Source organism: Afipia sp. GW823-FHT06G09, assembly GCF_058794875.1.
Map to the genome: position 1 here is coordinate 1 of NZ_JBXAHF010000003.1, position 115,343 is coordinate 115,343.

106 protein-coding genes, 9 pseudogenes and 1 riboswitch (1 of these 116 running past the window's edge) are annotated in these 115,343 nt (G+C 56.4%); of the genes and pseudogenes, 42 read left to right on the plus strand and 73 right to left on the minus strand.

The features are described from left to right. Positions 1-722: alanine racemase (locus tag AC1Q67_RS12405; protein ID WP_492235727.1), on the minus strand; the 722-nt coding region annotated here is incomplete at its 3' end. Between the two features lie 160 nt (positions 723-882). Between AC1Q67_RS12405 and AC1Q67_RS12410 the strand changes: the two genes are divergently transcribed. Continuing rightward, positions 883-1,359: an Lrp/AsnC family transcriptional regulator gene (locus AC1Q67_RS12410; protein ID WP_492235728.1), complete on the plus strand. Its 477-nt coding sequence runs from the start codon at positions 883-885 to the stop codon at positions 1,357-1,359. A 63-nt stretch (positions 1,360-1,422) separates the two neighbouring features. On the opposite strand, the gene AC1Q67_RS12415 is transcribed toward AC1Q67_RS12410, so the two are convergent. The 9 genes and pseudogenes from AC1Q67_RS12415 to AC1Q67_RS12455 all read right to left on the minus strand — a co-directional run bounded on the left by AC1Q67_RS12415 (position 1,423) and on the right by AC1Q67_RS12455 (position 12,785). Further along, positions 1,423-2,202, minus strand: a complete 780-nt coding sequence (locus AC1Q67_RS12415; RefSeq protein ID WP_492235729.1) for a sulfite exporter TauE/SafE family protein — start codon at positions 2,200-2,202, stop codon at positions 1,423-1,425. Between the two features lie 108 nt (positions 2,203-2,310). Next, positions 2,311-3,183 (minus strand): annotated as a pseudogene (locus AC1Q67_RS12420) (MBL fold metallo-hydrolase); the annotation flags it as partial. 77 nt (positions 3,184-3,260) lie between these two features. Continuing rightward, positions 3,261-4,766: an aminotransferase class V-fold PLP-dependent enzyme gene (locus tag AC1Q67_RS12425; protein ID WP_492235730.1), complete on the minus strand. Its 1,506-nt coding sequence runs from the start codon at positions 4,764-4,766 to the stop codon at positions 3,261-3,263. A 451-nt stretch (positions 4,767-5,217) separates the two neighbouring features. Next, positions 5,218-6,639: a sodium:solute symporter family protein gene (locus AC1Q67_RS12430; RefSeq protein WP_492235731.1), complete on the minus strand. Its 1,422-nt coding sequence runs from the start codon at positions 6,637-6,639 to the stop codon at positions 5,218-5,220. A gap of 389 nt (positions 6,640-7,028) precedes the next feature. Continuing rightward, entirely contained in the window at positions 7,029-8,828 is a 1,800-nt protein-coding gene (locus AC1Q67_RS12435) for a gamma-glutamyltransferase family protein (protein WP_492235732.1), read from the minus strand. A 75-nt stretch (positions 8,829-8,903) separates the two neighbouring features. Next, a complete protein-coding gene (locus AC1Q67_RS12440; protein WP_492235733.1) occupies positions 8,904-10,418 on the minus strand; it encodes a class I adenylate-forming enzyme family protein in 1,515 nt (504 codons plus the stop codon). Then, a complete protein-coding gene (locus AC1Q67_RS12445) occupies positions 10,415-11,308 on the minus strand; it encodes a VOC family protein (RefSeq protein WP_492235734.1) in 894 nt (297 codons plus the stop codon). The genes AC1Q67_RS12440 and AC1Q67_RS12445 overlap by 4 nt, the downstream gene beginning before the upstream one ends. A 14-nt stretch (positions 11,309-11,322) precedes the next feature. Continuing rightward, the gene (locus tag AC1Q67_RS12450; protein WP_492235735.1) at positions 11,323-11,742 is read right to left on the minus strand and encodes a PaaI family thioesterase; all 420 of its coding nucleotides are present in this window, start codon (positions 11,740-11,742) and stop codon (positions 11,323-11,325) included. Positions 11,743-11,780: 38 nt separating this feature from the next. Next, positions 11,781-12,785: a zinc-binding dehydrogenase gene (locus tag AC1Q67_RS12455; protein WP_492236446.1), complete on the minus strand. Its 1,005-nt coding sequence runs from the start codon at positions 12,783-12,785 to the stop codon at positions 11,781-11,783. 242 nt (positions 12,786-13,027) lie between these two features. On the opposite strand from AC1Q67_RS12455, the gene AC1Q67_RS12460 reads away from it, so the two are divergent. Together AC1Q67_RS12460 and AC1Q67_RS12465 are read left to right on the plus strand one after the other, a co-directional pair. Continuing rightward, the gene (locus tag AC1Q67_RS12460; RefSeq protein WP_492235736.1) at positions 13,028-13,765 is read left to right on the plus strand and encodes a GntR family transcriptional regulator; all 738 of its coding nucleotides are present in this window, start codon (positions 13,028-13,030) and stop codon (positions 13,763-13,765) included. A gap of 118 nt (positions 13,766-13,883) precedes the next feature. Further along, entirely contained in the window at positions 13,884-14,216 is a 333-nt protein-coding gene (locus AC1Q67_RS12465) for a cytochrome b (RefSeq protein ID WP_492236447.1), read from the plus strand. A 444-nt stretch (positions 14,217-14,660) separates the two neighbouring features. On the opposite strand, the gene AC1Q67_RS12470 is transcribed toward AC1Q67_RS12465, so the two are convergent. The 15 genes from AC1Q67_RS12470 to AC1Q67_RS12540 all read right to left on the minus strand — a co-directional run bounded on the left by AC1Q67_RS12470 (position 14,661) and on the right by AC1Q67_RS12540 (position 29,365). Next, the gene (locus AC1Q67_RS12470) at positions 14,661-15,452 is read right to left on the minus strand and encodes an enoyl-CoA hydratase/isomerase family protein (RefSeq protein ID WP_492235737.1); all 792 of its coding nucleotides are present in this window, start codon (positions 15,450-15,452) and stop codon (positions 14,661-14,663) included. Next, complete coding sequence (locus tag AC1Q67_RS12475; protein ID WP_492235738.1) at positions 15,452-16,186, minus strand: GntR family transcriptional regulator; 735 nt, start codon at positions 16,184-16,186, stop codon at positions 15,452-15,454. Before AC1Q67_RS12475 ends, AC1Q67_RS12470 begins: the two co-directional genes overlap by 1 nt. A 58-nt stretch (positions 16,187-16,244) precedes the next feature. Further along, entirely contained in the window at positions 16,245-17,045 is an 801-nt protein-coding gene (locus tag AC1Q67_RS12480; protein WP_492235739.1) for an alpha/beta fold hydrolase, read from the minus strand. A gap of 1 nt (position 17,046) precedes the next feature. After that, positions 17,047-17,430 carry a hypothetical protein gene (locus AC1Q67_RS12485; protein ID WP_492235740.1) on the minus strand — a complete coding sequence of 128 codons (384 nt, stop codon included), beginning with the start codon at positions 17,428-17,430 and terminating at the stop codon, positions 17,047-17,049. After that, positions 17,427-18,947 (minus strand): class I adenylate-forming enzyme family protein, encoded by a 1,521-nt coding sequence (locus AC1Q67_RS12490; protein ID WP_492235741.1) that lies wholly within the window; start codon positions 18,945-18,947, stop codon positions 17,427-17,429. The genes AC1Q67_RS12485 and AC1Q67_RS12490 overlap by 4 nt, the downstream gene beginning before the upstream one ends. A gap of 6 nt (positions 18,948-18,953) precedes the next feature. Beyond that, positions 18,954-19,670, minus strand: coding sequence for an ABC transporter ATP-binding protein (locus tag AC1Q67_RS12495; RefSeq protein WP_492235742.1), 717 nt, complete (start codon positions 19,668-19,670; stop codon positions 18,954-18,956). Further along, positions 19,663-20,433 (minus strand): ABC transporter ATP-binding protein, encoded by a 771-nt coding sequence (locus AC1Q67_RS12500; protein ID WP_492235743.1) that lies wholly within the window; start codon positions 20,431-20,433, stop codon positions 19,663-19,665. The genes AC1Q67_RS12495 and AC1Q67_RS12500 overlap by 8 nt, the downstream gene beginning before the upstream one ends. Continuing rightward, positions 20,433-21,416 (minus strand): branched-chain amino acid ABC transporter permease, encoded by a 984-nt coding sequence (locus tag AC1Q67_RS12505; protein ID WP_492235744.1) that lies wholly within the window; start codon positions 21,414-21,416, stop codon positions 20,433-20,435. The genes AC1Q67_RS12500 and AC1Q67_RS12505 overlap by 1 nt, the downstream gene beginning before the upstream one ends. Beyond that, positions 21,413-22,270, minus strand: a complete 858-nt coding sequence (locus AC1Q67_RS12510; protein ID WP_492235745.1) for a branched-chain amino acid ABC transporter permease — start codon at positions 22,268-22,270, stop codon at positions 21,413-21,415. The genes AC1Q67_RS12505 and AC1Q67_RS12510 overlap by 4 nt, the downstream gene beginning before the upstream one ends. A gap of 79 nt (positions 22,271-22,349) precedes the next feature. Next, the gene (locus AC1Q67_RS12515) at positions 22,350-23,513 is read right to left on the minus strand and encodes an ABC transporter substrate-binding protein (RefSeq protein WP_492235746.1); all 1,164 of its coding nucleotides are present in this window, start codon (positions 23,511-23,513) and stop codon (positions 22,350-22,352) included. An 870-nt stretch (positions 23,514-24,383) separates the two neighbouring features. After that, entirely contained in the window at positions 24,384-24,707 is a 324-nt protein-coding gene (locus AC1Q67_RS12520; RefSeq protein WP_492235747.1) for a hypothetical protein, read from the minus strand. Then, the gene (locus AC1Q67_RS12525) at positions 24,704-25,525 is read right to left on the minus strand and encodes a DUF2092 domain-containing protein (RefSeq protein ID WP_492235748.1); all 822 of its coding nucleotides are present in this window, start codon (positions 25,523-25,525) and stop codon (positions 24,704-24,706) included. Before AC1Q67_RS12525 ends, AC1Q67_RS12520 begins: the two co-directional genes overlap by 4 nt. A 65-nt stretch (positions 25,526-25,590) precedes the next feature. Further along, on the minus strand, positions 25,591-25,938 hold the full coding sequence (locus tag AC1Q67_RS12530) for an HdeA/HdeB family chaperone (protein ID WP_492235749.1): 348 nt from the start codon (positions 25,936-25,938) through the stop codon (positions 25,591-25,593). Positions 25,939-26,061: 123 nt separating this feature from the next. Then, positions 26,062-28,446: an arylsulfatase gene (locus AC1Q67_RS12535; protein ID WP_492235750.1), complete on the minus strand. Its 2,385-nt coding sequence runs from the start codon at positions 28,444-28,446 to the stop codon at positions 26,062-26,064. Beyond that, a complete protein-coding gene (locus AC1Q67_RS12540) occupies positions 28,430-29,365 on the minus strand; it encodes a formylglycine-generating enzyme family protein (protein ID WP_492236448.1) in 936 nt (311 codons plus the stop codon). Before AC1Q67_RS12540 ends, AC1Q67_RS12535 begins: the two co-directional genes overlap by 17 nt. 238 nt (positions 29,366-29,603) lie before the next feature. On the opposite strand from AC1Q67_RS12540, the gene AC1Q67_RS12545 reads away from it, so the two are divergent. After that, entirely contained in the window at positions 29,604-30,635 is a 1,032-nt protein-coding gene (locus AC1Q67_RS12545; protein WP_492235751.1) for a DUF1254 domain-containing protein, read from the plus strand. 378 nt (positions 30,636-31,013) lie between these two features. Continuing rightward, a complete protein-coding gene (locus AC1Q67_RS12550) occupies positions 31,014-32,258 on the plus strand; it encodes an MFS transporter (protein ID WP_492235752.1) in 1,245 nt (414 codons plus the stop codon). A 204-nt stretch (positions 32,259-32,462) separates the two neighbouring features. Here AC1Q67_RS12550 and AC1Q67_RS12555 read toward each other — a convergent pair. The 3 genes and pseudogenes from AC1Q67_RS12555 to AC1Q67_RS12565 all read right to left on the minus strand — a co-directional run. Continuing rightward, positions 32,463-33,086 (minus strand): annotated as a pseudogene (locus AC1Q67_RS12555) (HlyD family secretion protein); the annotation flags it as partial. Positions 33,087-33,125: 39 nt separating this feature from the next. Then, positions 33,126-33,386: a DUF3302 domain-containing protein gene (locus AC1Q67_RS12560; protein WP_492235753.1), complete on the minus strand. Its 261-nt coding sequence runs from the start codon at positions 33,384-33,386 to the stop codon at positions 33,126-33,128. 160 nt (positions 33,387-33,546) lie between these two features. Continuing rightward, positions 33,547-34,347, minus strand: coding sequence for a hypothetical protein (locus tag AC1Q67_RS12565; protein WP_492238155.1), 801 nt, complete (start codon positions 34,345-34,347; stop codon positions 33,547-33,549). Positions 34,348-34,696: 349 nt separating this feature from the next. Between AC1Q67_RS12565 and AC1Q67_RS12570 the strand changes: the two genes are divergently transcribed. From AC1Q67_RS12570 to AC1Q67_RS12580, 3 genes and pseudogenes are all read left to right on the plus strand, one after another. Beyond that, positions 34,697-35,389 carry a Crp/Fnr family transcriptional regulator gene (locus AC1Q67_RS12570; protein ID WP_492235755.1) on the plus strand — a complete coding sequence of 231 codons (693 nt, stop codon included), beginning with the start codon at positions 34,697-34,699 and terminating at the stop codon, positions 35,387-35,389. 121 nt (positions 35,390-35,510) lie between these two features. Continuing rightward, a complete protein-coding gene (locus AC1Q67_RS12575) occupies positions 35,511-36,185 on the plus strand; it encodes a Crp/Fnr family transcriptional regulator (protein ID WP_492235756.1) in 675 nt (224 codons plus the stop codon). 341 nt (positions 36,186-36,526) lie between these two features. After that, positions 36,527-36,652, plus strand: a pseudogene (locus tag AC1Q67_RS12580) (nuclear transport factor 2 family protein); the annotation flags it as partial. Between the two features lie 150 nt (positions 36,653-36,802). Here AC1Q67_RS12580 and AC1Q67_RS12585 read toward each other — a convergent pair. Together AC1Q67_RS12585 and AC1Q67_RS12590 are read right to left on the minus strand one after the other, a co-directional pair. Beyond that, a pseudogene (locus AC1Q67_RS12585) lies at positions 36,803-37,315 on the minus strand (cytochrome P450); the annotation flags it as partial. Next, positions 37,275-37,934, minus strand: coding sequence for an acyl-homoserine-lactone synthase (locus AC1Q67_RS12590; protein WP_492235757.1), 660 nt, complete (start codon positions 37,932-37,934; stop codon positions 37,275-37,277). The pseudogene AC1Q67_RS12585 and the gene AC1Q67_RS12590, both read right to left, overlap by 41 nt. Before the next feature lie 121 nt (positions 37,935-38,055). On the opposite strand from AC1Q67_RS12590, the gene AC1Q67_RS12595 reads away from it, so the two are divergent. Further along, positions 38,056-38,784, plus strand: a complete 729-nt coding sequence (locus AC1Q67_RS12595) for a helix-turn-helix transcriptional regulator (protein WP_492235758.1) — start codon at positions 38,056-38,058, stop codon at positions 38,782-38,784. A 1,000-nt stretch (positions 38,785-39,784) separates the two neighbouring features. Here the strand turns inward: AC1Q67_RS12595 and AC1Q67_RS12600 are convergent. Together AC1Q67_RS12600 and AC1Q67_RS12605 are read right to left on the minus strand one after the other, a co-directional pair. Beyond that, a complete protein-coding gene (locus tag AC1Q67_RS12600; protein WP_492235759.1) occupies positions 39,785-40,135 on the minus strand; it encodes a helix-turn-helix domain-containing protein in 351 nt (116 codons plus the stop codon). Then, entirely contained in the window at positions 40,074-40,244 is a 171-nt protein-coding gene (locus AC1Q67_RS12605; protein WP_492238156.1) for a type II toxin-antitoxin system RelE/ParE family toxin, read from the minus strand. The genes AC1Q67_RS12600 and AC1Q67_RS12605 overlap by 62 nt, the downstream gene beginning before the upstream one ends. 509 nt (positions 40,245-40,753) lie before the next feature. Between AC1Q67_RS12605 and AC1Q67_RS12610 the strand changes: the two genes are divergently transcribed. The 4 genes and pseudogenes from AC1Q67_RS12610 to AC1Q67_RS12625 all read left to right on the plus strand — a co-directional run bounded on the left by AC1Q67_RS12610 (position 40,754) and on the right by AC1Q67_RS12625 (position 43,503). Continuing rightward, a complete protein-coding gene (locus AC1Q67_RS12610; protein WP_492235761.1) occupies positions 40,754-40,921 on the plus strand; it encodes a hypothetical protein in 168 nt (55 codons plus the stop codon). Positions 40,922-41,018: 97 nt separating this feature from the next. Then, complete coding sequence (locus AC1Q67_RS12615) at positions 41,019-41,459, plus strand: DUF3489 domain-containing protein (protein WP_492235762.1); 441 nt, start codon at positions 41,019-41,021, stop codon at positions 41,457-41,459. Further along, positions 41,459-41,983, plus strand: a complete 525-nt coding sequence (locus AC1Q67_RS12620) for a DUF2924 domain-containing protein (protein WP_492235763.1) — start codon at positions 41,459-41,461, stop codon at positions 41,981-41,983. The genes AC1Q67_RS12615 and AC1Q67_RS12620 overlap by 1 nt, the downstream gene beginning before the upstream one ends. After that, positions 41,970-43,503, plus strand: a pseudogene (locus AC1Q67_RS12625) (recombinase family protein). Before AC1Q67_RS12620 ends, AC1Q67_RS12625 begins: the two are co-directional and overlap by 14 nt. A 452-nt stretch (positions 43,504-43,955) precedes the next feature. On the opposite strand, the gene AC1Q67_RS12630 reads toward AC1Q67_RS12625, so the two are convergent. From AC1Q67_RS12630 to AC1Q67_RS12675, 10 genes and pseudogenes are all read right to left on the minus strand, one after another. Then, positions 43,956-47,510, minus strand: coding sequence for a 5-oxoprolinase/urea amidolyase family protein (locus AC1Q67_RS12630; protein ID WP_492235764.1), 3,555 nt, complete (start codon positions 47,508-47,510; stop codon positions 43,956-43,958). A 4-nt stretch (positions 47,511-47,514) separates the two neighbouring features. Next, positions 47,515-48,156, minus strand: a complete 642-nt coding sequence (locus AC1Q67_RS12635; RefSeq protein WP_006019358.1) for an urea amidolyase associated protein UAAP2 — start codon at positions 48,154-48,156, stop codon at positions 47,515-47,517. Between the two features lie 3 nt (positions 48,157-48,159). After that, positions 48,160-48,999, minus strand: coding sequence for an urea amidolyase associated protein UAAP1 (locus AC1Q67_RS12640; RefSeq protein ID WP_492235765.1), 840 nt, complete (start codon positions 48,997-48,999; stop codon positions 48,160-48,162). Between the two features lie 41 nt (positions 49,000-49,040). After that, the gene (locus AC1Q67_RS12645; protein WP_492235766.1) at positions 49,041-49,832 is read right to left on the minus strand and encodes an ABC transporter ATP-binding protein; all 792 of its coding nucleotides are present in this window, start codon (positions 49,830-49,832) and stop codon (positions 49,041-49,043) included. Next, a complete protein-coding gene (locus AC1Q67_RS12650) occupies positions 49,829-50,647 on the minus strand; it encodes an ABC transporter permease (protein WP_492235767.1) in 819 nt (272 codons plus the stop codon). Before AC1Q67_RS12650 ends, AC1Q67_RS12645 begins: the two co-directional genes overlap by 4 nt. A gap of 36 nt (positions 50,648-50,683) precedes the next feature. After that, a complete protein-coding gene (locus AC1Q67_RS12655) occupies positions 50,684-51,757 on the minus strand; it encodes a putative urea ABC transporter substrate-binding protein (protein ID WP_492235768.1) in 1,074 nt (357 codons plus the stop codon). Positions 51,758-51,834: 77 nt separating this feature from the next. Beyond that, a riboswitch (guanidine-I (ykkC/yxkD leader) is annotated at positions 51,835-51,947 on the minus strand. 301 nt (positions 51,948-52,248) lie between these two features. Continuing rightward, a pseudogene (locus tag AC1Q67_RS12660) lies at positions 52,249-52,326 on the minus strand (DUF3309 family protein); the annotation flags it as partial. Positions 52,327-52,939: 613 nt separating this feature from the next. Beyond that, a complete protein-coding gene (locus AC1Q67_RS12665) occupies positions 52,940-53,659 on the minus strand; it encodes a hypothetical protein (protein ID WP_492235769.1) in 720 nt (239 codons plus the stop codon). Between the two features lie 11 nt (positions 53,660-53,670). After that, positions 53,671-54,465: an SDR family NAD(P)-dependent oxidoreductase gene (locus tag AC1Q67_RS12670; RefSeq protein ID WP_492235770.1), complete on the minus strand. Its 795-nt coding sequence runs from the start codon at positions 54,463-54,465 to the stop codon at positions 53,671-53,673. Positions 54,466-54,553: 88 nt separating this feature from the next. Beyond that, positions 54,554-54,988, minus strand: a complete 435-nt coding sequence (locus tag AC1Q67_RS12675) for a tautomerase family protein (RefSeq protein ID WP_492235771.1) — start codon at positions 54,986-54,988, stop codon at positions 54,554-54,556. Between the two features lie 139 nt (positions 54,989-55,127). Between AC1Q67_RS12675 and AC1Q67_RS12680 the strand changes: the two genes are divergently transcribed. Beyond that, the gene (locus AC1Q67_RS12680; RefSeq protein ID WP_492235772.1) at positions 55,128-55,718 is read left to right on the plus strand and encodes a TetR/AcrR family transcriptional regulator; all 591 of its coding nucleotides are present in this window, start codon (positions 55,128-55,130) and stop codon (positions 55,716-55,718) included. 42 nt (positions 55,719-55,760) lie between these two features. Here the strand turns inward: AC1Q67_RS12680 and AC1Q67_RS12685 are convergent, their stop codons facing one another. Both AC1Q67_RS12685 and AC1Q67_RS12690 read right to left on the minus strand, forming a co-directional pair. Next, entirely contained in the window at positions 55,761-57,587 is a 1,827-nt protein-coding gene (locus AC1Q67_RS12685) for an AMP-binding protein (protein WP_492235773.1), read from the minus strand. 106 nt (positions 57,588-57,693) lie between these two features. Beyond that, positions 57,694-58,899, minus strand: coding sequence for an ABC transporter substrate-binding protein (locus AC1Q67_RS12690; protein ID WP_492235774.1), 1,206 nt, complete (start codon positions 58,897-58,899; stop codon positions 57,694-57,696). A 604-nt stretch (positions 58,900-59,503) separates the two neighbouring features. Between AC1Q67_RS12690 and AC1Q67_RS12695 the strand changes: the two genes are divergently transcribed. The 7 genes from AC1Q67_RS12695 to AC1Q67_RS12725 all read left to right on the plus strand — a co-directional run bounded on the left by AC1Q67_RS12695 (position 59,504) and on the right by AC1Q67_RS12725 (position 65,863). Beyond that, positions 59,504-60,328 (plus strand): class II aldolase/adducin family protein, encoded by an 825-nt coding sequence (locus AC1Q67_RS12695; RefSeq protein WP_492235775.1) that lies wholly within the window; start codon positions 59,504-59,506, stop codon positions 60,326-60,328. A 40-nt stretch (positions 60,329-60,368) separates the two neighbouring features. Continuing rightward, the gene (locus tag AC1Q67_RS12700) at positions 60,369-61,160 is read left to right on the plus strand and encodes a class II aldolase/adducin family protein (protein WP_492235776.1); all 792 of its coding nucleotides are present in this window, start codon (positions 60,369-60,371) and stop codon (positions 61,158-61,160) included. A gap of 243 nt (positions 61,161-61,403) precedes the next feature. After that, the gene (locus AC1Q67_RS12705) at positions 61,404-62,615 is read left to right on the plus strand and encodes an ABC transporter substrate-binding protein (protein WP_492235777.1); all 1,212 of its coding nucleotides are present in this window, start codon (positions 61,404-61,406) and stop codon (positions 62,613-62,615) included. 115 nt (positions 62,616-62,730) lie between these two features. After that, a complete protein-coding gene (locus tag AC1Q67_RS12710) occupies positions 62,731-63,663 on the plus strand; it encodes a ketopantoate reductase family protein (RefSeq protein WP_492235778.1) in 933 nt (310 codons plus the stop codon). 87 nt (positions 63,664-63,750) lie between these two features. After that, positions 63,751-64,914: a lactate 2-monooxygenase gene (locus tag AC1Q67_RS12715; protein WP_492235779.1), complete on the plus strand. Its 1,164-nt coding sequence runs from the start codon at positions 63,751-63,753 to the stop codon at positions 64,912-64,914. 245 nt (positions 64,915-65,159) lie between these two features. Beyond that, a complete protein-coding gene (locus tag AC1Q67_RS12720; protein ID WP_492235780.1) occupies positions 65,160-65,291 on the plus strand; it encodes a hypothetical protein in 132 nt (43 codons plus the stop codon). A 293-nt stretch (positions 65,292-65,584) separates the two neighbouring features. Then, entirely contained in the window at positions 65,585-65,863 is a 279-nt protein-coding gene (locus AC1Q67_RS12725) for a hypothetical protein (protein WP_492235781.1), read from the plus strand. Between the two features lie 118 nt (positions 65,864-65,981). On the opposite strand, the gene AC1Q67_RS12730 is transcribed toward AC1Q67_RS12725, so the two are convergent. Together AC1Q67_RS12730 and AC1Q67_RS12735 are read right to left on the minus strand one after the other, a co-directional pair. Then, complete coding sequence (locus tag AC1Q67_RS12730) at positions 65,982-67,025, minus strand: alpha/beta fold hydrolase (protein WP_492235782.1); 1,044 nt, start codon at positions 67,023-67,025, stop codon at positions 65,982-65,984. Between the two features lie 93 nt (positions 67,026-67,118). Further along, positions 67,119-68,057 (minus strand): LysR substrate-binding domain-containing protein, encoded by a 939-nt coding sequence (locus AC1Q67_RS12735; RefSeq protein ID WP_492235783.1) that lies wholly within the window; start codon positions 68,055-68,057, stop codon positions 67,119-67,121. Positions 68,058-68,564: 507 nt separating this feature from the next. Here AC1Q67_RS12735 and AC1Q67_RS12740 point away from each other — a divergent pair. Both AC1Q67_RS12740 and AC1Q67_RS12745 read left to right on the plus strand, forming a co-directional pair. Next, complete coding sequence (locus AC1Q67_RS12740) at positions 68,565-69,014, plus strand: winged helix-turn-helix transcriptional regulator (RefSeq protein ID WP_492235784.1); 450 nt, start codon at positions 68,565-68,567, stop codon at positions 69,012-69,014. 179 nt (positions 69,015-69,193) lie between these two features. Next, positions 69,194-70,114, plus strand: coding sequence for an NmrA family NAD(P)-binding protein (locus AC1Q67_RS12745; RefSeq protein ID WP_492235785.1), 921 nt, complete (start codon positions 69,194-69,196; stop codon positions 70,112-70,114). Positions 70,115-70,322: 208 nt separating this feature from the next. On the opposite strand, the gene AC1Q67_RS12750 is transcribed toward AC1Q67_RS12745, so the two are convergent. From AC1Q67_RS12750 to AC1Q67_RS12760, 3 genes are all read right to left on the minus strand, one after another. After that, the gene (locus AC1Q67_RS12750; RefSeq protein WP_492235786.1) at positions 70,323-72,014 is read right to left on the minus strand and encodes a long-chain-fatty-acid--CoA ligase; all 1,692 of its coding nucleotides are present in this window, start codon (positions 72,012-72,014) and stop codon (positions 70,323-70,325) included. A gap of 199 nt (positions 72,015-72,213) precedes the next feature. Then, entirely contained in the window at positions 72,214-75,390 is a 3,177-nt protein-coding gene (locus AC1Q67_RS12755) for an efflux RND transporter permease subunit (protein WP_492235787.1), read from the minus strand. Then, positions 75,387-76,511 carry an efflux RND transporter periplasmic adaptor subunit gene (locus tag AC1Q67_RS12760; protein WP_492235788.1) on the minus strand — a complete coding sequence of 375 codons (1,125 nt, stop codon included), beginning with the start codon at positions 76,509-76,511 and terminating at the stop codon, positions 75,387-75,389. Before AC1Q67_RS12760 ends, AC1Q67_RS12755 begins: the two co-directional genes overlap by 4 nt. A gap of 98 nt (positions 76,512-76,609) precedes the next feature. On the opposite strand from AC1Q67_RS12760, the gene AC1Q67_RS12765 reads away from it, so the two are divergent. From AC1Q67_RS12765 to fabB, 4 genes are all read left to right on the plus strand, one after another. Then, a complete protein-coding gene (locus AC1Q67_RS12765; protein ID WP_492236449.1) occupies positions 76,610-77,191 on the plus strand; it encodes a TetR/AcrR family transcriptional regulator in 582 nt (193 codons plus the stop codon). Between the two features lie 65 nt (positions 77,192-77,256). Beyond that, complete coding sequence (locus AC1Q67_RS12770) at positions 77,257-78,042, plus strand: SDR family NAD(P)-dependent oxidoreductase (RefSeq protein WP_492235789.1); 786 nt, start codon at positions 77,257-77,259, stop codon at positions 78,040-78,042. A gap of 111 nt (positions 78,043-78,153) precedes the next feature. Beyond that, the gene (locus AC1Q67_RS12775) at positions 78,154-79,314 is read left to right on the plus strand and encodes an iron-containing alcohol dehydrogenase (protein WP_492235790.1); all 1,161 of its coding nucleotides are present in this window, start codon (positions 78,154-78,156) and stop codon (positions 79,312-79,314) included. Between the two features lie 192 nt (positions 79,315-79,506). Then, a complete protein-coding gene (gene fabB, locus AC1Q67_RS12780; RefSeq protein ID WP_492235791.1) occupies positions 79,507-80,730 on the plus strand; it encodes a beta-ketoacyl-ACP synthase I in 1,224 nt (407 codons plus the stop codon). A 237-nt stretch (positions 80,731-80,967) separates the two neighbouring features. On the opposite strand, the gene AC1Q67_RS12785 is transcribed toward fabB, so the two are convergent. Then, entirely contained in the window at positions 80,968-81,603 is a 636-nt protein-coding gene (locus AC1Q67_RS12785; RefSeq protein WP_492235792.1) for a TetR/AcrR family transcriptional regulator, read from the minus strand. Between the two features lie 17 nt (positions 81,604-81,620). Next, positions 81,621-81,848 (minus strand): annotated as a pseudogene (locus tag AC1Q67_RS12790) (SDR family NAD(P)-dependent oxidoreductase); the annotation flags it as partial. A gap of 170 nt (positions 81,849-82,018) precedes the next feature. Between AC1Q67_RS12790 and AC1Q67_RS12795 the strand changes: the two are divergent. Continuing rightward, complete coding sequence (locus AC1Q67_RS12795) at positions 82,019-83,347, plus strand: SCP2 sterol-binding domain-containing protein (protein WP_492235793.1); 1,329 nt, start codon at positions 82,019-82,021, stop codon at positions 83,345-83,347. A gap of 250 nt (positions 83,348-83,597) precedes the next feature. Here AC1Q67_RS12795 and AC1Q67_RS12800 read toward each other — a convergent pair whose 3' ends face one another. The 5 genes from AC1Q67_RS12800 to AC1Q67_RS12820 form a co-directional block, all read right to left on the minus strand. Further along, entirely contained in the window at positions 83,598-84,671 is a 1,074-nt protein-coding gene (locus AC1Q67_RS12800) for a YeiH family protein (protein ID WP_492235794.1), read from the minus strand. A gap of 75 nt (positions 84,672-84,746) precedes the next feature. After that, on the minus strand, positions 84,747-85,223 hold the full coding sequence (locus AC1Q67_RS12805) for a MaoC family dehydratase (RefSeq protein ID WP_492235795.1): 477 nt from the start codon (positions 85,221-85,223) through the stop codon (positions 84,747-84,749). Between the two features lie 57 nt (positions 85,224-85,280). Further along, entirely contained in the window at positions 85,281-86,168 is an 888-nt protein-coding gene (locus tag AC1Q67_RS12810) for a LysR substrate-binding domain-containing protein (RefSeq protein ID WP_492235796.1), read from the minus strand. A 23-nt stretch (positions 86,169-86,191) separates the two neighbouring features. Continuing rightward, complete coding sequence (locus AC1Q67_RS12815) at positions 86,192-86,983, minus strand: SDR family oxidoreductase (protein WP_492235797.1); 792 nt, start codon at positions 86,981-86,983, stop codon at positions 86,192-86,194. Between the two features lie 186 nt (positions 86,984-87,169). After that, on the minus strand, positions 87,170-88,012 hold the full coding sequence (locus tag AC1Q67_RS12820) for an enoyl-CoA hydratase (protein WP_492235798.1): 843 nt from the start codon (positions 88,010-88,012) through the stop codon (positions 87,170-87,172). A 284-nt stretch (positions 88,013-88,296) separates the two neighbouring features. Between AC1Q67_RS12820 and AC1Q67_RS12825 the strand changes: the two genes are divergently transcribed. After that, on the plus strand, positions 88,297-89,433 hold the full coding sequence (locus AC1Q67_RS12825) for a zinc-binding dehydrogenase (RefSeq protein WP_492235799.1): 1,137 nt from the start codon (positions 88,297-88,299) through the stop codon (positions 89,431-89,433). Positions 89,434-90,269: 836 nt separating this feature from the next. Here the strand turns inward: AC1Q67_RS12825 and AC1Q67_RS12830 are convergent. From AC1Q67_RS12830 to AC1Q67_RS12865, 8 genes are all read right to left on the minus strand, one after another. After that, the gene (locus AC1Q67_RS12830; RefSeq protein ID WP_492235800.1) at positions 90,270-91,496 is read right to left on the minus strand and encodes an ABC transporter substrate-binding protein; all 1,227 of its coding nucleotides are present in this window, start codon (positions 91,494-91,496) and stop codon (positions 90,270-90,272) included. An 89-nt stretch (positions 91,497-91,585) separates the two neighbouring features. Beyond that, positions 91,586-93,295, minus strand: coding sequence for a class I adenylate-forming enzyme family protein (locus AC1Q67_RS12835; RefSeq protein ID WP_492235801.1), 1,710 nt, complete (start codon positions 93,293-93,295; stop codon positions 91,586-91,588). Then, positions 93,232-93,516 (minus strand): PaaD-like zinc ribbon domain-containing protein, encoded by a 285-nt coding sequence (locus AC1Q67_RS12840; RefSeq protein WP_492235802.1) that lies wholly within the window; start codon positions 93,514-93,516, stop codon positions 93,232-93,234. The genes AC1Q67_RS12835 and AC1Q67_RS12840 overlap by 64 nt, the downstream gene beginning before the upstream one ends. Continuing rightward, positions 93,420-94,205: a Phenylacetic acid catabolic protein gene (locus AC1Q67_RS12845; protein WP_492235803.1), complete on the minus strand. Its 786-nt coding sequence runs from the start codon at positions 94,203-94,205 to the stop codon at positions 93,420-93,422. The genes AC1Q67_RS12840 and AC1Q67_RS12845 overlap by 97 nt, the downstream gene beginning before the upstream one ends. Next, a complete protein-coding gene (locus AC1Q67_RS12850; RefSeq protein ID WP_492235804.1) occupies positions 94,202-94,456 on the minus strand; it encodes a phenylacetic acid degradation b in 255 nt (84 codons plus the stop codon). The genes AC1Q67_RS12845 and AC1Q67_RS12850 overlap by 4 nt, the downstream gene beginning before the upstream one ends. 12 nt (positions 94,457-94,468) lie before the next feature. Continuing rightward, positions 94,469-94,783, minus strand: a complete 315-nt coding sequence (locus AC1Q67_RS12855; protein ID WP_492235805.1) for a metal-sulfur cluster assembly factor — start codon at positions 94,781-94,783, stop codon at positions 94,469-94,471. Next, entirely contained in the window at positions 94,777-95,733 is a 957-nt protein-coding gene (locus tag AC1Q67_RS12860; protein WP_492235806.1) for a 1,2-phenylacetyl-CoA epoxidase subunit PaaC, read from the minus strand. The genes AC1Q67_RS12855 and AC1Q67_RS12860 overlap by 7 nt, the downstream gene beginning before the upstream one ends. A gap of 34 nt (positions 95,734-95,767) precedes the next feature. Continuing rightward, positions 95,768-96,541 (minus strand): TetR/AcrR family transcriptional regulator, encoded by a 774-nt coding sequence (locus AC1Q67_RS12865; protein ID WP_492235807.1) that lies wholly within the window; start codon positions 96,539-96,541, stop codon positions 95,768-95,770. Positions 96,542-96,820: 279 nt separating this feature from the next. On the opposite strand from AC1Q67_RS12865, the gene AC1Q67_RS12870 reads away from it, so the two are divergent. The 4 genes from AC1Q67_RS12870 (at position 96,821) to AC1Q67_RS12885 (ending at position 100,513) form a co-directional block, all read left to right on the plus strand. Beyond that, positions 96,821-97,102 (plus strand): hypothetical protein, encoded by a 282-nt coding sequence (locus AC1Q67_RS12870; RefSeq protein WP_492235808.1) that lies wholly within the window; start codon positions 96,821-96,823, stop codon positions 97,100-97,102. 2 nt (positions 97,103-97,104) lie between these two features. Beyond that, positions 97,105-97,803 carry an SDR family NAD(P)-dependent oxidoreductase gene (locus AC1Q67_RS12875; protein WP_492235809.1) on the plus strand — a complete coding sequence of 233 codons (699 nt, stop codon included), beginning with the start codon at positions 97,105-97,107 and terminating at the stop codon, positions 97,801-97,803. A 947-nt stretch (positions 97,804-98,750) separates the two neighbouring features. Then, positions 98,751-100,124: a site-specific DNA-methyltransferase gene (locus tag AC1Q67_RS12880; RefSeq protein ID WP_492235810.1), complete on the plus strand. Its 1,374-nt coding sequence runs from the start codon at positions 98,751-98,753 to the stop codon at positions 100,122-100,124. After that, the gene (locus AC1Q67_RS12885) at positions 100,121-100,513 is read left to right on the plus strand and encodes a DUF5681 domain-containing protein (protein WP_492235811.1); all 393 of its coding nucleotides are present in this window, start codon (positions 100,121-100,123) and stop codon (positions 100,511-100,513) included. Before AC1Q67_RS12880 ends, AC1Q67_RS12885 begins: the two co-directional genes overlap by 4 nt. A 45-nt stretch (positions 100,514-100,558) precedes the next feature. On the opposite strand, the gene AC1Q67_RS12890 is transcribed toward AC1Q67_RS12885, so the two are convergent. Next, complete coding sequence (locus tag AC1Q67_RS12890; RefSeq protein ID WP_492235812.1) at positions 100,559-100,723, minus strand: hypothetical protein; 165 nt, start codon at positions 100,721-100,723, stop codon at positions 100,559-100,561. 88 nt (positions 100,724-100,811) lie between these two features. Between AC1Q67_RS12890 and AC1Q67_RS12895 the strand changes: the two genes are divergently transcribed. The 6 genes from AC1Q67_RS12895 to AC1Q67_RS12920 all read left to right on the plus strand — a co-directional run bounded on the left by AC1Q67_RS12895 (position 100,812) and on the right by AC1Q67_RS12920 (position 104,511). Next, positions 100,812-101,096, plus strand: coding sequence for a helix-turn-helix transcriptional regulator (locus tag AC1Q67_RS12895; protein WP_492235813.1), 285 nt, complete (start codon positions 100,812-100,814; stop codon positions 101,094-101,096). A 70-nt stretch (positions 101,097-101,166) separates the two neighbouring features. Continuing rightward, entirely contained in the window at positions 101,167-101,415 is a 249-nt protein-coding gene (locus tag AC1Q67_RS12900; RefSeq protein ID WP_492235814.1) for a hypothetical protein, read from the plus strand. Between the two features lie 101 nt (positions 101,416-101,516). Next, a complete protein-coding gene (locus AC1Q67_RS12905) occupies positions 101,517-101,984 on the plus strand; it encodes a DUF3489 domain-containing protein (RefSeq protein WP_492235815.1) in 468 nt (155 codons plus the stop codon). After that, positions 101,981-102,511 carry a DUF2924 domain-containing protein gene (locus tag AC1Q67_RS12910; RefSeq protein WP_492235816.1) on the plus strand — a complete coding sequence of 177 codons (531 nt, stop codon included), beginning with the start codon at positions 101,981-101,983 and terminating at the stop codon, positions 102,509-102,511. The genes AC1Q67_RS12905 and AC1Q67_RS12910 overlap by 4 nt, the downstream gene beginning before the upstream one ends. Beyond that, entirely contained in the window at positions 102,498-104,036 is a 1,539-nt protein-coding gene (locus AC1Q67_RS12915) for a recombinase family protein (RefSeq protein WP_492235817.1), read from the plus strand. Before AC1Q67_RS12910 ends, AC1Q67_RS12915 begins: the two co-directional genes overlap by 14 nt. Before the next feature lie 106 nt (positions 104,037-104,142). After that, positions 104,143-104,511, plus strand: coding sequence for a helix-turn-helix domain-containing protein (locus AC1Q67_RS12920; protein ID WP_492235818.1), 369 nt, complete (start codon positions 104,143-104,145; stop codon positions 104,509-104,511). Here the strand turns inward: AC1Q67_RS12920 and istB are convergent. Both istB and istA read right to left on the minus strand, forming a co-directional pair. Next, the gene (gene istB / locus AC1Q67_RS12925) at positions 104,491-105,354 is read right to left on the minus strand and encodes an IS21-like element helper ATPase IstB (RefSeq protein ID WP_492235819.1); all 864 of its coding nucleotides are present in this window, start codon (positions 105,352-105,354) and stop codon (positions 104,491-104,493) included. The genes AC1Q67_RS12920 and istB overlap by 21 nt on opposite strands. An 8-nt stretch (positions 105,355-105,362) precedes the next feature. Beyond that, a pseudogene (gene istA, locus AC1Q67_RS12930) lies at positions 105,363-106,853 on the minus strand (IS21 family transposase); the annotation flags it as partial. A gap of 144 nt (positions 106,854-106,997) precedes the next feature. Between istA and AC1Q67_RS12935 the strand changes: the two are divergent. Beyond that, positions 106,998-108,011, plus strand: a pseudogene (locus AC1Q67_RS12935) (ISNCY family transposase); the annotation flags it as partial. A 187-nt stretch (positions 108,012-108,198) separates the two neighbouring features. On the opposite strand, the gene AC1Q67_RS12940 reads toward AC1Q67_RS12935, so the two are convergent. The 6 genes from AC1Q67_RS12940 to AC1Q67_RS12965 form a co-directional block, all read right to left on the minus strand. Then, positions 108,199-108,711, minus strand: a complete 513-nt coding sequence (locus AC1Q67_RS12940; RefSeq protein ID WP_492235820.1) for a hypothetical protein — start codon at positions 108,709-108,711, stop codon at positions 108,199-108,201. 20 nt (positions 108,712-108,731) lie between these two features. Further along, positions 108,732-109,949 (minus strand): hypothetical protein, encoded by a 1,218-nt coding sequence (locus AC1Q67_RS12945; protein ID WP_492235821.1) that lies wholly within the window; start codon positions 109,947-109,949, stop codon positions 108,732-108,734. A gap of 93 nt (positions 109,950-110,042) precedes the next feature. Continuing rightward, positions 110,043-110,426 carry a ubiquitination-like system serine protease family protein gene (locus tag AC1Q67_RS12950; protein WP_492235822.1) on the minus strand — a complete coding sequence of 128 codons (384 nt, stop codon included), beginning with the start codon at positions 110,424-110,426 and terminating at the stop codon, positions 110,043-110,045. Beyond that, positions 110,423-111,835 (minus strand): ThiF family adenylyltransferase, encoded by a 1,413-nt coding sequence (locus tag AC1Q67_RS12955; RefSeq protein ID WP_492235823.1) that lies wholly within the window; start codon positions 111,833-111,835, stop codon positions 110,423-110,425. Before AC1Q67_RS12955 ends, AC1Q67_RS12950 begins: the two co-directional genes overlap by 4 nt. Continuing rightward, the gene (locus AC1Q67_RS12960) at positions 111,832-112,209 is read right to left on the minus strand and encodes an E2/UBC family protein (RefSeq protein ID WP_492235824.1); all 378 of its coding nucleotides are present in this window, start codon (positions 112,207-112,209) and stop codon (positions 111,832-111,834) included. Before AC1Q67_RS12960 ends, AC1Q67_RS12955 begins: the two co-directional genes overlap by 4 nt. Beyond that, positions 112,187-112,711 (minus strand): multiubiquitin domain-containing protein, encoded by a 525-nt coding sequence (locus tag AC1Q67_RS12965; RefSeq protein WP_492235825.1) that lies wholly within the window; start codon positions 112,709-112,711, stop codon positions 112,187-112,189. The genes AC1Q67_RS12960 and AC1Q67_RS12965 overlap by 23 nt, the downstream gene beginning before the upstream one ends. Before the next feature lie 109 nt (positions 112,712-112,820). Between AC1Q67_RS12965 and AC1Q67_RS12970 the strand changes: the two genes are divergently transcribed. Both AC1Q67_RS12970 and AC1Q67_RS12975 read left to right on the plus strand, forming a co-directional pair. Then, positions 112,821-113,927 carry an AAA family ATPase gene (locus AC1Q67_RS12970; protein ID WP_492235826.1) on the plus strand — a complete coding sequence of 369 codons (1,107 nt, stop codon included), beginning with the start codon at positions 112,821-112,823 and terminating at the stop codon, positions 113,925-113,927. A gap of 11 nt (positions 113,928-113,938) precedes the next feature. Then, positions 113,939-115,343, plus strand: the 5' portion of a protein-coding gene (locus AC1Q67_RS12975; RefSeq protein WP_492235827.1) for a S8 family peptidase. 839 nt of this gene lie beyond the right edge of the window; the window shows 1,405 of its 2,244 coding nt (coding positions 1-1,405); the start codon lies at positions 113,939-113,941; its stop codon lies beyond the right edge, outside the window.

Sequence of the window (115,343 nt, forward strand, 5' to 3'; positions counted from 1 at the left end):
GGATTGTTACGTGCAGGAACCGGGTTGACCCCATAAAGCGCGGCTCCGGGCCGCACAACGTCATAATGAAAATCCTTGCCGAGGAAGACTCCCGACGAATTCGCCAGGGATCGTGGCAAGCCCGGAAAATGCTCTATGAGCCGCCGGAATTTTGCGAGTTGCATTCCATTGGCGGCGTGGGACGGAACATCCCCGCATGCGAGGTGGCTCATGACAAATCGAATATCGACACCCGCGAGTTGCGAGCCGCCCTTGACCCAGCCAGCGATCTCCCGCTGCGACAAGCCAAGCCGATTCATCCCGCTGTCTAACTGGATGGCGGCGGGAAGCATCTTGCCGAGATTACGGGCACGCATCGACCACGCGTGGCATTGGTCGAGAGAGTTAAGAACCGGGACGAGCCCTGCTTCTGCACAATCGGCTTCGCTACCGCTCGGCAGGCCGTTCAGAATGTAGATCGAGGCCCCGGACAAATGCGGCGAAAGCCGAAGCCCTTCATCGAGATGCGCCACGAAAAAGTCTCGGCAGCCCTCGGCATGCAATACCGGGCCGATGTGTTGCGCACCCAACCCATAGGCATCGGCCTTGACCACCGCCCCGCAACGTACGCGTGCGCTGAGCTTGCCCCTGAGAAACCGGTAGTTCCAGCGCACCGCGTTAAGATCAATCGTCAGCACTGCGCCCGCATGCAGACCGCCGCTTTTTGTCACCGAACCAGCCACCCCGAATCCACCCCGCTTAAGGCACCGCTGGGCGCAGAATGCCAGCAACTTCGGAGAGATTTCCGGCTAAATACCGCTTCATATCGAACCATAACGCCAGAAAATAGCAGATCTTCATGATTTTTTGGCGTATTCCTGCGTAGGCAACAGGGACCTTCCCATGACGACAGATACCGACTCCATCGACCGAAAAATCATGCGCGAACTCGTGCCGGATGCACGGATCAGCCAGGTGATCCTCTCCGAACGAGTCGGACTCTCGCCGACCGCCTTTGCAAGACGCCTTCAGCAACTGGAGAAGGCCGGCGTCATCCGTGGCTATTCAGCAGACATCGATGCGACGGGCCTCGGTTTCCTGATGACCGTACTGGTGCATACCACCCTGGATCGCCAAAACGAGGATGCTCTCGCCGCATTCGAAAAGGAAATCAAGAAATGCCCCGATGTGGTCTCCTGTTATCTGATGTCCGGAAATGATGACTACCTCGTGCAAGTTCAGGCACGTGACATGGAAGATTACGAACGCATCCACAAGCAGCACCTATCGCGAATGCCTGGCGTCGCTCGGCTGCATTCCAGTTTCGCGATGCGCAGTGTGGTCAAGCGCAGCATTTCACCGGCAGCACTCAGCGGCTGATTCTCGTGGGCCTCCGCTCTAGGCGGCTGCACGAAAATGCGATGGCACCTGTGCTCGCTCCTTCTAGCCGAGCATGGCTTGGCCGCTGCGGTAGAGGACATAAGCCGCAACCGCAAAGATCACACCGGCAAAGATGCGCTTGAGAGTGTCTTTGCCGCGCGATAAGCGGTTCGCGAGCGCCATACCGAGAAGCCCCCCGGCGAGCCCGCCGGCAATAAACTGGCCGGCCACGAGCCAGTCGACCAGGCCTGAGAACGCATAGTTGATTGCAGTTGCAAGGCCGAAGCATCCAACCGCCAGAAGCGAAGAGCCAACCGCGTTGATCATCGGCATCCGGGTCGCCAGCAATAGGCCGGGCACGATCAGGAAACCGCCACCGATACCGAAGAACCCCGAAGCCGTCCCGGTGAGACAGGCGACGGCGGCAGTCAGCAAACATGTTCCGAGATTGACATCTCGCTCTGGAGCCGAAGTCTCGCTGCGCGGTCGCAGCATCATGGCGCCGACGGCAAGCATCACCAACCCAAATAGAAACAGAAGCTTGTTGCCGTCGACCAATTTGCCGATGCTAGATCCCACGAGCGCACCGAAGGTGCCAACCGCGGCGAATACGATGGCGCAGCGCCAGCGTACATTTCCGGTACACGCATGACCGGCAAGATTGATGAAAGCCGTGGCCGAAACAGCTAATGCGCCGGTACCTATCGCGATGTGCGGCTGTGCGACACCGACGACATAAAGCAGAAGCGGGGTTGCTAGGATGGAGCCTCCCCCGCCAATCAAGCCGAGCGAAAAACCGACCAAGGCTCCTGAACCCAGTGCCGGGTTAAGGATCGCGCTCACGATCGCGCCTTGGCGCACTTAAGTCGAATGCAATCCCCCCGCATGCAGTTCATGGCAAAGCTGCCTCAGCGGTCATCCGGTCACGCATGTTGGTGCTGAAAAGCAAGTTCAGCCCCATACCGCAGCCCCGAACGCGTCGAGCGGAAATTTCAGATAACGCCGGCCGTTATTTTCCGGCGCAGGAAGCTGGCCGCCATTCACGTTGACCTGCAATGCATGCAGAATCAGCTTCGGCATGGGCAATGTTTCGTCTCGCGCTTCCCGCAAAGCGACAAAGTCCGCTTCAGTTTTCCCGGCGACATGCGGATTCCGCACCTTCTGCTCGCCGACGGTGCTTTCCCAAAGCGGCTTCCGTCCGTCCGGTTGGTAGTCGTGCCCTGTAAAAACGCGCGTCGTGTCCGGCAGCGCAAGAATGTCCTGGATCGACGCCCACAGCATCTTCGCACTGCCCCCCGGAAAGTCCGCGCGTGCAGTACCGCTGTCCGGCATGAACAGCGTGTCATGCACGAATGCCGCATCACCGATCACATAGGTAACGGAGGCGAGCGTATGTCCCGGCGAGAACAGCACGTGGGCATCCATCGATCCTACCTTGAAGCGATCATTGTGAGCGAACAAACGGTCCCACTGCGACCCATCGGTCACCTGCGCCGGAGAATTGTAGATCTCCCTCCAAAGCCGCTGCACATCGACGATATGTTCGCCGATCGCCGTAAGCGCTCCGGTCTTTTTTTTCAGATATTGAGCTGCGGAGAAATGATCGGCGTGAGGATGCGTGTCCAGGATGTACTCTATCTTCAGATCATTCTCGGCTACGTAAGCCAGAATTCCATCGGCATTCGCAGTTCCGGTCGATCCGGATTTCTCATCGAAATCCAGCACCGGATCAATGATCACACAGTTCCGGCTCTCCGGATCTGAGACGACATACTGGATGCTCCATGTACGCGAATCGAAGAAACCCTTGACCTCGGGCCTTTTTTGTTTGGAGACGACCATGGCGAACCTTCGAATTTTCCCAAGATAGCAGCCAGCGCGCAAAGCGGCGGAACAGCGTGTTACACCGCCTTGGACAGCATGCGACCCTGGGGATCGAGAGCCGCGCGCGGGTAAAAGATCGCCCGACTTACATCGACGGTGTAACGATCCGCATAAGCGGCCGCGTCCTGTGCAAGCTGAGCAACGGAGTCCAGGATGTACTGCACCTTGTCGTCAGACAGCAGGACGCTGAAGTTCAGGCGCGTAAACCCGGGCTTGCGAATTTCGTCCCCGTCGGCAATCGCAAGCCGCAACGCGTCTGATTGTGCATCGTCGATCTCCAGCAGGCGGTGAACGTATGGCCCGGCGCACGCGCATCCACCACGCGCCTGGATACCAAACCGGTCGCTGAGCATGCGGGTGATGAGTTGCTGATGAATGTAACCGCCCTTCCCGTCCCTGATCCGGAACGAGAAAATAGGCAGGCTCTGGGCCTGCAAATTTCCAAGAAGTTCGATTCGCTCGACCTTGCTCCACGAGGACAGCGCACGCGCGCGCAATGCCGCGTTGCGCATGGACATCGTATCCTGGCCGATTGCCTCTTTCACAAGAAAGGCGAGAGCGGCTCGTATATCTCCCACGACATTAGGCGTTCCGCTTTCCTCGCGGACCTCGAGACTATCGCTATAATCGTGCGTCGTCGGCGTCACAAACTTCACGGTGCCCCCTCCTGGCCACGTTGGCGTCGTCGTGACCACTGAATCTTGACGAACAATCAAGACGCCCGACGCGGCCGGGCCACCGATAAACTTGTGCGGAGAGACGACCACCGCATCGATCTGAACGCCCTTGGCAGGCTCCATCGCAATCGGCAAGTAAGGTCCTGCGCCAGCGTAGTCCCAGATGATTTTCGCGCCCGCAGCTTTTGCCCTTTCGGTAACTTCAACCACATTCGAAACAATTCCGGTGACGTTGGACGCTGCAGAGAACGCGCATATCACGGGACGTCCGGCAGCGCCTGCAAGGGCGGCATCGAGTTGCGCCAGATCAGGACCGCCTGTTGCGAGCTCTTCGATTTCAATGATCTCAGCGCCGCTTTCCCGCCATGGCAAAATGTTGGAATGGTGCTCGTAAGGGCCGATAATGACGCGCGGAACGACGCCGGCGAGCATGTTCGCCTTCACACCAAACAGATTCACGAGACGGTTCAGGCCCGCGGTTGCGCCCGAGCCCGTGAAAATCACAGCGTAACGTTCATCCGCTCCACAACACTTGGCGATCACCTCACGAGCCGCGCGCCGGAATGCCGTCATCGCGCCACCGCAGTATGAAGCCTCGGTATGACTGTTCGCGTAGTAAGGCAGTATTTTCTCGAGAATGAAGCGCTCGACCACCGACAACGCGCGGCCGGATGCAACGTAGTCCGCGTAAATCAACGTCTTGGGTCCGAACGGACCAATGACTTCGGCGTCATTTCCGATCAAGTCCGCAGCGAGACGCTCGAGGCGATCACCGCTGACGAGATCATCCTTGAAGTTCGCTAACAAGTCGCCGGCTCGCAGAGAGTGCTGGCTCACGATGTTCATATCAGTTTATCTCCGCAGAGTTTCGCGTGTTGTAGGTAGAAAGATAGGAATTCGATTTCCTATCGAGAAGCGCTGGGGCCACCGCAAGATGACGTCACGCTTCATTGGTCTGACGGCACTTCCAGCGACCGCTACGCGGAGCTGCTCGTTCCGGTTCGAAAGCATCCGTCCGATCTGACCGGACGGCGATGTATCGCTGGCACCCTCGTCACGACCTCGATTAGTCGGAAAGTGCCGACATCCGCGTACCGCTGGGCAAGCGACAGCCCGCAGTTTCAGAATGGTGAGCCGATCAAACGTCCATAATGGTGGCCATCGGCGAGGCATCGGGCCGAACAGCCCGACGCCTCACCAATCATCTATGTCTTCGCAGTCGTCATTGATTGCTCCATGTCAGCCGCTGGCCGGGATCTATCTGCGTTGATGTGTTCCCATCGCGTTTCATGACGTCCTAGTCCAGCGCCCGAGAGGGTGCGGCAGACACAACGACGCTGTCTTTCCGCGATCGCTTGAAGATCTCGCTGAAACCCATGACGATCAGCGGGACGAGCAGCGCCACATAGGCGTTATCGATGCCGTATGGATTGCCCATCATGAACCAAACGATCGTGGCGACGAGAGATGCCAGGATGCTCAGGAACGCTCCGCCCTTGGTGCCGAACCAGGGTGCGAAGAAGACGAACAGAACCAGGATCGACAGCGAGGCGCGGAGCGCCTTGCCCAAGAAGGTCATCGATAGGATGTTCGGAGTGTAGATCGCCAGAACGATCGGCAGCAGCCCCATCGCGACGGTCGCAACGCGAATGAAAATCAACGAGCCCTTTTCGGTGCGAACCTTGCCCCCTAAGCCGACATAGAAGTCCTTGTAGAGCAGCGTCGCGGTAGCAACCGCGAACGCGGCGATCGAACCAAAAAGCGAAGCGGCAAGGCCTGCGCAGACGATGCCCGCCATCACCCCATCCATCTGCCCGATCAACGCGGCGAAGGCGTTGATCGATTTGATGTTGGGAAACAAAGCAAGCGAGCACATGCCGACAAGGGCCGTGATGATGCCGAACGGAACCAGAAAAAGCGCCGTGGAAAAGCTTGCGATCTTTGCGCTCTTCGCATCATCCACCGTGTTGATGGCCTGAATCACATACTGCGTGGAGAACGTCGCCCCCATGCCGGCGATAAACCAGGCGAAGATCTGCCCCCAGCCCACGTGGGTCCACGAGAACATTTCCGCAGGAATGCGCGCCTGCAACTCATGGAATCCTCCGAGCTTGTTGATGCCGAAGTACAGAGCGGTCAGGATGCCGAGGTATTTGATGATCGAGTGAACGACGTTGGTGTAAACCACCGACTTCATGCCACCCATGAACACATAGAGCACGGACACCACACCGCAGACCACAATCGCGGAGGTGCGATCAACGCCAAGCAGAATGCTCAGGATCGTGCCGCCGCCGGCGTAGATCGCGACAGCGACGATCTCCAACGCGAAGATCATCACCAGCGATGTGGCAAGCCTCGTCTTGCGGCCATAAACATCGTTGAGAATCGCGGAGATCGTGTTGTGACCGGACTCCTTGTACTTCCCGGCGAGAAAGAGGCCGTAGAAGATAAAGCCCGCCGCCAGCGCCAGAATATTCCAGGAAGCGGAAATGCCGACCTTGTATGCCTCCTGCGCGGTGCCGACGCTCGCGGACGTCCCGATGAATTCGGACATCAGCATCATGCCGACCAGAATCGCCGGCACACCGGTACGACCGGTCGTTCCCGACGTGAAGGTGTTCGCCGACTTGACCGACCGTTGAAGGACACCTGTCACAACCGCCAGACCGATGATGTAGACCGCAACAATTGCTATTGCGACGTAATTAGCGTGCATTTTCGTGCCCCTCCCAAAAGTGGCTGCGCATCCCCGTACATTGCAGAGATATCTTAGACATGTTCATTATCGTCATTTTTGACTCTTATTAACCGAGAGTCAACATGTTTAAGATGACGATTAGGGAGAAGAACGGCGCAAACTTGGAAGGGTTCGTGCCGCAAAAGACAAAACACCGATGAAAAGAGCGACTTCGAACGGCTTTCACCAGCCCGATGAGGCGTTCAAGGGAGCATATGTGCGTCCAACGCCTTGGTTCGTCGTAACTCTATAATGCCTCTAGAACATATCACGGTGGCCTTGAGCACCTCGCGCTGCGACCCCGGGCATCCTCACCACACGCGTTCAGGAGTTCGACCTCGGCCAAGCGGCCATTTTGCCAGGGCGGACTAGCGCCCTGCGGCATAGGCTTGCATTCCTCTTGGGTTCGCTGCGGCCCGGAGCCAGCCGTTCGAACGGGATGCCGCGGTCAATCTGCCTTCCGACCAGTCCTCGCCGACCTCGACGATATGACCCCGTGCGCGCAGATCCTTGATCGCATCGTCGGAAACACGCCCTTCAAGCACAAGCACGCCGGGGCGCGCGAGGCGCGGCCAGAAAGAAGCCGGGAAATGTTCAGTGTGCCAGGCGGGAGCGTCGATCGCCTGCTGCAGATTATGCCCGGCATGAATATGGCGAAGCAGGAATTGCGTCGCCCACTGATCTTGCTGATCGCCACCCGGCGTTCCCCAGGCGACGTACGGTTCACCGCCGCGCAGGGCCAGTGTCGGCGACAAGGTCGAGCGTGGCCGCTTGCCGGGCTGCAGCGAAGCCGGATGCTCTTCGTCCAGCCAGAACATTTGCGCGCGCGTTCCGAGGCAAAAGCCGAGACTTGGAATGATCGGCGACGATTGCAGCCATCCACCCGAAGGCGTCATGGAAATCATGTTGCCTTGCTTGTCGATGATATCGAGATGCACGGTGTCGCCGCGCTCCGCGCGAAGCCGCCCGACCGTCGGCTCGCCCGTTCCGATGGCCGATACCGATTCGCGCAAACCACCCTCGCGCATCCCGACCGCTTTGCCGTATCCGGGAAGCGAGCCGGGCAGCAACTCCATCGATGCCCGCTCGGTGATGAGCTTTCGGCGCTCCGCGTTGTAAGCCTCGGACAGCAGTTGCTCGACCGGCACGTCGCTAAAGTTCGGATCGCCGTAAAAGACGTCGCGATCTGCGAAGGCCAGCTTGGCGCACTCCACCTGCAGATGGATGAATTCCGGGCCGCACGGATCTAACTTATCCAGATCGAAGCCTTTCAGCAGCGCCAATTGCTGGAGCAGGACCAATCCCTGCGTCCAGGGGCCAGGCTTGTACACGGTGTAGTTGCCATAATTGTAGCTAATTGGCGCTTCGACTGTCGCCCGCCAGTTCGCCATGTCGTTGCCGGTGAGCAGGCCGTGGCGTGCGACGCCGGTCGCATCCATGACAGCGTTGTTCTTGCAGAAGTCATCAATCGCTTCGGCAATGAAACCTTGCGACCACACCTGGCGGGCGCGTTCGATCTGGGCTTCCCTATCGCTGCCAACAGCCTTCGCCTCAGCAAGGATGCGCGAATAGGTATCCGCCAACTTTTCATTGCGGAAGATCGTTCCTGCCTTGGGAACAGTGTCATGTGGCAAATAGATCGCGGCGGAGGAGCGCCAATGCTCGCGAAACAGTTTCTCGACGGTCGAAATCGTGTCGCAGATACGCTGGACCAGAGGATAGCCGTTGCGGGCATATCCGATCGCTGGCGCGAGAACATCTTCAACCGACATGGTGCCGTAGTCTCGGAGCAGCAGCATGTAAGCGTCAAAGGCGCCGGGCACGCAGGCCGCAAGCAACCCGGAACCCGGCACAAGGTCGAGTCCCATTTCGCGAAAACGCGCGATGGTCGCGGCACCGGGAGCTGGTCCCTGCCCGCAGATTACCTCCGGCTTTCCACGCCGCACATCGTAGACCATGATCGGAACATCGCCGCCCGGGCCGTTGAGATGCGGCTCAACGACCTGAAGAGCAAAGGCTGTTGCCACGCCCGCGTCGAAGGCGTTGCCTCCGCGCTCGAGAATACCCATGCCGACAGCTGTCGCGATCCAGTGTGTCGCCGCCACCACGCCAAACGAACCGGTGATTTCCGGTCGCGTCGTGAAGATCTCGTCCTGATCGTTCGCCATAGCTCTTGTATTCCTTACCTTACTCATTCAACGGCAAGTCTTGCATGGGGCGGAGACCGCAGCATGCACCGAAAGTCACTTTGCGTCGGCTGGCGGTGCCAGCGACAGATCGCGTGCGCGCTGCGCAAGAGCGGCGCGATCGACCTTATTGGTCGATGCAAGCGGGAACTCATCGAGAAACCAGATCGAACGCGGATGCTGATAAGCCGCCCCGTGCTCCAGTGCGAATGCTTTCAATCCGCTCGCATCGATGGTCGCGCTGGGAGCGAGCCGAACGAACGCGACCGGCTTTTGCCCTTTGATCGGATCGTCGATCGGAACAACGCAGGTCTGGATAACATCCGGATGGGTCTCCAGCATGCGCTCGACCTCACCTGGAAAGATGTTCTCGCCGCCGCTCACGAACATATCGTCCGCTCGGCCAACGAAATAATAGAAGCCGTCGGCGTCGCGGCTGAAAACATCTCCCGTGACGTAGTAGCCGTCGGCGGTGAACGGCGGCGGCAGATCAGGGCGGTTATGGTATCCGCTCATCATCGCTGGCGACCGGAGCTGCAGCACGCCCTCGTTTGTCTCGGCACCGGTGTCGTCAACAAGCCGCAGATCGACCTGCGGGTGCTTATAACCGAGAGACAGGTTTGGCGTCGGCTTGCCTTCGGGATGGGGCGCGAAGACAATCGGGCTTCCCTCCGTCGTTCCATACGCATTCAAAATTTTGGCTTTCGGAAAAGTTCGTTTGATTTCGTCGAGCAGAGTGGCACTTGCCGGCGCTGAACCCATTCTCAAGTTCTGCACCGACGAAAGGTCGGCGCTCGCCATCGCCTCCTTGTCCTCGAGCATCATGGCAATCATTGGCGGTACCGAGGTCAGCCAGGTGCAACGGAAACGGCCGATTGCCTCGATATACGGCTTCACCTTGAACTGCGGCATGAGGACCATGCTCGCATGTCCCGCGAGCACCAGATGCGACAACGCAAGCGCGTTCATGTGGTAAAGCGGTGCTGCGATCAGCATATGCTGGTTTTCGATGCCCTGCGGGCCAAGCCGCATCTCGATCACCCACCGTTGGGCGTCATGCGAGAGCACGACACCTTTCGGCCTGCCGGTCGATCCGGACGTATAGAGGAACGTCGCCGCTTCGCCCTTTTGCGGCTCAACCGCTTCAAAGGCTCCGGGTTCAACGAATAAGCCGAACTCCTTCGCGTCGTCGAGCCTTATCGCGTCCACATCATCGGAAATGACAGAACGGCGCTCCGCATCGCAGAACACCAGACGCGTCCCGCAATCCTTGATGATGTATTCAACGAGGTGGCGGGGCAGCCGGAAGTTGATCGGGACGGACACGAGGCCGGCACGCATGATGCCAAGATGAACCGCTAGATAGTCGGAGTTATTCGCGGAAAGAATGGCAACGCGATCGCCTCGCACGAAGCCACGATTGACCAGAGCTCGCGCCACGCCATTGGCAAGCGCATCGAGCGCACCATATGTCACTTCCCGGCTGCGCTCGCCATCGAAGTCTATCGCTGCGACCTTATCCTGCGGACGCGCGGGATCGATCAAAGCTCCCAGGTTACGTGATGAGATCATGCCAGACTCACATTGGGTTCGAGAAACTCAAGCATCACGCCGAAACATTCAGCCGCGGGGACGATCAGGCGATGACGATCCGGTTCGACCAGCTTTCCGACCCACCGCGAATCCAGACTCGCCTTGAGCGAAACCCGCGAGCGGACGCCGATGCTCATTCCCACAACACGCGGAAGCGATCCTTCCAGGCGAACGCTATCACCATAGAGAGACACGAGCTGCTGCTTTGAGCTGAAATTAATTCGGGTTCCGCCGATGTCGATGCAGTTATCCGCGCCGGGCTTTGCTCCGACAGCCCGGGCGAGATGGTCAGACTGCACATTCGGATCGGTGGCGGCGATCATCAACCGTTTCAAGGAAATCGCCGTGTTCGGATGCCGCATGAATGCATCATGCCAAACCAGATCCGGTGTTAGATGCTCGCAGAAATAGAGACGGGACGCCGGAAAAAATCCGGGATCCATATGGACTGTGCGAAACCGCGCCTCGGTTTCGACGCCGTCGACCGTGACGGGCCTGCTAAAGGCTTTCGGCTCCAGCACGGGCAACTGCTGCGATCGCAGCCGCGCCTGCGTGACGTCGACATCGTCGCTACCATATACTAGGCCATTCAGCCCGACAGGCCAGTCGAGGAGTTCCTTGCGAGGATTTGGATTCGACGGATCCAGCCCGATCAACTCGAGATAATTCGTATCGAACACGATCAGGTGGTTCATCGAACCAAGAGTGTGATAACCGCGCGGCGCAATCTGGAAACCGAGCGAATTGAACAACTCTTCGCCGGCATTGAGATCGTAATGAAGATTAAGAACCGCGTGATCGAACATTCCCTCGCGTTTCAGGACGGCGGAATCCACCGTCCCGAAACCATTGGCGCCTGCGGGGGCCACCGGGGTTATCCCGCTCAGGCCTTGGGAGGAGCGGTGAGATAAACTCCCCGACCGCTGGCGAGAAGAGCACCGTCCTTGTCGTAGACGCTGGCTTCCGAGACCGAAAACTGGCTGCCCAATTTCACGATACGCCCCTTCGCCGTGAGGTCGCCGGGCATCGCGGCACGGTGGTAATCGACCCGCATGTCGATAGTAGGAACACCGCGGCCGGTGTGTGCCACCAATGCCCAATCAGCAGTGAGATCGATGATGGCCGCCAAGATGCCGCCGTGAGTATAGCGGCGCTGCGGATTGACCACCCACTCTTCACGCCAGGTGGCGGTCAACTCAATGCCCTCTTCGTCCACCTTCTGAATGCGCAGGCCAAGCCATTTATTGAAAGGTCCGCGCGTGATCATCTCTTCGACGGCGGCAGGAGTAAGTTTCTCGGTCATTATCGGTTCTCGCTTTGTTGTTTGACGGAATGTCAGGATCAGGGCGTAACCACGACCTTGCCCAGGACTTCCCGGTTCTCAATCAGCCGCAGGCCATCAATAGCCTGATCAAGCGGGAGAACCTTGTCGACAACCGGCTTGAGCTTCTTTTCCGCAATCAGCCGCATCAGATCGGCAAGATTGTCGTCATAGAAGCTGTTCGAACCGATGACCTGCAATTCGAAGCTCCAGATATAACGCAGATCTTCTTTAGGATCGTGCCCTGCGGTCGCTCCACAAACGAGCAGCTTGCCGCCACGCTTCAGACAACGCAACGAAGGAACCCAGGTGTCGCCGCCGGTGAAGTTAATCACGACATCGACGCCACCTTCATATGTGCGGCGCTGCGGCTTTCCGTATTTTTCGATCGCCCACTTCGAGAAGTCGACATCCTTGTAATTGATGACATGATCGGCGCCGAGATCGCGCAGACGCTGCATCTTGTCTTCGCCACCGGCGCACGCGATGACTTCAGCTCCCGCGAGCTTCGCAAGCAGCACGCACCCCGTGCCCACGCCGCCCGAAGCACCGAGCACCAGGACGCGGTCGCCCTTCTTGATCGTGTTGTGAGTCACCAGCATGCGATGCGCGGTTCCGTAGGCTACCGGCAGCGAGGCCGCGTCCTCGTAGGAGACATCGTCCGGCATACGGATCAGCTGTTCGGCGTCGACAAGGCAATATTGCGCCATGCCGCCGTCCATCATTTCGCCCAACAGCCCTTTTTTCTTATTCAGCGGGTTGACCAGAACGCGGTCACCCTTGCTCCACCCCTTGACGCCGGGACCGACCTCGGAAATCTCGCCGGCCATATCCAGACCGATGACCACAGGAAGCGGCACCTTGATGCCAGGCATGCCGCGCACCGTGAACACGTCATGGTAGTTGAAGGAGGAAGCTCCGACGCGGATGACCACATGGCCTTCGACCACTGCCGGAATCGGCCGGTCGTTCACGACTTTCAGATTTTCCAGACCGCCGTGGCTTTCCAAAACCAGCGCCCGCATCGTTCCCTTCGACATCTCATTATCTCCCTGTGACATGTTCTAAATGTATTCCATAGATGTCCTATAAATGCCAGACTATGCCTTGTCCAGTATACCCGCCCATATTTTGCACAAGACAACCCAAACCTAGCCCACAAAGGTTCTGTCAACGCCGCGCCTGCCAAGCAGGCACACCGCATTCAAATCGAGCCCACGTCTTTAGCAGGCTTGCAAATCCGCCTCTAATATGTTCAGATCACGGTATGGGACATGTTGTATCGATGGGACCGCTGCCTAAGGAAACAAAGGGCGGCTTGCGGCAAAGTGACATCGCTTTTCATGCCATTCACAAAGCCATCGTGCGTTGTGAAATCATGCCTGGCTCAATTGTAACCGAGGTGGATCTTGCCGCGCAGTTTGGCGTGGGCAGAGCTGCAGCACGCGCTGCCGTCGATCGCCTGTCGCTCATCGGTTTGCTCCAGCCCGTCCGCCGCCAAGGCTACAGGGTCAAGCCCATTACGTTGCGTGACCTGAACGATCTTTTCCAGCTCCGCGAGATTATCGAAGTGGCATGCGTGAGGCTCGCCGCCGGCAGGGTGGATTCCGCAGACCTTCATCGTCTGGACCGGCTGTGCCGCACCGACTACCAGCCCGGTGACAAGGAGAGCGAAGCTGTTTTCCTTCAGCGTAACAGTGATTTCCATCTCTCTATAGCAGCAGCGAGCGGCAATGATCGATTGATCGCGGTGCTGAACCAAACGCTTGTCGAGTTGGAGCGGATGTTTCATTTCGGTCTTTCGCTCCGAGATCGGGGCAGCGAAATGCATTCGGAGCATCAATCGCTCATCGACGCCCTCGCAGAAGGCGATGCCGCCACCGCTGAGCGCGTAACCATCGACCAAGTGCGCTCCTCGCGCGCGATGGTTCTGGACGCCCTGCTTTCGAGTGCGTCGCTTCTCGATGTGAAGATCGGTGTCGCTGAAAAAGAACGTTTCTTGTAAGCTGATCAATACTCAAACCACGGCCTGTTGTTGATTACGCGAGAGCGTGCGTCACGGCCGGACTTAGCCCCAGCTTTCGACCGATGTCCTGCAAGCGACGTTGGCATCCTCTGTTCCATTGATCGTCTGTGCCGTATACGCGACAGATTCTTGCAACGGAGGACACCTGCTCCTATATATCCTGATGATCGTAATCCCTGTCTCTGGTTATCTATTTTCCGGAGCTGGCGGCTACTCACTACCCTTCTTCGGTCTATTTTCCTGGACGCGTATAGTCCCCCGAGACGACATTCTTTCAAAACTTGGACAGACTGTTCACGATTGGGGAGCGTGGGCTGTGTACGCCATGCTCCTGATCCACGTTGCAGCGGTCGCAGTGCATGAGGTTTTTACGCCTCATAGCGCACTTGCTCGAATGCTCCCGGGCTGGAAGCGTCGGAGCACTCCATGACATTGGGAAGTTGTTGATGTCAGCACCAGGTCAAATGATTCGGACAAGAGTTAGGTGCGCAAGCGGCGCTCAGCGCTCAGCACCGATGGTTGAGCGTCCATGGGGAATACCAACTTCATGAGGATCACGCATACCTGTGCCGGTGGTAAATCAAGTGGGAGCGGCTGGCTTTCTCGGCGTGTTAGTTGCGATGCTGGAGCGCGTATATGATCACCAGCATCGCACAGCTATAGAGATCATCTGGTAGTCGCTTGGCATCGAACAATGCGCGGCCGATGACTGAAATGCATCCGCTCGAGAATAGACGCCGAATACCCGTCCATGCCGATACGCGTCCTGAGTGACTTCCGTTCCTTACGATATCCAGGACTCATTTCGAGTTCGGACGAGTCGGCCGGTGATAGATGCGATCCTTTCAAACGCTCGAGGCTTGTTTGAACTCATCTAGTTCCTCAAAGCCCGCTTGACAAAACCTTGGCGTGCGCGGCGACCTTCATCGCTATCGCGGCAAACCAGAGCTTGATCGGCATCCATATAGATTCCTAGCCTGTGCAGCGCCGTATGACACGCATTGACTGCTTCCTTGGTCATGCGCAGCAATGCACCTGGGCACTCTTCTGCCCGACGCGCAAGACTTTGCGCCACCTCGACCGCATGGCCATTCTCGGCGATCTCGTCGATCATACCCCACTCATTCGCCACTTCGGTCGTCAGTTTTTCCGCCAGAAGGATGGCGCGCTTTGTCCGCGCCGGACCGATCAGCGATGTCAGCCGCGGAATCGCACCCCACCCCATGTTAAGTCCGACCTTGGCTTCCGGAAGATAAAATGCCGCATTCTTCGCAGCAACACGCCAGTCACAGGCAAGCGCCAGCGCGGCGGATGCGCCAACGGCCGTGCCTTCGATCGCCGCTATCGTGATCTGAGGCAAATCTTCCCACAGACGGCAGAGGCGCGCACCGCGCTGCGCAATGCTCCTGCGCTCCACAAGCCCCGCCTCTTCATCCTTCCACTTCGCCGGATCCTTCAGGTCAATGCCGGCAGAAAAAATGTCACGCCCACCCGCGAGCACGACCGTATGAATCTCCAGATCCTCGGCAAGATCGTGCGCCACTGCCGTCAATGCCAGCAGTGTGTCCTGATCGATCGCATTGCGATTGACGCCTCGGTCGAAACGCACGAGCGCTTGCGAACCGTTGACTTTAACCGTTACGCTCTTACCGTACTTTTCTTTCATCAACGCGATCCTTTGGTCTTGGGCTGTGCCTGGTGTCTTCCTTGCGCGCGGGTCAGGCGCGCGAGATAGCGAAATTCGTATGGTGGATAGTAACTGACGGCGACTTCCAGCAGTTTGCCCGCACTGTTGCGAAACCGGCGGATCATCAACAGCGCAGGGTCGGCCTTGCCGTACCCGAGCAGTTTGGCGACGCGAGGCGGGAAGGTCGCCGCCGAAATTTCCACTTCGATTGTCTCGACAATTTCGCCGCAGAATTCCTCGAACAGCGGATAGACACCCCCGGGACGCGTCGCGATCTGTTTTACGATCGCGCGATACTCCTTGCGGAGATAAATATCCGTCCACGAAATTGCGCGCCGGCTGCCGGGTACGTTTCTGTGGGTTTCCACCTTGAGCCAGTCAGCGGGATCGCCTTCCAGTTTTGCCTCGGTCGGCTGGCGCGTCAGTCCATCAACGACGCGCACCACATGAAGGTCCGTCGTCTCAAGGTAATGCTTGAGCTGGTCGGTCGTATCCAGCGCCACGCCGAACTGCGGTTCGGGATGCTGGCGTATAATCGTCGTGCCCGCGCGTGGCCGGCGCTCCACCAGACCCAACTCCTGAAGCCGCCGGATAGCTTCGCGCACAGTGTGGCGGCTAACCGCATAGGCAGCGCTCAGTTCTATCTCCGTCGGCAGATTGCTGCCAACGGGATAGCGTCCGCTCTTGATCATGCTGAGCAAACGATCCCCCATATTCTGATAGAGGGTCGGCTTGCGTGCAGGAGGCGCTGGCTTTCGAATTGTCTGCCCCCTATAGCGACAAGGACTTCATGGCTGCGAGCGTGTCCCGATTGAATATGTCAGGAGACTCGCTTTGCGGGAAGTGTCCCACGTCCGGCCATTCCAAATATGCCACGGGTATATTTCGCGCCCGAAGAATATCCTCGACCCGCCGGGCCGATTCCGGGGGCACGGACCAGTCTTCTGCACCTTCCACGATCACTACCGGGCAATCGACGGCATCCAGAATCTGCTCCATGCGGAAACCGCCAAACGCCGAAATATCGGCAAAAGCGACATCCGGGATGCAGCGGCGTGCATCCATCACGATTTCTTCCGCACGCTCAATTTTGGTTTGGCTCCCCATCAGCGTGCGGAAAGTTACCTCAAACCAGTCACCCGGATTCACACGCGCCATATCCAGAATCTTCGGATTGTATCCGGAGGACTTCACCACGTTGACCGACGCCCCATCAACCAGAACCAGTCCGCGAATGCGTCCCGGCGCCTGGACGGCTGCCGATGTCACGATTCCTCCGCCCATCGAATGCCCCATGAGAATCGGTGCATCGAGGCCCAGCGCATCGATGAATTGATTCACATAGCGCGCATTGTCTTCAGTGGCCCGGTTAGGTCCGTTCGCAGGCAAGGCGCTTTTCCCGTGCCCCGGGAGGTCGAGTGCGTGGACCGAGTAATGCTCTGAAAAGAAGTCGATATTGTATTGCCAGGACAACGTGTCCTGGCTGGCGCCGTGCACCATGACAAGAGGCGTGCCGGATCCGGCTTGTTCGTAATAGGCGCGAATGCCGCTCGCGGTAGTGACATAAGGCATCTCAGCGCTCCAGTTCGCCGCAAAGACGGGTAACGGCGTAGATCAACAACCATTCGTTCACGCACGCGCGCAAGTCTCCCTCAACGCTCAACCGATGCTGACGCACCAGCCGATTGAAGGGAAAGCCACTCGCGAGTGTCCGGAAAGCGCCCGCATCGCCGACGAAAGTAAATTCGGCAGCCCCGGCACCCGACCCGGAGGTTACTTTACCTTCATCCACTAAAAGCCATGCCTTGCGTCCGGTCTCGCTTTCCTGAAATCCGATGCGGACATGCGCCAGCGTGCTGTGGCGAGCGACGAATGAATCTCCGCTCGCAGCGCTCGCCAAACGGGCAAGAAAATCCGGGGCAAAGAAGTCAGGTCCCGCAGTCGATGGCTCGGTCACGACAAATACCTCTGCTTCAAGACAAACTTCTGCACTTTCCCCGATGAAGACTGGGGAAGCGAGTCTACGACAAAGATTCGTTTGGGAACTTTAAACCCGGACAGCGCCGCCCGGCAGCGCTCGCGTAACTGTTCAATGTCCGGCTCGCGGCCTGCGACCGGCACAACCGCGGCAACAAGCTCCTCGCCCCAATATTCGTGGGGAAGTCCGAATACGGCAGCCTCGCGGATGTCGGGATGACCGGCGAGACAGTTCTCCACCTCGATGGCAGCGACGTTCTCGCCGCCCGTCTTGATCATATCCTTGCTGCGCCCCATGAAGTAGGCAAAGCCGTCGTCATCCAGCCGGATAATATCGCCGGTGTGCAGCCAGCCGTCCTTGTCCAGAACTTGTGCGGTGAGCTCCGGCTGATTCCAGTATCCCTTGAAAATGGTCGGCCCTTTGACCTGCAGTTCGCCGGGACCGCGCTGATCCGCGAGGACCGCGCCGCTCTCATCCACGAGGCGGTAGCTGACGTGCCGCCACAGATAGCCGATCGATCCAGGATGCTTGAGAATCTCGTCGGTATAGCGGTTCTTGATGGTGGTGACGCAGCTCTCCGTCATGCCGAACCCCCAACCGAACTCGGCGCGAGGAAATACCTTGCGGATCAGTTCCTGACGCCATTCGCCGAGCGGCGCGGCTGCCGTCTGTACATAGGAAACGAACTGCATGTTCTGCTCGGAAAATACCGGATGATCCGTGAGGCTGACCCACATGGCGGAGAGCAGGAACAGATGTGTCGGCTTTGACGTCTGAAGCGCGTTGAGAACGGCCTCGGCATCGAAGCGTGGCAGGATATGAAGGCTGCCGCCGGCATACAGGATCGGGCCATTGATTACGCCGAAGCCGCCGATATGGAACAGCGGCGTTGCCAGCAACGACCGCGAATTTGAATCAATCCCTAGTTCAAGAATATAGTTGATCGCATTCCATGCAAGATTGCCATGCGTCAGCATTGCCCCCTTCGGCGTCGACGTGGTTCCCGACGTATACATAATGATCGCGACCTCATCATCCTCGACACCGCCGTGCCGGCGCACGACAGGCCCGAGAGATGTATCGTCGGGCGCGTCCGCGGGAAGTTCGGCTAGCCAGTGCGCGGGCTTGTCTCCCTGGAGAGTCTCACGCGCTTCCTCCACCAACTTGGCGAAGGCCGGTTCGTACAGCACGACGCGGGGGGTGCAATCGGAAAGCAGAAACTTGAGCTCGCCCACGCCGTAGCGCGTATTGATCGGAACAAGGCTGAATCCGCCGATCGCACTCGCATGCAGAAGCGCAAGGTATTCGATCGAGTTGTTCAGCATCAGCGCGACACGGTCGCCCCGCGAAACACCCAGGCTGCGCAGGTACGCCGCCTGCGCGCGCGCTCGCTGGCAGAGGTCGGCGAAAGTCAGCGACTGCTCTCCGTCCGATACGGCGATTTTCTCCGGAAAACGCTCCGCGTGAAACATCGCGGTCTGATAGAAATTCGGCATAGTCACTCACTTCGGCGCACCGCGGCCAAGATAGGCTGCGGCGATGTGGGGATTATTCTGGATATCCGCGCTTGGACCGGACAATGTCAGGCGGCCCGTCTCCAACACGACAGCGGACGATGATAATTTGAGCGCGAGCCGCGCATTCTGCTCCACCAGCACGATCGTCGTGCCGGTGCTGCTGATCAGGCGAACGGCCTTCGCGACTTCGAGCGTGACCGCAGGTGCAAGCCCGAGCGAAGGCTCGTCGAGCAGAAGCAGACGCGGACGCGACATCAGCGCCCGACCGATGGCGCACATCTGCTGCTCGCCGCCGGAGAGATGCCGTCCCTGACTGGATGCACGTTCGCGCAGCCGCGGAAAATATCCGTAGACACGCTCGATGTCTTCGCGGATCTGCGGCATATCTTTCCGCAGATAAGCGCCCATGAGCAGATTCTCCCGGACCGTCAGTTCCGGAAACAGCCGGCGGCCTTCGGGTGACAGGGCGATCCCGAGCGCAACGCGCCGCTCGGCCGGAAAGCCGGTGATACTCTCGCCATCGAAGAACAGATCGCCGGCCTGCACGGGCACCAGCCCGCAGATCGCTTTCATCAGCGTCGATTTGCCTGCACCATTCGCGCCTACCACGGCGCAGACCGTACCCGCCTCAACCGAGAACGAGACGTCGCGCAACGCGGCGACAGGCCCATAACTCACCGAAACATTCGACAACTTAAGCATTCTCGAGATCCGCTCCGAGGTAGGCCTCGACAACCCGCGGATCTTCCCGCACCTCGTCAGCCGCGCCGTCCGCCAGCAGCCTGCCATTCACCAGAACCACAATCCGCTCGCACAGGCGCATCACAAGCTGCATATCGTGCTCCACCAGCACGATATTGATTCCCGTAGCGTGAACGCGTGCGATCAGATCGCCGAGAGCGATGGTTTCAACAGGATTGAGCCCGGCGGCGGGTTCATCCATCAACAACATGCGCGGCTGCGCCGCCAGCGCCATGCCGACGCCGAGAACCTTCTGCTGTCCATAAGCCAGCGCCCCGGCATCCGAATGCGCAAGCGCAGTCATATCGACGAGAGCCAACGCGGCCCGGGCCGCCTCTTCCGCCCTGCGCCTGCCGGCGATGACCGCCGCCGGATTCATCAGGGCGAGCGGGGTCGGAAGCTGCCGGAACAATGCCGCGCGATAGAGATTCTGCAATACGCTGCAATCAGGAAATACGGTCGTCATCTGGAACGTGCGAACGAGCCCCCGCCGCGCGACAGCTCCGGCTGAAAGACCTGTGATGTTTTCTCCGTCGAGCACCACCCTTCCCGCGGTTGGCGTCACCGTGCCGGAGATCAGATTGAACAACGTCGTCTTTCCAGCGCCGTTCGGTCCGATCACGCCCGTAATCGCACCCGGCCTGGTGCTGAACGAGACATCTTCCACAGCACGGATGCCGCCATAGGAGCGTGAAAGTCCCTCGACCTTTAAGGCTACAGACATCATCTGTCTCCTTCGCGCCAATGCGCCGCAATCCGCTGCGCAAGGCCGGACAGGCCGTGAGGCATAAACAGCAACAGCGCCATCAGGGTCACGCCGTAGATCAAACGCTGATACTGCTGAAGATCGCGCAACAGTTCGGGCAATGGAATGAGAATCAAAGCGCCGATCACAGCACCGATCAGCACGCCCGCCCCTCCGAGCACGTTCATGATGATCGCGTTCACCGCCGTCCAGAATCCGAAGGAATCCGGCGAAATATAACCTTGATAATGCGCGTAGAGACTTCCGGTCCAGCCGGCGATGCAGGCGCTAAGCGCGAACACAGCTACACGAAAGCGTAATGCCTCAAGACCACAAGCGGTCACCAGGGCTTCGTTCAGATGCAGCGACGATGCGACGACACCGAGCTCGCTCCGATAAAGCACCCTCAACCCAAGATAAACCAGAACGCCGAAACCCAAGGCCAGCAGATAGGTGCCATAGCGCGTCGCAGGCAGCAGTCCCCCGAGCGTAGCCGCCGGGATCTGACCGAAGCCGCTGTTACCGCCAAAGACCGTGTTGAACTCCACAAAGCAAAGCACCACGACTTCGCCAAGAGCAAACGTCAGAAGTGCGAAGTGCACGCCCTTGATCCGCATGAAGACCGGTCCGGTGATGAATGCCACCAGTGCAGGAACAAGGCCCGCGGCAAGAAAAGCCAACGGCATCGGCCAGCCATAATCCCTTGTCAGGATCGCTGACGTGTAGGCGCCGAGGCCGAACAGCGCACCATGCGCGAGCGACAATTGTCCCATGCGCAACATGAGATTCATGCTCATCGCTAGCGACGCGTAGAGCACGACCATGACGGCGACGTGCAATGTGAATTTCGGCTGCCCCACAGCAAGCGGCCACAGCGCAAGCGCTGCCACCGCCGCGACAATCGCGAAGGCCGTCCAAAGCCGCCGGGGCGATGCGGGCGAGATCGCCAGTTCCGCGCTCATGTCGAACGTCCCATCAGGCCGGCGGGCCGTATCAACAGAACGGCGATCACAATGGCGAAGGACACCATTGTGGCCACTGTCGAATTGTAGAATGTCGACGCGAGCGCCTCGGTGAAGCTCAGAATGAGCGCCGCGACAACGGCTCCCGGCAAGCTGCCAAGTCCGCCAAGCACGACGATGATGAAAGCCTTCACCACGACGAGTTCGCCCATATGAGGGCTGATCGTATAGACCGGCGCCATCAGCGCGCCTGCCAACCCAGCCAGCAGGCAACTCAGGCCAAAGGTCAGCGCCATGATGCGCCAGGAGCGGACGCCTTGCAGGCGCGCCGCTTCCCGGTCCTGCGCCACGGCGCGGATGGTCACGCCGAGACGGGTCTTTTCAATCAACGCATAGAAGGCAGAAAGCGCGAGAAGCGTGATGCCGACGACCAGTAGCTGATCCTTTGCGAGGAAAATGTTTCCGAGCTGCAGTGCGCCCTCGACCGGCCGCGGCACCGAAAGTTCGTCGACGGAGAACAGGATGGTAATTGCGGCCTGCAGAGAAATCGCCAATGCAAGCGACATGATCATGCCGCCCATCTCGTCTCCCGCAAAGCGGCGAAACAGCGTGCGCTCGACCACCAGCCCGATCACGCCGACAATCGCCGCCGATGCGACAATCGCGGGGAGATAGGGCCAGCCGAGCTGTCCATAGAAAACGTACACGGCATAGGCTCCGAGCATGTAAAATTCGCCGTGCGCGAAATTGACGACGCGGAGAATGCCGAAAACGAGCGTGAATCCGAGAGCCACGAGCGCGTAAACGAACGCGGACATCAGCGCGATGGTCGTGATCTGGAGAGCGAGTTGCATGATGGATTGAGCCGCGGCCAACTAACGGCCAATGAATGATGAAGGCCGCGATCGGTAAGCAACGATCGCGGCCCCGCGCTTAGCGTGCGTCGAACTTGGTGATGACCTTGCCCTTGCCGCCTTCAATGACGCCAAGATAGGCTGGCGTGGCGATCTGATGATCTACCCCATACGCCGCCTTGCCACCCCAGACGATCTTGCCCTGAATGCCGTCATACGACTTTTCCGCTTCGATCTTCGCGAGCACCGCATCGGTATCCGTCACCGAGCCAGCCTTCGAAATTGCCTGGAACAGAAGATTCGTCGCGTCGTAGAAGAACAGCGTGAAGTCATCCATGCTGTTGTTGTGGATCGCCGCATAGGACTTAGCGAGCTTGGTATAGGCCTCGCTGGTGGGATCAGCTGCGAAATAAACCAGCGTGCCTTCCGCATTCTCGGCACCAGCCGACTTCACGGTCTCAGCCACGTTGTTGCCGCCGAATTTGGTGAACTGGCCCTTGAAACCCATTTCGCGCGCCTGCCGGATGACAAGACCCGCGGTCGCGGGCGGTACTGTATCGAGCTCGATCATGTCGACGTTCTTGGCAAGGATGCCGGTCAGGATGGTGCGGAAATCGTTCTGCGAACGCTCGAAGAACTTGGCTTCCGCCACGTCGTAGCCTTCTGCCTCATAGACCGCCTTCTGTGATTTCTGCGTGCTCCAGCCCGTGGCATCGTTCGGCGAAAGGATCGCGATGCGCTTCAGCTCCGGACGATTTTTCTTGAGCCAGCCGATCATTTGCGCGTTGTACTCGGCCGTAGTTGGCAGAACGCGGAACATGTAGCGAGTCTTTGCGTCCAGCACTTCAGTCGAATAGCTGTTCGACAGCAGAATAACCTTGTTCTTCTCCGTGATCGGCTTCATCCCGAGTACCGACGCCGATCCGATGGGACCGAGGATGAACTTGACGTCGTCCTGGTCGATCAGGCGATTGGTAGCGGTAACCGCGTCCGCAGCCTTGTAGTGATCATCATAGGAAATCACGTCGACGTTGTAGGTTTTACCGCCCACCTTGAGACCGCCAGCCTTGTTGATCTGATCCGCGGCAATGCGGGCACCGCCGTCCACAGCAAGACCCCACGGTGCGCCGGGGCCGGTCAATCCGGCAACGACGCCAATTTTCAGGGTTTCGGCCTGCGCACCGAATACCGCCAGCACGGACAAACCAACTCCCGCCACTAGTCCGCTTAAATTCATTCTCATTCACTCCTCCAGGGATATTGGTAATTGACCGGACAATTAATTAATTAGTCCGGACATATTGAATGGCCGCATTGATGTCAAGCGGCGGGCACAACCGTGCTTCCGTCCAGTTTGATGATTGGCAGCCCTTCTCAACCGCATCCATTCGAACCAACGCCGATGCGGTTCGCCAAGCGGCTATGGCCGCTCAACAGCGAAGCGCGGGAATCCCGCCGGAAAACATAATGCGAAATCATTTGCCCGCATGATGTTGCGCGCTTGCTATGTTGCGCGTGAGCGCGTCAGTTGCAATTTCAGATATTATCGTCGTTCTGGATGAAGTTTTTTCGCAGGAGAGCGCGGAGAGAATATTCGTGCAGCCAAGACCTTAGGTATCGCAACCACTGGGCCGTGCCATTCCGTGACCATCACATCTCATTTTGGTTCGTGACCATTACGGTATGCGGCAAGCATTTAAGTGCATCTATTGCGGCTACGAAGGCGAAGCGCAAAAGTTCGACATCGGGCGCACACGCATGCCGTCGGCGAATAACCACGAGAGCCGCGGCTAGCGTCGCAACCTCGCTCTCACGGATCTCGATCCCTTAAATCCACACTTACGGACCTACGGCCTCTGCGCTTCGGCGTCGTCCAAGCGGGCAACCTCAGCCGGCAACTGCTAGGCGCCGAGCCGCTGTGGTTTCGTCAGGTGCCGGAAGCTGCTCCCCGTGTCATGCACAGAGCGTGGAGAATACGCGTCAAAAGAGCTGGAGCGCGTTCCGATGGGAACGCGCTCTAACATTATCGGTGACGTTGAGGACACCGCAGCAGTCACTGTTCGACATGGCTCGACACTACGACCTGCTGAAACGGGTCTCGGTCAGAGTGCGATCAGTAACACCGGGTATAAATTCGGCCGTAGACGTCGACCGCCTGAACGCAAGTGGGTGGCACGGCTACGACTGCCGCACCCGCGGCTGCTCCGCCCACGATGGCTCCGCCAACGACGGCTCCACCCACGATGGCTCGGCGCGTCGTTCGCCGTGCGACGCCGGCGTAACTCAAGGGTGTGAGTGGTGCGCCGATAAGTGCCTCAGCCGAGGTCATGAAGGTACCGTCGCGCGTGAACGACGCCTGTTCGCTGACCGACAGACACAGGATGGCCACGCTCGTCCCGACGGCGATTTTCAGCAGCTTGCTTTTCAAGCCAATCATTTTTTCTCTCCGTTGGGGCTGGTTCCCGGGGGAATCTCGTCGATATGACCGAGGTCCTGAAGCTCGCGCTTCTTCATGTCTGAGCTCGGCTTGAAAGCGAATGCATCGGCACTGGTGTCGGGGTTCGTTTTCCAGCTACTAATTCGGAGCGTGTACTGCGGCGCGCCTGTCACCGTTTTGGTGGTGATGATGTATTTGCGGGGTATCGGAGTCGCGCCGGGTTCTATCCAGATCTGCCAGTCGGCATCTCGCGTACGGAACGCCAAGTGTTCACACTCATGGCCATCGACGACACCCCTGCCGATATGCTTGGCCTCATAGACACCATCCATCAAGGCTGCATAGGAATTGGCGAGAAGAAGATCGGCACCCGGTGCCTCAATGCCGGACTTGTCACGAATACGGTCGACGAGTTGGTCAATCGTACCGGCGGCTGGCATCTGCCCGTAAACTTTGTGGGCACGATCGGAAACGGTGAAATTGGTGCCATCGTACACGAGCTCAACGTCGGCATAGCCGCCGGTCCGCGTCACGCGGAGCTTGTCCGGCCTCTGGAGGACGAGTTGCCCGGAACTGGCAAACTGAATCTTCTGCATGTCCGGGGTCACGATCTCGATATCGGAGTCATACGATATCGAAACATTCTTTTGGCTTGCGATGTAGTCCGACATTGCGCGCAGAATGGATGCAGCATCATCTGCGTGGGCGGCACCGGCTCCGATGCATGTCGTAGATAAGCCCGACGCAATCAGGAGTGCGGCAGCAAAGCGGACCGAACGGCACGGCGCATTCAAGGGCGTTCTGGATTGGCTTTTCAAGAGATGATTCCTGTTACTTGTTAGTTAGCTAGGCCGGTAAGTCAGAATGATGGGGCAACCAACATTCATTTAGCAGTGCGGACCTTTTCAGCCTTCAAGAGAGCATCGATGGCCTTGATGATCGTCGTGCCTTGATTGGCCTTGCAGTAGACGATCAACTCGTGAATGCCTTCTCGAACTCTAGGCAAGTTGATGGAAGACTTCTTTCCGAGGCCATTGTACCAACCGCTGTACCAAACGCCGAGAAAGTTCGCGTCTTCCTGATACGTTCCGGCAAGTTGCGCGCAAGTCAGCTTCTGCACGTTGATGTAACCATCCGCGTCAGCATAGGCCTTCAATTCGGTTTGGGCTTGAGCCGAGCCCAGTGGGGCTGCGCACGCAACAGCAAGAACAAAAGCAAGTTGCTTCATCATTGAACGTTCCTTTCGAGATTCAGCAGGCGTTATCTGCAGGGGTAGTGAAGTTCGTTCGGAAGCGGCGAACACTTTCGATCTCCGCTTCCAACCGACGAGCACTCGACGTGGTCAAACGACTACTTAATTCAAATACTCGACCTTTAGACGATTGATCTTTCCATTGAACGCAAATGGCTTGCGGTCGAAATACGCAAGCGAGACGGGGGAATAGCTGTCCCGGCCGACGTCGAAGGCATCATTGGCGGTAAAGCTACCCGATGCCGAGCGTGGGACATGGCCCTTGCTGACTTCTTTGTCGTTAACGCGGATGACGATGTCGAGAGACGCGGGGCCGGCGCCGCTGGCCTTGCGCGTTGTTTCGACCTCGATCTTGACCTTCCCGGTTGGGAGTGGGGCGGACGTTTTCAACTGCGTCCGTTCGATTTCGAACAGATTATACTCGTAGTGGAGCTTCCCATTCTCGACCCACAGGGCGATACCGCCCGAGACGGCGCCAAGCGCGTAGAGCACGCCCTTCGAGTCGGGCTGCAGATCCGCATCGACGGTGACGAGGTTGCTACGCGATCCGAGCTTCGGCCCGGTGAACTCGGGAACGCCGACGACCTCCTGCGTGTAGTTGAACGTCTTGGCGGGATTGGATGGCTGGTCTTCCGGGTGAAAGATCGCGGACCATAGCGCGCCGCCCACCGGATAGACCTTGTTGTCTTTCGCGCTTACCTCGAAAGCCTTCTTCAGATCGTCCAGCTTGCCGGGATTGGCCGCAGCGACGTCCTTCGCCTGCGAGAAATCCTTCTTGAGATCATGGAGCTCCCAGACATCGTTCTTCGGCGACCATGTCATGATCGAGGGATCGACACCCGCTTGCCAAGGCACTCTCGGCCCGAATGTCGACGCGATCCATCCGTCCTTGTAGTAGGCGCGACTCCCCATGACCTCGAAATACTGCTCCTTCTTGCGGTCCGGCTCTGTCGGGGACGCGAAGGAATAGGTCATGCTGGTGCCGTCGAGCGGATCCTGGCTGACGGCGTCGACGAGCTTCGGCGGTGTGATGTGCAGGATGTCGTAGATCGTCGGCACGATATCGTTGACGTGATGGAATTGCGGACGCGGCGTCTTGTCCGGCTTGATCCTACTTGGCCATGACACCGCGAGCGGCGTGCGGGTCCCGCCGAAATGCGCGGCAATCAGCTTCGTCGACCGGTGCGGCGTGGAGCCGGCCCAGGCCCAGCCGGCATGGTACATGTTGTCCACCTTGGGCGACCCGAGCACGTCCAGCCCGCCGAGCTCGTTCATGGTGCGGATATGGTCCTTGATCTCGGACGAAATCCCGTTCTGCGCCAGGAACTCGCTGATGGTACCGTTCTGGCCCTCGGCGCTGGAGCCGTTGTCGCCCCAGATGTAGAAGATGAGGGTGTTGTCGCGGATGCCAAGCTCCTCCAGAGTATCGATCAATCGACCGGCCTGCGCATCCGCATGTTCGGTGTATCCGGCAAACACTTCCATGAGCCGACGCTGGAATGGCTTTTCGTCCTCGGGAATATCGGCCCAAGCAGCAAGCGTCTTCGGCCGCGGCGTCAGCTCGGTGTCTTGCGGGATCCAGCCGAGTTCTTTCTGGCGGGCGAAGACGCGCTCGCGCATGACGTCCCAACCGTCGTCGAACTCGCCCTTATATTTGTCAGCCCATTCCTTGAAGATGTGGTGCGGACCATGAGAGGCACCGGGAGCCCAATACATGAAGAAGGGCCGATCCGGCGTCAGCGCGTGAACCTGCTTCATCCATGTGACGGCCTTGTCGGTCATGTCTTCGGTGAAATGATATTCCGTCTTGTCTTCAGACGGATTCACCCGAACCGTGTTCTCGACGACCGCAGGTTCCCATTGCGAGGATTCTCCGGCAAGAAAGCCGTAGAAGCACTCGAAGCCGATCCCCTGACCCGCCGGCCAGTTCGTATAGGGACCGACGGCCGTGGTCTCGTTGGCTGGCGTGTTGTGCCATTTTCCGAAGGCGCTGGTTGCGTAGCCATAATAGCCGAGGACCTTTGCTGCGGTCGCGGATGTCCGCGGGATCTGGCCGGAATAGCCGTCCCAGTCGTTCGCCAGTTCAGTGATCTGGCCGGAGCCGACGCGATGGTGATTGCGCCCGGTCAGCAAGGCCGCGCGGGTGGGTGAGCACATGGCGGCATTGTGGAAGCGGTTATAGGTGATCCCGTCTCCGGCAACGCGGCTCAACGTGCGTGTCTTGATTACGCCGCCGAAGGTGCTCGGAAGCGCCGGACCAACGTCGTCGAGCATGATCACGACGATGTTCGGCGCGTTGGCCGGGAGATGCGACTGCGCCGGCAGGGGGCTGTAAGTCGACTCCGCGATCGTCGGTCCGGCCTTGCTCCCCGAGGGTTTTGGCGGAAACGGCAGCGCTTCCTGCGCTACTACCGGAGATAACATCAGGAGCGTCGTGCTTAGGCCCAACCAGCGAGCTCTGAACAGGTGATTAGGAAGCCGTTTCATTCGATTCTCCGTTTCGAACAACACATCTGAACCCGACATGGCTGGTCGACGTATCGATCGCCTCGGCATGTCGCGCTGCAGGTCGGTAGCGGCGGCAGTAGTTCGGAGCGCAGAGATGCGATCCGCCCTTCAGGACCTTCCGCGGGATCTTTATGTCGGGGAGACAGGGGTCGTAGCTGGCGGACTCAAGCCCCCCGCGAGGATTTCTGGGTACACAGCAGGCTTTCGTCGTATCTGCGTCGTGCTGCGAGGAGAACCAATCGGATGTCCATTCCCAGACATTTCCGATCATGTCGTAGAGACCGTATCCGTTCGGCGGAAAGGCCTTCACAGGTGAAGTGCGGGCGTATCCGTCTTGGTTATGATTCACCGTCGGAAACGATCCTTGCCAGGTATTGGCCATATGTCGGCCAGCAGGGGTTAATTCCGATCCCCAAGCGAATTCGGCCTGTTCGAGGCCTCCTCTGGCGGCGAACTCCCACTCTGCTTCCGTCGGAAGGTCCTTGCCTTTCCATCGTGCATACGCCAACGCATCGTGGTGGGTGACGTGGACGACGGGATGATCATCTCGTCCTTCGATGCTGCTAACTGGACCATAGGGATGACGCCAGTTGGCACCCTGGAGAAACGACCACCATTGTGACCAGTCATGAAGATCGACACGCACAGTCGGTTCTCGAAAAGCCAGCGACCCCGCATACAACATCTCCGGCAGTATGCCGGGATAGTCTCGTGGGTCGGGCGCGGATTCGGCAAACGTGCGATATCCCGTTGCGGCCACGAACACGGCAAACTGAGTATTGGTGACGGGAGTTTCGTCAATGAAGAACCCATCGACGCTGACGCGGTGAGCCGGTCTCTCTTCGGGGTAGTGCCGATCCGAACCCATCCAGAACGTTCCGGCACTCACGAAGATCATGCCGTCTCGCACACGCTCCGATCGCAAATCCGTCTGAGCCGTTTCGGCGTGCATAGCCGACCTTCTCCTCAACCAGTCACGACCGCGAGCGTGCTCACGATCAGCGCGACGGGAATACACGACGCGCAGAACGAGATTGTCCCGCCGGAACAATCTGCAAAATAATTTGTGCTACTTGAGCAATCCGCGACGGAAAGCCCTGTCCTTGCCGCCGCAGAGTTAACGGAGTGATAAGACCATGAATACAAAGTCATCGATCTACGTTGTTGCCGCTACCTTTGCGACGCTCGGCAGCGCAAGCGCACAGACTCCCTCCAGCGCAACGATTCCAGTCGGCGTCTTGAATTTCGTCCGCGCCGAATCCGATTTCTATATGGGGAAGATGGTGAAGGATGGCAGCCTCGGCCGGTTCGTCCATAGCCGCGAACCCGCTTCGATCGACAAGCAAAACGTCATTCGCATGAATCGTGACACGCTCTATTCGGAGGCGGTGTTCGATCTCGACGCTGGCCCGGTCACGACCACACTCCCCGATGCGGGCAAGCGCTTCATGTCGATGCAGGTGGTCGACGAGGACCACTATGTGCCATGGGTCTTTTACGGTGCCGGCACTCATGTCCTGACGAAAGAGAATGTCGGCACGCGCTACGTGTTTATCGCCGTGCGCACGCTGGTTGACCCTGCCGATCCTAAGGACATAGAACGGGTCCATTCACTTCAGGACGCGATCAAAGTCAGCCAGAAGAGCGCCGGAAAATTCGAGGTGCCGAACTGGGATCAGGCGAGCCAGAAGAAGGTGCGTGATGCCCTGCTCGTACTCGGCGCGACGATCCCCGATTACAACAAGGCCTTCGGCTCGAAGGACGACGTCGATCCGATCCAGCACCTGATCGGGACCGCGACCGGTTGGGGCGGCAATCCCGCCAAGGATGCGACCTACCTCAGCGGCACGGTGCCTAAGAACGACGGAGCAACAGTGTACAAGCTCAATGTCGGAGACGTTCCGGTCGATAGCTTCTGGTCGGTCAGCGTGTACAACGCGCAAGGCTACTTCGAGAAAAATCCTTACAACGCCTATTCGCTGAATAATCTGACCGCAAAGAAAGGCGCTGACGGCACCATCGCCATCCAATTCGGCGGCTGCGATGGCAAGATCGCCAATTGCCTGCCGACCACGCCCGGTTGGAACTATACCGTGAGACTCTATCAACCACGCGCCGAGATCCTCAACGGCAAGTGGAGTTTCCCGAAGCCACAGCCCTTGCCATAAGACAGGCGCAAAATGCACGGGCGGGTCAGATTTCGTCCCGCCCGAGCAGCGCATCGCTACCATTCGACAATGGCGGCACACGCAGCCGAGCAGCGCTGCCATCAAAGATTGACCCTATTGGTAGCGATTTTCGGCCTAAGCGTAGGGCGCGAGCCTGCCGTCAGAGCTGGGAGCAGAAAGAGCCTTAGCCGCGTCGCCTGATGCGCACTTCCAAATTCTGTATCGGCGGCGATTCAGAGATCAGCAGTCGGAAAACTGCGGGCCTGCCATGTTCGGATGATCGACGACAAAGCTACGAGAAGCTGGAGCTCGCCATAGTACTAGTTCCGGAAGCCGATTCGGACTAAACACCTGCGAGGTTCAGTTCAGACACGGATGATGATCCACGGCACGGGGAATATGGAAGTTCGATCACGCACGACGAAAGCACAGTTCGCCCTGTTTCTGAGCCTGACGATCAACATTACCGGACAATCATTCCTTCTCGTCGTGCTGCCTCCGCTGGGCCGCCGTCTCGGCTTTTCGGATATCCAGACCGGCGCAATCCTCAGCATCTCCGCGCTGCTGCTCATGGCGTCAGCGCCGCTTTGGGGGTATCTCAGCGAACGAATAGGACGCAGACCAATCCTGCTGACGGCGGTGGCTGGATCCGCCATTGCGGCTGCCGCGTTCGGCACGATTGTACATCTTCGTTTGGCCGGCACCTTGAGCGCTGTCTTGACGCTGGGTCTCTTCATCTCCGTCAGGGCTGCGCAATCGCTTGCCTCCAGCGGCATGTTGCCTGCGGCGCAGGCTTATATGGCTGACATCACCACGCCTGCACAGCGGGCCGGCGGAATGGGCAATCTTGGGGCGGCTATTGGCTTAGGCGCCATCCTTGGCGCAGCGCTCGCATGGCAGATCGCCGCTACCGATCCTGCGTGGGCTTTCGCCATCGTGGCTGCGCTCGCCATCGTCGCCTTAGCGAGCGTTCTCTTATTTGCCAAGGAGCCCGTCCGTGAAATACGCAACACGTCAGTCGATGCTCGCCTGTCGTTTGCGAGGATATGGCCGTTTCTCATGATCACTGTCGTGTCGATCTCCGCCTATAGCATCCTGCAGCAGGTGACGGCGCTACGTCTGCAAGATGCACTGGGATTCACAGTGGAGGAATCGATCTCGCGTGGAGGAGCAGCGCTCATGGCGACCGCAATCGCGATGATTGCCGTCCAGATATGCGCGGTTCACCTCCTTCGATGGCAACCAGCTAGGTTGTTGGGTGTGGGCGCCCTGCTCGCCGTAGTGTCAATGCTGATTTGCAGCATGGTGAACAGCTATGTCGAGATTTTCGGCGCGCTCGTCCTGCTCGGCATCGGTCTCGGCCTTATGCTTCCCGGCAATCTCGCTTCGCTGAGTTTGCGGACAGGAGCTGGCGCTCAGGGCAAGGCGGCCGGCATCAACGTCGTCGCACAGGGGTTGGGCCAAACGATCGGCCCCCTCGCCGGAGCCACTCTTCACCGCATCTCGCCACAAGTTCCCTTCGTAGCGGCGACGATCCTACTCACGATCGCCTGCGCGGTTGCTATCTACACCTGGAGATCGACCAAGCAGATGAAAGGGCTCCTTGAGCCGCGGGGCATTTAAAAACCTATCGAATGCCTCGCGCGTTCTGACTCCGGCATGTAGATTCTTGCCGTGCGACGCGATTAGCCGGCAGAAATCGTTTCATCTGGCACGGGCGCGAGAACAGTGGTGATAAAGTGCCTCGTGACGAACAACATTATCAATCTTTCCCTAGGATTGCGGCGGCGGCGATGACGGAGCAGGCCGCGTCGGCACCGCGTTTCATCAAAACGGGTTTACATAGTTGGTGATTGCGATCTGGCGCAGTATCACCTTGCGGATCAGGTGCGCGGGTTTGACGTGATCGGTGAAGATCGCCGCGTCACCGGTACTGCCGGCCGGTAGTGATCTGGCAAAGGCGTCGTCGTAGAGCCGTACGCGCACGACGAAGGGCGCCGATGTGACTGCTTTGGGCGCGACCGCAAGTCCGGAGGCCTGGACCTGGCCTGTCGCGATCGCCTGCAGAATGCTCTCGACCTTGCCAGTTTGCACCATGCCTGGCCTCATCTTGAAGGTGAGTTCAACGTCCTGGCCTGGCGCGAGATAGCGCGCGCTGATCTGGTCGATCTCCACGCCGATGATCGTCTCCGATGTGTCGATAAAGGCCATCACCGGGGTCAGCGGCAGATTGGCAACGCGGGCCCCTTTGCGCAGCGCGACATTGGTGACGTAGCCGTCGGCTGGCGCGCGAACCACGGTCTTGTCCAGATTCCACCGGGCGCCGTCGAGTTGGGCTTTCAGTTGCTCGACCTCGGCCCGGTGTTGCTCGACATCGAAACTGCGGCCGGCTCCACTGCTCTGGAGCTGCATTGTCTGATCGAAGCGCAATTGCTGAAACTTGAGCTGTGCCAAAGAGCAGAGCGAGATACACATTGAGGAGAACCATGATCATGGCGCGGCAGCCCCCTTGCCCGGAGCCGAGTGCGGATTCGCCGGCCAATCCACATACGCCCAGACCAGAACGACCGGCCAAAGCACGAAGCCGAGAAACAGCGTCACCCAACCACCCACGGTGATAGCATCGACCCAAGGATGGCTGCGCTTGCGGGCAATCATGCCCGGTAGCATAGCGAGGAAGATCACAACCGCGAGCGTGCTCGCGACCAGCACGACGAGTACGATCCAGGCGAAAATATCGAGAACGGACATCGCTGATCTCACCTCACCCGGCATCGCTCGGGAAACGATTGGTTACCGCTCCGATTGCGGAGATGATCGTCTTCGCTGCGAGGAATGGTCTTTCATGGTGACTCCCTTGGTCCTTGCTATAGGCTGAGCGGAGCCTGACGCCGCTCAACGCAAGAACCGTTCAGAACCGATAGGTTGCGGCGATGATCGGGCCGTGCATCGTGGTGTCGTAGAAGAAGTCGCCCTTGCGATAATCGACATAGAGCGCGCGGTAACCGGCTTGGAACCGCCAGTTGTCGTTCCACTGGTAGTTGACCGTGCCTAACGCCTGCCAAGTCAGCCTGGCGCCGGCATCAAAGCCGCCAATGTCTCCAGCAAGTGTGACGCTCCAAGGACCGCCAAGCCGGGTAATCATGCGGGCACTGATGACCGGATCAAACCAGTTCTCAGACTCGCTGTGATTGATTTGGAGGTTGAGGGAGCCTGGCTGGATCGTCAGTCGGTTGTCGAGATTCCAGAAACGAAAGCCGGCGCCGACATCAAGATCGAATCTCTCATCGGCGTAGAGCCGATAGAGCACCGACGCCTGCAGCGTGAGCGTTTGCGAGCGGACCTTTGCCGAAGAAAAATAAGGCCCCGGCAATGCACCACCAGCCGTGACCTGCGAGAACATCGCATCCGTCACGAATCCCCAGCGCCCGAGCCGCATTTCGGCAGCTCCCATCATGGCGCCGTTCATATTCTTGAGGATGTCGCCAAAGCTGAGGTCGATATCGGTCGCGGGCAGAGGCGGCAACGTGGAGCTTCGCCCGTTAAGCGCGGAAGCCCATAAATAGCCGGTGACGGCGAAGCTCGGGCCGCTCGACTCAATTGTGGGCTTGGGCTTGGGCTTGGGCGAAGGCACAGGCACAGGCACAAGATCGGCGGCTAAGAGCGGAACGGAAGTCAGCAGGATTGCTGCGGCGGCGATGACGAATCTCAAAGGACAAACTCCGACAATGTGGCGCGCCGTGGATTTGGCGTTGGGTAGCAACAGCGATTTTTCTGCTGTCACACAGGCGCGGGTAGCAGCCTGAATAGCTCAAGGGTGAGTGCGTTCGGTTTGTTGCTGATAATCCGTCGAAGCCGCAGCCTTGAGACGGCCTCGTTCCAAACGTCAGGACGACGATCCGGCGATCGACGGATTTGGCTCTTCTTTATGTAGATTTGTCGAGCCATGGCCGCTCCTTCTCTGAAATACGTTTGTTTTGACAGCAGAGAATACAGGCCGTGCAGAACGCTATTGTCCCGCTGGAACAATCTGTAAGATAATTTGTGCTACGTGTTCTTTCATGAGTACGACATTGATCAAGAGAGACACGGCGGAGTCCATCCTGCGGCAGAACGGATGGCTGTCATATCAACCAGAGGCCTTCCGGAGCGAGGTCCTGCGGCGCTCCGTCCTGCTGCATTTCTCGCCCGGAGAGGTAATTTATCACCTCGGCGACGACTTGGGGGGCATCTATGGTCTCGTAAGCGGCGTGGTGACGGTGAACACCGCTCCGCAGGACGAGGCTCCTCGGTTGATCCATATGGGCGTGCCGGGCGCCTGGACCGGAGAAGATAGCTATCTGATCCGCCAACCGCGGCGGCTCGAACTGCGCGCGATGGTGGAGACCTGGTCGATGCATCTGCCTCTGGACCAGATGGACCAGATGGCCAGTGCCGATCCGATGGTCGCTCACAACTTCGGGCAGATCATCATGAGCAGTGTCGACGCCCTCATCAGGGTTATCCATGATCTGCAGAAGGTCGATCCCGATCGCAGGATCGCCTCTGTCCTGCAGCGCTCAGCGTCGATCGGAAAGCATCCCCTCCCGCTGACCCAGACCGAAATCGGCGCCATGGCCCGCGCTTCACGCAGGCAGGTCAATGCTGCATTGAAGCGATTTGCGGAGAATAGATGGCTGGAAACCAGCTATCGGTCGATCACGATCCTGAATGCTGAAGAGCTGCGGCTCTTCGCAGCGGAAGACGACAATTAAGCTAAACATGGAGAGGACGATCGTTTCCATGTAAGCGAAGAATGCAGCACACGCAGAGTGAGATTGTCCCGTTGGTACATTCTTCAAAATTATGTGCTACGCGCTCCACATGAGTGCGAAATTGATCAAGAGAGATGTGGCTGAGTCCATCCTGCGGCAGAACGGATGGCTGTCATATCAACCAGAGGCCTTCCGGAGCGAGGTCCTGCGGCGTTCCGTCCTGCTGCATTTCTCGCCCGGAGAGGTAATCTATCACTTCGGCGACGACTTGGGGGGCATCTATGGTCTCGTAAGCGGCGTGGTGACGGTGAACACCGCTCCGCAGGACGAGGCTCCTCGGTTGATCCATATGGGTGTGCCTGGCGCCTGGACCGGAGAAGATAGCTATCTGATCCGCCAACCGCGGCGGCTCGAACTGCGCGCGCTGGTGGAGACCTGGTCGATGCATCTGCCCCTCGCGCAGATGGACCAGATGACCAGCGCCGATCCATCGGTCATTCGCAATTTCTGCCAGAATCTGATGCACGGTGTCGATGTCCTCATCAGAGTAATCCACGATCTGCGGGAGCCCGATCCCGATCGCAGGATAGCCTCTGTCCTGCAACGCATGACATGGAGTAGCGAACAGGTCCTGTTGACGCAGACTGAGGTCGGCACGATGGCCAGCGTTTCACGCAGACAAGTCAATGCCGCATTGAAGCGATTTGCGGAGAACGGATGGGTGAATACAAGCTATGGGTCGATCACAGTTCTGAATGCCGAAAAGCTGCAACGCTTCGCAGCGGAAGACCATTGAGCAGAAACTCCAAAGAATCCCGTTTTCCGAATTTGACAATTTGGGACAGTCGGTGCGGGAGCGGCCGATAGAGACGAGCCCGCTCTCCCGATCCGGGCGGCGATCACACTTCGATCTGGGAAGCGCTGTGGACGGGACGTAAGGAGCCTGTCTGGCAGTCTTCGAGCGGCCCTCGAACGAGGTCCCCGCCCATAAAGAGCACACAGCACAAATTATCTTGCAGATTGTTCAAAAGGCACAATCTCGTCCAGCGAGCCTCCTATTCTTCGTTGTCACCGTCCTCGTTGCGCTGGTCGTGAGCACGTCTTTGCCGGTAGCTAAAGACAATTCGGGGTCAATAAATGACAGAGCATAGCCTCTGGCGTTTCGCGCGCGAATTTCATCGCGCGCTCAGCGAACGCCGAACCGATCAGCTTGGAGCGGTCCTGGACAAGAATGTCGATTGGGCCATCTACGGACCGATCAATGCCGAGGTCTTCCATGTCTTTGAGGGCGCTTGTCTTGCCCGCGCCACTGCGAAGCCGTTCTACAACGGTTGACATGGCCAGCTTTGCAAAAGCCCTGCGGCGCCTTCGTCGTAGCCAGCCTACGGGTCCAATCGGCGCCACCCGAAACATGTCGTCGGCGAGATCATCCTCAATCATTCCGACGGCTTGAACCAACGCCTCTTCGTCACCGTGAGAAATGACTTGGCTTCCAAAGACAGCAATGCAGATCGTTCGCAAAGCTAGAGCAGCGGTGAATTCGTGCGGATCAAAAGTGCCCGACTTCGCCAACTTTGCGCCAACCGCGCGGATCTCGGCACACATCTGCGGCAAATAGCGTTCAACGTTTCCCTTTGCCATGTGCTTGTGCAATACCGCGCGGCGGCGTTTGTGCTCATCGCCAGGCAGCATAAGCGAGCTACGGCCAAACACCGGCGTGAGCTTTTTAATCAACCGCCCCTTTCCAATCTCGGTTTCGGGAGCCCTTAAAATGGGTCTGATAAGGTCGGGGTCGGTAACAAGCAGCACAGGACTCGGTCCGAGGTATAGCCGCTCCAACCCCATCGGCGCCGAATTGCCCCGCGCCAAGAGAAAGTTGAGCGGATCACGCCGAAACGAGCGAACGTCCGAAAACATGTGCGGCATCGTCGATCTCCAGATTGTTTGAGATTTCGGCAAAGTACGCGATCCGCAGAGCTTCTTGGGCAAGCAGCGGAATCTCGCCTGCAACGGTGATCAGCGGTTCGCCGAACGCACGGCGGCCTATTTCTTGCGGCGGGCCATATCGGCGGGTTTTGATACCGAGCAACGAGAGGAAGCGCTCATAGGTCAAATCGGCTATCGCGACCAACGAGGACGCCTGCCTGATCTCGGCAAACCTGAACATAAGGGCGTAATTGATCCGGGCGACGGCACGCTCGTTGTGCAATGCCATGACGCCGAAACGGCTGATCTCCCATGCATCCACTGAGCGCGGAAACGGCCGGAATGTTGCGAGCTGGGGAAATGCTGTCTGAGCGAGGTATGGTCGGTCCGTGCGTATTGCCCGGAAGCCCGCGATGAGGGAGTCTTCGCTGTACAAGAGGCCGTATTCGGTATCCGGCCTATCGAACTGGTCCCGTTCTCCATCTTTGTCGAACGGCAACGCCCAGCCGCATTTGTCAACGAATAGCCCTTTGCGAAACAGGTAAAACCCCGCAACCTCTTTGGGACTGTCTGCTTCTGTGGTTATGATCGCTCGATACTGGCGTAGGGGGATGCTCATTTTAAGTCCCTCAGCTTTTTCTTGATGAGGGACCAAATTCGGCTTGTGGGCACCCCCGGTAAATGGGGGTTTCAGTATGCCTTTAGAAGATTCAATAGGAGCGATTGAGGCGTGCCGCTCAATGGATGACCTTCGAACCACCCTAAATCGGATTATCCAAAACTACGGTTTCTCGTCTTTCACGTTCATTGATGCAGGTCAGCCTAACCTCGACGTTCCGTACTACACAGGGACCCACCGACCCGCGTGGGAGCGCACCTATCTTCAAAATGATTTTGTTCACATCGACCCCGCACTCGCGCGTGTGCGAAGGAGCAATACTCCATTCCGTTGGAGCGAATTGAAGCTTCCCAAGGCTGTAACGCGGAAGCGGCCGCCCGAAGTGAAGATGATGGATGCCGCCAGAGAGTTTGGCTTCACAGAGGGATTTGTCGTCCCGTTTCACTATCGAGACAGACTTGGCGCCATCCACACCAGTTCGACTGTGTTCTTCTGGGAGGACGAGCCGAAATGGTTCAATAGCTTATTTACCCGACACAGCCACGAACTTCATCTCATTATGATCTATTGGGTACAGCGCGCCATCGACGTGGCCCGCACAACCGAACGTGGCTCAAAATCGATATTCAAACAGGACGACGCGTTTAGCATTGTTCGTCTGACACAGCGCGAACGAGAAGCGATGAGCTGGGCTGCGCAAGGTAAGACTGTCCAAGACACTGCTGAGATTCTACATCTTTCGTCAGAGACGGTCGAAACCTACATCAAGCAGGCCTTGGGAAAACTGGGCGCGTTGAACAAAACGCACGGAGTCGCCAAATGTATTTCATTGGGTATTATCGATATTTGAGATATCCAGTGCCGTAGAATGGACTTCCACCGATCTTAGCTACAACTGAAATGCCCGGACGATGTTCCGCGTTGGCCGGGAACAAATCAAGGTTCGGCTACGTTCAAAGCTTATGAACTCAAGGCCCAGAATTACGACATGCCTTTGCTTGTGGTTGGTTGGCCTGTCCGTTGCTGGGGCATTAATCTGACTGCGCCAAAGACCGCGTCGGCCAATGCTCCGAGATGAGTCTGGGAGGAAAAGTGGAGCTTAGCTATGCTTCCAAAGGGCTGGCCTGGCGGCTTACTTGCGCCGCGGACAATATTCTTGAGCCAACGTGACTGGCCCGATCGATCCTCGCTTCGGAATATCAGCTCCCCACGAACAAGAAGACCGTCTTTCCATTCCGAGCTTGGATCGGGTTCGCATCTCCTGGCGATGAACAACGTTCCATAACGCATCATTACGCGAATCTCATCTTCGCTTGGGATTGAACGCTTAGTTGCAGTGCTCAGCCCAAATGATCCTCGATTACTAAGTAGGCACGCTGAGCCTTATCGATGCCGCGATGGTTCTTTTCATACCATTGGATTGAGGCCTCAGCGCGCGCCTGCATCCGAGGTGACCAAAACAACGCGTTCCGCTTTGCCCACTTCCAGGCAGCTGTCTCGCGGACCAATACGCGACGAATGCGTCTCCATGACGTCCGTAACAGGTACGGCCATGGCCCCGAGCGTTTGCTAAGTCGGGTACAGCGGAACAGGATTGGTTGTTGGGGAGCAGAACCGGCGACTTGAAGGCCTGGTTCAGAACTTTGGCTAATATAGCTCGTCCAGACCTAGGGTCCCGTCAGTCAGATCCAGAGTCCAGTAAGACAGAGGCCGTTTGGGCCGCTTATGCAGGTTCCATATAATACATGACGATGAGGAGCGTTCCCTCAACTAGTATTATTATACCTAGTATTTTTTATTTAGGTTGTGGGTTCAGATTTCCAGTCATCCACAGGTGCAACCAAAAACCTTCAGGCAAGCTCCAGCTCTAGGCGCGCCTCTTTTTTGTTTTTGGCTTCCGACACCTCGATGCGCACTTTCTCACCCAAAGCGTTCAAATAAGAAAACAGCCGGTCATAGGTGTATCCGCTAAACTGCCCTCTCAGGAGCTTTGAGACATCAGGCTGAGCCAGACCAAGACGAGCGGCCGCCTGGGCCTGGGTCAGGCCCTTGGCTCGAATAATATCACCGATAGCGATCACAAGATCGGCCTTGACCGAATGAGCTTCAGCGTTCGACAACCCAATATCAGCAAATACGTTACCGCTGCTTTTTACGACCTTTGCCTTGCTTTTCGCCGTCTTCTTTTTTTCTGCTTGCATAAGCCTTCTCCGCCATTTTTAGACGCTGCTGAATTTTCTTGATCTCGAATTCCGGCGTCTTGATGCCGCTTTTCGATTTCTTCTGAAACGCGTGCAGAACATAGATCACGCCTTTCATCTTAACGGCATAGACGCCTCGATAGGTGTTGCCATCGAAGTCTTCAATGATTTTCGAGGATACTTGCTCCGCCGAACCCCTTCAGCGGCTTTGCATCGATATGCTTGCCGCCCTTCTGGGCAGTGCGCAACGCAAAGCCCATAGTCTCCTTCACCTTCCTTGGAAAGGCAGACAGGTCATCCCTAGAGGATCCGACCCATTCGATCGGAGTATCGCTATCACTCATTTCGAATATAGTAATTATACTATAGTTGGTCGGAAGTCAATCAAACACGACAGATATGCGCACTTGCTGGTCGCAATATCATCGAAACCGTTAAATAGGAAGCGTGTAGTAGCACTCCATCGGCCCGGCGGGGATAACAGTGCCATTCAGTGCCATTCAGCATGGCCCCTTACTGTCATTGGATGCTGCTCAGTATCACAAAATGCTCCGTGTCCGCCCAACAACGCCATAAGATTGCTCACAATCTGCTCGACTTCAGCAGCACAGGAAGCATGTGTGGTGGTACAGCATCGCGCGAGCTGCCGAAATCTGCGCCCGTGCCGGCAATGTAAGCCGCTCAGTTCAGATCCTGATGGACTTCGAGGGTCCGGCGCACAAGGCGCAGGACCTGTTCAAGGCGGCTCTTGCGATCAAACGCAGCCTGCATTCCGAAACCACTTAATTCTGATCTACCTGATCAGCTCCTGCCCGCCCCGCGTTGCGATCGGCGGGTCGGGTCAGTGCAACGCTGATGTTGCGCGCATCCCGAAGAAGCCCCCATGAGCATCCAGAAACTCAAGAAGACCAAAGCCGGTGCAAAACGCAAACCGATCGTAGCAGCACGTCGACCATCGAAGGTTGCAAAAGACGCTCGCTCGCCGAAGGCAAAGCGCTCACGAGCGCAAAATGCCGTTAAGCCATTAACAACGCGCACCCGCGAAGCTATTGCCCAGTCGCCCCCCGCGAAAGGTCACTCCTCCCAAACCTCGATCCCGCAACCCGTCCGAAACTCGTCGAAACTGACCACGGTGCTCGCGATGCTTCGATCGCCTGGTGGCACAACCATCGCCGCTATCATGAAAGCGACCGGCTGGCAGCAGCATTCGGTGCGAGGTTTCTTTGCCGAAGTCGTCCGCAAGAAGCTGAAGCTCAACCTGACCTCCGACAAGGTTGCTGGTGAGCGTCGTTACCGGATCGGTGAGCCTTCGGGGTCTAAGTGATGGACGCCCGCCCGACAGTGAACGGGCGGTCGGTTGATCCTGATGTGGAGGCCGAGCTTGGCCAGCTCGGCTCTATGCCGATTGCCGCGTTGCGGGCTCGATACCGCCAGCTGTTTCGGTCCGATCCGCCTCCGGCGTTCGGACCGGACCTGCTGCGGCGGAGTATTGCCCAGCAGATTCAAGAGAAAGCCTATGGCGGTCTTTCCCGAGAGGCAAAGAAGCTACTCGGGCACCTCCGATCGATGGCTTCCGGAAAGACGGGTCGTCCTGAAGTGCCACAGCGGATCAAAGCCGGCTCCGAGCTGGTGCGGGTCTGGAACGACCAGACTCACAAGGTCACGGTGTTAGCCAAGGGCTTCGGCTACCATGGCGAGGTCTTCACCAGCCTCTCGGAGATCGCCAACAGGATTACGGGTACGCGATGGAACGGTCCGAAGTTCTTTGGGCTGCGGACGAAGAAGAATGAGATCGGCAAGACGGCCCCGGTATCCGTCTCTAAGCGAGGGCGACATGGCCGCAAATAATATCAAACCAGTTCGCTGTGCTATCTAAACGCGGAAATCCACCGAGCATGGACTTGAACTTGAGTTCAATTCTCTCGATGCCCAGCACGAGGCCTGTGAAGCCTATATCAAAAGCCAGGCCTCACACGGCTGGCGTATCCTCCCCCAACAATATGATGATCCAGCTTACTCGGGCGGCAACCTCGACCGCCCTGCCCTAAAGCAACTTCTCGCAGACATTGAATCCGGGCTGATTGATGTGATCGTGGTCTACAAGATCGACCGGTTGACGCGCTCGCTCGCCGACTTCGCCAAGCTGGTCGAGACCTTCGACCGGAGATCCATATCGTTCGTCGCTGTAACCCAGCAATTCAACACCACCTCCTCCATGGGGCGGTTGACACTGAACGTGCTGCTGTCATTCGCCCAGTTCGAGCGAGAGAGCTAGCGTCCGAGCGCGTGCGGGACAAGGTCGCCGCCTCCCGCCGCAAAGGCAAATGGACCGGCAGCACCGTTCCACTCGGCTATGAGGCCAAGAACAAGAAACTCGTGATCAACCCGAAAGAAGCCGAAACCGTCCGCGTCATCTTCAAACAGTATCTGGCGCTCAAATCCTTTAGCCTGCTGGTGCAGGATCTCGATCGCCGCGGCATCATCACCAAACGACGCGACACCAAAGTGCCCAAATATCGCGGCGGCATCCCCTTCACTTATGGTCCCCTCGCCCATGTCCTGAAGAATCGCGTGTATCTCGGCGAGGTGCATCATGGCGGCAAGTGGTATCCCGCCGAGCATAAGCCAATTCTCGATCAGAAAGTCTTTGATCAGGTGCAGACCCTGCTCGCCGCAAACCGCGTGACCACCCGAACCCGGCAATCAGCCAGCGGAGCCCTTCTCGCCGGCAAACTTCGCGATGATCGCGGCAATTACATGAGCCCGAGTTTTACGGTGAAGAACGGCATCCGTTACCGGTTCTATATTTCACGGGCGCTTATGCGCGGCAGAAAGGCTCAAGCTGGCTCGATCGCTCGCATTCCGGCGCAACTTATCGAAAGCCTCGTCATCAACGCCGGGATCACTTCACACTTGACGCGCAGATTCCCGACGATCAGCTCCGACGCCATGTCGTGGATTCCGTTGCTGACGTCGCCGTTCACCCGAAGAACATCAAGATCCGCCTACAGCCAGACAACGCAGACGCGCTCAATATCCCGTGGAAAGCGCCGCTAAAGAACGCTCCCGCGCTTGCGCCATCCCCAACAGATACCGATCAGCCGGATCCAAAGTTGTTGCAGGCGATCGTCCGGGCGCATGCTTGGTTGCGTGATCTACAGTTGGGCAAGTTCGACAGCGTCGAGTCGCTGGCAGAATCGGTCAAACTCCATCCGAAAGTCGTCCGGCAGGAGCTGCGCTATGCGTTTCTGGCGCCGGCCATCACCGAAGCGATCTTAACAGGCGAACAACCACCGACACTTCTCGCGCGGATTCCAAAGACCCTACCCCTAACCTGGTCTGGGCAAAGCCGCGCCTCGGGATTCTGATCGGAGTCGCACATCCGATGTTATGGAATATCGAGAACAAGTGATGATAACGCTCCTCACCAAATCTTATCAGTCAACCGACGGTTTCATAAGCATTAAGCTGCTTAGGGGGCTGACTACGTTAGATCGTACCCGCCAGCACGACCGCTGTTCGACCGCAGCCGGCTCATCCGCGAAAGCAGAAACAGCATCGCTGCCCATTACCACTGAACGGGCAAGCGGCAAGCGCCTATGGCACCGCGCGGACGCCAATGCCAACACCGCCGCCAAGGCAACGCGAATAAGGTTTTCGGTACACACAGCCAGCCTGCACGAAATTAGGTATCTTACCTTCTCAAAGCGACCGCGCTCTGACTGTCCTCAAAAGCGACAACGGGATGCGCCAGCAATGGCGCATCCCGTTGTCTTTTCACAGCCCAAACGATCTCTCACCTCGCCAAGCATTATCGCTCTCAACCTAGGGGGTTGATCACTGCAACAATATCGCCCGCGCGTAACGTCTGCCCAGGCCTGATGCGGACAGACGATATCCGACCGGCGACAGGTGCCTGTACGCTGATTTCCATTTTCATCGACTCGATGATCGCAAGCGCATCACCAGCGGCGACATCTGCGCCTTCCTTCACCAGAATTTTCCAGACATTGCCTGGAACCTCCGAAAACGCGCCAGTATCGCCGTCCGGAATATCCTCGGCATTAGCACCCGCGCTGACTCCAGCGTCGTCAGGCACCTCATCGATGCGCAGATCCTTCCACCGCTGACGTTCGCCCTCGAAGGCTGCCTGTTGCCGCAGCTTGAACGCCGCAATGCTGTCGCGGTCATGGACCAGAGCCTTGGCATAATCAGCATAGGAAAATTCGCTCTCCTCGATCTTTAGCGGATAGGCGCCGTGCGGGAACGCCGCGCGGGCCTCCAGCAATTCCTCCGCACTAACGGGAAAAAAGCGAATCTCGTCGAAGAACCGCAGCAGCCATGGATGCCCCGGCTTGAAGACAGGTGTGGTTAGCCATGTATTCCACATTTGAATTGTGCGGCCGAACAATTGATAGCCGCCAGGCCCTTCCATGCCATAGATGCACATATAGGCGCCGCCGATGCCGACGGCATTCTCCGGTGTCCAGGTTCGCGCTGGGTTGTATTTCGTCGTGACAAGCCGGTGACGCGGATCGACCGGCGTTGCCACCGGCGCGCCGAGGTAGACATCGCCAAGGCCGAGCACGAGATAGCTCGCATCGAAGACAATCCGCTTAACGTCGTCTTCGCTGTCCAGACCGTTGATGCGCCGGATGAACTCGATATTCGACGGACACCACGGCGCATCGGCACGCACCAGTTCCTGGTACTTCTGCATCGCCAGAACAGCCTGCGGATCGTTCCAAGACAATGGCAGATGCACGATGCGACTCGGGACTTTCATGGCATCAACGGGAGGCAGTCCTCCTTCAAGACTTTGAAGAACATCTAGCAACCGGCGGCGTGAAAGAACCGCGCTGTCATAGTGGATTTGCAGCGAACGAATGCCGGGGGTGAGATCGATGATGCCCGGCAGCTTCACCCGGGCGACAGCCTCCGCAAGAAGGTGAACGCGAAGCCGTAGCGCGATGTCGAGTTCCATCGAACCATATTCGACCAGCAGGTTGTCGTCTCCTGCACGCCGATAGACCACCGGGAGCGGCCCGTCGTCGCTCCGTCCAACGATAGCAGACCCGAGAGTTGAATTTCCATTCAATGGCAGCGGTCCGGCGACCGGATCGCCGTTCCGGGATGCGGGGACGAAACGAACGGTGTCACCGGGCCGGAGCTGGCCGGTTTTCCAGAGTTCGTCTCGCGCCACCACGGCAGGACAAACAAAACCGCCGAGGCTCGGCCCGTCCGGCCCGAGGATGATCGGCATGTCGCCGGTGAAATCGATTGATCCGACCGCATAGGCATTATCGTGAATGTTGGAAGGATGCAGCCCCGCCTCGCCGCCATCCGCTCGCGCCCACGCCGGCTTGGGCCCCGTCAACCGCACGCCAGTACGCGCGCTGTTGAAATGCACTTCGTACTGCGCGGAAAACAATGTCGCGATGTCATCGTAACGAAAGAAATCAGGCGCTCCATGCGGGCCGTAAATTACCCCGATCTCCCAGTCACGGGTCAGTACAGGGCGCTCTTCGGTCGTCAAACCACGCGGAGTCTTCAAACCGCCGGTCTCTTCAGCAATATGCAGCACGTCTCCCGTCTTTAACGCGCCGGTAGCGTGGCCGCCGAACATCCCAAGCGTGAACACCGCGCGCGATCCGAAAATCTCCGGCGCGTCGAATCCACCGCGCACGGCGAGATAGCAGCGCTGACCCGCACCCTCGATCTTGCCGATCGCAAGCGTCTGACCCGCCCGTATCACCACGGGCGAACCATGCTCGACCGCAACACCATCGAGTTTTGCCGACATTTGTGCACCGGCAAGACCGATGGTGGCTCCCGCGTTGAAGCGCAACGTTGGTCCATTGACGGTTAATTCCAGTGCGGCCGTCGTCTCGGGATTCCCGACAATGGTATTGGCCAAGCGAAACGACCGCTCGTCCATCGGGCCACTCGGTGGAACGCCGACATGCCAGAGATGCAGTCGGCCTGGCAATTCCTGCACGCCGGATTGCGCGCCGGGAGCAAGCACATCGATGGTACGCGGGGTATATACGAAGTCGTTCAAGATATTTGTGGCGACGCGGCCGCTGCGGAAAACCTCCGAGTTGGCAATCGCACGCAGATAGCCAAGGTTGGTTTCGATCCCAGCAACAGTTGAACTGTTCAGAACTCTGTCGAGTTTTTCAATCGCATCCTTACGCGTGTCCGCCGAGACAATCACCTTCGCCAGCATGGGGTCATAAAACGGTGTGACCTCGACGCCGGTTTCGATCCATCCGTCGACACGCGCATCATCCGGGAAACAAACACAAGTGAGGCGTCCGGCGCTGGGACGAAACCCGGCATTGGGATTCTCGGCGTAAACCCGCACCTCTATGGCCGCGCCCTTCGGCACCAGCGGACCCAATCCCGCCAATACGTCTTCACCGGCAGCCTGCCGCACCATCCACTCAACCAGATCGATGCCGAACACAGCCTCGGTCACCGGATGCTCGACTTGAAGCCGGGTGTTGACCTCAAGAAAGTAGAAATCCTCGCGCTCGACGTCGTAAATGAATTCCACCGTGCCGGCGGACTCGTAGGCCACGCTCCTGCCCAGCGCAACCGCAGCCTCATGAAGTCGCGCCCGCATCTCTTCGCTCAGACCCGGAGCCGGTGTTTCTTCGATGACTTTCTGGTTCCGTCGCTGCAGCGAGCAGTCGCGCTCGCCGAGCGCCACCACGTTGCCCTTGCCGTTGCCAAATATCTGCACCTCGATGTGCCGCGCCTCCGCGACAAACCGCTCGAGATAAACCCGCGCGTCGCCAAAGCTCGCCCGCGCCGTGCGCTGCACGGTGGCAAAGCGTTCACGAAGCGCGTCGGCATCGTAACAGAGCTGCATGCCAATGCCGCCGCCACCCGCGGTGCTTTTCAGCATCAACGGGTAACCGACATTTTCGGCTTCAGCCAACGCTTCGTCGACGGTCTCGAGCAGCCCGGACCCTGGCAGCAGCGGAACGCGGCTTAACCGTGCGATCTCGCGGGCCTTGTGCTTCAACCCGAACGCATCGAGATGCTCGGGACGCGGCCCAATGAAAGCAATGCCTCGCTCTGCCAGCTTCTCAGCAAAGCCGCGATTCTCGGAGAGAAATCCGTAACCCGGATGAACCGCCTGCGCACCGCTATGCAGGCATGCAGCAATGATCGCATCGACGTTGAGATAGCTCTCCGCAGCCGGCGCCGGACCGACACGGATCGCTTCATCCGCATCAAGAACCGGCCGCGTGAACCGATCGGCATCGGAATAGACGGCAACCGACGCAATGCCCATACGGCGCAATGTTTTTCCGATCCGCCCAGCGATTTCGCCGCGGTTGGCAATGAGGACCTTGCTGAACATTCGATCAGTCCTCTTGCGCTTCGAAAATCATCACCTGGATCGGCGTCGGAAAGAAACCGTTACAGGGATTATTGATTTGCGGGCAATTGGAGATCAGACACAGCACATCCATCTCCGCGACCATTTCGACATAGTCACCGGGCTTTGAGACGCCGTCGACCACGGTAAAATTTCCGGAGGGATCGATTGGCACGTTCATGAAAAAATTCAGATTTGGCACGATGTCGCGCTTCGACATGCCGTGTTTCGCTGCCTCGATCAGGAAGTTCTCGCGGCAGGCATGGAGATATTTGGTGCCATGACCGAAACGAACGGTGTTGCTTTCGCACGAGCAGGCGCCCGCAGACGTATCATGCAAGCCGCAGGTGTCCGCTGTGACGCGCAGCATGACACGCCCCTCGTTGGACATGATGCGGGTCCCCGTGCTGACATAGGCGGAACCTTGCGCGCGCAAAGTGTCCTGACCGCTGTAGCGCTCCTGATAGTCATCGGCGCGATAGAACAGCGTGTCGACCGCCTGCTGACCATGGCTGTCGATGATGCGCAACGTCTGCCCTTTGCGGACAATGACGGACCACGGAGCATTGGCCGGAATTTCGGTGTCGAGAACGATGCGGCCCTGAACCGGAACGGTGTGAATCGTCATCGCTCACGCCTCCGAGCTGGAGTTAAGGAAGAAGGCGTTGTTCTCAAAGGCGCGCGCGGCTTCCGCGCTCGCCGTGCGGCAAAGGTCATTATCTCCCACGCGTCCCGCGCGATAACGTACGATTTCGGCATCGCCCGTCGCATAGGTCAGCGACGGGTCCAACGGATGCGGACAATTAGACAATGCCACCAGCACATCCATCTCGGCGCGCAGGTCGATAAAGTCCCCTGCCTGGCGGCGGCTTGCATCCCACTGAAAGCGCCCTTCGGCGTCGACATTCACCGGTGCAAAGAAGCTGATGCACGGATGGACATCGCGGCGGTCGAGCCCTAACTTTCCGGCCGCGAGTATGAAGTTGTCGCGCGTGTTGCGAAGGGTCGTCGTGTGATAGCGGGCTTCGTTTGTTGCCACCGTGGAAGCGCCCGCGAGCGCATCATGTGCACCGCCGGTGGTCTCTTCCACGATACTGAACAGCACACGGCCCATATCGGACAGAATCACGCGGCCCTTGCGCAGGCTGGCAGCCCATTGAACTTTGATGGTGTCCGCGTGATTCAACCGTTCGCTTGTATCGGCCGCACTCCACGCCAGCAGACTAATGCAGGACCTGCCTCCAGTGTTTACAAGCCGCAGCGCCTCGCCGCGGTTAAGCCGCGTGGTCCAGTACCAGCCGCCGGGCACGATCTCCCGATGAATGATTCCCGAAGCAGCGATAGCAGCACCATCGCGCGGGGTCGGAGGCGGCAGCGCGCGCGGCGCGTGCCCCTGTCCTGCCGCCTTCAATTCCTCGTAGCGCTTTCTGTTGGCCGCAACTTCGGCCTGCTGCTCCTTGGTCAGGATCATGGTTTGCCCTTTCTCAGACAGACACGCCGGGCCGTCCCGGCTCATGCTCCCTGTTTGGCCGGGTCGTCCCGGCCAGAGCGGTTTGTTGCAAGCCGCCGGACCTCGGCGGTTCTGCGCGGGTAGATTTCGAGATCGCGTGAAATGGTGGCCCCGTAGCGCTCGCGCTCCTCGGGCCGGTTACGGTTACGTTCAAATGCGATCACACGTGTCGCCAGCCGGAACGCCTCGCTCAAGTCATGCGTGACCATGACGACGGTGAGTTCGGTCTCGTTCCAGAGCCGCTTCATCAACACATGAATGTCTGCGCGAATACCGGGATCGAGCGCGCCGAACGGCTCATCGAGCAGAAGAATCCGGGGACCGCGCATGATCGCCTGGGCTAGCGCCAGCCGCTGTTGCATGCCGCCGGATAGCGCCGCCGGATACTTCTTTTCCTGCCCGGCCAGTCCAACTTCCGCCAACAGCACCATCGCTTCGTCGATTGCGGTACGCTTTGCTGTTCCAAACAAACGGCCGGTGATCTTCGCATGCTGAAGCTCTCGCCCAAGCAGAACGTTTTGCAGCACCGTCAGATGCGGAAAAACGGAATAGCGCTGGAATACAACGCCGCGATCGGCATCCGGCTCCGGAGACAGCGGCACGCCGTTAACCAGAATCTGTCCGCGCGTCGGGCTCTCCTCGCCGAGCAGCATGCGCAGAAATGTGGTCTTGCCGCATCCCGATGGGCCGACAAGCGCGAGAAATGCGCGTGGCTCAACGTCGAGCGTGATCTGCTCGAGCACGATGTGATCGCCGTACTCCTTCCAAACGTTATCAAAGCGGATCGCGTTCATTCCGCCCTCACCGACGCAAACCACGGAAACGCCTTGCGCTGGAGCAGGCGCAGTCCAGCATCCATCAGGAAGGCAAGGAGCGTGATCCAGATCACGTAAGGAATGATGATGTCCATGGCGAGATATCGGCGGACCAGAAAGATGCGATAGCCCAGTCCGGAATCCGAGGCGATGGCTTCGGCGGCGATCAAAAACAGCCACGCGGGCCCAAGCTGAAGCCGTAGAGAGTCGATCAGGCGCGGCAGGATTTGCGGCATCACCACGCGCAGCGCGATCTGCCACGTCGAGGCGCCGAGCGTTTGTGCCTTGATCAATTGCTCGCGAGGCAGCTCCTGCACCTTCATCGCGAGGTCACGAATGATACAGGGCAGTGTCCCGATCACAATCAGGGCGATCTTGGAGTTCTCGCCGAGCCCCATCACGATGAACAAAATCGGAAGCAGCGCCAAAGGCGGAACCATCGATGCGACCGAAACAAATGGACCCAGCAACGCATTCGCGCCCGGCAGCAATCCGATGACAATTCCCAGAACAAGCGCGGCAACGGTCGAAATTGACAGCGCAGAGGCCAGCCGGCCAAGACTCGCGAGCGTATCAGAGAGCATGAGATATGCGCCGGTGCGCGTATCGGCCTGAAATGCCATCTGCTTCACAGCCTGCACCATACTCGATAGCGCAGGCAACAGCTTGTCATTCGGATTTTCAGCAAGCCTCGCATTCGAACCAAGGAAGTACGCGACTGCCAGCAATACGAACGGCAGCGCGGCGAGATAGAACCGCATCTGCCGGCCGGGCCGGATGTTGACGAGTCGCATGACCGGACTCCTATCGACGCTGCATCAACGTTCCGCTCAGAGCTTGCCCTTGGCTGCCGCGTCCATGTAGGTGGCATCGAAGCGCAGCTTCACATTGGCCTTGTCGCCAAGCACCGATTTGTCGCCAAGCTCGATACCGACGGCGTCAACGGACTTCGCACCCTTGCCGAGCAATTCCTTTTCGAAAAGGAACTTGCGCACACGGTCCATCGTCGTTCCAACAGTCTTGCTCTTGGTGAAGGCTTCAGCATCCGCGGGCTTGTCGAACAGTTTTGTCGAAGCGAGCTGGCTGTCGAAACCTGCGAGATCGGTGCCTGATGCCTTGGCCATGGCTTCCTTCGCCGCTTTGCCATCAGCACCCGGCGCGTTCATTTTGGTGATCGTCTCGTACCAGATACCGACCAGTGCCTTGGCAAAATCCGGATTCTCTTTCACCACGGCGGTGTTGGCGACCATCAGGTCCATGATCTCGCCCGGAATCTGCGAGGAATCGAATACCTTCTTCGCGTCCTTTGCGCCGAGGATTTCCGAGACGATCGGATTCCAGGTCACCACAGCGGTCACTTCCGGTGTTTTGTAAGCCGCGGCGAGATCGGCGTCCGAGGTGTTGACAACCTTGACGTCTTTCTCAGTGAGCTTCTTTGTCTCAAGCGCACGCGCCAGCAAATAATGCGAGACCGAGAATTCGACCAGATTGATCTTCTGGCCCTTGATCGCAGCAAGATCGGACTTCCCCTTCAGGATGATCGCGTCATTGCCGTTGGAAAAATCACCCATAATGACGGCCGTCGTGTCCACGCCACCGGCGGCGGGAATCGACAATGCGTCCATATTGGTGATGGTCACCGCATCGTATGCGCCAGCAGTGTACTGGTTGATAGACTCAACATAGTCGTTGAACTGCTTCACTTCGATCGTGATGCCGTATTTGTCCGCCCATTTCTTGACGATGCCGGTATCCGCCGCATAACCCCATGGCATCCAGCCGACATAGATCGACCAGGCAATCTTGAAGTCTTTCTTTGGTGCTGCGTATGCAGCCGACGCGAGCGCTGCCGTCAATGCGGTAGCGACAGCGACAGAGCGGAGAAAGGATGTGAGTTTGTTCATTGCAGATCCCTCTTGTAAAAACGTACAAAAAGGGAATGGCGACAGACCATCGCTCCGCCAATCCCTTGGCCAACGAGGTCTCCCGGGCTTTTGTCCCGCCGTGCACCTGTAGGGATGTCTCCCCCACAAGCGGCCGCTCTCGGACCAGCACCTTGCATCGCGCAAAGCCGGAACCCTAGCAACCAACTCTATCACACCGATGCAGAAGGCGTGCCAAACGAAGATTCATTGAAACTCAATGAATTTCCCGAACGGGCACGTCGTGATCTGTGCTGGCCGGCCTTGCTCGGAGGCAGTTGCCTAATAACCGCGCACCCTATGCACTTATTTGAAACTGTCCTTTAGGGCTGGTCCCGCGCACATTCGATCCATCCGGTGTTCGAAAGGACTCTCGAGTGACTTTGATCCGAAACATACTGATCACGTTGGCGCGCGGCCTGCACGGCCGATTCGGCTTCTTGCCGGAAAGCGAGCGGAGGAATTTCTCCAAAGATCAGAAGGATCACGATCACAACACCGAGTCCACCACCGCCGTAGTATCCAGTGCCGTAGAATGGACTTCCACCGATCTTAGCTACAACTGAAATGCCGGACGATGTTCCGCGTTGGCCGGGAACAAAACAAGGTTCGGCTACGTTAAAAGCTTATGAACTCAAGCCCCCCCCCCCAAAATTACGACATGCCTTTGCTTGTAGTTGGTTGGCCTGTCCGTTGCTGGGGCCATTAATCTGACTGCGCCAAAGACCGCGTCGGTCAATGCTCCGAGATGGCTGGCGACGCAGTGCTAATCGCACCCGTCTCCGCGCAAATTCCCTGCAAACAGGGAATTTTACAGGGAAATTTGCGGTTTCGGAGATTTCGAACACAGTCGTTTATCGAAAAACCGCTGTGCTGCAGTCACTTCCTGACAAATTCATGCAGAAATTAACAGGGAAAAAAATTTGGGCTAACAGGGCTCCCTCTCAGCAGGAACAGGGAATCCCATCTAAACGTTACGTGTTTGGCAGTCTTCAAACGCCCCGCGCCGCGTTTGAATGATCCCGGGCAGCCGGTCGATACACGAAACGGGGTCGCGATCGAATCCATTGGCAACGATCGACGCCATGGCTCCTCACGCTTGTGAAAACGAATCTGCGGCCGAAACGCAACATTTCAAAAAAGCTATATGACGCCAAATTGTCTTTACGCAGTGACGCAAAAGTTTGACATGTCGAGCGAGATCAGCAGCCTGTCCCGCAACACATCGTATTTCTTGTTGCATAAATACGCGCGTCGCTTCGACGGCAGCTTGAAGCCATCTGCATCCACGATGTCGAGGGCATAGTTCGCAACGTTAAGGCCCTCGGCAACGTCAAGGGTATAGTCCTGCCGTCGCAAGAGCATATCCTCGCCAAAATAAAATTCCTGCGCCCGGCTGTGCGTGGCAAATGTGCTCGGCAGAACCACACGTATTCCGCGCCATATCTCGCCGTTGTCCTCAAGTGGATCAATATCCCAGATTTGCGCTCCATCCACCACAAACGAAAACGGTGACGTGAGATAGCTCCACATCGCGTAACCGCCAAAATAGGCGCGATGAAGCGGATCCCAGGGGGTGTTCAGATCGTGACCGGCAAAGGCCGAGCGAGGATCAAGGCGTTCCATGATCGGCTTGCCGTCGATTGTTTCGATAGCAACGCGATCCGGCCGAAACGACAGCCGCTTGTCCGATCCGCCTACAGAGTCCGTGAAACTAACCTGCTCGTGCATACTTGCCGAAGTGCGCAGCGCCCCACCGACCCGACCGACCTTTCTGTCAAGTAACTCGCCACAGCTTACGACATCGGTTTCGATAGTCCTGAACTTCTTCCATCGCTTGAGTCCGCCATGTGCCTCAAGCACCTGCTCTAAAAGCTTGGTCATCTCGCCCTCGTCTATACAGAGTACCGGGTTGCGGGAGGGCCCGACTTCATCAGGGCCTCACTCAGCTTGACGCGAGATTCTTCAAACTGCGTCCAGTTCGACAGGTCTTCCAGCGCGGGGAAGCAAACCAGTTCGCCGCGGTCCAGCGCCGTGAGAGCGCAATCCACCAATTGCTCGGCGGACATGAACGATTCATCCGGGAAAGGAGCGTTCTTGACACCGGACGCTTCAAAGAATTCAGTTCGCACCGGGCCGGGAAGAACGGCCTGAACAACGACTTTGGTCTTGGCCAGTTCCATTTGCAGCGAGCGTGTGAAGTTCAGGACATAGGCTTTCGACCCTGAATAGGCTGCGGCCGCCGGCGCCGGCATGACCGCAATCATTGATGCGATGTTCACGATCGTACCCAGATTTCGCGAAACCAATCCGGGCAGCACCGCATGGGAGAGCCGCGTGAGAGCGATCACGTTGATCTTGATCAGGTTATCGAGAGCATCCGCGCTGACCTTGGCCATCGGGCCGAGCGAACCCAGTCCCGCATTGTTGATCAGAACATCGATATCGGCGCGCGCGCTCAACAGCGCCTCGACGCGCGCGAGATCCTTTGCGTCGGCAAGATCAGCCACGACGATCTCGACCAGACGGCCGCTTTCGCTGCGAATGCGCGCTGCAATTTCTTCAAGCCGATCCTGCCGGCGGGCGACCAGAATTAAATTCAGGCCGCGTTTGGCGAGCCGCTGGGCGTAAACGACCCCGATACCGGAGGATGCGCCGGTGATCATAGCGAAACGTTGATTGTCACTCATCTCGATGCGCCTCCCGCGCCTATTTATTCACAAGTTCACGGGCCTCAGGCCCGTGAACTCAAGATGGGTACGTGTGCGTCTGTAGCGATCAGGCGGGTTCTTCGATCGGATAAGGCACTGGCTTGTTCTGATCACGCCAAAGCTTCTCGTATTCTGAGTTTGGCGGTGGCGGCTTCATTCCTTGAACCTGCCAGAGATCGAACGGCGTTTCGTCGATATGGATTTCCCAATCCAGACCGCGGTCCTTGATGTAAGGCGCCAGCGCAGCCTCCGCCCAGCCGAGCCACTTGTCCTTCGCGTTCTTGTCGGGGAATGAGCGCGCGATATGGTCCATCCAGATGCGAACGAAATTGGTGGCTTCCTCACCGCCGATATAGAAGGACTCAGGAGCGACCTCCTGAAAGACGACGATCACGTAAAATTTCGGCAGGCCGCGATACAGATCGGTAATTCGCCCAGACAAGGCCTTCTTGTCCTCGGCCGTAAACGCACCGACCGGATGATAAACTTTCCAGAATGGCATTAACCCCTCCCTGACCGTAGCGCATTCGCCGCGCCTCTTTGATGTTAAGTATCATCATTACCTGCCAACTGGATGTCAACCAATATTAATGATAATTATCATCGTAGAGGGACTGTCGTTCCGTTAAGGAGAAGAGGCCGTGCGCATCACCGAGGCTCAGGCACAAAAGAACCGCGAGAGGATCGTGGCGAAGGCTTCCCGCCTTTTCCGCGAACGAGGTTTTGACGGTCTTTCGGTGAGCGACCTCATGAAAGCCGCCGGCTTTACCCATGGCGGTTTTTACAATCATTTTGAGTCGAAGGATGAACTGGCGGTCGAGGCTTTCGATCATGCATTCCACGTCATGGATGCCAAACGTGAGCAGTCCTTGACCATGGACGAATTCATTTCGGATTACCTCTCGGACGAAGCGCGGAAAGCGCTGGGTTCGACCTGCCCTGCAGCAGCCCTAGCTGGCGAGGTGGTGCGACAGTCCGAGGCCGTTAAGCAGGTATTTGCGGATGGCCTCGATCGCATGATTGTTTCAGTCGCCAACCGATTGCCCGACACACCTGACACGCGAAGCGAGGCGGTGGATTTGGTTTGCCGCATGCTTGGCGCACTGGTGCTCGCCCGCGCGATGCCGATATCAAGCGGTTTGGGCGACGAGCTTCTGGCAACAGCGACGGCGCGCTGCAAGCAAAGCGCCGCAGCTTTCAACCATGCGGCTCAACCTAGAAGCGAGGACTAAACGTCTTTCGTGCCTTTGCCAGCTTTTAGCACCGTATAGTATCTAAATAACAATAATCTGATCGTAGCGCTCAGTTGAATACAGCAGCTCAACGCGCGGTGCTCTATGGCTTAATACGGCACGTTGGTTGACGTAAGCTTTGTCGGTAATCTCTCCCGCTGCGAGTGAAGGAGGCTCTTCAAGAAGCGTGAAGGTACAAATGCGATCACTGCTTCCAACGCTCGCATTGTGCACTCTGAAACATTGCTGCAGAAAAGCGATTACGCCGGGGTCACTTGCCAGGTTCTCGGTTCCACCAACGGCATGCTCTTTTGCTCTGACGGGATTCACCCAGCCGAGCACCGCACACGATCCCCGATTCTCCCCAGCAATGACGGCATCTTGCAAGACACCGTGTGTCGCCGCCAACACTGCCGCGCGTAGATTTCCGACAACCACCCACGTTCCGTTTGCGAGCTTGAAATTCTCGGAAAGCCGACCCGTAAAGCGCAGACCCGTATGTGGATGAGCTGGATCGAGGAACGAGACCGTGTCACCTACCCGGTAAAATCCTTCGTCGTCAAAGGCTGCAGCCGTTACTTCCGGGCGTCCGAGATACCCAGGCGTCACATTGGGACCCCGGACCCGAATTTCATATGTATCGCCAGTTGGGATCAACTTTAACTCGAGGCCCGGCGCGGGCAATCCGAGTTCGCCCGGCTCTTCCGTTGCCCAATGCGTGGTGCTGATCGTTGGCGCAGTTTCTGTGGTGCCGTAACCAGACATCACAGGAATATGCGATCCCGTCGTAGTCTTCGCCAACTGGTACAGCTTGTCCAGTGTCGTTCGAGAGATTGCCGAGCCCGCATAACTGATCCGGTCAATATGCCGGAAGAAGCTAGCTCGCAAATCCGCATCAATCTCCAATGCCTCGCAAAGCAATGTGTAGCCGGCGGGAACGTTGAACATAGCGGTTGGCGATATTTCCTTCAGATTGGCGACGGTCTTATGAAACAACTGCGGAACCGGCCGGCCATCGTCGATATAAAGAGTGCCGCCTTGCTTGAGTATACCGTGAAGGATGACGTTGCTTCCCATTGTGTGATGCCATGGGAGCCATTCCACTTGAACCGGCTCTTCGCGCGGCTTCACGAGCAGCGATCCCATCTCGATCGCGCTGGCCATCATCAAATGTGTATTGATAACGCCCTTAGGTAGGCCTGTCGAACCAGACGTAAACAATATCTTGGCGGGTGCGTTATTGTCGATGGAGAGGAGCGCCTTCTCAAATGACGCACCTGGTTTTATCTCATAGAGCGACTTAATCGCTAGCGATCCGGCCTTCTGGTCAGCCGCAATCCAGGTTGCGCTGGCTAGCTCCGGAATAGTACGGGCGGCGGCGAAAACATCGCTGTCCTGCACAAAGACGAACGACGGTTTGAGCAGCGTACTGATGTCTTGCAGCCGCGCCAGGCCGCCGGGCATGATGGAATAATTCGGCGAAATCGGGGCCACCACCAGGCCAACCGACATCGCGGCAAACATAACAACTGCGTGCTCTATCGAATTGCCCGAAAGAATTGCGAGCTTATCTCCACGCTGCGCACCCCGATCAAGCAGAGCTTGGCCGACAGCCTGCACGCGCGCCCACATCTGCGAATAGGACACTTTTTCCCATGCACCGTCGCTGCCACGCTGGGCAAGAAATGTACGATCTGGTGCTTTTTGCGCCCACTTTGGAAGAAACTCTAAAATCGACCATTCTGGATTCTTGAACGCGATCGGCGATCTCAAAACAAGCGTGCCGTCGGCACGGGTCTCGATATTGACTACTCGTGGAGCAAAGTGCGGACCTTGCGGTGCTGTGCTGGACGCCGGTTTAACAGTCATGATTCAAGCTCTGCAAAATACGAAGAGACAACTGCCTACCGAAACGATATGTGATCGTCCGGCATGCGGGTGCGAGATGAAATGGAAGGGGCGCTAGGCCCCTTCCTCACTCAGACTTGTCATCGAGGGTGCCGCCGAATTGCTCCCACGTGGATCCGTTCCAACGCTGCAGTTGCAACTGCGTCCAGTTCATATTGCTGGATTCACTTGTGTTCACGAAAATTCCTGGAAACACAGTTGGCACTACCAAATTTTTGATCGACTTGGCCTGCTTGATAATATTGGCGCGCGAAAGATCGTTGCCGCACTGAATTAGAATTTGTTCGAGAATTTTGCCTTGGATGTATCCAGTCTGATAGCTGCCGTTCTGAATATCAGCACCCGGAAGATATTTGTCGAAGAAAGCCTTGTAGGCCTTGATGTCCTCATCTTTTTCCCATTTCGGATCGTTGGGATCCTTATTAAAGGTGCCAGCGACAACGCCAATCGAATTTTCAAGACCTGCTGGCTTCAACGTGCCACCGATCGAGGATGACGGGAAGTTCAAAATGATCTGAGCTTTCCAGCCAAGTTCCGCAGCCTTCCGGATCGCCTGGGCCGCAAATTTCGGGGTGCCCGCGATGAAGAGCGCCTCGGCACCCGTGCTTTTGAGATTCACGACCTGAGAATCGACGGTCGGCTCCGACACTTCATACTGGGCCGTGACGACGCGCTTATCAAAGTCGTCCTTGAAGAATGACTTAAACGCGCTGACATAATCTTTTCCGAGATCATCGTTTTGATACAGGATCGCGTATTTTTTGCCCGGCAAAGTTTTGTTGAGATACTTCGCGTGGATGCGACCCTCGACCATGTAGCTCACCAGACCTGTGGTGGTGAGGGGGTAATCGGCCACAACGGTGAATTTGCTCGAACCACTGACGATCCCGATGGATGGAATTCCCTTCGCCGTAAGGTATTTGGCCGTCGCCGAAATCCCTGGGGTGCCCAACTGGCTGAACATAAAGGCGATCTCATCGCTTTCAACGAGCTTACGCACATGCTCTACGGCCTTCGGTGGGCTGAAGGCGTCGTCCATCGCGATGTAATTGATCTTGCGGCCGTTGATACCACCACGATCATTTATCTGCTGCACGTAGGCCACAACGCCTCGCCCAACGAGACCGATCGAAGACGCCGGACCGCTAAACGGAAAGACTGCCCCGATCTTGATTTCGTTAGTGGTAACGCCAGGTTGTTCCGCAGCTATGGCAGACGCAGCAACTAGCGACAGGCCCACATATCCAGCGAACACGGCGAACTTTATATTCATAGCTTTCCTCCAGGCATTGAGCCTTGCACGCGCCGTCATGTTTCCTTGCCCAGTTCGGGAAAACTTTTCGATCGAACGCTCTACATGGCCCTCACGGGACTAGGTTAGCGTTCTTTTTTGGAATTCGTCAATCTTGTCCGATAACTTCAATAGTGACTACACGTTTTAGAAGTCACTACTTAAAACCGCGCTGCGAAACTAACACCGCTCCGGTAGGCCCCTGCCGAAGTCGTTGCTCGAAGCCGAGCCACGACAGCGCAACCTTCGTGAGAATACCCCGTACCGCCTCTCCTAGTATGGTTCCACGAAAGCCATTCCGTCACCGATTCACGCGGGTCGCACGAGTAGAGAACCCCTCTCGATCGCATTCGGCATGCATCAAGTAAGTAGATCGCTGAAAACACGCTCGCGCACGTTACACGACGCTCGCGTTTTGCGTCGCAGAAACTACGGGCACTTGTTGAGATATTCTCAGGAGCAGGGAAAAAAACTCAATTGAAGGTCCAGTTCTTATGCCTCACCTTCGCCGTCCAATCGGGACCCGACTTCTCGCCAACGGTTTGGAAGAGAAGTTGATCTGACATCGAAGCTGATCGGAGGACCTATGAACGCTCTCACACACAAACATAATCAGAAAGAAGATGCGGCTAAAAAGATCGGCCGAGGGTTACCTCAACCGCCCGTCTTCTCTACCCTCGCCGAAGAACGGCAGCATCGAAAAGAGCGTCTAGCAGCCGGTTTTCGGCTGTTTTCAAAATTCGGATTTGATGAAGGCGTTGCCGGCCATATCACCGCTCGGGATCCGGAATTTACCGACACATTCTGGGTAAACGGTTTTGGCATGAGCTTCAGTCAGATCAAGGCCTCTGATCTCATTCGTGTCGATCACACCGGCCATGTTGTCGAAGGGGATCATCCCGTGAACGCGGCTGCTTTCGCTATCCATTCAAGCGTTCACATGGCGCGACCGGAGTCCGTTGGAGCAGCTCACTCTCATTCTACTTATGGGCGTGCGTTTGCTGCTCTGGGCCGCAAGCTCGATCCCATTTCGCAGGACGCATGTGCCTTCTACAATGACCATGCGCTTTATGAAGACTATGGTGGAGTTGCTGTAGAGCTAAGCGAAGGTCAGCAGATCGTGCAGGCATTGGGAGCGCACAAAGCCGCGATCCTCCAAAACCATGGTCTGTTGACCGTCGGTCAAACAGTTGACGAGGCCGTTTGGTGGTTCATCACCATGGAAAGATCGTGCCAAGTCCAACTTCTCGCCGAAGCCGCTGCGGCACGTACCAACCAGCCGCTCAAGTTTATATCCGAGAGCTCGGCGCAGCAGGCCTTTAATGTTCTCGGCTCTCCCACCACCGGGTGGTTTCAGTTTCAAACGCTGTACGCCAAAATCGTCAAGGAGCAGCCAGACCTACTGAATTGATTGACGCAGACGTCACAATCAAAAAAGCAGGGAGGAACAAATGAACATTCAGACTTCGCCGAAGAGCGTCGGTCGCACCGCGATGACGGCTGATGAACGGATTGTCCGCGAAGATCTCGCTGCTCTCTATCATATTTTTTTTGATCGCGGCTGGTGCGAACATATCTACAATCACATCACAGCACTAGCGCCAGGTCCAAACCGGCATTTCCTGATCAACTCGTTTGGCTTGGCGTACAACGAAGTCAAAGCATCCAATCTTATCAAGGTAGATCTTGATGGAAATAAAGTAGAGGACATTCCGGGACGTGTGAACGTGCCGGGCTTCACGATTCATTCCGCTGTTCATGCGGAACGGCCGGACGCGCACTTTATTGCACATACACATACGACCGCGGGCGTGGCTGTGGCATGTACCGAAGAGGGATTGTCGCCGCACAATTTTTATGGAGCGATGCTTTTTGGGCAGGTCGCTTATCACGATTTTGAAGGGATCTCGACAGATCTCGTCGAGCGAGAGCGACTGGTGAAATCGCTCGGTGACAAGAACCACATGATCCTTCGACATCATGGCTTGCTAACCTGCGGCAGCACAGCGGCTGCAGCGTTGTTCCGGATGACGATACTTCAACGTGCCTGCGAGGTGCAGGTAATGGCGGCGGCGTTTGGCGCCAACTTACGCCCTCTTCCGCAAAACGTGCTGCGGCGAACTGAACGTCAAATGCAGAGCGAGGTCGCCAAAGGTTTTGATGAAAAAACATCCTTTGGCAGCGATTCGTTTCTCGCTTATCGCCGCGAACTCGACGCAAAGAAATCACCCTACAGGGACTGACCACAAGGTCGGCCCAAAATTCCCTCGCCAGCACCCGGAGGGTCGTCAGCCCGCAGAGAAAAACACCGTGTCATGCTGAAGCGGTTGGCGCGTGGGGGATACTTGCCGACAAAGAGGAGATGAAGTCGCGGCGAGCACCGCATGCTCGTTCAAGACACACTCCCAAGAAAACTGATCCGCCATCAAGGCGGAGGGATTGAAAAAGAGAAACGCCAAATGCGCTATAACGAGGAGGAAATATAGATGATACGGACGCATTTTTTGGTCGCCGGTGCGGTGCTGGCTTTGCTACCTGCGTTGTCGTTGCAAGTTACGAATGCCCAGGAGATGCCTGGCGTGACCACAACGGAAATAAAGGTGGGTTCAACATTTCCGTTCAGCGGTCCCGCCTCGGCGTTGGGCAACATAGGCAAGGCGCTGATAGCTTATGTTGACTACATCAATGACACGGGAGGCGTGAACGGCCGCAAAATCAAGTTTATCGCTCTTGACGATGCCTACACACCGAGCAAATCCGTCGAACAAAATCGTAAGCTCGTAGAGAGTGACGAGGTCGCGTTTATCTTCAGCCCGCTTGGGACTGCGAGCATCACAGCGAACTTGAAATATCTAAATAACAAAAAAGTGCCACAGCTTTTTGTCGTTGCGGGGGCAGACAAGTTCACGGACCATGTCACGTATCCCTACACAACGACCGGCATGCCGAGTTACAATACGGAAGGCAAGGTTTACGCGAAATTCATAAACGAGAAAGTGCCTAATGGGCGCATCGCGATTCTCTACCAGAACGATGACATGGGAAAGGATCTTGTCGGAGGCGTTCGGTCCTTTCTGAAGGACGATTTTGATAAACGCGTCATAGCCAAAGCCTACGAGACGACGGATCCGACGATTGATTCCCAGATCGTGACGCTCAAAAGCTCTGGTGCGGAAGCGTTCTTCTTCGCGGGATCGCCCAAATTTGGCGCGCAAGCCATACGGAAAGTTCGTGAAATCGGCTGGAATCCTCTGACGGTCATCAACGTCGCATCCAGTTCGGTCGCCGGCGCACTTGTCCCGGCAGGCCTCGACAACGCGAAGGGGGTGACAACCAGTACTTTCCAGAAAGACCCTACGGATCCGAAATGGAGCGATGACCCGGCGATCAAAAACTACCGGACATTCCTAGCCAAATACATGCCAAATGCGGATATTGCTGAGACCTTCTACGTCCTCGGCGTCACTCAAGGCGAAATTTTAAAGAAGATACTGGAGCAGTGTGGCAACGATCTCACCCGCGAGAACATCCTGAAGCAGGCTCTCAATCTGAAGAACTTTTCGCCCTCATTGGCCGCTCGAGGGCTGACGATCAACACCAGCCCTACCAACAATCAGGCCTATCTGGCGCTCCAGCTTCAGACCTTTGACGGAAAAACCTGGGTTCCGTTTGGGGGGCCTGTGGGCGCTGCGGACTAATCGCGGACATTCGCGAAACCAAATCACTGGAGCTGCAAGAAGGCCGCTCCAGCGAGCGCGCGGGAAACGTAGTCGCGCGCAACAGCAATCTTTTGAGTTCTAGGAGGAGATGATCTTGCGGATACTTGTTATTGGAGCCGGCGCGCTGGGCGGATATTTCGGCGCGAGGTTGATTGCTGCAGGTCGCGATGTCACATTTCTTGCGCGACCAAAGCGAGCTGAAGCTCTCGCAAAAAATGGGCTTTTCGTAAGAAGCGTGTTCGGCGATCTTCGCTTGAATTCTCCGCCAACTGTGACGGCGGATAAGTTGACGAAACCGTTCGATCTCATCCTCTTGAGTTGCAAGGCTTACGATCTCGATGGAGCGATCGAATCCTTTACTCCGGCGGTGGGCGATAGCACTGTTATTATCCCCTTGTTGAACGGAATGCGCCATCTTGACGTATTGAACGCGCGCTTCGGCGAGAGGAACGTTTTCGGAGGCCAGTGCGCCATCTCGGCGACGCTCTCAGCTGATGGTCACATCGAGCACCTGGTGGAATTGCATACACTGAGTTTCGGTGAGCAGAATGGCCGCGCATCGGAACATCGCGGAGCAATTCTCAAAGCACTATCTGACGCCAATTTTGTGGCTCAGGCGAGCGAGAGCATCTTGCATGAGATGTGGGAGAAGTGGGTCTTCATCGCGACGGTCGCGGGCGCGACTTGCCTGCTGCGGGCCTCGATCGGCGATACAGTGACTGCCGGCGCATCCGACGTCGTGATGAAGCTGCTCGACGAGTGCATCGGGATCGCTACAAAGCGGGGCTACGAACCGCGCGGACCCTATATCGAGCGTATGCGTTCGCTGTTTACGATGCCGGGTTCGCCTCTGACGGCTTCGATGTTGCGGGATATTGAGCGGGGTGCCCCAACCGAAGGCGACCATATCCTCGGCGACCTGTTGGAGCGCAGTGGAGGAGACGTTGCCACTCCGTTGCTGAGGGCAGCCTACGCCCATGTGACGTCGTATAAGGCGCGTCATGCCCGCGAGACGACTGCCCGGTGATCTAGAACCCCGGTGCGAGTGTATTATGACCTTGCGGGTAAGCGATCCGATTGCTGCCCGATCCACTTAAGAAGTGCGGAGAAATAGTTGGCACACTTTGGCGACTATCAGATGGAGATTTATGGGGCCGGCCTGAGTGGACGGCTCCCGAAGCTGCCGGTCAATTTTAGCGAAATTGAAGCCCGTGCCCATGCAGCGATGCCTCCCGAACTGATATCATACGTAGCTGGAGGCTGCGGTAACGAGCACACACAGAATCTTAACGTAACAGCGTTCGAACGCTGGGGTTTGATACCGCGGATGTTTGTGGGCGCAGACAAGCGCGACCTGTCGATCAATCTTTTTGGAATTTCGCTTCCATCGCCGACATTCATGAGTCCGATTGGCGTCATCGGCCTTTGTGCGCAGGATGGCCAAGGTGACCTCGCAACCGCACGCGCCGCGCAACGAACTGGCGTGCCCATGATGGCGTCGACGTTCAGCAACGCTCCCCTCGAAAAAGTTGCCGGCGAATTTGGCGATACGCCCGGTTTTTTCCAGCTTTATACACCCACTGACCGCTCCATTGCCGAAAGCCTGGTTCATCGCGCGGAGGCCGCGTGCTTCAGGGGAATTGTCGTTACGCTGGACACGTGGATTACCGGATGGCGTCCGCGCGATCTCAATCGATCGAATTTCCCATTTATGCGAGGGTTTGCCCTCGCCAACTATTTCTCCGACCCGGTATTTCGCGCCTCTCTAGCAAAGCCTCCTGAGGAAGATCCGCAGGCGGCGGTGATGAGCTGGGGCAAAATCTTCGGTAATCCTTTGAAATGGGACGACCTGCCGTGGTTGCGATCGTTGACGAAACTTCCATTGATCGTGAAAGGCATCTGTCATCCAGATGATGCCAGACGAGCGATCGACGGAGGCGTCGATGGAATTTTCTGTTCAAATCACGGAGGCCGTCAAGCAAATGGCGGTATCGCTGCAATCGATCTCCTGCCGGGAGTGGTAAAGGCCTCCGGCAACACGCCGGTGTTATTTGACTCCGGTGTCCGTTCGGGAACGGATGTCGTCAAGGCGCTAGCTCTTGGCGCCACCGCAGTGGGCATCGGACGGCCTTACGCCTACGGTCTGGCGCTTGATGGTATCGACGGCATTGTTCACGTCCTCCGATCGATCCTGGCGGAGGCGGACCTGCTGATGGCTGTCGATGGCTACCCACGAATAGCCGACCTGACGCCCTCCTCACTTATGGCGCTTCGATAAGCAGCCCAGCAGCGCTGGCCGTACCCGTATACCGAAGTCAAATGGAGCGGACAATGATTGGAGAGAACGAAAACTTCGGTGGCACGTGGCCATTTGCACCTCACTACTTTTCGGGCAATGGATTTCGGATGCATTACGTCGATGAGGGGCACGGCGATCCTATCGTCTGCCTTCATGGTGAGCCGACGTGGGGATATCTCTATCGTCGTTTCATTCCGCCTCTCTCGTAGACGCATCGAGTCATCGTGCCTGACCATATAGGTTTTGGGAAAAGCGAGACTCCGCGCGATCGCCATTACTCTTTGAAGTATCACGTCGAGAATTTATCCGGATTGATAGATGCGCTCGATCTGAAGAACGTCACCCTCGTGATGTAGGACTGGGGCGGACTTATTGGAGCCGCATACGCGATACGCAATCTCGAGCGGATCAAGCGACTGTTCTTCCTGAACACGTTGTCGGGTTACGGGAAAATCCCGTTCGTCAAGACAACTCGTTGGTTCGGCTTCATCAAAAAGCATCATGATGCGAACACTCTGCACGAGGTACTCGGAAATCTCGATGTGAATGTTCTCAGTATCATGAAGATCATCGGTTCGAGAATTCGGCCGCCGTCGACAATGACTGGATTGCGGCTTACAGCGCGCCATTTCCTACGAAAGAGGACTGCGTGGGCGCGATCGAATTTCCGCTCGATGCGCTTCTGGGGCGGATTGCGCCCTATATCCAGGAAGGCTTCCCGCTACTGAAAAATCCGCAATCCAAACCGGCAATGCTGACCGTGGGATTGAAGGACACCGCTATCGCGCCCGATACGCAAATCGCGGACTTTCAGGCTGTCTGGCCGGGCCGTGCGATCGTCAAGCTGCCGAACGCGGGGCATTTCAGCCAGGAAGATGAGCCCGATACGATCATTGCGCTGGTTCAGCAGTTCATCCAGAGCACGTAGTCCAGCGCGACACTTTAGCACCTGCTTTCGGTGCTGAATGACGTGTCAGCCATGCGATGTCTCACGTTTTCGATGGAAGCCGCTCGTTAAGCGTGCTCTCGATGAGCACCTCGCAGCTTCATGGAGTGCGCTGGAACGGCCACGCTTCGCCGACTTCCGTTGCAAGCCAACGGGCAAGGTGTGCATTGACATGCGTCGGACGTTCCTGCGCCATCCAGTGACCGGAGGGAACTCGTCGCATCGTCAGCTTGCGCGCAAATATCTTCATCGGATCCACGAGCCGTGATATGATGGTCTCGCAGGTGTAGTCGAACTCTGCTTCGAGAAAAAGCACAGGCATATCGAGGTAACCGCCGTTCACGGCTTCGGCAGCATAGGCTGCGTTCGCATCGTCATTCATATATAGCGAGTCGGTGCCGAAGAAGCCCGTGCGTTTGTAGGCAGATACATAAGCGCTGAGATCCGTCTCCGAGAGCAGGCGCTCGTCTCGTGGGAGATCCGGCGCGGACGACCTGCCCCCGAACCATCCGCCCTCACGCCGCACCTGTGAGAGGAGCGCAGGCTTGCCGTTCCCTTCGGGATTACCCGAGCGGAACAGCAGCTTGAAGGTCGCCTCAACATTTGCTTCCATCGCCTGCGCCGCTTTTGAAAAGTTCTCGCTGTAGAACCGATAATACTCGAAGTTGCCGTAAGGATACTCGCTCTCGGGGTAGGTTTGCCGATCTAGTAGAGGCAGAATAGCCTGCAATCCAAACTCGAAGGTTCGGTAGGGAAGATTGAGCCCAGCAACCGCGATGCATCGGTCGGGATGGTGGCTCGCGACGTTCCAAACCACAGGCGCACCCCAGTCATGGCCCACCCAAATCGCCTTCTCTGCGCCCATAGAATCGAGAAGCTCAATCATATCGGCTACAATCTCGCGCTGAGCATAGGACTCGTGCCGATCATAAAAAGTTGAGCGACCGTGACCGCGCAAATCAGGGGCAATAACGCGGAAGCCAAGATTCCCGAAAACCGGCAGCTGATGACGCCAGCTTAGGGAAAGCTCCGGCCAGCCATGTATGAAGATGAGCGGTACGCCGTCGTGAGGACCGGCGGAAATATAGAAAGATGTATGCCGGGACGAGCGGGACGTGCTTTCTGAAATTTGCGCAAACGACATCGCATAGTCTCCGTAAGCAACCTTCTATATGGATGGATTGGCGTGCGCGAGATTATGGGGTGACCTCGCAGAGAAGGCAATCAGCAGCTTGCTTCAGAACCCAAGCCGCTTAGCCTCCAATTCCAATTTTCTCGAAACGCTGACCAACCATTTATAAACGGCTTTTACTTTCAACGAATCCTGGGCAGCGCTTCCGCATACAAAGTAAAAATCGCTTCCGCCTCTAAAGTTGAAGGATGGAATGGGTGGTGCACAGAGCGCGCCTGATAGGACCCTTGGAACTAGAAGCGGTAATGGTGCGAGGATCACTCCCACTCCTGACTCGGCCATTTGAATGGCAGTCAAAAGACTATCGCTAACTAGATTTGGCTCATCCTTTTGAGTGCCGCAGACGGCGTCACTGTCACGCAGCCACTTATGCCAAAGAACTGGCGCTCCCAGAAAGTCTATCAACGGCATTTGAGCGATGTCGCTGGCAGCTTTAATCGGCGCAAACTTGTCCCATAATTCTTTATTTGCGAGCGGGACTAGGCGCGAGTTAAAAAGACGATACGCAGTCAATCCCTCGAATGGCGGCCTACCCACGCAAACAGCTGCATCGAACAACTCCGCGTCGACGTCGAGACTTGTGTTCCTCGCTTCCAATTGAAGGTGAAGTTTGGGATTCGCCTTTCGAAAGTCCTCTAGATGAGGAAGCGCGGCCAGCATTGCAAACGTGGGGGTGGTAATGACATGGACGACAGGATCTTTTCGGAGCCCTTCCAGGAGTTCGTTAGCTCGGAACAAATGACTAAACGCCTGGATAATCGGCGGAGCGTAGATGGCTCCCTCACTGGTCAATCGGACGTGCCGCCCCTTCACCTCGATCAGTTGAATTCCAACATGCGCTTCCAAGGCTCTTAATTGGTGACTTATCGCGGAAGGCGTAACATTCAAATACTCTGACGCCATCTTCACGCTACCAAGGCGCGACACCGCCTCGAAAGCTCGAAGACTTGCCAATGGTGGAAGCGAAGAAGAGATGCGCTGCATTGCGAATTAGCGTCCCTCGGGCGGCATCGGCGGATCTTGGTCTGGCGTTGGCACTGTCCTTTGGAGACGGCCGCTTATCTGCACCAGAATTGCGCCATGGTCCGCCTATCACTCTAAGCCAAGATTAAGAAGCGGAGCTTTTCTTCAACGCATTACTTCATAAAAGATAGTCACTGTAATCAAGATATTTATCCGATGCAAGATCACAGGATCTTGGAGGCGCCGCGCGCGAAACGCAGCCTCATGCGTAATCCCGCAAGGCTTGTACATTAGTGACTATCTAAAGTATAGTAACGTTGATTATTGCTGTAGCGTGAAATCGCCTTCGTCAGTGGAGCTGGGGTTGGTTGTGATTAGATGTGTCAAAGGCTCGATCGACAGGAGACGTTGTGCCCCTGACGGCATTCGTCGCGGGCAGGCACGCTTGCCCACATTGGAGGCGCGCTCTAAAGTGATTGGAGCTGCATCGGTGCTTTTGAGTCCGCCCCTCGGCCAGAGTGAGAGAACATGCCCAAGAAGAGCTTCGGACAGGCTTGTGCGGTATCCCGCACGCTAGACATTGTAGGCGAGCGCTGGACTCTCTTGATTATCCGGGAGTTGCTGTCTGGTACATTGCGGTTTCAGGACATTCAGGAAAAGCTTCCCGGCATCGTTGCGAGCCTCTTGTCAAATCGACTCAAGACTCTGGAAGAGCACGACATAATCTCCAGAGAGTATTATTCGGAGTACCCGCCCCGGGCAGCCTATGCTTTGACGAAAAAGGGACGCGAGCTAGGGATTGTTATAAGTGCGCTTGGGCGCTGGGGAGTGCGCCATTTAGGCGCCAAGATGAGTAAAGCGGTCAAGCACACGACATGCGGCCATGCGCTTGAGTTACATCAGTATTGCCCTCATTGTGAAGAAGCTGTGCACACTGGTGACGTCACCGTTGTTGAACGGTCCCTCAAAGCGCAGTGAAACCTGCCGTTAGGTCACCCGCGGTGGAGGGTTCCCGTTTCACGTAAACGGTTTTTTCCACGCTGTCCTCGTTAAATCAGACTATTTGAATGCCTTGAAGTTCAACGGCAACTTGTTGCATATTACTATAAAAAAGATAGTCTATTGATATTATAGACCAATAAGATAGGATTGACACAATGACCTATGATCGTCCCATTCTCGTGACCGGAGCAGCCGGCCAAGTAGGCGCGGTGGGCCGATCAATCACCGAAATCCTTTTGGATCGCGGCTTCAAGGTCCGGGCTATGGTTCGAACGAATGACGACCGCGCCGAGGCGCTTCGCGTACGCGGCGCCGAGATCGTTGTGGGAGACCTCCTGGATCTGAAATCCATTCACGCGGCGATAGAAGGTTGTGAGCGCGTGTATTTTGGAATGTCCATCACGTCCACTTATCTGGAAGCGGCAGTTAATATGGCTGCGGTCGCCAGGCATCATGGCGTCAAGGCTCTGGTGAACATGTCCCAGCTCACCGTGGCCGAGATGAGCGTTCATGAGACCACCACCAGCCCCCAGCAAAAACAGCATTGGCTTTCAGAACAGATCTTTAGCTGGTCGGGGCTTCCTGTCGTGGAAGTTCGGCCGACGGTCTTTCTTGATGCCTTCTTCCTCCGGCTTGCTGCACCGGCTGTCTCAACGCAGAACAAGCTCATGCTTCCGTTTGGCGGCGGCAAAACCTCTCCGATTGCGGCGTTCGACGCGGCGCGCGTGATTGCAGAAATCCTGGCGGATCCTGCGCCTCATATTGGCAAAGTGTATGCTTTGACCGGTCCGGTCTCTCAGGATCTCAATGGCGTAGCGAAGGAATTTACTGAAGCGCTCAAACGGCCGATTACTTATGTTCCGGTACCTGTCGAAAGTTTCAAGGAACGATTTGCAGCAATGGGGCTGCCCCCGCATCTCGCAACACATCTGACGACGATGTGCTTGCTTCATCAAGCCAATCGCTATGATCGCTATTCCGACGATGTCCGCCAGATCACCGGCGCTCCAGCGATGAGCGTTCGGCAATTCGTGGAGCGGAATGCGGCAACGTTCAACTCGGTTGCTGCCTCGTAACCGGCAATGTTCGGAGCACTCAAGATCTGAAACGACGACGTATCCCAGTAAGCTTCGGATGAAGCGACATGTGGTTCGCCGCCGAACCAATCGATGTTCGGAATCGGCGTGGGAATGCCCCGTTTCGTCAATGAGGGGAGTATTCCCGGTGGTGCTGGCATCGCGGGCGAGGATCTAAATCCCTCGCCCCGCGTTCATTCAAGCGTCGTCATTCGGCTGACAACTGCTGGGCCTTCAGCTCGCGCAATTCACGTCGCAAAATCTTTCCCACATTGCTCTTGGGCAACTCTAATACAAATTCGACATGCTTCGGCACTTTGTAAGGGGTCAACTGCGTTGCCGCAAAGCGAACTATGTCCGCAGCCGTCAGCGCGGGATTGGATGACACGACGAAGACCTTGACCGCCTCCGTTGATTTTAAGTCAGGCACACCAACAACAGCGCATTCGACGACAGACGGGTGCTGACTGATGACTTCCTCGATCTCGTTCGGGTACACGTTAAAACCAGACACGATAATCATGTCCTTCTTCCGGTCCACGATCCGAGTGGATCCATCGGGCGACATAACTCCGACATCCCCCGTGCGGAAAAACCCATCACTCGTAAATGCACGTTCCGTTTCGTCTGGTCTGTTCCAATAACCGGCCATAACTTGAGGCCCCTTGGCGCAAATCTCGCCGGGCTCCCCTATCGGCGCCTCGTTGCCGCTGTCGTCGCGAATGGAAATATAGGTCGACGATACCGGAAGACCGATGGTGCCGGAAAATTCTTTCAGATGTGTCGGTGTGATGGTCAAGACTGGCGAAGTTTCGGACAGGCCATAGCCCTCGGACAGAACACATCCTGTGGTTGTCAACCATTTGTCTGCAACGACCTTCTGCGTCGCCATGCCGCCACAGATAGCGAGTTTCAGCTCAGAGAAATCCACTTTGTGGAAATCTGCATCGCGCAGCAGGCCGTTGTACAGGGTATTGATGCAAGCGAAGATGTGCACCTTGTAGTTTTGAAGTTCTTTCACGAAGCCGGGAATATCCCTCGGATTAACGATGAGGAGGCTGATGCCTCCTGAGCGCACCGAGAACAGGAAGGAAACCGTGAGCGCGAAAATATGATAAAGTGGTAGCGCGCACAGAGTGAAGATTGGATCGACGATCGGCGGCTTCGCGAAGGCCGGCTTGATCCACTCGTCGATCTGCAGCAGGTTGGCAACCAAGTTGCGATGAATCAGCGTCGCGCCTTTGGAAACGCCGGTCGTTCCGCCGGTATACTGAAGAAACGCGGCGTCTTCCGGCCCGACCTGAGACGTTGCGAGCGTCATCCGACGGCCCGCCGCCAGTGCGTCCTTGAAGGGAACGGCACCCGCGATAGAGAAAGCGGGCACCATCTTCCTGACCTTCCGGACCACAAAATTCACGATCAGTCCGCGCAGGCCCAGAAGATCGCCCGTTGACGCAACGACTACGTGCCTGACGGCCGTTTTAGGCAGGGCCTTCAGAAGCGTGGCCGCGAAATTCTCTAGCACCAGGATGGCTTCAGCGCCGGAATCTTTAAGCTGATGCTCGAGTTCTCTCGGCGTGTAGAGCGGGTTCACGTTCACGACAGTGTACCCCGCCCGAAGGGCAGCGATAATCGCGATGGGATTCTGCAAAACGTTTGGCATCATCACCGCCACGCGAGCGCCCTTCGCGAGGCCCTTGCTTTGAAGGTAGGCGCCCAACGCAGCGGACATCTCGTCGAGCTCGCGATAGGTCAGCGACCGGCCCATGCAAATCATTGCTGTGCGATCTGAATAGGTCGCAAAACTCTCCTCGAAAATATCGATCAGTGACGCGTATCGATTGACATCAATGTCCGCCGCCACGCCTTCTGAGTAACTCTTGAGCCAAAATCGTTCCATAGTGCTTCCTCCTTGGAAAAATGGCGCTTTTGCGCTCTTTAGTTGGTGAACTTTTAGCAGTCTGCGTCCGGTTACAGCGAGGCAAGACCACGGTGCTGCTGGTCATGCAAGGACACGTCCACTCTCCTTCGAGCCGCTAACAGTAGGCTGCTGCAGCTTGCGAAATCTGCGCCTTTGATCTCTCTGGCTGAATTGTCGGTCAGGTATGTTCCCTGATTTTGACCACTTGAGCATCAGGTGCGTTGGTGCCACCCGACCGGTCGTTCGAATCGGGCGTGCGAAAAGCGAGATCTTCGTGTGCGAGCGGCGCGTTATCTAGATCGTCTGTTGTGATTGGCTTGATCCTGAACCATGCGGCGTACAGCGCCGGCAGGAACAGCAAGGTCAGCGCAGTGCCAACTGCAGTGCCGCCGATCAGCGTATAAGCCATCGATCCCCAAAAGACCGAGTGGGTGAGCGGAATGAATGCCAGAACAGCAGCAAGCGCCGTCAACACCACAGGCCGCGTGCGCTGGACTGTCGCCTCGATGACGGCATGATAATCATCGAGTCCGGCGGCCTGGTTCTCCTTGATCTGTTCCGTCAGGATCAAGGTATTGCGCATCAAGATGCCGGCAAGCCCGATCAAGCCCAGAATGGCATTAAATCCAAAAGGCTGATTGAAGATGAGAAGCATAGGTACGACACCGACAACACCAAGGGGAGCCGTTAACATCACCATAGCCATGGTTGAGAATGATCGAACCTGCAACATGATCACGATCATCATGGCGGCGATCATGACCGGAAAGATTTTCCCGAGTGCATCGTTTGCCTTGGTTGCCTCTTCGATCGACCCTCCCATCTCGATCCGGTAGCCTTCTGGCAACGAGGCGATCAGCGGCTGTAGTGCGATCAGGATTTCCTTGGACACTTCAGGCGGCTGCGTCGCTTCGTTTATGTCCGAGCGTATCGTGATCGTGGGGATCCGGTCACGACGCTTCATTATGGGCTCTTCGTATCTGATCTCCGAACGGCCGATTTGATCGAGCGGTATCTGGCGGCCATCTCGGCTGGTCAACGAAAAGTCTGCAAGGCGGCTCGGGTCAAGCCGTTCGCCACCCGCGCTGCGCGCGACAATCGCCACGTTCCGGATGTTTTCCCGAATTTGCGTGATCGTTACGCCGGTCAGGAGAAACTGAAGCTGCTGGGCGGCATCCACCGGTGACAGGCCGATGAGATTCAGGCGGTCTTGATCGGGAATGAACCGCAGCACGGGAGAGCGATTGCCCCAGTCGCGATTGGCCTGCCGTACATCGGGTACGCTGCGCATCAATTCAAGCGCCCGCTCCGAAAGGCCGTAGAGCTTGGCTGGATCGGGCCCCATGATGCGAAACTCGACCGGGAATGGCGTGTAGGGTCCAAATACAAGCTGGGCTACGCGCACAGACGCCTCGGCTGCAAGCCCGTCAGCAACGGCTTTCCGCAGCTTGTGCTTCAGATCTTCGCGAGCTTCGGCGTCCGGCGTCAGAACAACAATCTTGGCGAACGACGGGTCAGGCAACTCTGGCGCCATGGCGAAGAAGAACCGCGGTGCGCCCTGGCCGACATAGCTCGTCACGATTTTCGCGTTCGACTGGTTTTCAAGCCAGTGTTCGATCTTCGCCACCGTGGCTGTTGTCGTACCGATGCTGGTGCCTTCCGGAAGACGGACTTCGACCAGGAGTTCGGGGCGGTCCGAGGTCGGGAAGAACTGCTGCTTAAGTGCACCCATGCCGATGATCGAAAGAGCGAATGCTATCCCGACAACAGCGCTGGTCAGAAACTTGTGACGGACGGCGTACGCAATCGCTCGCCTGAGGCGGCGATAGTACGGGGTATCATAGATCGCATGATGGCCGCCTTCGACCGGCTTGATCGCAGGCAGCATCTTGACGCCCAGATAGGGCGTGAAGATCACTGCAACGAGCCACGAGACGATCAGAGCAAAGCCAACAACCCAAAAGATGTTGCCGGCATACTCTCCTGCGGTCGAGCGCGCGAAACCGACAGGCAGGAAACCTGCGATCGTCACGAACGTACCTGACAGCATCGGGGCCGCGGTGTGGCTCCAAGCATAGGCCGCAGCCTTGATGCGATCCATCCCCTCTTCCATTTTAACAACCATCACCTCAATGGCGATGATTGCATCATCCACGAGAAGACCGAGTGCGAGGATCAGCGCACCGAGCGTAATGCGATCGAAGAAGCGGCCCGTCTCTAGCATGATCAGGAACACGGCGGCCAACGTCAGAGGAACGGCAGCGGCCACCACAATACCGACGCGCCAGCCAAGGCTGATCAGACTGACGAGAAGAACCACGCCAAGCGCCATCGCGAACTTCATCATGAACTCATTGACGGCCGACGAAATATTGACGGCCTGGTCGGTCACCTTGGCGAGTGTCATTCCGAGAGGCAGCGTGCGCGTAACGGCTGCGGATTTGTCTTCGAGGGCCTTGCCGAGTTGGAGCCCGTTCCAGCCTTCCTGCATCACGACGCCCAGCATGATGGTAGGCTCACCCTGATGACGGATGAGAAAGGTCGGAGGATCTTCATAGCCCCGGCGAACCTCTGCGATATCGGAAAGCTTCAAAGTTCTGCCTGACGCAACAATGGGCGTGTCAGCAATGGTCTGGACACTGTCATAAGCGCCATCGAGTCGGATGAAGACCTGCGGCCCCTTCGTATCGATCGATCCTGCCGGTGTGACAATGTTCTGACGTCGCAAGGCGAGAGCCAGATCCTGAGTCGATATACCTAGCGTTGCGAGTTTCGCGTAAGAGAACTCAACGAAAACTTGTTCGGGGCGCTCGCCGAGGATGTTGACCTTCTTGACGCCCGGCACATGCAGAAGATCTTGCCGGATCGCCTCTGCCTGCCGGACCAGATCGCGCATCGGCATCCCCTTTGCCTTCAAGGCATAAAGGGCGAAACTGACATCCGAGTATTCATCATTTACAAAGGGGCCCAACACACCTGACGGCAGATTGCGAGCCTCGTCGCCAAGTTTCTTTCGAGCTTGATAGAACTCCTCGAGAACCTGGGTTGGCGGCGTGCTGTCCTTGAGCGTAACCGTCAGAAAAGCATATCCTGGCCGTGTCATTGTCTCGACGCGGTCGTACCAGGTCAGTTCTTGAATCCGCTTTTCAAGCGGTTCGGCAACCAGATCCTGCATCTCTCGCGCCGTCGCGCCAGGCCATGCGGTCGTGACGGTAAGGGTCTTGATCGTAAAGGAAGGATCTTCAGCGCGGCCGAGCATGGAAAAGGCGATAGCGCCGGCTGCCGTTAGCAGCATGATAAAGAACAACGTGACCGATCGCTCGCGAACCGCCAGCGCGGAAAGATTGAGGCTCATCGTTTCATCGCCTCTGGCTGGAGGCTTGTCTTGACGCGCTCGCCTTCCCGAAGAAGCGACGCTCCGAGTCCTACGATCGAATCCCCAGCCTTGACGCCTGAGACCACGGCTGTTTCGTCACCGAGCCGTTTGATCTTGACGGGAACGAAGCGGACGGTTGAGGACACGAAGTCTATGGCCCATACGCCGGTTCGGCTGCCATCATCAAGCACAGCGCCGACGGGAACGGCAGCGTCTGTTTGATCACTGTGATCTGCGATCCTAATCGTCACCGTCGCGCCGAGCGGTGTTGCGCCCGCCTCGCTCTCAAGCACGTAGCGCGCTTCGTAGGTGCGTGTTTGAGTGTCCGCGGCGTCTGAGATCTGTCGCAAACGGGCTTTCCAGCGGCGTCCACTGTTGCCAAAAACTGTAGCCTCTGCGGCGGAGCCGAGAGCTGGCCGTACAGTCTCAGGAAGCGCGACCATTGCTTCACGCGGTCCGGCATGCGCCAATTGAACAACTGTCTGCCCCGCGGCGACCACCTGTCCTGGCTCGCCGAGCGTTGCGACAATCGTACCATCGGCGTCGGCCACGAGCGCAGAATAAGCCGTCGCGTTCTCTGCTACTTTGGCTTCGGCTGCCGCCGCATCAAATTGAGCCTGCGCCGTATCAAGCGCAGCTTTCGCCTGTTCGTAACGCTGAGGGGTTGCAGCGAGCCCGCCTTGCACAAGGACTGCGTAGCGTTTCTCGTCAGCGCTCGCCTGAACCAAGACTGCACGAGCGGCCGCAACCGCGTTTCGTTTCGCTGTCAAGGCAAGGCTCAGGTCGGTTTCGTCGATGCGCATCAGTGGCTGGCCGGCGCGAACCTGTTGGCCGACATCGACCAAGCGTTCCGTAATCTTTCCGGGAACGCGGAAACCTAGATTGCTTTGTACCCGGGCGGCGATCGTTCCGGTGAATGCACGTTCGACACCCCCGGCCCTCTTGGCTTCCACGATCTTGACGAGGCGCGGAGCAGTGCGCGGGTCATTGCCGGCGGTTGCGTCAGCCGTTCGCGAGGCAAGGGATACAGCTACCAAGCCTGCGCTTCCTAAAATAACCGCGGAAACACAGAGTGTTATGATGACATAGCGTCGTTTCATATTCGGCTGCCCTTTGGCGAAAAGACCGTGAAATTAGATTGCGTTCTCCTTCTATATTAGATATAGATTTAGAACGCAATCTAATTGGCGAGGAAAATATGAGAGTGAGTCGCGCGAAGGCTGCGGAGAACCGTGTGAAGGTCATCGATGTCGCAAGCCGTCTCTTCAGGAAGCACGGCTTCGATGGGATTGGCCTCAACGATCTCATGCAGAGTGCGGGGCTTACGCAAGGCGCCTTCTACAAGCAGTTCGAATCGAAGGAGGACCTCGCAGTGCAGGCCTGCGAACGCGCGATGGAACGAGGCATCGAGCGATGGTCTGAAGCCGTTGCGGGAGGACCAGAGCAACCGCTTGCTGCGCTGATCGATTTCTACTTTCGGACGGAACACCGCGACGAGTTGGAGGATGGCTGCCCGCTCGCCGCGCTTGGTTCCGATGCCGTTCGCCATGGAGCGGACGTGAAAGCGTCGTTCGAGGCTGGCATCAAGGCGCATCTCGAGATTTTAGACGGTTATATCCCTTCGGCTGACGGTGAAAGCCCGCGAAGAAAATCCATGACTGCACTCGCGACGATGGTTGGCACACTCCTGCTCTCACGCGCCGTGAACGACCAAACTCTTTCCGCAGAGCTTCTTGCTGCGGGTGCCGATGAGGTTAAGCGCGTCTCGACACAACCTTAAAAAGATCACGGCATCCCCCTGCCCGACCGATTTGATCAACGAAACAGGTAACAGGCACACACAGCATGAAGACAACAACCAATTCTTGGATTCTTATCACCGGCGCATCGAGCGGTTTCGGTGAAGAGTTCGCCCGGCAATACGCAGCGAAAGGACATTCACTCGTCCTGGTGGCCCGCCGGTTGGAGAAACTTACGACGTTAGCCGAGGCGTTGCGCAATGACTATCGCGTCGATGTCATCGTCGAGCAGGTCGATCTGTCTAAGATGACGGAGGTGGTCGACTTATATCAACGACTTAAGGAGCGCCGCTTAAGTATAGAAATCTTGATCAACAACGCTGGTTATGGATCGCAAGGACCGTTCCTTGAAGGGTCTCTCACTGACGCGCTGGAAATGTTGGATCTAGATGTGGCGAGTCTGACGGCCATAACATATCTCTTCGCCGAAGACATGCGTACTAAGCGGCGCGGGAAAATTCTCTTGGTTTCCAGTCTACTCGCTTATCAGGGCGTAAAGAACTTTGCAGTCTACGCGGCTGCAAAGGCTTACGTGCTTCGTCTTGGAGAGGCGCTGCACCGTGAGTTTAAGCAAGATGGAATTACAGTAACGACAATCTGTCCGGGTGTGTCCGATACTGGCTTTGCCACGTCGGCACGGCAGAAAATTACACCTATGCTTAAGTTCTTGATGATGAAACCCGGCCCCGTTGTCCGTGCAGGCATACAGGCGCTTGATTCGGGGCGAATCAGCACAACCCCCGGACTCGGTAACAAGGCTTTCGTATTCTTTATGTGGTCCACTCCTCGCTGGCTGCACCAGGCCGTGCTTGCGCGCGTGATGGACGTGTGACACGCGAAAACTTCCATCCACGCATCACATCCGCCTGCCCCACTGATGCCCTTGCGTTCAAGTGAATTGTTATTTTATAGTCACTATGAAATAAGTTTATGGGAGAGATCAATGCGCAAGAGCGGGATTCACAACTTTCCAGCGATGGATCGTGTCGTTTTCGGCAAATCTGCCGCTGAGGCACTGAAGGACGAAGCGACGCGACTCGACGCGAAGCGTGTTTTCCTCATCGTAAGTCGGACCCTAAATACCAAGACCGACGAGATCGAAAAGATCCGCAAGGCGCTGGGTGACCGACATATCAAAACGATGGACGGCATTGCTCAACATACGACACGAAAGGAAGCTGCTGAAATAGGGCAGCACGCCAAGGATGCGGGCGCCGACCTGGTTGTTGCCGTCGGCGGCGGCTCTGCGGTCGATCTTGCGAAAATCGTTATCATGGCAATGGAACATGATATCCGCGACGAGGCGGGCTTCGATCCGTTTGCGGTGGGCCCTGGAATGAGTTTCTCCCCCTTCCGCGCGCCGTCCGTACGGCAAATCGCCATACCTTCGACGCTGAACGGAGGTGAATACAATGCAGCCGCGCTCGTCACAGATGAGCGCAGCAAGCTAAAGCAGATATTTATTCATCCCCAGATGATGCCTATCGCGATCATTCTCGACCCCGCGCTGACCCTGCACACGCCTGCGAATCTCTGGATGGGATCCGGAACACGATCCATGGATCATGGCATCGAAGCATTGTGTTCACCTGCCGGCACGCCTTTGGGAGATGAAGTTGTCCTGGCAGGCATACGCAATCTTCGTGAAGGAATGCTGCTTACTTTAGATCGCCCAGACGATCTAGAGGCGCGCCGACATTCTCAGTACGGCGCGTGGCTCTCCTCGTTCGGCCTTCAGGCACGTATTCCGATGGGAGCAAGCCACGGCATTGGCCATGTACTGGGAGGCACGTTCAATGTGCCCCATTACTATTGTACGCCGGTCATCATGCCAAGCCTTCTCCGATACAACAAGCCGTTCACCGAAGATGCGCAAAAGCGTTTAGCCGCTGCTCTTGGCGCCCCGGGAGAAGAGGCTGCAGACGCCTTTGTGCGTTTTAACACTAAACTCGGGTTACCCGGTCGACTCGCCGACGTCGGCATTGCCGAGGACAAGTTTGCCCAGATTAGCAAGATCGCGATCAATCATCGATTCGTTCAGGCCAACCCTCGCCCCTTTAAAAGTGAAGCTGACATCATCGGTTTGCTGCGAATGGCCGCTTAGTAAGTGCCGAAAGATAACGAAGGTCAGGGCGGATGATCATGAACTCACTTCTGGAATAGGATCGTCCTTACATTCTGACCGCTCCGACGGCTGGCGGAAAGGCTCGCTGACGAGGTGCTCTGGACCATGTCCGGCGAAGTCTTCATCATCGCCATGCAGTAACGCGCATGCTTGGAAACCATCGAGGCGATCATGAGGCGGGTTGTGGTTACGGGAATGGGTATTGTTTCGTCCATCGGAAGCAACACCCAGGAAGTGCTCGCGAGTCTTCACGAGGCTAAGTCGGGCATTTCGAGTGCGGAAATCTACGCTAAGATGGGTTTCCGCTCGCACGTTCACGGCGCACCGACGCTCAATTCCGCAGATGTCGTCGACCGTCGCGCAATGCGGTTCCTCGGCGAGGGCGCCGCATGGAATCATGTTGCGATGGAGCAGGCGATCCGCGATGCGGGGCTTGAGCCATCCGACATTTCCAACGAGCGGACCGGCATCATCATGGGATCGGGCGGTCCGTCCACGAGGACCATCGTGGAGTCGGCCGACATCGCCCGCACCAAGGGTCCGAAGCGCGTCGGCCCGTTCGCCGTGCCAAAGGCGATGTCGTCATCCCCGTCTGCGACGCTCGCGACCTGGTTCAAGATCAAGGGCGTGAATTATTCCATCTCGTCGGCCTGCGCGACATCCAATCATTGCGTCGGCAACGCCTATGAGATGATTCAGTGGGACAAGCAGGACGTGATGTTTGCCGGAGGATGCGAGGAACTGGATTGGACACTCACGGTTTTGTTCGATGCAATGGGCGCGCTGTCGACAAAATACAACGAAACGCCTGCGGTCGCTTCGCGCGCTTATGACAAGAATCGCGACGGTTTCGTCATCTCGGCGGGTGCCGGTGTCTTGGTGCTCGAAGAGTTTGAGCGCGCCAAGGCGCGCGGCGCCAAAATCTACGGCGAGATCGTGGGGTATGGCGCGACAGCGGACGGCGTAGATATGGTCGCGCCGTCAGGCGAAGGCGCTGTGCGCTGCATGCGTTTGGCGATGGCCAATGTCGGCCCGAAGATCGACTATATCAATCCTCATGCAACATCGACCGAAGTCGGGGACCTCAAGGAGATCGAGGCAATTCGCAACGTATTTGGCTCCGGCGACAAATGCCCGCCTATCTCGGCGACAAAATCCTTGACGGGCCATTCCCAGGGCGCGACCGGTGTTCACGAGTCGATCTATTCGCTGCTGATGATGACCAACAATTTCATCTGTGAGAGCGCCAATATCACTAACCTTGATCCGGCGTTCGCCGATATGCCGATCGTGCGCAAGCGAATCGACAACGCCAGGATCGGAACCGTTCTGTCGAATTCATTCGGCTTCGGCGGCACCAACGCGACGCTCGTGTTCAAACGGCTCGACGCTTGAGATTTTTGGCTTCAGCTATCGGGTGTCAAGACCGGACCTCCCGGCCATTCCAATTTTGAATCCGGATACGCCGCCACGGATACATGGCGCGGACGTTCAATATCTCGATGGGGCGTACCATGATGGTGGGCATAGCTGCGCGAGTGATCTCTGCACAGGAGTAGTCTTCTACCGTCTGCAACATCAATCTTTTGGTCTCTCCACTCAGGGACTAGTTTAACAACTATAGCCGTTGGCTCAGGGAATGACAGATTCGCGCCTGGAAATCTTGCCGAGAGCTTTCTGAATAAACCTTATCTGGTCGTGCAACCCTGCTTCGGTATCTTCACCACGTTGCACACATTGCTCGATGAGAATCGGATGAAAGAAGGAGATGAAAGCCGTCCTGATTGCGCGCGCCGTCCTGGCGGGATCTTGGACCTCGAACTCTCTCGTCTCATTGCCATCACGTATTATTTTTTCGAGGATCGACTCTATCTGCTCAATGTAAGCCTTGATGACCAGCCGATTGCCCTGCATGGCGGCAACCATCAGGTCGTGCATTGGCTTTTCTTTGATCAGTATTTTCTTGTTGTGGTGATAAATGGCAGTCAGAATATCCCCTAGCCTTTCCAAGGCCGGCGCATTTGTGTGGGCGATCGCTAAGGCAACCTCAGCTACTGCATTGGCAAGCCGACTGCAGACGGATTCGTTGATGGCATCCTTGGACGGGAAAAAGCGATAGACATTCGCTCGGCTCATCCCGAGCTCGGATGCGATGTCCGCTACTGACGTCTTATGGTAACCGATGAGGCGGAATTGCTTTTCCGCGACCTCCAGAATACGCGTGCGCACTTCGTCGGAGTTCATTTCCGTTCCGGCCAAACGATTCATGCTTCTTCCCAAAATGCCTCGATGCGACCCGCCGCTGCCAGCACGTCTTTGACCAATTTCGCCACGGAAGCGTCATCAGTCACGTCACAAGTCAGCATTGAAATGCCATCGACTCTTGCGCCGGCCGCGCAAAGATCGGCTCCGAATACGCGATAGCCTCCGTTCTGCAGAGCCTCGGCTGTTGCATGTCCGATACCGGACGATGCTCCCGTCACAAGGGCTACCGTAGGATTGGTCATGTTCATGGCCATCACTTCTTTCTTCAAACTGCATTCCGTTTTGAAATGGATACGTGCGCGACTGTTGATACTTTTATATCCATAGTCACTTGTATTTTAAAAGTTACTATAGCACAATACAGTCGGGTGAAGTCTTAATCACCATGCCGATACTGAGGCAAATGCGAGATGCGTACATGACAGGACTTCGTGATCATCCGATTGCCGAGCGCGTGCGGGCCAAGACGCCAATCCCGCCACCAACGCTAACGCGGGAAGAGCTTAAAACCCTAGCGCGCGAGTGCGGAGCCGATGACTGCGGCGTTGTGAGTCTCGATGATCCAGCCCTCGCAGACGAACGACCGCATATCCACCGGGCGTTTCCCTCGGCACGTATTGCCGTTTCGATTGTCCGCAGAATGCACAAGGCGCCGATACGCTCTCCAGCGCGATCTGTCGCCAACAATGAATTCCACAACGTGAGCCATGACGTCGAAGACGTTTGCCGAGCCCTAGTGCGCCGCTTAGAAGACCTAGGGGTCGCGGCTCTCAATCCGGCCATGGCCTTCCCAATGGAGATGGACGGCTTTTCGCAGCGCGGGTGGATCGTTTCACATAAGCTCGTGGCCGAAGCTTCTGGCGTGGGCAAGCGCGGCGTTCACCGGAGCGTCATCCATCCAAAGTTCGGAAGCTTCATCTTGCTGGGCACCGTGCTGGTCGATATCGATCTCGACGCGCCGGGAGCTCCACTCGACTACAATCCATGTTTCGAGTGCAAGCTTTGTGTCGTCGCTTGCCCCGTCGGGGCCATTAAGCCCGATGGTCACTTCGATTTCTCGTCCTGCTTGAATCACAACTATCAGCAATTCATGGGGGGTTTTACTCACTGGATCGAGGACATTGCCGACTCTAAGTCGGCAAAGGATTACAGCGAACGCCATCCGCCGAGTGAAACAGTCCAACGATGGCAAAGTCTTTCGTACGGCCCGAATTATAACGCCGCTTACTGTTTGGCGGCCTGCCCCGCTGGCGAGGACGTCCTTGGTGGATTTCTCGCCGATCGTAAAAAGCATGTCGAGACGATCGTCAAACCTCTCCAGGAGAAGAAAGAGACTCTGTACGTCGTCGCCAATTCGGATGCGGCGGAGCATGCAGCGAAGCGATTTCCCCATAAGACGCTTCGCTACGTACGCAACGCCGCGAGAGCGGGCAGTATTGCACAGTTTCTATTCGGCATGAGACTGGGCTTCCAACGAGGCAAGGCGAAAGACCTAAACGCGACTTATCACTTCGTTTTCACAGGTGCAGAGCCAGCAGAAGCGACGGTGACCATCCGGGATCAGACGCTGTCCGTTATGAAAGGGCTCGAAGGAACAGCGGATCTCCGCGTGCAAGCCGATTCGAGCGCTTGGCTGAAATTTCTTGGTGGGCGCCTCTCTATCGTGCGGGCCCTCGCAACGCGCAAAATTCGCATACACGGTCCACCGCGCCTTATGAAGGCGTTTTCGGCCTGCTTTCCGAAATAACCGTCTGACAATGCTGTGTCACGAGCATCGGCGCTTAAGTCCGGAGGATCACGGATCGCGAGTAATCCGCGTTCGTTCTTTGATAAATCGAAGTGGAGGCTTGTGATGGGTAGCTTGGACATCGAAGGAAATCTAGGGAGCCGGCAACTGCGCTGTGACCTTGGAGCAAGAGGCTGCATAACGTCACCGCCCCGCGAGCTCATAATCATTCCCAATATCTGACATTCCATAACGCGTCATTCCGCGAATTCTAAAGCCAGACTTGAACTAGGAAAAGACTGACGCCTGCGATAATAAGCGACGCGCAAAAACTCAGGAAGAGCGGACGCAGGCCACGTTCCCATAACTTGTGAATATTGGTGGCGAGGCCGATGGCCGCCAGCGCCATCGTTAGACAGAACATCGCCGCAGTGGCGACAACGAATTTTACATCGGCAGGTATAGCGAGCAGGCTGTTGAGCGACACAACAGCCAGAAATGCTAAGATAAACGGCGGCAAGGATAACCTGCGAAAACGACCTGTCCGAGCAGAGATCGAGTCATTGCCGACGCACCCAAGAGCGAGAACGACTGGCGCCAAAAGCGCTACTCGCATCAATTTGGCTACCGTTCCATACTCCCCTGCCCGATCGCCGCCTTGAAAGGCAGCCCCAACAACCTGTGCAACTTCGTGCACTGACGATCCAATCCAAACACCGTAATGATACTGATCTAACTGCAGAACAGGCATGAGAGCCGGGAAAGCAAACATCGCGACCGTGCCGCAAAGCGTAACGCACGCGAGCGCGTAAGCGACCTCTTCATCGCTTCCCCGGGACACAGCGTTCGTCGCAACGATTGCGGACGCTCCACAGATCGAGGTGCCAGCCGCAATCAGCTGAGTTAACGAATGACTGACACCTAAGAGCGAACCAAGCGCAATAGTCGTCACCATAGTAAGCGTGAGGGAGACAACGACAACGACCGCCGCCAAAAGGCCCATGTCGTGAATCTGACCCCAATTCAACTGAAATCCCAGCAGCACGATTGCAAATCGCAATAGTGGCCGAGATACAAACGCCAGCCCCTCGCGGCTCACCTTGTATCTCATACTAACCCTGTTCAAGATCATCCCCATGGCAACCGCCATGATCATGGGACTGATCACGGAAATGTACGAAATATTATGAAGCGCGACCGCCGCGCCTGTGATCGTTCCGCAAACTAAAACGGCAGCGATCGTTTCCTTTAAATTGGAAAGAAACGGCGGTTTCGACGGCGTGGCAATCTCATAGGAGTTAGACGACATACGCTTGTTACAGCGCGAGATGCCCTTGGCGTCCAATGTAAACAATGGATCGAATTGATCGCATTACTGCATCAGTCGGTCGCGACTGAGGCAAAAGCAGCCGCAATGAAACTAGCCAGGCCTTTTCATAAGCAGATTCATTGCCTGCATCGTGCAAACAACTTCTTGATTTTGATTGACCCCCTCAAGGTATGACACCACCAATCCCCTATCAGCCTTTGAGCGCGAGGGTTGCGAATTGAGTACCGACACCCGCAACTTCAGGCAATCTCCCGGTCTTACAGGACGATGCCAGCGCAATTCATTTACACCGGGCGATGCCAGACTACCGACCGCCGAGAGATAATGGTCGACGTAAAGTCGCATCAGCATGGATACCGTGTGCCATCCACTGGCAATCAAACCGCCATAAGGGCCTTGCTCAGATTTCGTTGCATCGACATGCATAACCTGCGGATCATACTTCTCGGCAAAATCAATGATATCGTTTTTGTCGATGCAGATTGGGCCGAATTCATACGACTCGCCGACTCGATAATCTTCAAAATACCGGTCGTGGATGAAGCCTTGGAACGTAGTTTGCGTCATGGCGGCGATGCCATCCTGATGAGATCGATTAGTCGGCGCGAAGACATCGGCTTTGAATTACGATGTCGGCGTTATTCCAAAAATTGACCTAACGGCCGTTTCGGTCTGGTTGGCATGCCGCTCCTTATGCCGCAAAACAAAGAATGGTCGCCCGGGAAGGTCGCATTTGATACGGCAAATATCATCAGACAAATGCTGAGCGACGACCAGATTGGAAATCGCGGCAGCTGAATTTCCTGCGGCCACCAAAGCGCGAATGGCCTCATTTGAGGGGACTTCAAAGGCTATCGTCAAATCCTGCGGATTAAGACCGAACCCTTTTAGCGCCGTTTCAAACATCGATCGCGTGCCCGAACCCTTTTCGCGAAGTATCCAACTAGTTTCCATAAAGCATTGCGGGCTAACTTCATCGCGTTGGGCCCACGGATGATTTGCGCCTACGATGACGACGAGCGAATCGCCCTCTATCTCCTGAATAACAAGCGCAGGGCGGTCGATAACACCTTCAATAAAACCGAGATCGGCATCCCCGTCTTCAACTAATTCAGTAACTTGCTGTGTGTTTCCGATTGCGATCTGCAAGTTGATCTCTGGGTGTTCAGCCCTGAAACGCTGCAAACGTATTGGCAACCAGTAGTTTGCTATCGTCTGACTGGCCGCAATGGTCATCGATCCGCGCTTGAGTCCCGCCAGATCATGCAAAGTCTGCCTTGCAGATGCTGCTTGCGAAACAACCGCTCTGGCCTCCTTCAAAAATGCTCGGCCTTCTTGCGTTAACACGACGCCGCGACCTACTCGATCGAACAAGCGCACCTTGTATCGTTCTTCCAAAGTGCTCACCGCTACGCTTGCGGCCGATTGAGTCATGTTGAGCGCCTTCGCAGCTTTCGTGACGTGCTGGTTTTCAGCGACGCTTATGAAAACACGAAGCTGCTCAAGAGTCATCCGGAGGACCTTTCAAAGCTCGATCAGGAGCTTGACATCACCGCAGTCAAACCACCGTCGATGGCGAGCGTTTGGCCGGTAATGTGCTTGCCGGCGTCGCTTGCAAACAGCAGAGTTGCACCTTTCAGATCATTTTCGTCGCCAATTCTTTGGAGCGGGACGCCTGCGACCAGCTTTTCCATTCCAACAGATTCCAGAATTCCGTTCGTCATTTTTGAACGAAAGAATCCCGGAGCAAGCGAATTGACGGTGATGCCGTGCCTGCCCCAGCTTCCTGCTAACGCTCGGGTAAAATTCACTACAGCACCCTTGCTTGTGTTGTAGGCAATCGTCTGCATGGCGCCCGAACTTCCACGCAATCCTGCGACCGAAGCGAGGTTGACTATGCGGCCGTAGCGGTTGGGGATCATGGAGCGTTTGCCGATTTGCTGGCTGAGCAGAAACAGCGAGCGAATATTGAGATTCATCACCTTGTCCCATGCCTCGATAGGGTGATCTTCAGTCAGCGCGCCCCATGTCGCACCAGCATTATTGATCAGAATATCGACCCGTCCCAGTTTGGCGATCGCTTCTTGAGCCAGGCGCAACACATCCTCGTCCTTCGAGCAATCGGCAGCGATCCAGTCCGCATCTATCGCCAGAGCGGCAAGATGGATTTTGGCTTGCTCCAGATCCGCCGCTCTTCGCGATGACAAAATAATCTTCGCGCCATTCTCGCCGAGAGCTTCGGCGATCTGAAGTCCAAGTCCGCGCGAACCTCCCGTGACAAGAGCCGTCTTGCCGGTCAAATCAAATGCCTTCCTCGAGCTTCCCATCTAAATACTCTTTCATTGTCAGTTATTGGCGATTACGCCTGACGCGCCCGCGGACGTTACGCAACAGAACCTTCCGTGCCAGTGATTTTGAGAGACTGCCGAATGACTCGCTTGCTTCGTCGTTCCGAACTAATCCGGCTATTGCCGGCGCGAACGAAGCCCGCGTTGGCGCTGGCTTCGCGTGCTTTAGTTGCCGGTGAACACGGGCTTACGCTTCTCCATGAACGCCTGCACCGCTTCTTTGTGATCCGCGCTGGTAGCGGAGTAATTGAGGCGCGCTGCCTCATTATTGAGCGCGGTATCGAAATCGCAGGTGACGGCGTCGTCCAGGTTGTCCTTTATGTATCGCAACGCGATAGAAGGCCCGTTCGCCATGGTTTTGGCCATCGCGAACGCTTCTTCCTGCAACTTGTCGTCCGGAACGACGCGGTTGAACAGACCTATGGCTTCGCAGCGTTTCGCATCGACCTTTTGGGGCAGCATAAGCAATTCGCGGGCGTGAGCGTTTCCGACCGCGCGCGTCAGAAGCCACGCGATGCCATAGTCGCCGCTCAGGCCGATGGCCAGATAGCCAGTCGTGACGTAGGCGGATTGAGCGGCAATGCGGATGTCGCAGGCCAGCGCAATTGCAAGTCCGGCACCGATTGCAAAGCCGGGAAGGGCGGCAATCGTCGGCTTGCGCATGGCGATAATGGCGCCGGTCGTTTTTTTCTGCTTGTCCTGCAACTCGGCGATCTTGTCTTCGATGGGGCGTGCCTGGCGTGCGGGATTGTTCTGGCCCATGCCCTTGATGTTGCCGCCCGCGCTGAACATCCCACCAGCGCCCGTGATGATGACGGCGCCGATCGCTGGATCTTCGCCGCACTCTTGATAAAGCTTGCGCAGCGTCGGCGCCATGGCGTCGGACATTGAGTTCTTTGCTGCTGGATTGTTTAGCGTAATGGTCGCCACGCGGTCGCGAACCGTGAACAGAACTTCTTCGGTGCCGGTGTCCTTGATGATTTCAGATGCCTTCATAGGGCTTCCCATCTCCAATCTTCATGCCTAGTCAAAATTCACGTTTACCGCGGCCGCGTGAGCGCGGACGTAGAGCTTGACAGATTGTTACTGACTATACAGTATGTTGTCAAAGACTATGAAAATTTCAATATTTTCACAACATTATCAAGGCTTTAGAGAATTCTGAAGCGGAGGCCTGCGACCCATACGCCTAGCATAAGCATCTCGCGAATGGCCGACTGACCCGTCTGCACAAGCCAGAGATATTCCTTCCAAAACCAAATTTTACCAGCAACTGAGAGGTCACTCGCACCATGAAGCCAGAAACAAGCCTACAATTGCGATCGCTAATTACAGCAAGTGGCGAGTTAGAACTCCGCCTGGTTCAAGTAAGCGTCGTAGATCCTGCGCCGGACGAGGTAGTCGTGCGCATTGAAGCGACTCCCATCAATCCCTCCGATCTCGGCAATTTGTTGGGTGCAGCCGATTTGAGGACCGCGACAGAGGAAGGCTCGGCGGAAGATCCAGTCGTAAAAGCCGCCGTGCCTCCGGCGGCGATGAGGGCCTTAGCACCTCGCGTAGGTAACGCCCTGCTCGTCGGCAACGAAGGCGCCGGCACTGTAATCAACGCCGGATCATCTTCCGAAGCACAAGCGTTGATAGGAAAGAAAGTGGGAATTTACGGCGGCGCGATGTACACGCAGTATCGCACCATTAATGTGGCCAACTGTTTCCTTCTTCCGGACGATGCGACTGCCGCTGATGGAGCGTCCACATTCGTCAATCCGATCACCGCACTTGGAATGATCGAAACCATGCGCAGCGAAGGTCATGTCGCATTAGTTCATACGGCCGCAGCCTCGAATCTCGGCCAAATGCTCAATAAAATCTGCATTAAAGACGGTATCGAACTCGTCAACATTGTTCGGTCGCAGGAACAAGCGAACCTTCTCAAATCCATCGGCGCGAAACATATTTGCGATTCAACATCGCCGACGTTCTTTAAAGAGCTTACTGATGCCATCTACGTCACCAATGCGACGTTAGCATTCGATGCGATCGGCGGCGGTAAACTCGCCAGCACAATACTCACCTGCATGGAACTCGCTGCAAACAAGGATAAAAACGAATACAGCAACTACGGAACGTCCGTTTACAAACAGGTTTATATTTATGGGGCGCTTGACCTTGGCCCCACCGAACTCCGGCGCAGCTTCGGAATGACTTGGGGTGTAGGCGGATGGCTGCTTGACAATTTTCTTATCAAGACCGGGCAAAGCGGCGTTGCCAAACTACGTGACCGGGTCAGGGCCGAGCTAAAAACAACATTTTCAAGTCACTATACGCGGACCATCTCGCTTCAAGAGGCCCTCATGCTCGAAAATTTGAAAGTTTTTTCGCGCAACAAGACCGGCGAGAAATTCTTGATCAATCCTCATAAGACAAACTAGAGAAAACGGAAACCTTTCAGCCCTTTGCCGGTATGCCAAAGAGCGCGGCCTCTCACGTGCGTGAGAGGAGGCCGCGAACGGTTCGTTAAGCCGCCATTTTCTCTGATGCAAGGCGTTCCATGGCCGGATCGAGATGACTTAACTTGCGGCAGGTTAGCGCCAACTGAAGCTCTTCGGGTCATTGATGCTGATCTCGGGCAGCAACATTGGTAGCCCCATGTTTTTCAGGTTTTTCGCTTGCCTGACGATACTCTCCGCGACAGATCGCTCCCGAACTGTTGAAAAAGCCGCTTGAGAAGGACTCCTTGCGGATATCCGTTCTTTACAAAGGTATCAGCAACATCGGGCCCTGCATGTAGACGAAAGCCGGATAGCTCTGCATCCCACCATTGTTGGTCCATTGCGTACCAGTCGCGTCCGTCATGTTCGCGCCAACTATCAAGCCGACCGACTTGTCGAAACCGGCAGGTTTTCAGGGACGTGCTCGCCCAACCCGACAAGACGTTGAGTGTAATTGACGGCTTCCAGCCAAGCTCGTCAACTTTACGAATAGCCTGCGCTGCAAACTTTGGCGTCCCAGCTCCTCGCAGTAGCCGAAGCCCCGACCTCTTCAAATTTACAATCTGCGAGTCCACCGTCGTGGTCGGCAATTTCGAAAGGAACAGCAATAGCCCTAGCGTCGAAATCATCTCTAACAATTGACTTGAAGGCTGTTAATAGAGGATCCCGTACTTGGCGTTGGAAGCGTGTCAGGCGGCGAGATTGTTGCGCTCCTTGAGCGCGGCTGGAAGGCTCGACATCGAGATGTGTGCCGAGCCCCAGGCCGACTGCCAGCATCATTCCCTGTTAGAAACGTCCTCAGTCTCATCCTGGAGGACCCCCCCGAACAGGGCCCACTTTTCTCCATCAAATCGACCTAGCTGCAATTGCTGGATCGGAAAATAGTCGGTCTTGGAAGTTTTGAGCTTTATGCCCGGCAAAAGCATTGGCAATTCGACGTCATTGAGGGACGACGCCTTAGCCATGATATTAGTTCGGGAAAAATCGTCCCCGCATGCGACCAGAACAGCGCGAAACGATTGCCCGACGCTGTAGGCAATGGCATTGAAAAGATTTTCTGGATCGCCGCTGGAGTAATACGTCTTCATCCAATTGCGGTATTCAAGCATGGCCGGATCCTTGATCCACTGCGGATCGGACGGCTCTTTCACATAGAAAGCAGAGATAATGTCTTTTGAGGCATCGACACCGGCCGGCTTTAGAACAGTGTTAATGCTTGAAGAAATCGAGGTTATAAGATGAAGAGGTTTCCAGCCAACCGCGTGAGCCGATTTAATAGCTTGAGCCGCAAATCTCGTGGTAGCCGCATTGTAGAAGACATCGACACCCGCAGACTTCATCGAAACAATCTGTGAATCAATTGTGGGATCGGCCACTTCATACTTTTGAACTGAAACAATCATCTGGTCAGCCCGAGACCCAAGCGCAGACTTTAGCGCTTCTAAAGCATCGCGACCCAAATCATCGTTCTGGTAGAGTATGCCGATCTTGGCGTTCGGCTTTGTGTCCAGGATGTATTTGCCAAATATTTTAGCCTCAAGCACGATGGTCGGAAGCCAACCTATGGTCCAGGGATACTTACCGGGATTGTTGAACCTGCCGCTTGCTGCGACCGAGAACAGTTGCGGAATCTTTTTTTCATTCAGATATTTCTGAACAGAGGCGTTTGGCGGAGTTCCAAGAAGTCCCAGCACAAGCTCCACTTGATCGCTTTCCACTAGGCGGCGAACCTGCTCCACCGTCTTAGGAGGACTATAAGAGTCATCATAACTAATGAACTTGATCTTGCGCCCGCCTACGCCTCCCTGCGCATTGAGCATGTCAAAGTAAGCACTGAGAGCTTTGCCGATCGTTGCATAGCCCGAGGCCGGGCCGCTGTAGGGAGAAGTGTTGCCGATCACGATTTCAGCGCTAAGGGTTCCGCTCGTTCCGATAGATAGAAAGGAAGCGGAGGCAGCTGCCAAAATAGCTATATATTTTCTAGTATTGCGCCAGATGCTCATTTTGTTCTCCCGTTTGAACATAAATCAGGGTTCTGCTCGCCAGTCTGCGTGGCGTGCAGTTATTCATTTTCGCCAGAAGTTAAGTTTGGTTACGATGCCCGGAGTTGTTTTCGGGTCGTTTCAAGTTTCTCGCGCACAATTGTCCGGAGCTTGTCTTTGACAACCTTGCCAAAGGAATTTCGCGGTAACTGCTCAAGAATTACAATTTCGCGGGGCCGCTTGTAACTCGCCAGCGTGGCGCAATTTCTTGCGATTGTATCGAGATCAAATTCTTCATCGGAGCTGGTGACGATGGCAGCTACAACGATCTCGCCCCATTTTTCATCCGGCATGCCGACGACGGCGACTTCTCGGATCGCGGGACTTTCACTCAAAACCTGTTCGACCTCGGCGCAATAGATATTCTCGCCGCCGGAAATGATCATGTCTTTCTTGCGGTCCTTGATGGTAAGATATCCGTCCTCGTCGAGCACCCCGAGATCGCCGCTTCGGTACCACGACGTTCCATTTAAATCGATGATCGCGTCGCGAGTGGCCTGCTCGTTGTTGAGATAGTAAGCAAACGAGGTCGGACCGCTGATCAGAATTTCTCCGATTTCGCCGTTCGGCAAAATACCTCGGCGATCGTCATAGATGATGACTTGCGTGAGCGGTATCGGAAGTCCCACCGATTCAACCTTTTTTGTCATCATGGATGGCGGGCGGCTCGAAACAAACAGCATTTCGGTAATTCCGTAGGCATTGGTTACACCGTTGGGCAGTTTGAACTGCTTGTGAATGCGTTCAGCAAGAACAGGGGGCAACGGCGCCGAAGCTGACATCCAGTGCGTCAAATGAGGGAAAGTCAGGTTCTGCGCGGTCGGCTCGCTGAGAAATTGCCATGCCATTGTGGGAACAATAAACGCGACTTGAATGTCATACTTGGCGAGATACTCCAGCGTGAGCGCCGGACTGAAGCGTTTGAACATGTATTGCGTACCGCCGCAGAGGACGATACTCAGCGCGAAATTCTCTATCGCTCCGCGATGGAAAAGAGGAGCAACCGTGAGGAACCTGACGTTCTCAGGATAAGCGCTGACGGCCATGGTCAAGGTCGCCGCGGCGACCGCCGAGCGATGTTTGACCACCGCACCCTTCGGACGGCCTGTAGTCCCTGAGGTGAACCAGATTCCGCTATCGGCGTCCGGACTTACGACAGGAAAGTCGGCATCGTCTTCGACACTGTCGTGCAACGCGGCGGCAAAGGTCAAAGGACCATCCCCCGCCCCTCCGCCGGCCACAATCTGCAAAATCGGCAAATTCGATAGCGAAATCGCCTTGGACGCCAAATCAACGAGAGCCTCATCGGCCACCATAACTTTGCATCCTGCGGCCGTGAGCTGATATGCAAGCTCCTCGGGCGTCAGGCGGTAGTTCAGCGAGACGGTAAGCGCACCCACCCTTGCAATGGCGAAATAGGAAATCAGGAGTTCGCGCTGATTCCACAGGAGATAAGCAACCCTGTCACCGTGCACCACACCGTTTTTCCGAAGCGCGCGCGCAAAGCTATCGACATCCGCGTCGAAGGCGGCATATGTCAGCGATCCCGCCTCATCGACGATCGCGATCTTCTTCGGCATCGTGCGCGCCGTCGAACGAAGAATATCGGATACGGAACGAACTCGATCGAGCACCACAACCTCCCCTAAAGTTTTTCTCACGACAGCTTGTGCTGCTCTTACAATTTTCCGGCATTTCAAGACGATGGCGGCTCCGGCTGCCACTTGACCCAATGAAAGAACGACCTGCAGCGCCGGCATCGAAACAAAACATCTGACACGCTGCCGCCGAACGGCGACTCGAGCAGCACCTCACTGCTGTAACAGTGCGGGCAAGTGACATTGCTGATATCGAGCGGTAGTTCGAATTCCGGACCGTTCCAACTCACGGAAGTGCCAACTCGTGATTCTTGAAACTGATCTTCTGAAATAGGGCTTCGGGTATTCCCGGCGCGCCATCGCGACGGATCGACCGCTGCCATGACTTAAGGCCGGTCTTCGCCCGGTGCGCGATTTCATCCGGGATATCGAAGGTCTCACGAACGAGTTCAAGAAACCGCTCGCGGATATCGGCATCCGAGGAACCTCGGAAACCGTTCGAGAAAAGCATATCCGGCTGATCGGCATTGCCCCACCAGTTCAACGTTTCGACGAGCCGGCGCCGCGCATCTTCATCAATAGTAGAGGCTGGATCTTTGCGGAGCGCCTTGATCCAGCCGATTGAATAACTGAGATGGAACCTCGATTCCTTGAGGATTTTAGCTGCAAGCCGAGCGAGGATCTTGTCGGTTTCGATCGACTTGAAGGCAGCCAATTGAGTGGAGATCGCCTGTTCAGCCATAAAAATGGCTGCGATAAAATCCGACCATGACTGCGGTGGACGATCGAGCATCTTGGGTGACCGAATGTCCTTAGCTCCGCGAGTCCATTCCACTTCTTCGCGCGTGACGCCGAACTGGCCTATGTGCTGATAAATTGCACGAGCATGTCCGTATTGCCCCTGCATCATGGCGCAAATGGAGGTAAAGTCAGCGATAGAGCGGCCATTCCGCAGCACCAGCATATACCAGCCTGCGAGCACCAGCTTGGCATCGGCGATGCAGTACAACTCGTCCCGCAAAGACAGATCGAGCTCAGTGAGGCCTTCAATTGTATTCGCGTTCGCCATCATACCACCTTCACCTTCGACTTGGTGCCACGTTCCGTGATCGAAATAATTGCTGACAACGGCACGATGCACATCTCTCGCCAGGTATGCTGGTCGTAAACGAACCAGGCACGCGCTTCTGCCAATTCCACGTTCGGCGCTTCGACCGAACCTATGTGGGTAAGCGGTTCTGCCGAGTTCTGACGCGCAAATACTTCGTAAAACTCTGGCTTATCCCCTCCCAGCTCGACACTTCTGTCGATCACTTTTTTCATTTTTATTTTCCCCTAAAGCTGGATACCGAAGCGACGCATCAACTGTTGCGCTTCGGGCTCAATGGATTGAGTCGTCCAGTCGTGATGCCAACCTTCGTGAACGACAACCATGGTCACCCCATCCAGGCAGCCGACCGCGTCCTCGATCGCTTGTTTCAACATCGACACGCCAGGGCAGGCTAAGCATGGAATCGCGAGTTCGACATCAACCACCCCGGAGTCCGATATCCGGATCCCGCGGAGCATCCCCATGCCTTCGATACTGACCGGGATGTGCGGATCGTTCACCGCCAGAAGCGCCTCCCGAACGCCCTCCTCGGTCACCACAGGTCTTGTCCCCACAGCTCGGTCTGCATTCGGCTGAGACCCGGCAGCTTAAGCGGGCCGCCCTTCTTCCACTGGGCAAGCTTCTCGGGCCATGAAACCGTGCGGAAATCCCACTTCATCGTGTCCAGGTCGAGCAGAATGGGCATCTGGTAATCGAGAACATAAATGCCCTTCTCGCCATCAAAATGCGCAGGCACTTTAAGACCAATCTCTTCACAGAACGGAACGATGCGCTTGAGCCATACCTGCCTAAGTTGATCGTTGCTGCTACCGCGGATGCGGTAGTGCAACTGATCAGTGCGGGACTTGACGTCGTCTGTTGCGCCAAACCACTCGGCGCCGAGTGGGAACCAGAAATCCATGCGCTCCTGCACGCGCTGCCTGATCTCAGGACCCTGCTTCATGTAGTGGCGGATCATGTATTCACCGCGCTTGACGTGAAAATTTTCTTCGAAATTCACCTTCCGCAGCGAACGGCTGTACGGCCCAAACGAGCAGTTGGCCTCGAGATCGACTGTTGTGATGTATCCGGCCTGATCGCCGACAAGATGACCCAATCCCACGTCGATGGGACTCAGGTTGCCGAACTCCAAGAGAAAGAACGTTTTGAAATTTTTTGGGTCGCGCTCAAACAGCTCGTGAGAGGCATCGAATCCGAAGTCCTCAAGCATACGAAACATGACCTGGGCGTGGCCCATTTCATCCTGAAGCGCCGACGTAACGGCGATACGGTCATTGATGGATGGCGCGAAAGCGATGGCATCGTAGTCGAGCGGCAGTGTCATGATTTCTAGATCAGCAGCGATCCGCATGGTGGCGACGAGCACATCGCGGTAGCGAGGCGTCATCTCGCTAATGTCTTCCAATGTGCCGCCAGCTTTCACTCGCGTTTGCAAGGCGATTTCATTTGCCTCTTCCATCATATTGTGCGCTAACGCCGTTTGAGCCATGGTCAATCTCCGTCGCAACAATTGCAGTTCTGATCTAAGATCCCTGAAGGTTTCCACTCAGCACGTCGAGGACGGAAGGACCTTCCTCGACTTCGAGGTCCTGAGGGGAAACCAGCGCGCCTTGGAGACCTGACAGTATGACGGCTCGCATCGCGCGAACGAGACGATGAACGTCAATACGCAGATTTTGCCGAACACATTCGAGCATCATGCCGTCACAGATTGAAATCAGCAGCCTTGCCATATCGCCGCTGCTCAAGTCCGAACGAAACACCCCAGTTCCCTGCCCGAGTTCAAGAACACGTCGAACTTCTTCCGCCAGACGATTATAACCAGCCCTTACCCTGCGTCCGGCTTCGGAGTCTGCCCCGGCGAACTCAATTGAAACGACGATGGGCACCAACATCGATCCGGGATGCTCAAGAGCAATCCGGCCGGTCATTTCCAGAAAACTTGTCATGCGTTCGACTGGAGAGTGTTCGCTTTTTCGCAGAACTTGGACGCATGGCACCAGAACGTTGGCACGTACCCTCTTTAGCAACTCAAGAAGAACTCCCTCCTTGGTGCCGTAGTAAAAATACACGCTGCCCTTCGTCAGACCTGCGAGTTCGCCGATCTTTTCCGTCGTCGTGCCGCTGTAACCTTGAGTAACGAAGAGAAACTCGGCAGCAGATAGCACTGCGGACATGCTTAATTCGCGATGTTGGGAATTGGTGAGTCGTTTTTTGCGCTGTTTCATGCGACCGAAACTATTAGCAGGCAGGTCGCGAAGCAAAGCCTTCGTATGCCCCGGCGCAAGGTGAGCCATGTTAGCTCTCCGCTCGACCATATTGGCCATCAGGCCAACTATTTTCGAGGATCCGCCCGAGACATCCATCGTAATCATCACAAAGCCCGTACCACCGATTGTTCAGTTGATCGCAACTTCGAGATAACCTATATTAACTTACTGTCCAGTCAATATCTTTCTTAGATTGGGGAAGAGATGAAACTTTTACTTTAAAAATCAAAGGTATATTGGCAGTCGACGTTCGGATTTTGGACGGAAATCTGTCACGATAAGCACCCCTCAACGCAAGGGCCACAGATGAGTAAGGGTATTGAATGCCATTTCGACTTCGGGAGTCCCCGCAGCTACCGCGCTCAGTCAAGTTTGAAAAAGCTCGCAGCGGATACACAAGCAACGATCGTCTACATGCCGATCAAGGTGCTGGAGGCTCCCAATAAGGCCGTCGAAGAAGAAGGTCTGCTTGGCGTGCCTGCGTTTCGCGTAAGAGAGCAACTCCTCTTCCATAACGATCGGCTTATGTTTGCTGAAGCCGCAGCCAAGGCACAGGCTGTCGAAACCCAACTCAAAGTTCAGGGGTAACCATGACGAAACCAGTTTGCATCATCACAGGCGTGGGCCCGGGCACCGGCAGCGCACTGGCACGACGCTTCTCCGGGGATTATCACGTCGCACTAGTCGCACGCACGGACCGGCGAATTAAGCCGCTTCAGGAGGAATTGCCTGACTCGTCGGCCTATCTCTGTGATGTGACCGATGAAGCTGCGATTAACGAGACAGTTGGCAAGATCACCCGGGATTTCGGAGCGCCGACAGTTGCTTTACACAACGCTGTTGGTGGAACGATCGGTAACTTCCTCGAAGTCGACCCTGTGGCTCTCGAGACAAACTTCAAAGTTAATACGATGGGCATGCTTTACCTCGCCCGCGCTGTCGCGCCTGCGATGATAAAAGAGCAAAAGGGCGTCATCATCGCAACCGGCAACACTTCGGCCTATCGCGGAGTTGAGAATTACTCGGCGTTCGCTCCTTCAAAAGCGGCGCAACGCATTTTGATGGAATCTATCGCAAGGCATTGCGGACCGAAGGGCATCCACGTTTCATATGTCACGATCGATGCAGTCATCAGCGTGCCGTGGGCGCGCAAGCTATTCAAGGACAAGCCAGACGATTTTTTCGCGCATCCCAAAGATATCGCGGAAGAGATCTGGCATATTTCCCATCAATCTCGATCAACATGGTCTTTCAACTACGAGATCCGCCCTTTTGGCGAGAAATGGTGATGCTCCAATCATTCCATTTCTCAATCATCGAAAATTTGAATGGAATGCTGGAGCCGCGGCCGTCTAGCGGCGGCCCGGCTTCACATCGATGCCGGCCTCCTCGCAAGATTCCTGGCCAGCGGTTTCATCCAGATGGGTAAAACGCTTGTGCTTAAGCGGGAGAAGGCCGTCTCAAGCGTCTCGTTGACGATCTGTCGCTTGAGAAGGAGGTGCTCACAGTACCTCGGGAACCTTGTAAGCCCCGAACGGCGCCAGCGGGCGGTAGAAGCTTGCCGACGGAGGTCTGGTCTCTACGAACGCCAGGCCCGCCGTATCTTCGTCAGCACCGCTACAACCAAAATCGTTCGATGTGATAAGTAAGACTGGTATCTTTAGGCAGACAGCATTCATCGACGATCATTCGAACCTTCGGCAGACAAATGCATTATGTCTACTGAGCCACGTGAGCGATTTCTCGGTTAGCGTTCGGATATTACGAGGGCGTCGATACCAACGTGAAAAAGCCTCGGACCAGTTCATTCCATAACGCGTCATTACGCGAATCCGCATCATGCCCGCGCTGGCTGTCTTGAAATTAAAACTGTGGAAATCTCGCCGATAAATACGCTCCCGTAACACCATTTCTTCAGCCTTCAAAGAAACTGTCGGAGCGACGTGGAGAAAATTTGCTCCAACGTTTGATTTCATCTTGAAAAAGCAAACAATCAAATGACGCAATCAAGCAATCAAAGACTGCTCATTTTTTCAAACACATAAATCAAACTTGATTTCTTGAAAACCTTTCAAGTTTTCAAATCAAGAAAATCGCTACACGCTTAAATTAGATGCGCTTCGCTGAAGCAAATTTGCCCTGATCTGTGCGCTTCTCGCAGAATTTCATAATTCCAAGCGACGCTCCTATGTTCGCCCTAAGTTCGCAGAACGCAACGGCCGACCTGGAGTGCGAGATGGCAAAAACAAAGACAGCGGAAGATCTGCCATGGAAAGTGGAGATGGCGTCGCTACGTCAACTTAAGCCCTCGCCGCGCAACGCGCGGACCCATTCCAAAGCGCAGGTCCAGCAGATTGCCAACTCGATGAAGCGATTTGGATTGACCAATCCAATAATCGCGGATGACGCCGGCGAGATTATTGCCGGACATGGCCGTTTGGAAGCTGCGAAACTAATAGGATTGAACTATTTCCCCGTCGTCCGAATAAAGCATCTTTCGGAGTCCGAGTTACGCGCCTACCGACTAGCCGACAACAAAGTTGCGCAGAATGCGGGTTGGGATCGAGAGATCTTGGCGGTCGAACTTAGCGAACTGCACATCGTCCTCCCCGAGCTGGATCTCGATTTAAGCATTACAGGGTTCGAGCCAGGGGAAATTGACACCTTGATGAACGAGCTCAGCGACCCTCCCACCCAGGCAGAAGACAAAATCTCAACAACAGGCGGCCCGGTTACAACGCAACTTGGCGATCTATTTGTCCTCGGAAACCACCGCTTAATCGTAGGTGACGCTCGATCTGAACAGACTTACGCCGATCTTATGCAATCTGAGTTTGCGGAGATGGCGTTTCACGACCCCCCTTACAACGTGAAGATCGACGGACATGTTGGAGGTCGAGGCCGCATCAAGCATCGAGAATTCGCGGAGGCATCGGGGGAGATGAGCTCGGAAGAATTCACGAGCTTCCTCGCCAGCGCGCTGAGTTTGTGCGCGCGTTATACGGCGGATGGCGGAATCTCGTATGTTTGCATGGACTGGCGCCACGTCGGGGAACTGCTTAAGGCCGGATCAACTGCCTTCGATGAGCTGAAGAATATATGCGTCTGGACAAAGACAACTCCCGGCCAAGGTAGCTTTTATCGTAGCCAACACGAGCTAGTCTTTGTGTACAAGCGTGGCAAAGTTCCACACCTAAATACTTTCCAGCTCGGCCAGCACGGTCGCACTCGTAGCAATGTTTGGAGTTATCCGGGAGCTAACTCGTTCAAGGCTGAACGAATGGATGAACTCAACATGCATCCCACAGTCAAGCCAGTGGCAATGATTATCGATGCCATGCGGGATTGTTCGCGACGTGGCGCGGTTGTTCTTGATGCTTTTGCGGGGTCTGGCAGCACCATTATGGCTGCAGAGCAAATCGGCCGTCGTGCCTACTGCATCGAGATAGATCCCCAATATGCCGACGTCGCGGTTCGCCGTTGGCAGAATGCAACCGGTAAAGACGCCATCTTAGGGGCAACAGGGCAGAGTTTTGGGGAATTGTCCGACATACGCCTTAGTTCAGCGAACCTCAAACCAGAGAAGAAGTCGCGGAGTCGGAAGCCATGAAGAAGAGTCGATCAAGGCCTAAAAAGCGAGATTACACCGTCGGAAAGGGGCGCCCTCCCGTACATACTCAATTTAAACCCGGACAAAGCGGCAACCCACGCGGAAGGCCCAAAGGATCGCCGAACTTGGAAGCATTCATGGGCGAATTTCTGAAGAAGAAATTCCCGGTGAAGGAAGGTGGAAAGGTCCGCTATCTGTTTCCCCACGAGATCATGATCAGACAGATGGCGGCAAAGGCGATGAAGGGCGATCAAAAAGCTTTCCTGTTCTTCGTTGACTACATCGGCGCGGCTTTCAGCAATGCGCCATCGAAACATGCGGATACCACGAACATGAGCTTAGATGAGCTCGCTAAGTTGTATTCCGAGATGATCAAAAAGCCCAAATGATTACCGCAAGCACTTCAAGCGCATATCGCGAAATAATCCTCGGTTTTAGACCGGCGAAAATGCAAAAATGCTGAAGACTGCGGTGATGATGGCTCCCGCCATCACCGCAAGATAGTCCTTCGCACTTTCACCGAAGCCAGGCCGTTTCGGCGCTAGCGTTACAATCGCAAAAAATACGGCAACCCCCAAAGCAATTGGATTTACGATCATCGATCCCTCCATATGACGCGGAACTGTTAGCTTAATACCATGGCTATATCCAGTGGTTTAATAGCCTCTGTAATGGCCGTCTTGGCGCATGAAAGCTCGTGCGCTCCTGGCTTGGAATCTGCGAAGAATCCGTGTTGAGCGGGGCCTTTCCCAAGATGCGCTGGCGGATGAGGCCGGGGCGGACCGGGCCTATGTGGGCAGCCTCGAGCGCGAGAGGCAGAACCCCACCATTGACCTGCTGGATCGACTGGCCAAGGTCCTGAAAGCAGATATGTCGGAGTTTTTCGCCAAAATCCCGAAAGGCGCCCCTCGCCCCAAACCGCTTCCTGCTGGCCGGAAAGCCGCGCTAAGCTCCCGTCGCAAGAAGCAATAAGATTGCTGCAAATCCACTGGACTTCATTGGTTTGTGGAGCATGCATGGACGCATCAAACGAGAGCGTGCCATGCCCAAGAAATCCAACAGTACAAAGAAGGCCAGCAGCACCGTCATCTGCGCCCTGATTAGCCACGTTCGTAGCTGTGCCGAGAAGGCCACCATAGTCGCGGAAGCGGCTGACCGGTTGGCGCAACGTGGTCAGGCGGAGAAGGCTTTACGCCTTCTGATGGATGTCGAAGGACCTACCAACGAGATCCTTTATCTCTTCCGCGCGGCACTCAAGGTCAGGATTACTTTGCTTCCAGATCCCCAATAGGGCGCGTCAGTCCGGCTTCCTCTCGCCGCCCGGCATTTGCCGAGGACGGCCTTGCGGCAGTGGCAGCACATAGTGCGGTCACTTCACGCAAGGAGGGTCAGATGGCCAGATCGACATCACGAACGCTGAAAGCGAAAGCATCAACAGAGGCGCTTAAAGTAGCCACCACAAAGAATCCGCAGCAGACCACGAACAAAAGTGGCCCCCCGAAGAAACCAGTAATGTCGGTGGCAAAAAGCCTGCCCGCGGCAAAGGGTGCGATCACAAAAAATAGAGAAGGCAACTCGGCTACGACTACCAAAACGGTAACGCCTACCACTTTCAACGACCGAGCGATCTCCACTCCAACTAATCCATCCTCCAAGCAGGCCACGGTACTGACCATGCTACGTCAGCCTGGCGGCACCACCATCGCTGTCATCATGGAGGCAACTGGCTGGCAACCGCATTCGGTTCGTGGGTTCTTTGCCGGAGTCGTCCGCAAAAAACTGAAGCTCACTCTGATCTCGGAGCGGGTTGATGGGGAGCGCCGCTACCGCATCGGCAAGCCTGCAGGATCGAAGCGATGAACGTCCGTACCCGTGCGGGCCGGCGACGCACCAATCTGACGGTGGAGGCCGAGCTTGACCAGCTCGGCCCCATGCCTATCGTCAACTTGCGGATCAGATATCGGGAGCTATTCCGATCCGATCCACCACCCGCCTTCGGACCGGACCTGCTGCGACGAAGTATTGCCCAGCAGATTCAAGAGAAAACCTATGGCGGCCTGACTCGAGAGGCGAACAAGCTGCTCGGACAACTCGTACGATCGATGGCTTCAGGAAAGACAGGCCGCCTTGAGGTGCCGCAACGGATCAAGCCCGGTTCGGAGCTGGTCCGGGTTTGGAACGAACAAGCGCATAAGGTGACGGTGTTAGCCAAGGGCTTTGCCTACCAAGGCGAGGTCTTCACCAGCCTGTCGGAGATCGCCAACCAGATCACGGGTACGCGGTGGAACGGCCCGAAGTTCTTTGGACAACGCAGGACGACGAGAGAGGCCCCCAAAGTGATCGCGTCGAAAGCCGTCTCGAAGGGAGGCCGCTGTGGCCGCAAATAACGTCAAACCGGTTCGCTGCGCCATCTACACCCGCAAATCCACCGAACATGGACTTGAGCTGGAGTTCAACTCCCTCGATGCCCAGCGAGAGGCTTGCGAAGCGTATATCAAGAGTCAGGCCTCGCAAGGCTGGCGCGTGCTGCCGCAGCCTTATGACGATCCGGCCTTCTCCGGTGGCAACCTCGACCGTCCTGCCTTGAAGCAGCTTCTCGCGGACATCGAGTCCGGGCTGATCGATGTGATCGTGGTCTACAAGATTGACCGTCTAACCCGATCCCTCGCCGACTTCGCCAAACTTGTCGAGACTTTCGACCGCAAATCCATCTCATTCGTCGCGGTGACCCAGCAGTTCAACACCACCTCGTCTATGGGACGGCTGACCTTGAATGTCCTGCTGTCGTTCGCACAGTTCGAGCGGGAGCTAGCTTCCGAACGCGTCCGCGACAAAGTCGCCGCCTCTCGGCGCAAGGGCAAATGGACCGGTGGCACTGTTCCACTCGGCTATATGGCCAAGGACAAGAAGCTCGTTATCGATCCAAAGGAAGCCGAGACCGTCCGCACCATCTTCAGTCAGTATCTCGCTCTGAAATCCTTCAGCCTGCTGGTGCAGGACCTGGACCGCCGCAGCATCGTCACCAAACGGCGAGACACAAAAGTACCAAAATATCGCGGCGGCATCCCGTTCACCTACGGTCCCCTCGCCCATGTCCTGAAGAATCGTGTTTATCTTGGCGAAGTGCATCATGGCGGCAAATGGTATCCCGCCGAGCATAAGCCAATCCTCGATCAGAAAACCTTCGATCAGGTGCAGGCGCTGCTCGCTGAGAACCGCGTAACCACCCGAACCCGGCAATCAGTCAGCGGAGCTCTGCTCGCCGGCAAAATTCTCGATGATCGTGGCAACCGGATGAGTCCAAGTTTTACGGTCAAAAACGGCATTCGCTACCGGTTCTACATTTCCCGCGCTCTTATGTGCGGCAGAAAGGCTCAAGCCGGCTCGGTCGCCCGCATTCCGGCACAACTCGTCGAAAGCCTTGTTATCAACGCAATCCGGGAGCGCTTCACACTCGGCGCACAGACACCTGACGATCAAATCAGAAGCCATGTCATGTCTTCTATCGCCGAAGTCGTCGTTTATCCTAAGAAGCTCACGATCCGACTGCAGCCACAAGATGCAGGCACGATCGATATCTCATGGAAAGCTCCGGTAAAAAACGCTCCCGCGCTTGCGCCGCCCTCAGCCAACATCGGTCAGCCAGATCCAAAACTTGTGCAGGCGATCGTGCGCGCTCATGCGTGGTTGCGGGATCTACGGGCTGGTAAGTTTGACAGCGTCGAAGCGCTTGCAGCGTCGGTCAAACTCCATCCAAAGGTCGTCCGGCAAGAGCTGCGCTATGCGTTCCTGGCGCCTTCGATTACCGAAGCAATTCTGACCGGCGAGCAGCCGCCGACACTCACGCTGGCGCGGATTCCAAAGACCCTGCCCCTGACCTGGTCCGGGCAGTGTCGTGCGCTGGGGCTCTGATCGTGTAGCAGCAAAGCTAAAATGTCAGCGCTGAGCAAAGTTCAAATGTCAGTTTCTGGTCCCTTTGGGGATTTGGGAGGCTGTCATTTCGATGGGCATAGTGTTGATGAGCAAGCGCGAGCTGAACCGTCTTGATATTCTGGCACGGCTGGATGGCGATCGACTGACCGTCCTCGCTGCGGCCGGCTTGATGAGCGTAACACCGCGGCAGACGTATCGGCTGTTGAGCAGATATCGCGAAGGCGGTGCTTTAGCGATCGCCAACCAGCGTCGTGGCCGCCCCTCGAACAACCGGTTGTCCGACGAAGTGCGGGATCACGCGATCACTCTGGTCCGCCAGCTCTACCCCGACTTCGGACCGACATTCGCGGCCGAGAAGTTAGAGGAGCGTCATGATCTCAAGGTCTCGCGGGAGACGCTGCGTAACTGGATGCGGCAGGCAGGAATCTGGGTGTCAATCGGCTTGCAAATTTGACCCCTCATCGGCGTCCAATTGTGACCCCTTTGAGCGGCGAGCTTTGCTGGTAGCGCTCGTCTCGTCGGAGCTGGCCGGGATAGCGGAGGCGAGACGAGCGCGGGTGGCGTGATCGTCGTCTCGGCTTTTGAACCGCCAGCTATCGTTGCCGGTCTCGACAATGTCGCAGTGATGGGTCAATCGGTCGAGCAGCGCGGTGGTCATCTTGGCGTCGCCGAACACGCTCGGCCATTCTCCGAAGGCGAGATTGGTGGTCACGATGACGGAGGCGCGCTCATAGAGCCGGCTGACGAGGTGGAAGAGAAGCTGGCCACCGGACTGGGCGAAGGGCAAATAGCCGAGTTCATCCAGCACGATGAAGTCCATCCGGGTCAGATGCTCGGCGAGCCGTCCTTGCCGTCCGTTGCGGGTCTCGGTCTCGAGGCGATTGACGAGGTCGACGACGTTGAAGAAGCGGCCGCGGGCACCGGATCGGATGCAGCTTCTGGCGATGGCAATGGCCAGGTGGGTTTTGCCTGTGCCGGTGCCACCAACCAGCACGACGTTGCGTTGTTGGGCGATGAAGCCGCCGCCAGCGAGATCATTGACGAGAGTCTGATTGATCGGCGTGCCGTCGAACTGGAAGTCGGCGATGTCCTTGGCAAGCGGCAGCTTGGCAATGGTGAGCTGGTATTTGATCGACCTGGCTTGCTTCTCGTTGATCTCGGCGTTGAGCAGGTCGCCGACAATGCGCTGAGGTTCGTGCTGGCGCTTGACGGCAGTTGCCATGATCTCGTCGAAGGCAGCCTTCATGCCGTAGAGCTTGAGTTCGCCCATGAGGTCGAAGATTTGGGTTCGTTCCATCAGATGGTCCTCCGGAGGTTGTCGTAGCGGGCACAATCGGCGATCGGTGCATGACGGAGCGTCAGTGCGGCCGGCGTCATGATGTTGGCCGGTGGAGCGGGTTCACGTTGACGGGCCAGGATGTTGAGCACGACATCGGCGGAATGGACGCCGTGACTGAGCGCTTCGGCACAGGCCGCTTCCACCGCGGGCAGACCGTCAGTCAGCACCGCGTTGAGGATGTCGACCATCTGCCGATTGCCATCGTCGGTGCTGGCAAGCTTGCGCCGGATCCGCTCGATCGCGGCCGGCAGCACCCAGTCTTTGAAGGGAGCACCGTTGCGCAAGGCGCCGGGTTTGCGGGCGAGCACCGGCACATAATGCCAGGGGTCGTAGACGGTATCGCCGCGGCCAAAGGATCGCGGATGCTCGGCAACGATGCGTCCATCCTGACGGATCACGATGCGATCGGCATAGGCTTGAACCTCGACCGGTCGTCCGACTGCGCTGGCTGCGACCGAGTACTTGTTGTTGTCGAAGCGCACCAGGCAGGTCTTCGAGACCGATGCCGTCACAGCATGGAAGCCGTCGAAGCGGCCGGCATAGGGAACGAGTTTGGGGCGTTCGGCTTCGAACACTTCCCAGATCGTCTGATCGACCAGCTCCGGATGGCGATGAGCCTTGGCGTAGGCGATGCACTTATCCAGCAGCCAGGCGTTTAGCTCGTCCAGGTTTTTGAACCGCAGCCGCGGCGTGAAGAAGCGTTCGCGAACCAGCCCGACCTGGTTCTCGACCTGCCCCTTCTCCCAGCCCGACGCTGGCGTGCAGGCGACCGGATCGACCAGATAGTGGCTGCACATCTGCAGGAAGCGGCGATTGTAGAGACGCCCTTTACCGACGAAGATCGTCTCTACGGCGGTCTTCATGTTGTCGTAGATGCCGCGGGTGCAGGTGCCTTTGAACAGGGCGAACGCCCGGTCGTGGGCGTCGAACACCATCTCTTGCGTCTCCCGCGGATAGGCCCGCACGAACAGCATGCGGCTGTGACAGAGCCGGACATGGGCGGCCTTCACCATCACCGTGGTGCCGCTCAACAAGACCACCTCGTGGCTCCAGTCGAACTGGTAGGCTTCGCCTGGGGCAAAGCTCAGCGGGACATAAGCGGCCGCAGTCGATTGCCCGCGTTCTTTGCTCCACCGCCTGGCGTAACGCCGCACCGCATCGTAACCGCCGTCATAGCCGCGGCCGCGCAGCTCTTCGAAGATCCGGATCAACGTCAGCTGTTCACGAGCCGATTTAGCCGCGTTCGCCGCCAGCAATCCGTCAAGCTCTACTGCCCATCGTCCCAGCTTTGGCCGCGGCTGCACCTGCCGCTCGTACTCGAAGGAGGTCTCTCCCGACCTCAGCACCTTCCGAACCGTGTTCCGCGACACCTTCAGGTCACGGGCGATCTCCTTGATCGTCTTGCCCTTGATGAAGTGCTCGCGCCGGATCCGGGCAATCGTCTCCACGATCAGCATCCCCCACCACCTGCTTCGTTCCAAAGCAGGCAGCGCAACAGACCAATCTGTAGGGGGTCAATTTTGGACGCCGATCCCCCCGCTTAGGGGGTCAATATTGCAGGCCGAATGACAATCTGGGTATCGCGAGCCGAGCGCAAGCGGATTCAGCAGCCTCGATATCGCCGCGAGCATGTTGGCGAGTTGATTCAGATCGACGGCTCGGAGCATCGCTGGTTCGAGGATCGCGCGGCTTCCTGTACGCTGCTGGTATTCGTCGATGACGCCACAAGCCGCCTGATGGAGCTGCGCTTTGTCGCCTCGGAGAGCACTTTTGCGTATTTCGAGGCGCTGAAGGCTTATCTTGGTCGACACGGCAAGCCGGTCGCCTTCTACTCCGACAAGCATTCCATCTTTCGGGTGTCGAACGAGAACGCGGTCGGCGGCAACGGAATGACGCAGTTTGGACGGGCCCTATCGGAGCTCAACATCGAGATTCTCTGCGCCAATACCAGTCAGGCAAAGGGGCGCGTCGAACGCGCACATCATACGCTGCAGGATCGCCTGGTGAAGGAGTTGCGGCTCGCCGGCATCAGGACGATCGAGGCGGCAAACGCCTTCCTGCCCGGCTTCGTCGCTCACTACAACACTCGTTTTGCCAAGCCCCCCGCGCATGACAAAGATCTCCATCGTCTGCTCGATCCACGGCAGGATCTCGATCAGATCCTGTGCTGGCGTGAGCAACGCAAGGTCTCGCATCAGCTAGTGGTGAACTACAATCAAATGAAGCTGACGCTTGCATCCCAAGGTCTGGCAGTTCGGCTGCGCGGCAAGATGGTTGAGATCTATGACTTTCCGGATGGACGACTCGAGGTTCGCTGGAAAGGCAGATCGTTGCCCCACACAGCCTTCGACAAGCTGCAGCGGGTCAGTCATGCCGCGATTGTCGAGAACAAGCGCCTCGGCGAGATTCTTGCCTGGATCAAGGAGCGGCAAGACAGTCAACCTCGCTTCAACACTGTTCCGAAGGGCCCGCGCCGATCAAGCCAGAAATCCGGGCTTATGAAGAACCGGACCTTGCGGATGAACGAAGCCAGCAACTCAGCCCCAAAATCCTCCCGCCGACGACGGCGCCGCTCCGATACGATGGTCTGCGCGGCGCCGTCTCCTGTCCCCTGACAGGCCGCCCTGTGACATTTCTACTTTGCACAAATCGTGACATCTCAACTTGGTTGCAACAGATCGGATTCGCCCATCCGATGTTATGGAACAATACCAATTCGGATCGTAGGAAGCTGGATGGATTTTAGTGTTTCCTTATTAGTCAGCGAATGACTCCAGATCGTGACTTTGCGGCGTTAGAATCTCAAGGCGTAGATAGTGTCGTTTTCCCGACCGGCATGTCCGAGCTGTAAGGACTATGCGCGCTAAAGAAGTCGCGCCAAAACCGAATGACCACCTCAAGGAGCTGAGACACAGGCAAGTTCTGCGGTTCGATCTCACTTACCTTTATCGCCAAATAGGACTGTCCAAACGGTCCCTGCCCGTATCCTCCCATTCCCCAACCCTGCACTTTGACCGTGCCTTCAGCACTGGCGCGAATAAAATGCTTACTGCCATTTGAAATATTCTGCACGACGCCGTACCAAACACTCTGATTGTCGATCCAATGCAGAAAGTCGTCTCGGCTTCGAATACCGAGCTTCGCTTTTAGCACCTCATCGCCCTTCAGGAAATCACCCCATACCCATTCGGCTAAGTGATGAGCAGTGATGGCGCAGTTCATCGCATGGCGTGCAGAAGCCTGGTTTGCCATATAGTCATCGAACTCTTCTAGGAGCTTCTGATAGAAGTCACGCGAGTTAATGATATCGAACATTTAGACCGGCCAAGTAAAACCTATAGGTCAGTTTCGGCAATCGCGGCTCCTGCTGCGCCGTTAGTATCTATATAGTCCATTTTCTCTACAGCTGTACGAAACAACCATGCCGGAGATGAAAAATCGAACGCAATTCGGTGAAACATATGACGTCCCACGCCGACCGTAGCTCCATCAGCCAATCTAGTGATGGAAAATGCTAAATCGGAATCGGGGTCCTCAAAAGTAATGTCGTAGCCCTCTAACTTGGATAGTTCTCGCAAAGAGCTACGATCATAGATCACGACAAGATAGATACTGTCCCAGATAAAATCGTACAAAGTGTCGCCATGAGTGATTGAAAGCGTGAATGGATAGTAGGGAGACCAACTCCTATTTGCCTTTGCTTCATTGAGCTGAAATACAATTGGTTCAATCAACCTAAGCCCATCAAATGCATTTTCTACGTCGCTATTCTCTTTGAACGCCATATAATGCAAACCCGTTTCCGGTGATCGCTGGGCTGTACCGCTCTTTTCAGCGGCGGCAATACAATCATTCATCACGTCCGCATAAACAACTTCTTCAGTTAAATGTTCGACTCGACGAAGATTGTCGAAACCCCTCAATTTATCGGCCGAGTCGGTCTCAAAGAACTTGGCTAGCTCCTCAATTGACTTTTTTTGACGCCGCCCGCGGCTATCAATTTTTCCTAATTTTATCTCTATTAGATTAGGGTCAGGTCCAAACAACGTGCAAATATCCCCATGCCGTATCGTATTCGTGAGATCCGTTAGCAGCGCGGGAATTCCGTTTTTAAGCAAGACATTCAACGCACTCCATTCGCCTACGAACCCTGTTTTGTCGCCAATAAACCCAGCACCCTGTTTAACGTTAGAATTCGTTGTATTGAAATATGTTTGCTTAAGCGAAAATTTTTCCAGAAAGAGAAACGCGATCGCATCGCCGAAGCATCTCCAGCTATAAGCTAGATGGCGATATTGCTCTATTCGCTCTTCGATTAAATTTACCGCCTCTCCCTCAGCTTCGGATTCGACCTGCTTCAAAAACGATTTGCTTCGTCTTATTTTTCGTTCGGTTCTAGTAATTTCTTTGATCAACAAAGCTTGCAAAAGCAGCAAGGGCTCCAACTGATGAGGCCTTATTGGTTCAGATCCCAACAATGCGGGCTTTGCTTTCTGCAGTGTGACCAACAAATCATGCGCGCGTTGGAAAGCTTGGTGCCGCCGTCTAATCATGACTAGATTAAATCCTAAGACATCAGCCGTTTCGGCCAACGACTATATATTGAGGGGCAGGATTGCGGATCGAATTCGACGTCGAATAGGTAGCTAAGCAAAGATATCATGGCTGTGCCCCTGCTGACGCTGTCCGCTTCCAGCGCACCACTCAACGTTACCCTCACGTATCCAAAAATGAGCATAGCAACCGTCACGTTGATTGACGGAAGGAGAAACCGTCGGTCGACGCAAGAAATCTATATCAACACTCCACCTCGGCCGTCTTTCCGGCGCCAGTGAAAGGGCAATCTTTTCTCCACAGCCACACGGACACTTAAGGCACGCCCATTTGATATTCCCATCAGAACGGACAATGACTAAGTCGCGATCCGCTAGCGCGTTTACGCCAGGATGAGTTTCAGAGTAGCGAACGACAAAGCGCGGTTTGGCAATAATGCCAAGCCAAACCAGTATCGATAGGAGCCATTCGATCATCCGCTTACCATGTCCAAAAATGGGTCTACATCACCCACGGCCCAATAAGAATCATGGCCACAAATCTGGCAGGTATGCCTTGGAGCGGCACCGGTCGATCGGTCCTCGCAAAACAAGAACCTACGCCGGAGCTCATTCCCCATGGCTTTTTTGCGATATCCAGCAATCCGATTGAGCAACTCGTTCAATGCCATGCATGCCACTTCAGTGGTGAACGTCACCACTGCGGGATTGGGATTTCCCTCCCCGCGAACGTAAGCTTCGCGCTTCTGCCGGTCATAGTCGTGCGGATTTGACCTACGCAATTCTTCTTCACGCGCCAGTTCCGGATCAACCGCATCGCGGCAAAGGAGACAAGTTCCTGGTGGAAGGACGACGGTCACGCGGGCCGAAATATCGGCCATGCCCGCGCCAGGTGCTGAGCTTACTGACATCGCTAGCCCCATGTCGATCACGGGGATGCAGTAAAAATATGCCAAGCGATTCAAAAAAATCCTGCCCGAGTTATCATCCGTACAACACAGAACAATATCGCAAGCCTTCAAGGCATCCTGATTTGTGGTGTCGTTTACCCAGCCGCGCCGGCCGACAATTTTGATGCCCAAGCCCATGCTCGAGATTTCCCTCACAAGCACGTCCACTTTTGGTACCATTCCGTCGGCGTCGGACTGCCGCGCGCCATGCAAGCGGTTGAGATTGGTCACGTCGACAATATCATCGTCCAGAACCAGGATTTGGCCGAAGCCCATACGGGCAGCCAACATCGCGGCGGCACTGCCTGTGCCCCCTGCCCCGACAATCCCAATACGAAGCTCCTTGGCCACCGAAGTTAAGGTAGGCCCGAACGCGAGAACCTGCCTATTGAACACCGACGACGGCGCGGCATGCTCCTGCGGAAAATGGTACCGGAATCGATCACCCAATACGCCGACCATTTGGCACATCGCTGAATGATTGGGATACAGCCAGACACGCGCTTGGATACCTCCCTCGTGGTCAAAGAGGATACTGACGAACTCAGTATCGCGACCATTCCGGTTGCAGGCCGAGCGCAACAGTTCGGCTTCATTTTCGTCGTCCTGCTGCGAAAACGCTTTCGGTCCGCGCGGATGACAATGCACAATGCCGAGGACCAATCCCTCGCGATCACTGCGCTGAAGCAATTCTACGAAACCCTTCGTGTCCCATGTCACGTGGACATCGCTGGACGAAATCTTGTGTTCCGGTTCGATCGCCACGATTTCCTTGACCAAAAGCTTCGTACGAGCGCGTCGATCCCAAGGATCGACCTCAATTTTGCTTGTGCGCATCAAGACGTAGGCTGCACCTTCGGTGCCGGGTTTCTCGAAGATCAACTCGCGTAGCTCGGCCTCATGCTGGTCGAGCATTATCAAGTCAAACTCGCTCATGCGGCCTCCTCCAACGCGGTGTCGATCCGACGCAGCATCGTCCAGATACCATCAACGCCCGGCCGCCACTCATCGCTGTGCCGCGACCAGCGCTGCCACGTCTCGCCGTGGTATTCGACGGGCACATCGGCAGCTTTAGGATACTTGTTGCCGTTGACCAGCTTTAGCCAAGGCAATGCGTAGAACATATCCGGCCTCACATCCGGATAACCCGGAGGCAGCATGATGAGAATCCGGGCCAGGGCCACGTCAAAGCGTTGGCACGGCAGCACGTAGTCAGGAAAAATGACGCCCTTTTGTGGCCCGTCAATTTCTTGGAACACGATGCCGCGCTGTTGGAGGTAGGTGCGATCACGCAAGGGAAGGACAGACATCGCCACCCTCCGTGGTGCGCTTGCTGACGGTGTAAAAACGCTCGACACCCTTGGGCTCCAGGTTGGCCGGATGGCCCGCGAGAATTTCCTGGTCCGCACCTTTGCGCTCCTGCCAGACCGTAAACTTGGCAGGGTTCTGCTCAGCCAAGGCGAGAAGCACCTCGCGGGTTATCTTCGGCTCAGGCCAATCTTCGGGACGTTCGTCGATCACGAACTGATAGGTCGTGCCCTCATAACGAGCGACTATAAAGCGCTCGACGCCCTTCCCGCGCAAATCCACCGTCTCATTCGGGCGAAGAGTTTCGAGCGAACCATTCGGCAGCCACTGAAGCGCGATGTAGTCGCCGATTGGATGCGCCCCGGCCGCCTCGATGATCTGCATGCCCGTCGGTACCGGGTCGCTTACCTTGGCGGCCCGAAAATTGAGATCGGTCCCCGCGATTTTGATGCCGAAAGTCTGGGCTGCCGGACCAAGAGTTGTAACTTGTTGATTTTCCTGCATGACTATCTCCATTGTCGATTTTATAAAATCACTTTACATTATCGATATATCACTTGTCAATATTACAAATATTGTTTACATTCCTGACATAAAACGACGGAGATAAAGAGTGCCGCTGGATCCAAAGCATATCGTCGAACTAACCGAAGCGGCCCTTGCCGCTGACTACACAAGAGTGCGCAGAATCGTGTCCAACGTCGCGCGCCAGTTGTCGGCCGAAGGCAATGAAGAGGCGGCGCGGGAATTACGTGGGTTGTTGCGAAAGCGCGGTGTCCCCTTGCGTGCATCCGGCTACATGGAAAGCCTCCCGATCGATACCAAGTCGAGACTGCCTCTGGTTGAAGAGCAAGCTTGGCCGAGCAACCCGATATTCCTGAACGAATCTGCCGGGCGCGTTTTTCGCGACTTCTTGACGGACGTGGAGCACGTAGACGAACTGAACAGCAAGGGCTTGTCCTCTAGGCTTGGCTTGCTGTTGTCTGGACCTCCCGGCACCGGAAAGACTCTCTTAGCAGGACACATCGCCGCGAATCTGAGCCGCCCCTTCTATGTCGTAAGACTAGACTCGGTCATTTCCTCGCTCCTCGGCGACACGGCCAAGAACATTCGAACCGTTTTCGATTTCGTACCGGCGAAGAATGCTGTGCTTTTTTTGGATGAGATGGACGCCGTCGCAAAATTCCGCGACGATCGCCACGAACTTGGCGAGCTTAAGCGCGTCGTCAACACAGTTATTCAGGGATTAGATGCCCTCGATTCTCACGCGGTCGTCGTTGCTGCGACAAACCACGCTCATTTGCTCGACCCTGCGATTTGGAGACGCTTTCCTTACAAAATTGAACTGCTGACACCAGAGATGGAGGTCAGGATAGACCTGTGGAAGCACTTTTTGTTCGAGGGCAAAGACTCTGAACAAATTTCGGACATCCTTTCGAATATTTCAGACGGACTTTCAGGCGCCGACATCGAAACGGTGTCTCTAACTGCTCGGCGGCATGCACTTCTTGACAAGCGTGATCTCGATCTGGGCTCAGTCGCATTAGCCGTGATGAACTTGAAGGTCGGCACACCAGGCATGCCGCAAAGGTCTCCGCTTGAACCAGATCAAAAAAAACAGTTGGCCATAGCCCTTCATCAAAAACCTAACCTCAACGGCGCTGATATCGCGAGGCTCCTCGGAGTTACGAGGCAAGCTGTCTACCAGTATTTAAAATAGGGATTTTCCCCATGGCCGATCAACCACTCTTAAATCCCGTTTTAAAACTCACAATGGATCCCCGCCCGGAATCTACGCGAGGCGGAGGCAAGAGCGCGGCTACAATTATCGGTGAAAGGCTAGAAGCGCAGCAACAAGCGCTCTCTGAAGAAACACAGGAGATCATCGACAACGCCGATGAGCTTCCGCAGTTTGCGGGAACAACGCATCTGATCGCGCGGATGTTCGGAGACTCGTTCGCTCCATCTTACACGCCTGGAGATTTGTTCAGCGTCGACAATGGCTGTCGTCTCGTGGCGCCATTCAGCGGTGGCTACATACTGGAAGCCAAAGTTGACCGCCTTGAGAGACTTCTGCGCTCGATTGACGAACCGTCGAGCAACTCCGTTCGAACTGATATTTCGCGCGTGGAAAGTCTCTTTGCGGTCGATGCAGCCGATCGCATGCATGGCCGAACTGTCGATCAACTATGGGCCACAGCACCTCAAGATTCAGAAGGTAAGCAATTTCTGCTGTGGCTGTCGCCTTTTCGCGACAACAACGCGCGTGAACAGCTCTTGGCCAGAATCGAAGAACTGGCCCGTGACCAAGTGTTATTCGCCACAACCTCTAACTTACGCTTGATCACTGGCGAGGCGGATGCCGGTCCTGCCGGCGAACTGACCTCACCGCGACAATCAAGTATTGCGCGGGCTATGCGGCAGTATCGCAACACTGGTATCGCTCGAGCCTCAGTGAGGATACGCAATCGAGACGGGTTGGCGCGCCTTCTTGCATCCGGTGCATCGATTCGAATTGATCCTGTACGCCGAATAAATGTTGCCGCTCCTGGAGAAGGCGTTCAACCAACTCCGCCCGTGGCAAGCACCGACGGCCCCATCGTCGGCGTCATCGATGGAGGCTTGCACGCTGCTAGCTATCGTCCGAACGAAGCTTGGAAAGCTCGCAACCTGATTCCCGACGTCCAAGCCGACCGTCAGCACGGCAACGGGGTTTCCTCACTCGTGATCCAGGGGCATGCTTGGAATAACAACAGAGCGCTTCCAGCATTGGATTGCAGGATCGGCACTGTCCAAGCCATTGCACGAAACGGCGCGCCTAACACAATCAGCGAGACGGATCTTGTTGATTATCTGACCGACGTCATGCGAGCGCATCCCGAGACTCATGTCTGGAATTTCTCAGCTAATCAAGACCCAGCAGGCTTCGATCCCGAGTTGGTTAGCTCTCTAGGTCATGATCTTTCTACGCTAGGGCGGCACTTCAATGTGCTACCGGTGGTTTCCGTCGGGAATGTCTTGGACCCGAGCGAGACCCAGCTGGCACCGCCAGCAGATTGTGAGGCTGCGATCGTCGTAGGCGGCCGAGGCGCTGACCCGGCCGGTCAACCGGGTGACCCTTGCCTGCGATGTCTCA

Bases quoted from the DNA above. Each gene is read 5' to 3' on its own strand.
- AC1Q67_RS12410 (WP_492235728.1), top strand. From the start codon at position 883: ATGACGACAGATACCGACTCCATCGACCGAAAAATCATGCGCGAACTC.
- AC1Q67_RS12425 (WP_492235730.1), bottom strand. From the start codon at position 4,766: ATGAACATCGTGAGCCAGCACTCTCTGCGAGCCGGCGACTTGTTAGCG.
- AC1Q67_RS12430 (WP_492235731.1), bottom strand. From the start codon at position 6,639: ATGCACGCTAATTACGTCGCAATAGCAATTGTTGCGGTCTACATCATC.
- AC1Q67_RS12435 (WP_492235732.1), bottom strand. From the start codon at position 8,828: ATGGCGAACGATCAGGACGAGATCTTCACGACGCGACCGGAAATCACC.
- AC1Q67_RS12440 (WP_492235733.1), bottom strand. From the start codon at position 10,418: ATGATCTCATCACGTAACCTGGGAGCTTTGATCGATCCCGCGCGTCCG.
- AC1Q67_RS12450 (WP_492235735.1), bottom strand. From the start codon at position 11,742: ATGACCGAGAAACTTACTCCTGCCGCCGTCGAAGAGATGATCACGCGC.
- AC1Q67_RS12455 (WP_492236446.1), bottom strand. From the start codon at position 12,785: ATGCGGGCGCTGGTTTTGGAAAGCCACGGCGGTCTGGAAAATCTGAAA.
- AC1Q67_RS12460 (WP_492235736.1), top strand. From the start codon at position 13,028: ATGGGACATGTTGTATCGATGGGACCGCTGCCTAAGGAAACAAAGGGC.
- AC1Q67_RS12470 (WP_492235737.1), bottom strand. From the start codon at position 15,452: ATGAAAGAAAAGTACGGTAAGAGCGTAACGGTTAAAGTCAACGGTTCG.
- AC1Q67_RS12475 (WP_492235738.1), bottom strand. From the start codon at position 16,186: ATGGGGGATCGTTTGCTCAGCATGATCAAGAGCGGACGCTATCCCGTT.
- AC1Q67_RS12480 (WP_492235739.1), bottom strand. From the start codon at position 17,045: ATGCCTTATGTCACTACCGCGAGCGGCATTCGCGCCTATTACGAACAA.
- AC1Q67_RS12490 (WP_492235741.1), bottom strand. From the start codon at position 18,947: ATGCCGAATTTCTATCAGACCGCGATGTTTCACGCGGAGCGTTTTCCG.
- AC1Q67_RS12495 (WP_492235742.1), bottom strand. From the start codon at position 19,670: ATGCTTAAGTTGTCGAATGTTTCGGTGAGTTATGGGCCTGTCGCCGCG.
- AC1Q67_RS12500 (WP_492235743.1), bottom strand. From the start codon at position 20,433: ATGTCTGTAGCCTTAAAGGTCGAGGGACTTTCACGCTCCTATGGCGGC.
- AC1Q67_RS12505 (WP_492235744.1), bottom strand. From the start codon at position 21,416: ATGAGCGCGGAACTGGCGATCTCGCCCGCATCGCCCCGGCGGCTTTGG.
- AC1Q67_RS12510 (WP_492235745.1), bottom strand. From the start codon at position 22,270: ATGCAACTCGCTCTCCAGATCACGACCATCGCGCTGATGTCCGCGTTC.
- AC1Q67_RS12515 (WP_492235746.1), bottom strand. From the start codon at position 23,513: ATGAGAATGAATTTAAGCGGACTAGTGGCGGGAGTTGGTTTGTCCGTG.
- AC1Q67_RS12520 (WP_492235747.1), bottom strand. From the start codon at position 24,707: ATGATTGGCTTGAAAAGCAAGCTGCTGAAAATCGCCGTCGGGACGAGC.
- AC1Q67_RS12530 (WP_492235749.1), bottom strand. From the start codon at position 25,938: ATGATGAAGCAACTTGCTTTTGTTCTTGCTGTTGCGTGCGCAGCCCCA.
- AC1Q67_RS12535 (WP_492235750.1), bottom strand. From the start codon at position 28,446: ATGAAACGGCTTCCTAATCACCTGTTCAGAGCTCGCTGGTTGGGCCTA.
- AC1Q67_RS12540 (WP_492236448.1), bottom strand. From the start codon at position 29,365: ATGATCTTCGTGAGTGCCGGAACGTTCTGGATGGGTTCGGATCGGCAC.
- AC1Q67_RS12545 (WP_492235751.1), top strand. From the start codon at position 29,604: ATGAATACAAAGTCATCGATCTACGTTGTTGCCGCTACCTTTGCGACG.
- AC1Q67_RS12550 (WP_492235752.1), top strand. From the start codon at position 31,014: ATGATCCACGGCACGGGGAATATGGAAGTTCGATCACGCACGACGAAA.
- AC1Q67_RS12560 (WP_492235753.1), bottom strand. From the start codon at position 33,386: ATGTCCGTTCTCGATATTTTCGCCTGGATCGTACTCGTCGTGCTGGTC.
- AC1Q67_RS12570 (WP_492235755.1), top strand. From the start codon at position 34,697: ATGAGTACGACATTGATCAAGAGAGACACGGCGGAGTCCATCCTGCGG.
- AC1Q67_RS12590 (WP_492235757.1), bottom strand. From the start codon at position 37,934: ATGAGCATCCCCCTACGCCAGTATCGAGCGATCATAACCACAGAAGCA.
- AC1Q67_RS12595 (WP_492235758.1), top strand. From the start codon at position 38,056: ATGGATGACCTTCGAACCACCCTAAATCGGATTATCCAAAACTACGGT.
- AC1Q67_RS12600 (WP_492235759.1), bottom strand. From the start codon at position 40,135: ATGCAAGCAGAAAAAAAGAAGACGGCGAAAAGCAAGGCAAAGGTCGTA.
- AC1Q67_RS12615 (WP_492235762.1), top strand. From the start codon at position 41,019: ATGAGCATCCAGAAACTCAAGAAGACCAAAGCCGGTGCAAAACGCAAA.
- AC1Q67_RS12620 (WP_492235763.1), top strand. From the start codon at position 41,459: ATGGACGCCCGCCCGACAGTGAACGGGCGGTCGGTTGATCCTGATGTG.
- AC1Q67_RS12630 (WP_492235764.1), bottom strand. From the start codon at position 47,510: ATGTTCAGCAAGGTCCTCATTGCCAACCGCGGCGAAATCGCTGGGCGG.
- AC1Q67_RS12635 (WP_006019358.1), bottom strand. From the start codon at position 48,156: ATGACGATTCACACCGTTCCGGTTCAGGGCCGCATCGTTCTCGACACC.
- AC1Q67_RS12640 (WP_492235765.1), bottom strand. From the start codon at position 48,999: ATGATCCTGACCAAGGAGCAGCAGGCCGAAGTTGCGGCCAACAGAAAG.
- AC1Q67_RS12645 (WP_492235766.1), bottom strand. From the start codon at position 49,832: ATGAACGCGATCCGCTTTGATAACGTTTGGAAGGAGTACGGCGATCAC.
- AC1Q67_RS12650 (WP_492235767.1), bottom strand. From the start codon at position 50,647: ATGCGACTCGTCAACATCCGGCCCGGCCGGCAGATGCGGTTCTATCTC.
- AC1Q67_RS12655 (WP_492235768.1), bottom strand. From the start codon at position 51,757: ATGAACAAACTCACATCCTTTCTCCGCTCTGTCGCTGTCGCTACCGCA.
- AC1Q67_RS12665 (WP_492235769.1), bottom strand. From the start codon at position 53,659: ATGACCAAGCTTTTAGAGCAGGTGCTTGAGGCACATGGCGGACTCAAG.
- AC1Q67_RS12670 (WP_492235770.1), bottom strand. From the start codon at position 54,465: ATGAGTGACAATCAACGTTTCGCTATGATCACCGGCGCATCCTCCGGT.
- AC1Q67_RS12675 (WP_492235771.1), bottom strand. From the start codon at position 54,988: ATGCCATTCTGGAAAGTTTATCATCCGGTCGGTGCGTTTACGGCCGAG.
- AC1Q67_RS12685 (WP_492235773.1), bottom strand. From the start codon at position 57,587: ATGACTGTTAAACCGGCGTCCAGCACAGCACCGCAAGGTCCGCACTTT.
- AC1Q67_RS12690 (WP_492235774.1), bottom strand. From the start codon at position 58,899: ATGAATATAAAGTTCGCCGTGTTCGCTGGATATGTGGGCCTGTCGCTA.
- AC1Q67_RS12695 (WP_492235775.1), top strand. From the start codon at position 59,504: ATGAACGCTCTCACACACAAACATAATCAGAAAGAAGATGCGGCTAAA.
- AC1Q67_RS12700 (WP_492235776.1), top strand. From the start codon at position 60,369: ATGAACATTCAGACTTCGCCGAAGAGCGTCGGTCGCACCGCGATGACG.
- AC1Q67_RS12705 (WP_492235777.1), top strand. From the start codon at position 61,404: ATGATACGGACGCATTTTTTGGTCGCCGGTGCGGTGCTGGCTTTGCTA.
- AC1Q67_RS12730 (WP_492235782.1), bottom strand. From the start codon at position 67,025: ATGTCGTTTGCGCAAATTTCAGAAAGCACGTCCCGCTCGTCCCGGCAT.
- AC1Q67_RS12735 (WP_492235783.1), bottom strand. From the start codon at position 68,057: ATGCAGCGCATCTCTTCTTCGCTTCCACCATTGGCAAGTCTTCGAGCT.
- AC1Q67_RS12740 (WP_492235784.1), top strand. From the start codon at position 68,565: ATGCCCAAGAAGAGCTTCGGACAGGCTTGTGCGGTATCCCGCACGCTA.
- AC1Q67_RS12745 (WP_492235785.1), top strand. From the start codon at position 69,194: ATGACCTATGATCGTCCCATTCTCGTGACCGGAGCAGCCGGCCAAGTA.
- AC1Q67_RS12750 (WP_492235786.1), bottom strand. From the start codon at position 72,014: ATGGAACGATTTTGGCTCAAGAGTTACTCAGAAGGCGTGGCGGCGGAC.
- AC1Q67_RS12755 (WP_492235787.1), bottom strand. From the start codon at position 75,390: ATGAGCCTCAATCTTTCCGCGCTGGCGGTTCGCGAGCGATCGGTCACG.
- AC1Q67_RS12760 (WP_492235788.1), bottom strand. From the start codon at position 76,511: ATGAAACGACGCTATGTCATCATAACACTCTGTGTTTCCGCGGTTATT.
- AC1Q67_RS12765 (WP_492236449.1), top strand. From the start codon at position 76,610: ATGAGAGTGAGTCGCGCGAAGGCTGCGGAGAACCGTGTGAAGGTCATC.
- AC1Q67_RS12770 (WP_492235789.1), top strand. From the start codon at position 77,257: ATGAAGACAACAACCAATTCTTGGATTCTTATCACCGGCGCATCGAGC.
- AC1Q67_RS12775 (WP_492235790.1), top strand. From the start codon at position 78,154: ATGCGCAAGAGCGGGATTCACAACTTTCCAGCGATGGATCGTGTCGTT.
- fabB (WP_492235791.1), top strand. From the start codon at position 79,507: ATGAGGCGGGTTGTGGTTACGGGAATGGGTATTGTTTCGTCCATCGGA.
- AC1Q67_RS12785 (WP_492235792.1), bottom strand. From the start codon at position 81,603: ATGAATCGTTTGGCCGGAACGGAAATGAACTCCGACGAAGTGCGCACG.
- AC1Q67_RS12795 (WP_492235793.1), top strand. From the start codon at position 82,019: ATGACAGGACTTCGTGATCATCCGATTGCCGAGCGCGTGCGGGCCAAG.
- AC1Q67_RS12805 (WP_492235795.1), bottom strand. From the start codon at position 85,223: ATGACGCAAACTACGTTCCAAGGCTTCATCCACGACCGGTATTTTGAA.
- AC1Q67_RS12810 (WP_492235796.1), bottom strand. From the start codon at position 86,168: ATGACTCTTGAGCAGCTTCGTGTTTTCATAAGCGTCGCTGAAAACCAG.
- AC1Q67_RS12815 (WP_492235797.1), bottom strand. From the start codon at position 86,983: ATGGGAAGCTCGAGGAAGGCATTTGATTTGACCGGCAAGACGGCTCTT.
- AC1Q67_RS12820 (WP_492235798.1), bottom strand. From the start codon at position 88,012: ATGGGAAGCCCTATGAAGGCATCTGAAATCATCAAGGACACCGGCACC.
- AC1Q67_RS12825 (WP_492235799.1), top strand. From the start codon at position 88,297: ATGAAGCCAGAAACAAGCCTACAATTGCGATCGCTAATTACAGCAAGT.
- AC1Q67_RS12830 (WP_492235800.1), bottom strand. From the start codon at position 91,496: ATGAGCATCTGGCGCAATACTAGAAAATATATAGCTATTTTGGCAGCT.
- AC1Q67_RS12835 (WP_492235801.1), bottom strand. From the start codon at position 93,295: ATGCCGGCGCTGCAGGTCGTTCTTTCATTGGGTCAAGTGGCAGCCGGA.
- AC1Q67_RS12840 (WP_492235802.1), bottom strand. From the start codon at position 93,516: ATGGCAGCGGTCGATCCGTCGCGATGGCGCGCCGGGAATACCCGAAGC.
- AC1Q67_RS12845 (WP_492235803.1), bottom strand. From the start codon at position 94,205: ATGATGGCGAACGCGAATACAATTGAAGGCCTCACTGAGCTCGATCTG.
- AC1Q67_RS12850 (WP_492235804.1), bottom strand. From the start codon at position 94,456: ATGAAAAAAGTGATCGACAGAAGTGTCGAGCTGGGAGGGGATAAGCCA.
- AC1Q67_RS12860 (WP_492235806.1), bottom strand. From the start codon at position 95,733: ATGGCTCAAACGGCGTTAGCGCACAATATGATGGAAGAGGCAAATGAA.
- AC1Q67_RS12865 (WP_492235807.1), bottom strand. From the start codon at position 96,541: ATGGCTCACCTTGCGCCGGGGCATACGAAGGCTTTGCTTCGCGACCTG.
- AC1Q67_RS12870 (WP_492235808.1), top strand. From the start codon at position 96,821: ATGAGTAAGGGTATTGAATGCCATTTCGACTTCGGGAGTCCCCGCAGC.
- AC1Q67_RS12875 (WP_492235809.1), top strand. From the start codon at position 97,105: ATGACGAAACCAGTTTGCATCATCACAGGCGTGGGCCCGGGCACCGGC.
- AC1Q67_RS12880 (WP_492235810.1), top strand. From the start codon at position 98,751: ATGGCAAAAACAAAGACAGCGGAAGATCTGCCATGGAAAGTGGAGATG.
- AC1Q67_RS12885 (WP_492235811.1), top strand. From the start codon at position 100,121: ATGAAGAAGAGTCGATCAAGGCCTAAAAAGCGAGATTACACCGTCGGA.
- AC1Q67_RS12890 (WP_492235812.1), bottom strand. From the start codon at position 100,723: ATGATCGTAAATCCAATTGCTTTGGGGGTTGCCGTATTTTTTGCGATT.
- AC1Q67_RS12895 (WP_492235813.1), top strand. From the start codon at position 100,812: ATGAAAGCTCGTGCGCTCCTGGCTTGGAATCTGCGAAGAATCCGTGTT.
- AC1Q67_RS12900 (WP_492235814.1), top strand. From the start codon at position 101,167: ATGCCCAAGAAATCCAACAGTACAAAGAAGGCCAGCAGCACCGTCATC.
- AC1Q67_RS12905 (WP_492235815.1), top strand. From the start codon at position 101,517: ATGGCCAGATCGACATCACGAACGCTGAAAGCGAAAGCATCAACAGAG.
- AC1Q67_RS12910 (WP_492235816.1), top strand. From the start codon at position 101,981: ATGAACGTCCGTACCCGTGCGGGCCGGCGACGCACCAATCTGACGGTG.
- AC1Q67_RS12920 (WP_492235818.1), top strand. From the start codon at position 104,143: ATGAGCAAGCGCGAGCTGAACCGTCTTGATATTCTGGCACGGCTGGAT.
- istB (WP_492235819.1), bottom strand. From the start codon at position 105,354: ATGGAACGAACCCAAATCTTCGACCTCATGGGCGAACTCAAGCTCTAC.
- AC1Q67_RS12940 (WP_492235820.1), bottom strand. From the start codon at position 108,711: ATGTTCGATATCATTAACTCGCGTGACTTCTATCAGAAGCTCCTAGAA.
- AC1Q67_RS12945 (WP_492235821.1), bottom strand. From the start codon at position 109,949: ATGATTAGACGGCGGCACCAAGCTTTCCAACGCGCGCATGATTTGTTG.
- AC1Q67_RS12950 (WP_492235822.1), bottom strand. From the start codon at position 110,426: ATGATCGAATGGCTCCTATCGATACTGGTTTGGCTTGGCATTATTGCC.
- AC1Q67_RS12955 (WP_492235823.1), bottom strand. From the start codon at position 111,835: ATGAGCGAGTTTGACTTGATAATGCTCGACCAGCATGAGGCCGAGCTA.
- AC1Q67_RS12960 (WP_492235824.1), bottom strand. From the start codon at position 112,209: ATGTCTGTCCTTCCCTTGCGTGATCGCACCTACCTCCAACAGCGCGGC.
- AC1Q67_RS12965 (WP_492235825.1), bottom strand. From the start codon at position 112,711: ATGCAGGAAAATCAACAAGTTACAACTCTTGGTCCGGCAGCCCAGACT.